Below are 113,629 nucleotides of genomic sequence, written 5' to 3' on the forward strand. Positions count from 1 at the left end.
CGAGGGTGAACCGGCCACCGGAGAGATGGTCGACGGTGGCGATCTGCTTGGCCAGGTCGATCGGGTCGTGCTGGGCGACGAGCGTGATGCCGGTGCCCAGGCCGAGGCGTTCGGTGACGGCGGCGGCCTGGCCGAGCGCGACGAACGGGTCGAGGGTACGGCCGTACTCGCGCGGCAGTTCGCCGCCCGCCGGGTACGGAGTCGTCCGCTCGACGGGGATGTGGGTGTGCTCGGGGAGATACAGCCCGGCGAAGCCGCGCTGCTCCAGCTCACGCGCGAGCCGGGTCGGGGTGATGGTCTCGTCGGTGAGGAAGATGGTCACGGCGATACGCATGACCCATCTCTACCGGGAGAGCGCCCGCCTGTCCATACCGACTGGTCGGCATCGAGAGTCTCGCGGTGGCGCGGTGGCGCGCGGAGTGGGCGGGGCTCAGCTCACCGTGACCCGGTAGGTGACCCGCTCCGGCTCGGTCGGCTCGGAGCCGCCCGCGGTCGGGGCGGGGGCGGGGGCGGGGCCGCCGTCATCCGTGTCGCAGGTGCTGGAGAACGTGCAGTGCAGGAGCACGATCTCGGTGCTGCCCTCGCCGGTCGCCTCGAAGGTGAAGGTGAGGCGGCTGCTCGCGCCCGGAGCCACCTCGCCGCCGGCGTCCCGCGTCGTCTCGCTCTCCCGGCCCCGCAGGCGGACGACCGAGCCGTCCGGCTTCGGGGCGGCCAGGTACCAGTGCGAGCGGGTCGAGGGGTTCTGCTCCACGGTGAGGGCGAACCGCTCGCCCACGGACGCCGTGACCGTGGGGTCGTCCGTGGGGTGGTCGGTGGGCTCGTCACCGCTCCCGCCGCAGGCGGACAGGAGCAGCAGGGCGGCGGCCACGCCCGCCGCCCTGCCGCGGGAGAACGACCCGTCACGCGTCGTCGAGTTCACTGCCGTGAGCCCTGCCCTTGTCGTCGTCGCTGTTGTCGCTGTCACTGTGGATTCGCTGTCACTGTCGCCGTCGCCGAAGCCGTCCGCGCCGGCCCACGCGGCCGCGCCCTGCTGACGATACGCACCGACCTGACGGGCCCTCACTGGGGCGGTGACGCGAAGGACAGGTGAGGGATGAGTGAACCCGCCGCCGCCGGACCGCCGCACGGTCGCCCAACCGCCCTGACAGCGGCCCCGCGCCGCCGTGAACGCGCTGTGATCGGCCTCTCGCCCGGCTGACGCATCCGCCATGAACAAGGCAAACTGACAGGGTTGCTCAGGATGGACAGGGCCTAGGGGGACGGCGGATGGACGGGGTACCGCGAGTGCCGGCGCAAAGGCGCCCGGACCCGGTGGAACCGGCGGCGCTGCGCTTCGGCGTGCTCGGGCCGGTGCGCGCCTGGCGCGGCGACGAACCGCTGAACACCGGCTCACCCCAGCAACGCGCCCTGCTGGCCGCCCTGTTGCTGCGCGAGGGCCGTACCGCGACGGCCGCCGAGCTGATCGACGCGCTGTGGGGCGAGGAACCGCCCTCGCAGGCCCTCGCGGCGGTCCGCACCTACGCCTCCCGGCTGCGCAAGGCGCTCGGCGCCGGCGTGCTCGTCAGCGAGTCCGGCGGGTACGCCGTCCGCGGCCTCGGCGAGGGCGCGCTGGACCTCGCCACGGCCCAGGAACTGGCGGCCGAGGCGGAGAAGGCCAAGGCGTCCGGAGACCTGTGCCACGCCCGCGCGACGCTGAACCGCGCGCTCGCCCTGTGGGACGGCGAGACGCTGGCCGGAGTGCCGGGGCCGTACGCGGAGGCCCAGCGGGTGCGCCTGGAGGAGTGGCGGCTGCGGCTCCTCGAGTCCCGCCTCGACATGGACCTGGAGCAGGGCTGCCACGCGGAGGCGGTGTCGGAGCTCACCGCCCTGACCGCCGCGCACCCGCTGCGGGAACGCCTGCGGGAGCTGCTGATGCTCGCGCTCTACCGGAGCGGACGCCAGGCGGAGGCGCTGGCCGTCTACGCGGACACCAGACGGCTGCTCGCCGACGAACTGGGCGTGGACCCCCGCCCCGGCCTGCGCGAACTCCAGCAGCGCATCCTCCGCGCGGACCCCGGCCTCGCGGAACCGTCCGCCCCGGTCGCCGAGCAGGCGGTCGTCCCCGTCCGCCCGGCGCAACTCCCGGCGACGGTCCCCGACTTCACCGGACGCGCCGCCTTCGTCGCCGAACTGAGCGAGGTGCTGGCCTCCTCGGAGACCGGGGTGATGGCCGTGTCGGCGCTCGCGGGCATCGGCGGCGTCGGCAAGACGACCCTCGCCGTCCACGTCGCCCACCAGGCCCGCTCCGCCTTCCCCGACGGCCAGTTGTACGTCGACCTGCAGGGCGCCGGCCAGCGCGCGGCCGAACCCGAGACGGTCCTCGGCTCCTTCCTGCGCGCCCTCGGCACGGCCGACTCGGCGATCCCGGACTCCCTGGAGGAGCGGGCGGCGCTGTACCGGTCGGTCCTCGACGGCCGCCGGGTCCTCGTGCTCCTGGACAACGCCAAGGACGCGGCACAGGTACGGCCCCTGCTGCCGGGCACCTCCGGGTGCGCGGCGCTGGTCACGTCGCGGGTGCGGATGGTGGACCTCGCGGGCGCCCACCTGGTCGACCTGGACGTCATGTCCCCCGACGAGGCCCTGGCCCTGTTCACGAGGATCGTCGGCGAGGAGCGGGTCGGCTCCGAGCGCGAGGCCGCCCTGGACGTCGTCGCCGCCTGCGGCTTCCTGCCCCTGGCCATCCGCATCGCCGCCTCCCGCCTGGCCGCCCGCCGCACCTGGACGGTGTCCGTGCTCGCGGCGAAGCTCGCCGACGAGCGCCGCCGCCTCGACGAACTCCAGGCCGGCGACCTCGCCGTGAAGGCCACCTTCGAACTCGGCTACGGCCAGCTGGAGCCCGCCCAGGCCCGCGCCTTCCGCCTGCTCGGCCTCGCCGACGGGCCGGACATCTCCCTGCCGGCGGCCGCGGCGGTGCTGGACCTCCCGGTGGAGGAGACGGAGGACCTGCTGGAGTCCCTCGTCGACACCTCCCTGCTGGAGTCCGCCGCCCCCGGCCGCTACCGCTTCCACGACCTCGTCCGCCTCTACGCCCGCGCCTGCGCCGAACGCGACGAGGAGCCCCCGAGCGAGCGGGAGGCGGCCATGTCACGGCTGCTGGACTTCTACCTGGCGACGGCGGCGGGCGTGTACGCGATCGAACGGCCGGGGGACCGGCTGGTGGATCACCTGGAGGCCACCGACTATCCGGGGCTGACCTTCGCGCACCGGCACGAGGCCCAGGACTGGCTGTACGCGGAGGCGGTGTCCCTGCTCGCCTGCGTACGCCAGTCCACCCGCCCCGCGTTCCTGCGGCGCGCGGTCGACGCGCTGTGGGCGTCGGTCGACCTCGCGGAGTCCGGCTCCAACGCCAGGGAGTACGAGGGCGTCGCCTCCGCCCTGCGCGACGCGGCGCAGCGGGCCGGCGACCCGCACGCCCAGGCGCGGGCCCTGATCATGCTGGCCTACGTCCACCACATCACCGGCCGCTTCGACATAGCCGACCAGGCCGCCGAGGCGGCCGCCGGGCTGAGCGCCGGGGACGACCCGCTGACCGGCTGCTGGGCGGCCAACACCCGGGGGGTGATCGCGCTCTACCAGAACCGGTACGAGGACGGCGAGGCCCATCTCACCCGTGCGATCGAGGGCTTCCGCGCCTGCCAGGACCGCCCGGGCGAAGCCAGCGCCCTGTGCAACCTCTCCCGTATCCACCTGGCCACCGGACGCACCGGCAGCGCCGTGTCCCTGGCCGAGCGGGGCACGCGGATGTACGACGCGATGGGCCACGCCCTCAAGGGGGCCAACGGCCGCTACGCCCTCGGTCTCGCCCTCACCCAGAGCGGCCGGCTGCCGGAGGCCACGGCACGGCTGACGGAAGCCCTGTCCGTGTTCCGGGACAGCCGTCAGCGGCTGTGGGAGGGCATGTCGCTGTTCCGTCTCGCCGAGGTCGACCTCGCGGGCGGACGCGCCGCGCAGGCCGCGGCGAACGCCGAGATGGCGCTGACCGTCCTGCGGGGCATCGGAGGCGAATGGCGGCGCGGCAACGTCCTCGTCGTGCTCGGCCGGGCCCTGAACGCGGTCGGGCAGCGGGACCGGGGCCAGGTCTGCTGGCGGGAGGCGCTGCACATCTTCGAGACCCTGGGCGCGCCGGAGGCGGACGAGGTCAGGGACCTGCTGACCCCGGCGGCCGTCGCCTGAGCCGCGGCCGGAACGGCGTACCCGCGGCGGCGTTCATCGTTCGTTTATCGCCGTCCGGCACTCTCGATCGTGTCGAGCCGTCGCCGGGGGGAGGCGAACACAACGGCCGCGGGGCCGGACCTCTAGGGTGTACCGGCCCGACGGGGGCCGGCCCGGCAGTCCGCGGGGGGATTGCCGGGCGGCCCCCGTCCCACGAACGCAGAACACCGCAGGGGAGCCAGTCACATGAGCGAGAACAGCACCGAGAACATCCACGCGACCGGCGAGCCCACCGCCGACACCACCAACGGCAACATCCACGCCACCGGTGAGCCCGTCACCGTGAAGAACATCCACGCCACGAGCGAGCCGCTCAAGGGCCTCGCCGAGGACGGCGCGGGCGACACCACCAACGGCAACATCCACGCCACGGACGAGCCGGTCTGAGGCTGACACACGGGGGGATCGGCCGCGGCGGCGCGGAGGGGGAGCCGTCGCGGCCGACGTGTGTCCGGGGCGCGTGCGCGCCCGCGGGTCACACCGCCGTACGCGTCACGTCGTCCAGCTCGCAGCGGCCGCCGCTGCCGTCGCCGCCGTCCGCCGGGACGTAGGAGGCGGCCACGTCGAGGGTCTCGGTGTCGCCGGGGGCGACGTACGGGATGGTCGTGTCGCTGGTGCGCAGCACCGTGCCCGCGGGGTCCTTGACGGTGACGCTGAACTCGTAGGTGTAGGTGAGCGTCGAGCTGGGGTTGGCGGCGCTGACCCGGGCGACGATGCCGCGGCCGGCGTCGTAGACGCAGCTGTCGATCCGCACGTCCCGGGAGGCGTCCGCGGAGGCGTCGCCGCCACTGCCGCTCGTCTCGCCGCCGGAGGTGGCGCCCGTGTCGTAGCCGGAGTCATGGCCCGAGTCGTAGCCGGACCCGGAGTCGTCATCGTCGTAGTGGCCGCTGCCGCCCGACGAGCCGGACGAGCCGGAGGAACCCGAGGAGCCGGAGCTGTCGCAGCCGCCGCCGCCGGAGTGGCGGGCGCCGGTCAGCGCGACGACCACGCCGACGAGGACGGCGACCGCGCGGACATGGCGAAGCTTCATGTGGAGACCCCCGTGTGAAGAGACAGCGTCGTGAGAAAGCGACCTGGCGTTGGCATGCACGCGTCAGGCTAGCGCAGCTCGCGTGGCGGTCCCCGCTCACCGGGCGTAGCGTCGGGTGCCTGAGCGGTGAAGGAGTCTCCACCCGCTCACCGCGTGCGACGGCCGCCGTCTGGACCCCCTTCCGTGCCCTTGCGACGGCCGTCCCCGGATCTCCCGCGGACCGCGCGGACCTCACGCGGTCCGCGCGGTGCCCGTGCCCTTCTCGGCGTCCAGCGCGTAGACGCAGCGGTCCTTGCTGCACGCGTACACGATCCCGTCCTTGACCACCGGCGAGCCGGTGATCTCCCCGCCGGTCGCCAGCTTCCAGCGCAGCCGGCCGTCGTCGGCCTTCAGCGTGTACAGCAGGTGGTCCGTGGAGCCGAAGTGGATCCGGCCCTCCGCGACCGCCGGGGCGCCGACGATGTCGCCGCCCGCCTGGAAGCGCCACTTGGGGGTGCCGGTGACCGCGTCCAGGGTGTACAGGCCGGTGCCGCTGCCCACGTGGACGTGGCCCGCCGCGACCAGCACCGGCTCGACCGAGGCCCGGGCCTCGGTGGCGATGCGCCAGCGGTCCCGGCCGTCGGTGGCGTCCAGGGCGTAGACCGTGCCGAGGTAGTCCGCGAGGTAGACACCGCCGCCGGTGACCGCGGGGCCGGGCGCGAAGGCGGGCGGGGAGAGGAACACCGCCGGGGCCTCGAAGTGCCAGCGCACGTGGCCGCTCGCGACGTCCACGGCGAGGACGCGGGTGCCCGCGGAGACGTAGACGTAGCCGTCGGGGGCGGGCGCGACCCGGACCGGCACACCGCCGCAGGAGGCCGCGTCGCCGATCGGGTAGGACCAGCGCTCGTCGCCGGTGCGGGCGTCGAGGGCGCGCAGCCGGGCGTCCTGCCAGAGGTAGACGGTGCCGTCGTGCAGGGCCGGGCCCGCCTCCGGGGACTCGAAGTCGGTCTGGCAGCCGGTGATCTCCCACAGCTTGCGGCCGTTGACGGCCTCCCACGCCTGGACGCCGCCGCCGCGGGTGCCGGTGACGACGGTGCCGCGCTCGGCCTTGAGGGAGTACACCCAGGCGTCCGTGGACAGCCGCCACAGGTCGGTGCCCTCGCGGGCGTCCAGCGCGAACAGGGTGGGCCCGTCGGAGGCGTGGATCCTGCCGTCCGCGACCGCCATCGACCAGGCGACGTCGCGGGTCTTGAAGCGGCGGCGGCCGGTGGCCACGTCGAGGGCGTGCACCTCGAAGGAGGTGACGTACACGAGGTCGCCGGCGACGGCCGGGGTGCCCCACACGTCGTTCGACATGCGGAACCGCCACGGGCGCCAGCCCGTCGCGGCCGGCTCCGGCGGCACGGGGGGCGCCGGCGGCGCGGTCACGGCCGGATCGGCGCCGCCCACGCCGGGGCGCGGCTTCGACCAGGAGGCGGCGAGACCGGCCTCCGGCGGGGGCGCCTTGACGGCGGCGGCGCGGGCGTCGGCGACGCGCGGTCCGGGCCCGATGGGCACGGCGGCGCCGGCCAGCCGGATCGGCCCGCTGTCGGGCGCGGCGGAGGGGCCGGGGACCGGGGGCGCGCCGACAGGGACGGGCGGGGCGCCGACCGGGGCCGGGACGACCGGGTCGTGCGGCGGCGGGGGCGGTACGGCGGAGCCGCCGCGTCCGGCGCCGCGCCCGCCCGAGTGTCCGCCGGGGTGCCCGCCGTGATGGCCACCGGAGTGCCCGCCGGACGCGGGCTTGACCGCGGGGCGGCCGCCGCGGCGGGCCTCGATGAGGGCGACGGCCCGCTCGGGCAGCCACGCCGACGCCGTCCCGCTGTCGTCGGAGCCGGAGCCGAACAGATGCGGGGCGAGCTGGGCCTGGAGGTCGGCCGGGGTGGGCCGGGCCGCCGGGTCCATCTGCATACAGGACTCGATCAGCGGGCGCAGCTCGTCGGGCAGGCCTTCGAGGTCCGGGCCCTCGCGCAGCAGCATGAAGACGGTCTCGACCGGGTTGGCGCCGTGGAAGGGCGGGTGGCCGGTGGCGGCGAAGACGAGGGTGGAGCCGAGGGAGAAGACGTCGGAGGCGCCCGTCACGCTGCGGGAGTCCTTGGCCTGCTCGGGGGACATGTAGGCGGGGGTGCCGACCGCGACGTTGGTCATCGTCAAACGGGTGTTCGATACGCCGGACGCGATGCCGAAGTCGATCACCCGCGGGCCGTCCTCCACGACCAGCACGTTCGACGGCTTCAGGTCCCGGTGGACCAGTCCGGCGCCGTGGATCGACTGGAGCGCCTCCGCCACGCCCGCCGCCAGCCAGCGCACCGCCTGCGCGGGCAGCGGACCGCAGTCGTTCACTATCTCCTCGAGGGAGGGCGCGGGCACGTACGCGGTGGCCAGCCACGGCACCGCGGCGCGCGGGTCGGCGTCGACCACGGCCGCCGTGTAGAAGCCGGAGACCGCGCGGGCCGCCTCCACCTCACGGGTGAAGCGGACCCGGAACAGCTGGTCCTCGGCCAGCTCGGTGCGGACCGTCTTGATCGCCACGCGCCGGCCGGACGCCGAGCGCGCGAGATAGACCAGCCCCATGCCGCCGGCCCCCAGCCGTCCCAGCACCTCGAACGGCCCGATGCGCCGCGGATCGTGCTGTGTCAGCTGATCCACCACTTGCCTGCCACCTCCCCGTACGAGCCGCGTCACCCACATATGTACGCGACCCCGTGCAGCGTCTCACCACCGCACCGCCGTGGCGGCACGCACCCCGATTCTTCCTGGCCGGGGCGCAGGTTGCGAACCCGGTGAGAAACGGGGTGTCTCACCTGATATCGCCGCAAAAACCCTGGTAGGACCGGACCCGGCGTGGCCGGTTTCAGCGCTGGAGCACCGCGAACGACGCCCCCTGGTCGTCCGTGACCACGCCCACCGTGCCGTACGACGTCTCGAACGGGCCCGCCTGCACCCGCCCGCCGAGCCGGGTCACCTCGGCGAGCGCGGCCGCGCAGTCCGCCACCCGGAAGTGCACCAGGAAGTGCGGTGGCATCTCGGCGGGGAAGACGTCGGTGAGCGGGGCGCGGCCGAAGTCGGGCTCGGCGTCCGGGCCGAACAGGGCGTCGTGGAAGAGGCCGCCGTAGAAGCCGTTCGCGGCGGCGGTGTCCCGCGCGTACAGCTCCGCCCAGCCGAACGTGCCGGGCTCGTGACGGCGCCCGAAACCCCGGTGGGAGCCCGCCTGCCACAGGCCGAAGACGGCGCCCTCGGGATCGGTGGCGAGCGCGGCGACACCCAGCTCGCCGACCGGCACCGGCGCGGTCACCACCTGCCCGCCGGCCGCCAGGATCCGCCGGGCCAGGCCCTCGGCGTCAGGCGTCGCGAAGTACACCGTCCACACGGTGGGCAGCCGCCCGTCCGCCTTCTGCGCGAGCGCGGCGACCGGCCGCCCGTCCAGGCGCGCCCACACGCTCCCGCCGTACGACTCCTCGAAGGACCACCCGAAGAGCTCACCGTAGAACCGCCTGCCCGCCGCCACGTCGGCGAGCTGGGCGTCGACCCAGCACGGGACGCCCTCGGTGTATCCCTCTTGGTGAGCAGATGCCCTGTTTTCGGCCATGCAGTCAAAGTAGCGGCGCCCCGCGCACCCCGCTCACCAGGCACACAGCCCTCGAAGCCCCCGCGCACCCCATTTGCAGTCGGCCGAATAGCGCTCCCACCCCCCCTCGGTAAGCTGACGGCATGACAGGACAAGTGCGTACCGTCGACGGCCGCGTGGCCGGCCGGCGCGGGCAGGCGACGCGGCAGAAGCTGCTCGACTGCCTCAGCGAGATGCTCAGCTCCTCTCCCTACCGGGACGTCAAGGTCATCGATGTCGCCCGGAAGGCAGGCACTTCGCCCGCGACGTTCTACCAGTACTTCCCGGACGTCGAGGGCGCCGTCCTGGAGATCGCCGAGCAAATGGCGGGCGAGAGCGCCGCGTTGACCGGACTGGTCGAGGGACGCACCTGGGCCGGCAAGGCGGGCTGGCAGACCGCGCAGGAACTCGTGGACGGATTCCTGGAGTTCTGGCGCAAGAACGACGCGATCCTGCGCGTCATCGACCTCGGCGCCGCCGAGGGCGACAAGCGGTTCCACAAGATCCGCACGAAGATCCTCAGCTCGGTCAACACCTCCCTCGCCGAAGCGGTGTCCGAGCTGCAGGCCAAGGGCCGGGTCGACAAGGACGTCAGCGCCGCGGCGATGGCCGGCTCGATCGTCGCGATGCTCGCCGCGGTGGCCGGCCACCAGAAGGGCCTCGCGGGCGTCAAGCAGAACGAACTCAAGCCCGCCCTCGCCCTGTTGGTGCACCTCGGCATCACGGGCAGGAAGCCCGCGAAGTAGCGGGTCGCGCGACGGCGGACCCCCGTCTCCCCACGTCCTGTCATGCGCCCCGGAAGGGGCGCGGGGAGCCACGGATCCGCGCGGCGCTACGCGGGCAGGGGCCGGTCCCGCACCACGTGCTTCATCACCAGCGTGGACGTCAGCCGCTGCACCCCGGGCAGCGTGGCCAGCCGCTCGTCGTACAGCCGCTGGTAGGCGGCCAGATCCGCCGCCACCACCCGCAGCAGATAGTCCGGCTCCCCGAACAGCCGCTGCGCCTCCAGTACCTCCGGCACCTCGGTCAGCGCCCGCTCGAACCCGGCGACCGTCTCCCGGTCCTCCTGCCGCATCGAGACGAAGACCAGCGCCTCGAAGGTCAGCCCCACCGCGGCCGGGTCCACGACGGCCCGGTAGCCGCTGATCGCCCCCGACCGCTCCAGCTCGCGCAGCCGCCGGTGGCACGGCGAGACGCTGAGCCGCACCCGCGCGGCCAGCTCCGTCACGGTCAGCCGCCCGTCCTGCTGCAGCTCGGCAAGGATTTTCCGGTCCACGTCGTCCATGCGGGAAATCTTGCCTCAGAGTGCGAGTGAGCGGAGAAAGAACGGGAACACTTTCGGCGCATCTCCGCCTAATGTCCCCGGTATGGACTCGGCCTCCCTCCTCTCCTTCCTCGCTCTGGACCTCCTGCTGGTCTGCGTACCGGGCGCCGACTGGGCGTACGTGATCTCCGCCGGCCTGCGCGACCGCTCCCCGGTCCCGGCGGTCGCGGGCCTGGTCACCGGCTACGCCCTGCACACGGTCCTCGCGGCGGCGGGCCTCGCGGTGCTGGTCGCCGGATCCCCGACGCTGCTCACCGCGCTGACGGTGGCGGGCGCGGCGTACCTGCTGTGGCTGGGCTGGGGAGTGCTGCGGCGGCCGGCCGTGCCGGGCGCCGCGGACCCGGCCGGCCCGCCCACCGGCCGGCGCCGAACCTTTCTGCGGGGCGCGACGATCAGCGGCCTCAACCCGAAGGGCCTGCTCCTCTACCTGTCGCTGCTGCCGCAGTTCCTCACCCTGGAGGGCCACCACCTGCCCGTGCCCGTGCAGACCACCGCGCTCGGCCTGCTGCACATGGCGTGCTGTGCCGCCGTCTACCTCACGGTCGGCCTGCTGGCCCGCGCCGTCCTCGGCGCCCGCCCGGCCGCCGCCCGCGCGGTCACCCGCACCTCCGGCGCCGCGATGCTGGGCATCGGGGCGTTCCTGCTGCTCCAGCGGCTGGCCACCGTCTGACGCCGGCGGATACGGCGATACTCGGGCCATGGCACCGGACCTTCACGAACTGCTGCGGTCCCTGCGGGTGTGGGACCTCGACCCCCTGCCCTCCTTCGACCCGGCCACGGCACCTGACGACCCGCTCGACCTGTTCACCGCGTGGTTCGCGCAGGCGGTCGCCGCCGGGCAGCCCGAGCCGCACACCATGTCCCTGGCCACGGCCGACGAGCAGGGCCTGCCGGACGTCCGGACGGTGATGCTGCACGGTGCCGACGCGGCGCACGGCTGGAGCTTCGCGAGCCACGCCGGCAGCCGCAAGGGCCGCCACCTCGCCGCCCGCCCGTATGCCGCCCTCGGCTTCTACTGGCCGGCGCAGGCCCGCCAGATCCGGGTGCGCGGCCGGGTCACCACCGCCCCGCCCGAGGAGGCCCAGGCCGATCTGCACGCCCGCTCCACCGGCGCCCTCGCCGCCGCCCTGACCGGCAGGCAGAGCGAACCCCTCGGTTCCCTGGACGAACTGGCGCGGGCCTCCGAGGCGGCCTGGGCCCGCGCCGAGCGCGCCCCGCGCACCCCGGCGCCGACCTGGACCCTCTACCGCCTGCGCCCCGAGGAGGCCGAGTTCTTCCAGGGGGACGCCCGGCGACGGCACGTACGCCTGGTGTACCGCCGCGACGGCGACCGCTGGACACGCACCCTGCTGTGGCCGTGACACGGACGACCGCCCGGGCGGCCGTGTCCCGGGCGGTCGTGACCCCGGGCTCGGTGGCCCGGAGCCGGGTCAGTCCTTGACCGGTACGCCCGGGGTGCCGTCCTGCTGGGCCGGGATCGGCGCCGCCGTGCCGGTGCCGTCGTCGTCCGTGTTGATGCGCTCGATGACGGCCAGGCGCTCCGGGGTGTCCTCCGGCTTGAGGTAGCCGATCAGGATGTAGAGGACGAGGGAGACCGCGAGCGGGATCGAGACCTGGTACTGGAGCGGGACGCCGCCGTCGAGGTTCCAGTGGATGGGGTAGTTGACCAGCCAGAAGGCGAACAGGCCGGTCGCCCAGCTGGTGAGGGCCGCCGTCGGGCCGGAGCGGCGGAAGGGGCGGAGCAGGCCGAGCATCATCGGGATGGCCATGGGGCCCATCAGACCGGCGACCCACTTGATGACGACGGTGATGATGTCGCCGAACGTGGGGGAGTTGACCTGGGTGGCCGCCGCCATCGACAGGCCGAGGAAGACGACCGTGGTGACGCGGGCGACCCGCAGGCCCTGCCCCTCGCTCCAGGCCCGCGCCCGGCGCCAGACGACCGGCGCGCAGTCCCGGGTGAAGACGGCGGCGATGGCGTTGGCGTCCGAGGAGCACATGGCCATCGTGTGGGAGAAGAAGCCGACGATGACCAGGCCCAGCAGGCCGTGCGGGAGGAGCTGTTCGGTCATCAGGCCGTAGGAGTCGGAGCCGTCGGACTTCTGGGACTCCACCAGCAGCGGGGACATCCACATCGGGAAGAACAGGACCAGCGGCCACACCAGCCACAGCACCGCCGACAGCCGCGCCGAGCGCTCGGCCTCGTAGGCGCTGGAGGTGGCCATGTAGCGCTGCGCCTGGTTGAGCATGCCGCCGTTGTACTCGAACAGCTTGATGAAGAGGAAGGCGAGCAGGAACACCGTGCCGTAGGGGCCGACCAACGGCTCGCCGTGGCCTTGGAGTTCGGGCTCGTGCCAGGCGCCGAGGAAGCCGATGCCCTTGTCGTTCAGCTCCATGATCACCGCGACGAACATCGCGATGCCGGCGAGGAACTGGATGACGAACTGGCCGAGTTCCGTGAGCGCGTCGGCCCACAGGCCGCCGATCGTGCAGTAGACGGCGGTGATGGTGCCGGTGATGAGGATGCCCTGGTTCAGGGACACACCCGTGAACACCGACAGCAGGGTGGCGATCGCCGCCCACTTCGCGCCCACGTCCACGATCTTCAGCAGCATCCCCGACCAGGCCAGCGCCTGCTGGGTCTTCAGGTCGTAGCGGTTCTTCAGGTACTCCAGCGGGGAGGCCACGTGGAGGCGGGAGCGGAGCCGGTTGATCCGCGGGGCGAACAGCTTGGAGCCGATGGCGATGCCCAGGGCGATCGGGAAGGACCAGGTGACGAAGGAGGTGACGCCGTAGGTGTAGGCGATGCCCGCGTACCCCGTGAACATCACCGCGCTGTAGCCCGACATGTGGTGCGAGATGCCGGAGAGCCACCAGGGCATCTTGCCGCCGGCGGTGAAGAAGTCGCTGACGTTGTCCACGCGCTTGTGCGACCAGATGCCGATGGCCACCATCACGCCGAAGTAGCCGATGAGCACGGCCCAGTCGAGACTGTTCATGTGCCACCCTTTCAGGGTCCGCTCAGGGTCCGCCTTGTGAACGGCCCGCTCATCGTGAGTGCGGTCACATGGGCACGACAAGCAAGCGGAAGGTCAAGGGCTGGCAAAATTGTTCTGCCAGGTGACTTCCGTTCACGGACCTGAACGAATCCGGGTGGTCTCCGAGTGGGGCGGAAAGGGCCGCGATCAGGGCCTCAGCGCAGCTCCTCCGGGCACGGTGTCCCGCGCGGCCAGTCGTAGGGGGAGGCCAGCCGGTAGGTGCCCGCGCGGGGCGCGAGAAGCAGCGTCCACGTGTCGCCCTCCTCGTCCTCCTCCGTCTCCATCAGACAGCCGTTGACGTTCTCGTACGTCTTCGGCTCACCCTCGGGGCGGCTTCGGGACTCCTCCGTCTCCCGCGGGCCCTCCACCCCCTTGCCCTCGGCGTCGACCAGCTGGAGCCAGGGGGAGTACGGCACCCGTATCAGGATCCGGCCGGGCCGGCCGACCCGCAGCGTCATCTCGCCCTGCTCGGCGCGCTCCACGGTGGCGGGCGGGTCGGCGAGCGGAGTGGGGTTCTTCACCCGGAACAGCTGCCAGTTGGCGTCGCCCCAGATCTGCTCCAGATACGGCAGACCGCGCTGCACCAGCTCCCGTTCGCGCTGGCCGCCGTCCCCGTCCGGCTCGTCCTTCGGCAGGACCACGAAGTGGACCGCCCAGCGCTTGAGCCACAGGTGATAGTTGGCCGAGTTCAGGGTGTCGTCGTAGAAGAGCGGGTTGCGCTCCATGTCGGCCTGGCGGTTCCAGCCGCGGGCCAGGTTCACGTACGGGGCGAGCGCCGAGGCCTCCCGGTGCGAGGCGGCCGGGACCACCTCCACCCGGCCCTTGCCGGCGCCGACCTGCTGCAACTCGTTCACCAGCGGCGCCAGCTCCCGGGCCCACGAGGCGCGCGGGGTGGTGTGCACCACGTCGTCGACCGACTTGAAGCCGATCCAGCCGACGAAACCGGCGAACGACACCACCAGCGCGTACCACTTGCGCGAGCGCGGCACCGTGAACGGCAGCGCCGCCACCAGCGCCACCCCCGCGAACAGCATCGCCAGCCGCGTGATGTTCGAGCCGATCTGCGAGCTGATCAGCCACACGAGCAGGACGGCCAGGAAGTACACCGCCGAGGTGATCCGGACCGTCACCCACTCGCGCGGCACGAGCAGGAAGACCAGCAGCGCGTACAGCATCGGCAGCACGGCCGAGCCGAACGCCATCGGCTGGGTGCCGGAGAACGGGAACGCCCACGCGGACACCGCGACGACCACGCTCGGGCCGAGCCCCAGCGCCCAGGCGCCCGGCCGCCGCTTCTGCAGGAACAGCGCCACCGCCACCAGCCCGACGAACAGGCCCGCGACCGGTGACGACATGGTGGCCAGCGCCGCCAGCGGGGCCGCGCACAGTGCCTTCGCCCAGCGCTTGTGACGCCAGCGGTACGGCCAGCAGAACACCGCCGCCACCGCCGCGAGGGCGAACAGCGTGCCCAGACCGAAGGTCACCCGGCCCGAGGCCGCGTTGCCGAGCAGGCCGAACACGCCCGCCAGCGCGGGCCACAGCGGTGCGCGGACGGCCCGGCTGCGGACCAGGATCATCGTCAGCAGACCCGCCGACAGCGTCCCGGCGATCATCATCGTGGTCCGCACGCCGAGCACCGACATCAGATACGGCGACACCACGCTGTACGACACCGGGTGCATCCCGCCGTACCAGGCAAGGTTGTACGCCGAGTCGGGGTGCCGGCCGACGAACTCCGCCCAGGCGTCCTGCGCCGCGAGGTCGCCGCCGCTGTTCGCGAACGTGAAGAACCACACGATGTGCAGCACGCCGGCCACGGCGGTGACGAGGAGCGCGGGGTGGCGGGCCACGCGGTCGCGCAGGGTCCGCCGCGAGGGGTCCGGCGGGGAGCCGGGCACGCGTATTCGCGGACCGTCCCCCGGGTCCGGACCGGTGTCGTCGGTGCGTGTCGGCTCCGCAGTGGCCACCTGTTGGCGCTCCCCGTGTGCGTCTCGTACGTTCCCCGGCCGCGTGGTCCCTGCTCTCCGACCGTTCCCCGGCCGTTGCCGGCAGGGCCCCGGGAGTTTCCGTCCGCGTCCCGCACGCGGGCGGCCTGTCCCGATTCGTGACGCTAGCACGCACCCCGCCGGCGGGCCTGCGGGCCCTGCTCGACGGGGTGCGTGCGTGCGGTGCGGGGCTCGGGCCCCGGGTGCGGCGGCGTCAGGCGATCCGCGTCACCTTCGCCGTGAAGCCGGGCTCCACCAGGTCCCGCTCCAGCGCGACCGGCACCTTCACGGCCCCGGCGACGGCCCCGTCGCCCACGGTCAGCGTGCCGACCTTCGTCCCGGCCTTCGCCGTGTGCGGCAGCTCGTCGGCGGCGAAGGACACCTTGACCTCCAGGCCCGGCCAGCCGACCGCGGTGACGTCCTCCGTGGCGACCACCGGGGTACGGCCGCCGAGACCGTCGTCCACATACCCGACGACGTCGCCCTTCTTCAGGATCGTCGCCGACTCCAGGGCGCCCTGCGCGGCCCGGATCAGCAGGTCGCTCTGGTGCAGCGCGGCACCGAGGATGGTGTTGTCCGCGCCGCCCGCCGGCTGGCGCACCACGGCGCCGACGATGGTGTGGGTCTCGCCGCCGATCTCCTTCTTCGCGGCGAACACCAGGTTGCCGAGGGCGGAGGTGGTGGTGCCGGTCTTGATGCCGACGACGCCGTTGCTGCCGACCAGCTGGTTCCAGTTCGGGTGGTTCACGCCCTTGTAGTCGTCGTACGACATCATCGCGGCGACCTCGCGGAACGCGGGCTGGGTCATCGCGGCCTTGGCGAGCTTCACCTGGTCCACGGCCGTGGAGACCGTGGTGTCGTTCAGGCCCGACGGGTCGGTGTACGTCGTGTCGGTCATCCCGAGGTCCTTCGCGGCGGCGTTCATCTTCGCCACGAACGCCTTCTCGGACCCCGCGTCCCAACGGGCCAGCAGCCGGGCCACGTTGTTCGCGGACGCGATGAGGATGCCCTCGATCGCCTCGCGTTCGGAGATCCGGTCGCCCGCGTACACGTTGACCGTCGACTCCTGGCCGGCCTGGGACTGCTCCTCGGCCACCTGGTCGATCTTGATCATCGGGCCCTCCTCGCCGCTCTTGAGCGGGTGGTCCCGGAGGATGACGTACGCCGTCATCACCTTGGCGACGCTCGCGATCGGCACCGGCTTCTGCTCGCCGGACGAGCCGAACGTGCCGATGCCCTGCACGTCGAGCGCCGCCTGGCCGTTCTCCGGCCACGGGATGTCGATCTTCGAGCCGTCGAAGGTGTAGCTGTCCTGGGCGGTCAACTGGAGCGTGGGCGCCGGCAGCGGGCGGAACGACTGGACGACCGCGAACACGATCACCAGCAGCAGCACCAGCGGCGTCCAGATCTTCACCCGGCGCACGGCGGTGCGCAGCGGGGTCTGCGGGGGCGGCGGCGTGTTCGTCAGCTCCGCCAGCAGGTCCAGCGGCGGCTTCGGCGGCAACGGCTGCTGCGTGGTCCGCTCCGGGCCGATCTGCGGCACGGCGGCGGTGACGTCGGCGGGCGCGGGCGCCTCGGTCCGCTCGGCGGGCTTGGCGGGCGCGACCGGGCCGGCGGGCTTCGCGGGCGCGGCCGGACGGGGCTTGCGGTCCGCCGGGTCGTCCAGCGGCTTCAGCGCGACGAACTTGCCGGTCCGCGCGGCGTCCTTCGCGGAGTCGTCTCCGGCGTCCTTGGCGGGGGCCTTGTCCTTCGCGGGGTCCTTGGCGGCGTCCTTCTCGGGCTTCTGCGCCTTCCCGGACTCCTCGGCGGTCTCCTTCGCCTTGCCGGACTCCGCGGCCGGCTTCGCCTTGGCGGCGTCGCCGAGCTTCAGCATGGTGGTGGGCTGGTCGACCGCGGGCTTCGGCGGCCGTACGGCCTTGAAGACGGTGGTGGGCTGGTCGACGGGCGACGCGTCGGCGTCGTCCTCGGCCTTCTCGGCGGCCTCGGGGGTCTCCTCGGCGGCGCCCTTCGCGTCCTCCGGGCCGTCCTCGTCGCCCTCGGCGCCCGAGTCGCTCTCGGAGCCGCTCTCGGAGTCGGCCTCGGCGTCCCCGTCGCCCTTGTCGCCCTCGGCGGTCTCCGCCGCCGTCGCGCCCTTCCCGGAGTCCTTCCCGCCCTCGTCGGCCGCGTCCTGCGGCTCGTCGGAGTCCTCCTCGGCCGCCGCCTCGGACTCGTCCCCGGCCACCGCGGCCTCGTCGACGTCGTCGCGCTCCTCGGCCCTGCCGGCCTTGTCGGCCCTCTCGGCCCTCTCGGACTCCTCGGCCTTCTCAGGCTCCTTCGCGGACGCGGCGTCACCCTCCTTCGGGGACGCGGCCTCGTCGGACGGGGCCTCGTCCGCGGAGCGGACCCATGCCGCCACCGCGGCGTCCAGGTCCTCGCCGCCCTTGCCGCCGGCGTCCTCACCGCTGTCCTCGGCGGCGCCGTCCGCGCCGTCCGTGCCGTCCGTGCCCTCCGCGCCGTCCTCGCGCGCCTTCGCGAGGTCCTTCGTGGAGAGGACCCGCGTCGCCGTGTCGACGCTCGTACGGGCCACGGAGAGGCGGGGATCGGCCGCCTCGCTCCGGGCCTCGGGAACCGGACCCGCGCTCCCCGACGTCGGTTCTGCCGACGACTCGCGCTGCTTCGACCTGTCGGGGGACTCGCCCGCCACCGATGCCTCCTCCATGCCGCACGTTCCCGTGCGCTACCGAACCGAACCGCCGCCCGGACACCTCGGTTCCACGACTGTCCGAACCATGTACCAGTGTCCTGTGTGCGGGCTAAACCCAAGCGGTAGACGAGAACGACATACCTACCGGTTCCCTTACGAACCGGTCACGCACCCTCGACAGACCAATGTGAGAGGGGTCACCCTGTCATTCATCCACGCGGGGAGGCATGGATGGGCAGGAGCCGCAGAACACTTCCGGAGGAGCTTCTGCTGCTGGCGTTGGACCCGACGACGGGTACCACCGCACAGCCGCAGTCGCTCGACCTGGGTCTGGCCGGAGCACAGCTAGTGGAGCTGGCGCTGGCCGGACGGATAGCCCCAGACGGGGATCGTATCGCCGTGGTGGTCCCACGGCCGACAGGAGATCCGACACTGGACTGCGCGTTGGAGTTGCTGCGAAGGCGTGGCGCTCCGGTACGGGCCGTCCACTGGATCGGCGGGCCGCGTCTCGGGCTCCGCCAGACGTACCTCTCGCATCTGGAACGGTGCGGCATGGTGCATGCCGTCGAGGGCCAGATGTGCGGGGTGTTGCCGACGACTCGCTACCAGGCGACGGACAACGCCATCAGCCGGGAGATCAAGGCCCGGCTGGATTCCGCGATCCGCACCGGCGTTCCGCCGGACCCGCGGACCGCGGCGCTCGCCGCCCTGGCGCACGCGGTCGGCCTCGGCAAGCACCTGTATCCGGGGAACGAGGGACGCTCGTCCCGCTCCCGGCTGCGGGACCTGATCAGGCACGACCCCATGGGCGGCCTCGTGGCGCACGCCGTTATGGACGTCCAGAACGGCGTGGGGGCGCAGCCGCGCCGCGCCGCTGCGGGCCCGGCGGGCCGGCCGCCCGCCGGCGCCAGGACGGCGGAACCCGCTCGGGGGGTTCCCGCCCAGCCGCGCCGTGCCGGCATGGCGCGCGCCGTGGCCCACTAGCCACGGGCCCACGGCGGTACGGCAGTACGGCGGTACGGCAGTACGGCAGTACGGCGGTACGGCAGTACGGCGAGACACAAGCCCGGTTCGGGAGCCGCGCGAGCCGCGCGGGGTGACGGAACGCGTCGTTCGGACGACGGACGCGTCCGCCGCCCCGCGCGGACGCATGTCCGTGTGTGCGGATATGGCGTGTACCCGCCGCATATCCGCGGTTTCCCAGCGGTAAGCCGCGCCTTGGTGGCAGTCTGCTCAACAGCAGATACGCAAAGTTGCAGCAGCCGGAGGTGCACGTCCCGTGGCGTCCAATGTCAATCCCACCGTCAGGCGGCGCCGGCTGGGCCAGGAGCTGCGCAGGCTCCGTGAGCTCAAGGGTATGACGGCCGAGGAGGTGGCGGAGCGGCTGCTGGTGTCGCAGTCGAAGATCAGCCGCCTGGAGAACGGCCGTCGCAGCATCAGCCAGCGCGATGTGCGCGACCTGTGCGGGGTCTACGAGGTGGAGGACCACCGCATCGTCGATTCGCTGATGCAGATGGCCAAGGACTCGCGCCAGCAGGGCTGGTGGCACTCCTTCGGCGACATCCCGTACAGCGTCTACATCGGCCTGGAGACCGACGCGGCCAGTCTGCGCGTGTACGACCCGCAGGTGGTGCCCGGCCTGTTGCAGACCCGGCAGTACGCGGAGGCCCTGATCACCGGTGCCCTGCCGGAGGCGACGCCGGCCGACATCGACAAACGGGTGCAGGTCAGACTGCGCCGGCAGGAACGTATTGCCGCCGAGGAGAACCCGCTGCGGCTGTGGGCGGTGCTCGACGAGGCGGCGGTGCGCCGCGAGGTGGGCAGTAAACAGGTGATGATCGAGCAGCTGGAGTACCTGCTCGAGATGTCCCAACTGCCGCACGTCACCGTCCAGTTGATTCCGTTCGAGATGGGCGCCCACCCCGGTGTGAGCGGGCAGTACGCGATTCTGGAGTTCCCGGACGCCGCCGATTCGAGCGTGGTCTACATCGAGGGCGTCACCAGCGACCTTTATCTGGAAAAGGCGCAGGATGTCCAGAAATACGCAGTCATGTACGAGCATCTGCGGGCACAGGCCCTGAATGCCGACCAAACCCGGGAATTCATCTCGGAAGTGGTGAAGGACTACGCGGGTCGCAGGTGAGGCGCCGCAAAGTACACCGTCGCCCCGACCGGACGGAAGACCCGAATGGAATATGCCATCCGGTCGAGTGAATAGTCGCTCCGGAGATCCGAGTTGGCGAGTAGCGTCGATCACGCCATCAAGACAGGAACGTTGGCGCAAACGCACAACTCAGCAACTGGCTTACTGGAGCGAAAATGGCGATCAAGCAGGGCGCGACGGACACGTGGGTCAAGTCCTCCTACTCCCAGGGCAACGGCGCGTGTGTCGAGATCAAGTCCCCGGTTCCGTCGGCCATGGCCGTCCGGGACTCCAAGGTGCAGCAGGGCCCCGTGCTGGCCTTCCCCGCCGACGCGTGGAACGTCTTCGTGGCCTCGGTCAAGGCGTAACACCGGCACCACCCGCGCACCTCGCGCACCGTGCGCAGAGCCCTCTCGACGAGCCCGCCGTCCTTGCCGAGGGGGCTCGGCTCTTGTCCGCGGTCAGCGCACCGGGAACGCCACGTCGCACACGGGGTCGCCGGGGCCCGCCGCGTCCCAGTCCGCGAAGTACACCTCGCGGCAGGCACCGGCCGGTTCCAGCCCCCGCTCCCGGATCCACTCCTCCACCGCCTCGAAGGCGGCCAGGATCTGCGGATGGGCCACCTGCGCCTTGCCGATCCGGGTGAAGGCGAGGCGCATGGCCGGTTCCACTCGCACGCGGGTCTGCCAGGCGCGTCCGCGTGCCTCGGCCCAGGCCCGGGCCGCCGCCTCGTCGGCCACCGGCACACAGGCCTCGGCGGGGCCGTCGCTCTCCATGGACACCTCGGAGTGGTAGACGACGTAGGGCGCGCCGGCCGGGCCGCCGCACTGCCGGGCCGCCTCCTCCAGCCGCCCCAGCGACGCGCCGATCCAGGCGGGCAGTTCGTCCGCCAGCACATGCCGCGTCTCGGTGATCACCACCCGCGCCGGCACCTCGACCGTCTCGACCGTGAACATCTCGCGCATCTCGGAACTACCTCCCGACAGCCGTCCACGAAGGTACGCGGCGAGCGTCCGCTGCCCCGCCAGCCGGGCCTCTACGTCCGCCCAGTAGGCGGCGAGCAGCCCGGCCGCCCGCTCCCCGTCCGCGGCGACCACCTCGGCGATCCGCGCCAGCGGCATGTCCAGCTGCCGCAGCAGGGCCACCAGCCGCGCCTGTTCGATCTGCGCGACGCGGTAGTAGCGGTAGCCGCTGGCCGGGTCGACCCGGGCCGGGGTGAGCAGGCCGAGCCGGTCGTACCGCCGCAGGGCCTTGGCCGACAGGCGGGCCCGGGCGGCGAACGTCCCGATGGTGAGCAGTTCCTCGTCCATCCGCGCATCCTCCGTCACCGGGCGGTCCTCGGCGCCCGGCGGGAAGGAGACTCGGGCCTGCCCCGGGGGCAAGGTCAAGGCCGGCCGTTCCGGCTCAGCCGAGCTGCGCCTCGATGGCGGCGACGACCTCCGCCGACTCCGGCTCGGTCTGCGGGGAGAACCGGGCGACGACGGTGCCGTCCCGGCCGATCAGGAACTTCTCGAAGTTCCAGCGGATGTCCCCGCTGTGCCCCTCGGCGTCGGCGAAACCGGTCAGCCGCTCGTACAGCGGGTGCCGGCCCTCGCCGTTCACCTCGACCTTCTCGGTCATCGGGAAGGTCACGCCGTACGTCGCCGAGCAGAACTCGGCGATCTCCGCAGCGCTGCCCGGCTCCTGGCCGAGGAACTGGTTGCAGGGCACGCCGAGCACGGTGAACCCGCGGGCGGCGTACCGCTCCTGGAGCCGCTCCAGACCGGCGTACTGCGGGGTCAGGCCGCACTTGGAGGCCACGTTCACGACGAGCACGACCTGCCCGGCGTACTGCTTCAGATCGGCGGGACCGCCCTGGAGGGCGTCGATGCCGACGTCGAGGGGGGATGCGTTGGTGGTCATAGGCCGGATGCTAGCCGCGCCCGCCGCCGCTCGCCCCGGCAGGCCGGTCCCCTAGGGCCTGGGGCAGCACCTCGCTTGCCGCGGTCTGGGTCGGCACATGGCTTGCCGCGGTCCGGGCCGACACCTCGCCTGTCGTGGCCTGGATCGGCACCTCGCTCGCCGCGGCCCAGGTCGACTGTGCGCTCGCCGCGGCCCAGGTCGACTGTGCGCTCGCCGCGGCCTGGAGCGGCGCATCGCCCGCGGCTGCCCGGACCGGCACATTGCTCGCCGGGGCCTACATCGGCACATCGCCCGCGGCTGCCCGGACCGGCACATTGCTCGCCGCTGCCCGGACCGGCACATCGCCCGCCGCGGCCCGGATCAGCACATCGCCCGCCGCCGTTCGCGCGTACAGCACCGAGCGGCCCGCCCGGCGCCGCTCCACCAGCCCCGCGTCCCGCAGGACCCGCAGATGCCGTCCGACCGAGCCGAGCCCCTGCCCGGTCACGGCCGTCAGCTGGGTGGTGCTGAGCGGGGAGTCCAGCAGGACGAGGACGGCGGCGCGGGCCCGGCCCAGCAGGGCGGCGAGGTTCGCGGGCGCGGGCCGGGCGTGGCCGTCGGCGAGCGGCCCGGAGCACGGGTAGACCAGGGCGTACCGCTGCCGCTCCGGCTCCTCCCACGACACCCAGCCGGTGCGCGGGGTGACGGGCACGAGGACGAGTTCGGCGCCGGAGATGTCGCGGGGCGGGTACTCGTGCAGATTGACCTGGAAGCGGCTGGCGCCCAGCCAGCGGGTGCCCGGCCGCAGGGCGTCCAGCACCGCCGCCCAGCCGCCCTCGCTCATCCGCGCCGTGCGGGCGACGACGTCGGCCTCCAGCACGCGGCGGCGCCGCGCCCAGTACGGCCGTACGGTCTCGGTCCACACATACGTGAGGAGCGCCGCCGCGCGCTCGGGCAGGTCGTCGCGGTCCAGGACGGCGGGGAGCGGGCCGGCGAGGGAGAGCCGCAGATGGGCGCGGGCCGCGTCGGGATGGGTGGCGCGCACCCGGGCGACCGCCCGCGCGAAGTCCTCGCCGTCCCGCGGCGTCGGGGTGAGGAAGTCGGCGATCCAGTCCCGGCCCAGTCCCGCCCGCACCAGCCGCGCGGTCACCGGGTCGGCGGCCAGGCGGGCCCGGTAGGCGGGGAGGTGCGCGCGCAGCCACTCCCGCTCGCCCGGATGGGCCCCGGTCCCGGCGTGCAGCAGCTTCAGACTCGCGAAGGTCTCGGCGTACGGCGAGAGCAGGAACCGGCTGCGGGCGAGGGTGTCCGCGTCGAGCTGCCACCAGCCCATGCCGCCCGCCCCCCGGTTGGTTTCGCGTGTGCGCGAAACAATAACGGGGCCCGTCGCGGCCGCCCGAGACTCCCCGCATGCGCACCTCACCCGGCTACGCGAGCCTCTTCCGCACGCCCGAGTTCACCCCGCTGTTCCTGTCCTCCGCCGCCCAGACCGCCGCGCAGACCCTCGGCGGGCTCGCCCTCGGCACGCTGGTGTTCCGGGCCACCGGATCGCCGCTGCTGGCGGCGGTGAGCATGTTCGGCCCGTCGCTGGCCCAGGTCGTCGGTGCCGCCTTCCTGCTGTCGGGCGCCGACCGGCTGCCGCCCCGGGCGACGCTCACCGGCGTCGCCGTCGCCTTCGCGGCCGGTACGGCGGTGCTCGCGCTGCCGGGACTGCCGCCGGCGGCGGTCTTCGCCGTCGTCCTCGCGCAGGGGCTGGTGGCCTCGCTGGGCGGGGGAGTGCGGTGGGGACTGCTGACCGAGATCCTCTCCAAGGAGCGCTACCTGCTGGGGCGTTCGGTCTTCAACATGATGAGCGGCCTCGCCCAGATCGGCGGCTACGCGGCCGGCGGCGTCCTCGTCGCCCTCCTCACCCCGCGCGCCGCGCTGCTGCTCGCGGCGCTGCTGTACGCCGGGGCGGCGCTCGGACTGCGGCTGGGCCTGACGGAACGCCCGCCGCGCGCCACCGGCCGCCCCTCGGTACGGGCCACCTGGCGGGCCAACGCCCGGCTGTGGTCGTCACGTCCCCGCCGCCGCGTCTATCTCGCCCTGTGGGTGCCGAACGGACTGATCGTCGGCTGCGAGTCGCTGTACGTCTCCTACGCGCCCGGTGCCGCCGGGACACTGTTCGCCTGCGCGGCGCTGGGCATGTTCGCCGGGGACGTCACCGTCGGCCGCCTGGTGCCACCGGCACGGCGCGCGCGACTCGGGGTGCCGCTGCTGCTGTTGCTGGCCGGACCGTACCTGCTGTTCTTCCTGCGCCCGCCGGTGCCGGTCGCGGCCGTCCTGGTCCTGGTGGCGTCCGCCGGCTTCGGGGCGAGCCTCGTACAGCAGGAGCGGCTGGTCACCCTCACCCCCACCGAACTCTCCGGCCACGCCCTCGGCCTCCACTCCGCCGGCATGCTCACCTGCCAGGGCCTCAGCGCGACCCTGGCCGGCACGACAGCCCAACTGACCTCGCCTGGGGTGGCGATGACGGTGATGGCGGTCGGTTCCCTGACTGTGACGGGGGTGCTGGCGCGGGGGTTGGGGGTGGGGGAGGGCGCGGGGGGCGCGGAGGGGGACGGTGTGGCTGGTGCGGGCGAGGCGGACAGTCGGGTTGACGAGAAGACCGGGGAGGCGCGGGCGGCGAAGTGAGCAGGGTTGCGGGACCGGCGCGGCCGGGGTCCACGGACGGCGGTCGCGCGATCAGCGAACCTGGCGATGTGAGGCGTCTGTGGCTGTGGCTGTGGCGGTCGGTCCGGTGATGTCCCTACGGCCGTGGTTCCGGCTCGAGGAACACCTGCGGGACCTCGTTGTCCCGGACCACCCTCGCGAGCAGCGCCGCCAGCTGTTCCCGCTCGGCGGGTGCGAGGCCGGACGGCAGCTCCTCGATGCGGCGGCAGGCGGCGTCGTAGAACTGCCCGGCGAGCACCGCGCCCTCCTCGGTGAGGCGCACCCGTACCGCCCGCTTGTCCCGGGGATCGGCCTCGCGGCGGACCAGGCCGCGCTGCGCGGTGCGGTCCACCAGCCCGGTCAGGCTGGACTTGGCCAGACCCAGCATCGAGCCCAGCTCGGACATGCCGTACGGCTGCGGCATCAGCACACACAGCAGCTGGCCCTGCTGCGGGGTCAGCCCGAACCGACGGCCAGACTCGGCGTACACGGCGTCCACCAGGAACGCCGACCGCACGAGCGCGGCCACGATGCCCATCTGCTCACCTGCGGCTACGGCTTCGCCCATTCGGCCAGGGTACCGAGGAGGGGCACTGCGTCGAGTCGGAGTCGTACCGCTCGCCAACCGGGCCGACGCAACGCCGCGAGCTGCCCCGCCCTCGCCTTGGCCGTCCTCCCTGCCATCGCGGCGACGGCGCACCGCCGCTGAAGCGGAATGCAGGGGCCGCCGGTCACCTCCCTCTCGCCTCCTCTTGCTGCACCTATCGAAAAACGATAGATTCTCATCGAGATTCGATGGTGCGGTCGCGTGCGGACGTGTGCGGGTGTGCCGGCATCAGACGACGAGGAGGAGGGAAGGCGATGGGAAAACTGACGGTGCTCGCGCTGCGCGCGGTGCTGGTGGGGCTGCTCGCCGGGTCGGTGTTCGTGCAGGCGGTGATGGTCCCGCTGCTGGCCGCCGACATGGGTGACTTCGACCGGCGCACCCCGGTGGTGGTGATCGTGCTGCTGGGGCTGGTGACGGCGCAGGTCGTCCTGGTCTGCGTATGGCGGCTGGTGACGATGGTGCGCCGGGGGACCGTCTTCTCCCACGGCGCCTTCCGCTACGTACACATCGTGATCGGCGCGATGACGGCCGCGGCGCTGCTGGTCTTCACCCTCGGTGTGGTCCTGGCGCCGGGCGAGGACGTGGCTCCCGGCATCGTGCTCCTGATCGGCGGCGTGGGCCTGGCCGTCCTCGGTGTCGCGCTCATCGTCCTGGTGCTGCGCATGCTGCTCGCCCAGGCGGTTGCCCGCGACGTCGAGGCGGCGCGGATGCGGGCCGAGCTGGCCGAGGTGATCTGATGCCGATCGTCGTCGACATCGACGTGATGCTCGCCCGGCGCAAGATGTCCGTGGGCGAACTCGCCGAACGCGTCGGCATCACCCCCGCCAACCTGGCCGTCCTCAAGAACGGCCGTGCCAAGGCGGTCCGCTTCACGACGCTCGCGGCACTGTGCGAGGTACTGGACTGCCAGCCGGGCGACTTGCTGCGCTGGGAACCGGAGGACGAAACGGCACCCGCGGGCACGGCAAGTGGGGCACAGCACCACTGAGTTGCCGGTTCCCGTTGCCGATGCGGCCCCCCCCTGCCGAGGCCAGCTCGTCGGCATCATGGCCCCGTGGACCTGGAGCGCATCAAAGCGAAGACCGTGGCGTATTACCGAGCTCTCGATGAGAACGCCACCTCGCGGCACTACTTCCGCCACGCCGACGAGGAGGGCGGGCTGTGGTACTTCGAAGCCGTACCCGACCGCGGCGAGTTGATCGTCATCAAGCAGGCCGAGCTGACTTCGGCCGGCCGGCTCCACCGGTACAGCCGGCAGCACCTGGAGGACGAGCACGGCGGCCTGACCGACCAAGCGGTCGACCCCGGCGAGGATCCGCTGGAGGTCATCTCGGCCGAGGAGTTCCAGCGCGTGTGGGCGCGACCTGCGGAAACGCTCGCTTAGGGCAGAGGGCGCTTTAGGAGACGCCGGCGCGCGTGGGACCAGGAGTAGCGTGGCAGGTGCGAGGCGGTCCCGTTGTCGCACCTGCCCTACAGACGGGTGGTCCCTCATGACCAGCTCGGATACACCTCCTGTTCCCCGGCGTCTGCCCAGCGGTGCCCACGAGGCCCTGCGGCCGGGTTCTGCGCTTCTCCGGCTGGAGACGACCGCATCACGTGAAGGTGTCCTCGATGGTGCGTGGTGGCCGCGCTCGCGCGACATGGGCGCCGAGCTGCCCGCGCTGCTGAGTGCCCTCATCGCCCACCTCGGCCCCGTGACCCGCGTGGGGCTGGACACCGCAGCTTGGGAGGGTCTGCCGACGCGCATCCTCGTGGACGACTGCGTGGTGCACATCGATTCCTTCCCGGTCGGTGACGACACGGTCCTGATCACGCGGGGCGAGCGGGACCTCTTCTCGCTGCTGGTGGTCCCGCCGGACGCGGCACCGGACGCCGCCCGCGCCGCGATGGCCCAAGCGGTCCGGGCGGACAACATCAGCCAGGCGGAACAGATCCTCATCGACACCGGGAGCGGGCGCGGTCCGTCGGACTGACGGATCACCGCCGGGCGTGACCGCCGCGACGGTTTCGGCGGCGAAGGCGAGGCGTCCGCAGCATCCCGCCCGAGACAGGTTCACGTCACCGCCCGAATGCCGGGGCCAGGAGCAGGAAGACGACTGATCTCTCGGTGCCATGGCCCCAGGGCTCCCGCACGGGGGGGGGCGTCGACGCCCGGTCTCCGCATGCAGCTTGCAGCTGGAGACCTACGGTGACCACACCACGCAGACGGCTACGGCAGGTCCCTCAGGTGTGGACCCGCGCGGGGCGGAGCGGTGCTCCGGCCCGGTGGAGACTGGCGAGGGCCAACCGGTAGGAGGCGATCAACCCGGTCTCCACGTACTCCAGACCCAGTTCCCGGCAATGGTCCCGCACGATGGTCCGGGCCTTGCGCAGGTTGGGGCTGGGCATGCTGGGAAACAGATGGTGCTCGATCTGGTGATTCAGCCCGCCCAGTGCGATGTCGGTGAGCCTGCCGCCGCGCACGTTGCGTGAGGTGAGCACCTGGCGACGGAGGAAGTCGGGACGGTCCGCGCCCTTCAGGATCGGCATGCCCTTGTGGTTGGGGGCGAAGGCGGAACCCAGGTAGACACCGAACAGGCCTTGGTGGACGGCGAGGAAGGCGATCGCCATGCCGGGCGGCAGCAGCCACAGCAGCACGCTCAGGTAGAGCGCGAAGTGCGCGAACAGCAGGACGCCGTCGAGCGTGCGGTGCTTGAGCGAACGATTGGCCAGCGCCTTCGCGCTCGACACGTGCAGGTTGAAGCCCTCCAGGGTGAGGAGCGGGAAGAACAGGAACGCCTGCCAGCGGCCGATCAGGCGGGGGAGCCCCTTGGCGGCCCGTGCCTGGTCCTGGGACCAGACCAGCAGGTCGGGGTCGAGGTCGGGGTCGAGTTCCTCGTGGTTGGGGTTGGCGTGGTGGCGGGTGTGCTTGTCCTGCCACCAGCCGTAGCCCATCCCGATACCGGCACCGGCAATCCGTCCGGACACCTCGCTGGCCCGGCGTCGGCGGAACACCTGGCGGTGCGCTGCGTCATGGGCGAGCAGGGCGACCTGGCCGAAGACGACGGCAAGGAAGGCGGCGACCGCCAGAGTCCACCAACTGTCGCCGACGAGCACGACTGCGGCCCACCCACCGACGTAGAGCCCGGCCACCACCGTGGTCCGCAGCGCGTAGTAGCCGGGACGGCGCTCCAACAGCCCGGCGGCAGCGATCTTTCTCGACAGACGGGCGAAGTCGCTGCCGGACGCCTCCGAGGGCGGGGGGCGCACCGTGGTGTTACTGCTCATGATGATGAAACTCTCTCTGAAGAAGGCCGATCGGCTCGGCGCCGCCCCGGGAGCCGCTGGGACCGGGCCACGGGTCAGGTCTGTACGTCCTCCGTGGCGGACACTTCACGCGGAACGCGGAGGCAAAAGGCGTCTGCTTCGTCGGTCAGCGGCTGCGCAGGCCTTCTGTTTCTCGTGGGTACCCGGCCGCGGGTGTCTCACACCGTGCCAGACGGAGACTCCGGAATGGTCCGTGTGCGTCGTCTCGGCGGACCGGCTCAGGCCGGTGCAGCCGATCCCGTTGCTACGGAAGTCATGACGCCTCGGTCGGATGTTGCTCAGACGCCCCGGTCCACGGGTCCCGGCCGCGCCCCACCCGGTCCGGGGCCCGGGGGTACGCCCCGGGCACGCGTCGCCGCGGTCTGAGCCGACGGTTCCGCGGACTGAGCCGATGGTTCCGAGACGCGGCCGGGCAGCCGGCGCGGAACCCGGATGATCACCTGTGGTGCGGGGTACGGCTGTGGCACGCAGCGGCCGCGGCGGCCGGGCCGGGGTGTGCTGTACCTGTACGCGGCGATCCTGTCGGCGTGCTGCAGGCCGAGCCGGTGAATCACGTACGCCCCCGCTGCGATGAGGACCACGAAGGCGGCGGCCGTCAGGAAGATGTTCATGGCGGCCACCTCACATACCGATGATCAGCCGGCTGGCAGGCCCCGGTGGACCGGTCTGTCCGGGAACGGCCGCGGACACCGCCGAGGCGCCGCCCTCGTACTCCCATGCCTCGTCCGGGCTCAGTGACCGGCCGGCCGCCAAGACACCGTGCCCGGCCTCCTCCGCGGCGATGAGCGCGCTCGCGGTCAGGGGCGGGCCGTGGTGCTCGGACGCGACAGCCATCAGCCGGGCCGCCGACTCCGCCCCGGTCTCGGGCGGGATGACCAGCAGGTCCCAGCGGCCGGTGCCGTAGGAGAGCAGCAGCAGCTTGTGCGGGTCGATCTCCGGGCTGAACCAGCCGACCTTGACGATGTGCCCGTCCACGGGAATTCTGCGGGGGATGACCGGCCAGTGCTCCGGATTGACGGCGATGCGGGTGATGCGGCCCCAGCGGGCATCCAACACGTCCGTGAGCGCCGACAGTTCGCTCAGCAGATCGCGGGACCGGGGCCACCAGGCTCCGTCCAGGAGCCCCCGGGGGGTGCCGTCGGTCTTCAGCGCGAGACGCACGGCCGGGGCTGCGACGGGCTCGGGGTGCGGCAGGGTGGGGTAGGTCGCCGACATGATGCGGACCCGTCTCCGGGCCGCCTCTGCGGCGGCCCGGGTTTCATCTTTCGCCGAGAACGACCCGGCGTGGAAGCCGGAGTGCGAAATGCCCTCGGTACTGTCCACACTACTCCGCGTTTCGCTGCGGCGCGGAGCAGCGGCCACATGGAGTTGGAGTACCGGCCGGGTGATCTCCCGGCAAGTGCCTCGGCGCGTGCCGGGTAGTGCCCGTCCTTCGCGCTGAAGGGCCGTCGCCACCGGGCGCGGCCGACGCAACGGTGTCGGAACGGGTCGTCGATCCACTGGTCATCGGTCGGGTCTGCACAGACTGTGTACTGCGTAGTCCTGTGGTCGGCACATGCCACAGCGCAGCGGCAGCCCTCCGTAGGGAACGTGCGGCGAGGGTGCAGCCACCCTGTAGTCAGGCGGGGCGCTTCCGCCAACGGGAAGGCCCCGGACCCTCCCTCGCCTGGGAGTCCCGGGGCCCTCGCCCTGCTCAACACTGTGCCCCCGGCAGGATTCGAACCTGCGACACCCGCTTTAGGAGAGAGGCTGGGTGAGCTGCGGCTTCGCGGCTAGGGAAGGGAACGGCTACTCGACCGCCAGCCACCAGTGTTGACCGTGGCTGACCGCTGCGTCTGGCACGGTTGTGGCACGAACTTCAGCCGACGACAGTCAGCCACGTTGGTGTGTGGTCTCCTGCTCAGGGATGCGCCAGACGATTTTGATCTGTTCGTCGAGGGGGAGTGAGGGGCCGCCGATGTAGATACGGTGGATGAGGTAGTGGACGGCAAGGCGGAATGCCTCTGGCTCGATGTCGTCAATCGTCGCCACCGTTGCCCTGCCGAGCTTGTTTACCTGGCGGACGATACGGGGCTCGCTTTCGAGGGGGCCAAGTTCGGCGACGATCTCCGCTGGGAGTTCGCCGTCCTCGCGCAGGGCCAGGATCGAGCCCTGCAGCAGATCGGGCTCGGCCTCGATTCTGTCGATGATGCGGGCGAGGACGTATGCGTGGAGCACATCTGCTGCGATGTTGCCGTGTTCCTCGGGCTCCTCGCCTGTGCAGCTCGGGCACCCCTCGCACTCGACGGGTGTGACGAGTTCGTCCTCAGGTCCTTCGTCGGCCTGCCGGGTGGAGAGGAAGCACGAAGCCACCCACATGACTTCGGTTCGGCTTAGCTCCAGGTCTTCCGCGGTCGGCAGGTCCAGGTCGCCCCATTCGCGCTCGGGGCCGCCGTTGTTCCGGTCCTCCGGAGGCGGAATCTCGGAGCGCATCAGGGACTCCAGGCTGACCAGATACGGATCCCAGTCGTGGGCACTGAGCAGTAGCGTCGCCAGCGCGTCCCCCGGGCGTTTCCAGAATATGAGGTCTTCGTCGTAGCCGTTGACGAAGTGCAGGACGTAGTCTTCCGGCGCGAAATCGACTCCCGACATCTCGCCGAGGTGGGTGAGGACGGCCTGCCGGCCTCGGTAGCGTCCGACGTAGCGGCGGGCCTGAGCGACGAAGGACGCCATGGTGGTGTCGTTCAGCACTGCGTTCGGGCTGACACCGATGAAGCGGGGCGGATTGAACGGACCGGACCGTCGCAGCTGTTGGGTGGCGTTCGCCCAGTGCAGTTTCGTGGTGCCCGGGTCGTATACCACGCAGTAGACGGGGATGTTCCCGTCCGCCCACGTGCCGCTGTGGTGGTCGACGGGCACCGCATAGCCGTTGCCCCGGCGCCAGCTGTCCCCGCCCTTGACCTGGACCTTGATCGTGTCGCTGGTGATCTCGCCATCTTCGGTGAAGGTGACGTACAAGTCCTCGCCGAAGTCGTTCTGCCCGGATATCTCCTGAACGATGTGGTCGTGCTCTTCGAGTAGAGCGCGCAGCGCGTTCACGGCGGCCTGTCCCACGCGCCGCCCTTTCGGGATCTTCGGCATACCACCCTCTCCTGGAGCTTCGACCGCCCGGGCGGATTTGGGGCGGCGTCATACCCGTCACTCTGCCCCATCCCTCTGACACCGGGCAGGGGAGGAGAATGGGACATTGGAGCCCGCTGACTCGGCCGAGCCCAACAACGAAGCCCCAGGCCGCTGACCTGGGACTTGAAGAAGAGCGGGTGACGAGAATCGAACTCGCGCTCTCAGCTTGGGAAGCTCGGGTCATTCACGGACGGTTGCTGGGCTGACCTGCGGCGGAGAAGCACTGGGCCTTGGTGGGCCGACATCGTGTTGCCCGTGGTTCCCCGCACGATCTGGCACGGTTCTGGCACGTGCTTCTCTTTCCTTCGTGACCTGTGCAGCGCGCGTCAGCCGGGTGGGAGCATGCCAACTGCTAGTCCGAGTTCTGAGGCTTGAGGTTGTGGTACGCCCTGGGATGAGTGCGCAACTGGCCCTTGAGGTAACGCCGATCACGCAGGTTCGCCATCACAGCGTCGTAGTGAGCGTGCTCAGCGTCCCAATCGCGGTCAAGGTGGGGCATTGGTTGGTTAGACATCTCGCGGGCGAGGTCGTACAGATCCCTTCGCCAAGCCGGGTCAATGGCCCGCTCGTCGACAACCGCGTTGCGGAAGGCGAAGCACGCGAAGAGGGCTGTGGACGCGAGAAGGCCGACGGCTTGCTGACAGGCTTCTTGGTCGAACGTGATGGCTGAGTTCAGGAAGAAATGATCGTCCTCTACCGTGATCTGTCCCATGCAGGACTCAGCCGTTGGGTGCGCCCAAGCTGAAGCCTCCACATAGAAGTTCTTGTACTTATCAACCTCGTGTGCGGAGTCCCCTCGTACGTCGCTGAGCCACTGGCGTACACGAACATCAGGAAACCACCTGCCGTCACGAAGCCATTGTTCAGCCATCTTGGGTTCCTTGGCCAACACGCGGGCTAGACCGGCAGACTCATACACCGAACGTAGCAAGTTGCGCATCTCTGCCAGATAGCCATGGCTCGTGACCAACCAAGCTGCCCGTAGCTGGGTGAAGCTTCGAGCCAATGCCGCGGCGGCAGCGAGTTCGTTCTCGAAAGTCTCCTCGAACGGAAAGCGGTCAACGCGGTACGTGCCGAAGTGCAGAAGAGCCATAGCACGCCCGAACCAGGCACTCTCGGGCCAGTTAGGTGCGGACTCGAGGAAGCGTCCCATGTGTACCACGTCGTCGGGGAGTTCGCCCAGATCGTACTCTTCTTCCATGCGCCCATAGTCTCGCCCTGTACTCACTGCCGCCACCACATTTGTCAGACGCTGCAACGGCTCCAGAGGCCGCTTGGTACCTGGGCAACGCAGCAAGTCACGGCACAGATGTGGCGCCCGCTAGCCCACCCTTGTTGACCGCTGCTGACCCGTGCATCTGGCACGGCTGTGGCACGCGGCGATTGGTCAGAATCGCTTGCCAGTACCGCCTAGTCCCCTGAGGGGTTCTATGGCTGCGCCTTCTGGTTCGCGCAATGGAATTTCCTCTGGGTCTACTGCTAGCTCCCTGCATATTTCAGCATGAAGGTCCTCCTCTAGAAGATCGAGTTCATATCTATCGTGTTGGTCGGCGCCAGGGTGAGTGCTGGGCCACAGGCCATCAACAACGTCATCGGCCCATGCTTTCTCCCACCGGAAAACGGCATGAGCCTTACGGGCAGTCTCGGGGTCACACACGTTGCTGAGCTGCACCAAGGCATCTCGTGTCTCTTCTGCGCTACGAAGACACTCCGCGACTTCTGACTGCCTCACCTCGTCCGGATCCTCGTTCACATCGGCCAGCGCGATCGATCCGATTGCCCCCTCCCAAGAGCGGCATTTACCTTGAAACGCACGATAGAGAACAAACAGTCGAGCGCGTTGCAGGGACTTGAGTCCGTCTACTGGCTGAGGGACGAGCAGGCGGAGATTCGTCTTGTATTGGAACATTGCTCGCCGGTCAATATGTCCGTTATCGTAACGCGTGTGGCATGTCGGACATAGGGCAATCATGTTGTCGAACGTGTGCTCTTGCACCTTCGCCCAGGGCACGATGTGGGCTAGTTCAACTGGTGTGGACCGGCAGGCGGGTATCGCGCAACGGTGGCCGGCTTCAACGAGGAGGCGACGTTCGAGTTCGCGCGGGACTGCGGGCCGATTCTCAGGCATGTGCTCAGGTTACTTACGAAGCATGAGAGCGTCCGGTCATCAGTGCTAGGAACTTGATCCCTTGGCGGTTGACCGCGGCAGTCACCATGGGACGCTGTCGGGCAACCCATGGCCCCTTCCCTGAAGTGTTGTGGCACGTCGGCTTGGGAGGCTCAGGTGATCGCGGCGCATTCGCTGGTCTGATCTGCAGGACAGTGGGCGGGCGTTCCCTCGATTGCTGAGTCCGGTGTCCGTTGTTCCCCCCGGTTCCCCGTTCGATCTGGCACGCGTCTGGCACGGCTCCGGCTGGCCGGTGCGTGAGCCCACTGGGCCGCGACCATCGCCTCAGGATTTCGATCCGGACCGGCTCCGGCTGCTGCTGCCGACTCATGCGACGGCCGGACAGAGACGATGGAGTACGCCTCCGTGCGGTGTCGTTGATGTCAACCATGGATGTCAGAAGCTCTCGTCGGGCTCGGCTGCCCTTTCCGTGGCTCCCGCTCCGGCTGAACGCAACACGGGGCCGCGGTGGAGCTGCACTCGTCCTCAGAGAGGCGCTGTGGCGCCCAAGAGCATCGCTGGCCAGCAGTCTTCAGGAAACCGTCTGACCAAACCGAAATCCCAGCAGGGCGTCTTCTGGTCGCGCGTCTCCGAGTCGCAGCCTTACGTGGTCTTGCCATTGAAGGCCGATCTCGCGGAGATCTGCGATTGGCAGGTTATCGCTGTTGATGAGCGCAATGTACTGGAAATCCAGACGTTTGCATGCTTGCTTCCCGTAATCCAATGCAAGGGCGATCTGGCGCTCGTCGACACCTTCGAAAAGCAGACTGTCATGAATTAGGAATCCAGGACTAACTAGCGCCCCCTGCCAGACCTGTGCGAGCGCAATATCGTAGGAGTAGATGCTCATCAGATCCACTCCGTTTGAGCCGCGGCGCTGCATCTTCGTCTCGAAGACGAAACCGTTTCGTTCAGGCCAAAGTTAATTTCCCCAGGTTGACCGTAGAGATATTGCGTAACCTCCACGAATCGAGATGTAACGGACGACCATTTCGGACGACGCTCTGCGCGATCCAACAGTGCTCGACTGAGCAGAGCTTGGCGTCCTGAGGCAACCGTCGCTTCTTCAGCTGCGGAGCTCTCTAGTTCGGCGATCCTCTTTCCGATTTCTTCGAGGCGTTCCTCGGTTCGGCCCAAGCGGAACTGCAACTGCCCGAGATCTTCGACTGCGCCACCCTCGTTGAGCAGTCGAATCAACTCTGCCCGCTGATTGTCTAGCTCGTTCAAGGTGGCTGAAATTTCACTAGCGCGCGCCCGCAGGTGCACGACCTCATTTTGCAAGTATTCTCGACGGTGTGCTGTCACCTCATTATGGAAGCGGATGACATCCGAAAGTTCCCTGCTTACGTTGTCGGGAAATAGAAGCCCTACTTCATTATAAATGTCCTTTACTCGATTAAGATCGCCCGGCGACTCGGCAGACATCTGTTCCTCGTACCGGGCAATCTTCTGTTTCAGGATGGCCGACTCATTCACGAGTTCGCGCATCTCTGTCGTCAGATGCTGTGTCTGTTCCTGAACTGCTGAATATTCCGGCACGACGCGAAACTCCGCTACTTGATTGCGTAGACGCTGCTGGTCGGCAAGTAGTCTTACTTGTTCGTTCTCCAGAGCGGCCAGAGTGGAGCGTTTATAAGTCGTCGATTCCTGGGAAGGTGCACGAACCTTCTTTTCCTGATCCTTAAGTACCTGCCACTCGGATGCATGGCGCCAGTTGAGTCCCACAAGGAACGCGTTGTAGACCTGCTTCTGGTAACTGCGGATCTGGCGCGATGTGGTGAACGGATCAAGGTACGCGTCTCGTCCCGATCGAGCGAAATACGAGATGAGTGCACGGAACGTTGGAGAGTATTTTTCTGCCGCCATCTCCTCGGTGAGACCGAAGCAGATTTCTCCCAAGATTTCTTTCCAGCTCTTGACGGAGATTTCGATGTCACCGTTCAGGGAAACTTTCGCTGCATCCATCGAAGGTAGATCGCGGGCAGGATTGGTTAGAGTAACGACGGCCGGCTTATCCAGCGAGCGCCGTACAGTGAAACTACAAAAACCATATTCTAGATCGAGAGAAAACTCCCATTCGTCCCCTCGTAGTTGATAGATCACGTTCTTCTGGGTTACTGAAGAGCCGAGGCAAAAATGGACAATCTCAACGAGGGTGCTTTTGCCTACGCCGTTACGTGAGTCGCGATCGCTGGAAGCTGCATTGCGCTCGGCGACGATTAGATTCAGGCCATCCTGGAATGACACTTCGCGGAAGGAGCCCTTGTTTGCTCCCACCTTCCTAATCTTTAGCGACGCCATGAGAGAGTTCCCTTGTCCAGTTCGACGATTCCGACCGTGTACAAAAAGTCGAGACAAAGAACGAACCTCTCATAGGAGATATCGAATCCTTTCTCGCGAACTTCATCCCACAAGGAAGAGACGGTTGTGCTGTTCTTGCGCAACGCCAGGATAGAACTCGCCTGACCCAAGATTGAGTTCTTGGTGTTTACGTACTTATTCGGGGCGATCATGAGGCGGTCTCAAAGATGTCGCACACCTGGAAGAGATGGGCTAGTACAGCTAGACCTGCTGCATGGCGCTCGAAGTCAGCCGAACCGCCAGTGGCGAAGCTTTCCATGAGTAGAAATAGCCCGTCGCCTTTTATCCCTGTGCTCCGGTGTCTGTCATACTCATATCTGAACCCCGCGATCAACCTTGGCGGGAAGTCCGGGTCGACATGGGTGACCATGCTTTGCAAGTACTCCGCCACGAGTGGAGCTTGCATTAGCCCCATAGTGATCTTTTTGGAGCTACTAGGGCCGAGGTCGTTGAGATTTATTTTCTCGCGAGGTGGCAGCGAGTGAAGAGCTGTTGAATCGGCGAGTTCGCTCGAAATGAGTCGGCTGCAGACAACCTCAAGTTCCGGGAACTTGATATCGCTCATCTTGTTCTCAAGATTATCATCTACCCAATCGAGGTGCTCCTTCTTCATTGCTCTCAGCACCTCATCGGGGTAGTCGGCCGGCTGGCCGTCCACGAGTCTGTGACAGGCCGCACATAACGTAGTAGGTTCTCGAAACTGTTCCTTTCCTTGTCGGAGACAGTCGAGTCGGCGCGCGGGCCGTCATTGGAAAAGGCCACGATATGCGCAATGTCGCCAACAATCGTGGTGCTGCTCTGTTCCGTGGCGGGATAGATGAGCTTCCTCCGGCACGATGGAAAGGCGCAGCGACCAGCGGCGGAGCCGAACAGCTGCTTGATTGTCTGCTCCGTGTAGGACCTCGATGCCATGCTCCCCCCCAACTTCATTGCTACCAAGCTATGTTCATGTGCGGATCAGTGCCAGATCCACGTAGGCTCATTGCTCTGGCCGGTGTGGCAGAGCCGCGCAGCGGCGTGCTCGTGGACGCGCCAGCGAACTACCAGTCTCAGGTGCAACGCTCTGGGTGCGCTGCCGGTCACTTGTGAACTGAGGTCGGCGGAGCGGGTTTGGCCGGTGGCCTGCCCAGTCTGGGGTCGAGCATGATCAGGGGGCCGTACGCTGGTTGGCAACTCGGGCAGGCTTTGGACCTGCGTGGCCGACGTGACGACGGCCCGGGTGCGCGGCTGGCGCGGCAAGCTCCTCGCGGCCGGCGTCGGTGAGCCGTCGGTGGTCAAGGCGTACCAGCTGCTGCGTGCCCTGATGAACACGGCCGTGGACGACGAACTGATCCGGCGGAACCCGTGCCGCATCAAGGGCGCGGACCGCTACGACGTGCCCGAGCGGCCGGTCCTCACGGTGGCGGAGGTCTTCGCCATCGCCGACTCCATCGCGCCGCGCTACCGGCTGCTCGTGCTCCTGGCGGCCTTCACCACCCTGCGGTTCGGGGAGCTGGCGGCCCTGCGGCGACGGGATGTCGACATGGAAGGGCTGACCGTCACCGTGCGCCGTGCTTAGGCCGAGCTGCAGGACGGCCGGCTCTTCGACAAGGCGCCGAAATCCGCAGCCGGGGTGCGCTCCGTCTCCTTCCCGGCCGAACTGCTCGACGCGGTCACGCACCACCTGGAGCGCTTCGCCGCTCCCGGCCGCGACGGGCACGTCTTCGTCGGGCCGCAGGGCGGGCAGCTGCGGCGGAGCAACTTCCGGGACGACTGGGTCAAGGCCCGGAAGGCTGCGGGTGTCGCGGCCGAGCTGCACTTCCACGATCTTCGGCACACGGGCAACACGCTGGCCTCGACGGCCGGGGCCAGCACGCGGGAGCTGATGACGAGGATGGGGCACAGCAGTTCCCGGGCCGCGCTGATTTACCAGCACATGACCAGTGACCGGGACCGGGCCATCGCCGATCGGCTCGGGGCCATGATCCGCGACGGTGGGGGAGGGGCCTCCGGCTAGGGAATGTGGACTCCGCGTGGACTCTAGTGGCACGCGTGTGGCACGACCCCGGACACGGCGAAGGGCCAGCCTGGGAGGAAACCCTCCTAAGCTGGCCCTTTTCCTGTGCCCCCGGCAGGATTCGAACCTGCGACACCCGCTTTAGGAGAGCGGTGCTCTATCCCCTGAGCTACGAAGGCAGTGGGGTGGGCGGGCCGTGGGGCCTGCGTCACCGCGGCCAGTGTAGCGGGTGGCGGATCAGGGGGTGGGGGAGCGGGAGGTCAGCTTCTGGTGACTCTGATCGTGTGCTGGTCGTCCTCGTCCGCCGACACCACCGAGATACGGATGCCGTGCCTCGGGTCCTTGAAGGTGTCGCCGGGGGAGAAGGGCGCGTCGGAGAGTTCGGCGTGGACGTTGGGGCTGCGGGTGCAGCCGCCGCTGTCGCGGTGGGAGTCGTAGACGCTGACCGGGCCCTGGCCGGTGTCCACCGTCGCGTCGACCTTGTAGATGAGGATGCCGGGGCGGCACACCGCCTCGTCGTTGCCCTCACGGGTGCGCAGTTCGACGGCGTAGCCGGTGCGGCGGTCGAGGGGGACGAAGACGAGTTTCGGGCCGCCGGGGCGGGCGAGCGGGGTGAGGGTGTGCTCGGTGGTGCCGGGGCGGGCGGCGCAGGCGACCTGGATCGCGTCCAGCCAGCCCAGCTTCCACTTGTGCCAGCCGAGCAGATCGTTGTTGGCGCCCCAGTCCTCGCTCATGATGTCCCAGTGGCCGACGGCCCCGCCGCCCTCCTGGGTGTACAGGTCGGGCAGGCCGAAGACGTGCCCGTTCTCGTGCGGCAGGACGCGGTAGCCGGTGCGCGCGTAGGTGCCGGAGCCGTCGTCCTGGCGGGAGTAGACGAAGGACGCGTTCGCGACCGGCACCCCGTCCGCCGTGGGCGCCTCCGCGTTGCCGGCGAACGTCACCGACAGGACCGTGTCCAGCGCGGACGGGCCCGCGTTCGGGGTCACCAGCACGTTCAGGAGGTCGTACGAGCGGAAGTCCACCTCGGGATCGGCCGCGGCCACGATGTCCTGGACCAGCTTGCGGTAACCGGGGTCGAAGGGCGCGCCGCGTTCTATGCCGTACTCCTCGAAGGTCCGCGGCATCCGCAGCCACTCGCGGATGGGGGCGTCCGGGCGGTAGTCCAGTCGGCCGTAGGAGCTGGTGCGGAACCACTCGCGGGTCTGCGGGAAGAACTCGCGGTAGCGGTCCAGTGCCTTGCCGCTGCCCGGCGCGTCCGCGAAGTCGATCATCAGGGTCAGCGCGCGGACCGTGCCGGTGGAGGGGGAGTAGCCGCTGGGGGTGGGGATGCCCTCCGACATCTGGACGTCCCGATCGCTGCGGATCATGCAGGGGGCCAGGGCCGAGGACTCGGCCGCGGTGGCCGGGCGGGGGCCGGCCGTCGCCGGGCCGTCGGTGAGGTGTCCGCCGGCCGCGGAGGTGCAGAGCGCGGCCGTGAGCGCGGTCACCGCCGCGAGGGCCGCGGTGCGTCTGAGGGGACTCATGCACCCGATGCGGGTGATGCGCCCGCCGCGTCGTGGTCGGTCGCCGTCGCCGACGCGGTGTCGTGAACCGTCGCTGCCGTGCCCGGCCGCCCGCTCGCTGCCCTGCGAAGCCGCCCGCTCGCTGCCGTGCCTGGCCGCCCGCTCGCTTCCCTGCGAAGCTGCCCGCTCGCTGCCGTGCCTGGCCGCCCGCTCGCTTCCCTGCGAAGCTGCCCGATCGCTGCCGTGCCCGGCCGCCCGCTCGCTTCCCTGCGAAGCCGCCCGCTCGCTGCCCTGTGAAGGCGCCCGCCTGCTCCCCTGCGGGGCCGCCCGCTCGCCGCCGTCGGGCCGTGCTCGGCCGTCGAGGAAGGCCCCGGGTGCTGCCGGGCGTATCCGACGGCTGGGCGGCTGCGGCTGCATGCATGGACCTTTCGCTCCAGGCAGCCGCCGTTCTCCGGCTGCACCCTCGCGATCACCCTCGGCCGGGCGCGGCGCGGGCGCGCGCTGGCGGAGCCGATCGTGGGTTTCTCGCGCGTAGGTGCGTGATTCAGGTCACATCAAGTTTTTGGGCTCGGTCGGAAATAACCGGGGAACCCCTCCCCGTTTAACCCTGCGTACGGGCGAAACGGGGACTCGCTCCCCGGATCACCTCAGCCACACTCACCGCCACAGCCAGAGTCACTTTCTTGGAGTACGCCGTGCAGACCGCCACCCCCGCGCGCCGCAAGGCGACCCGGCCGCGCGCCGACGCCCTGCGCAACCGGGAGCGGATCGTCACCGCCGCCCGGGAGATGTTCGTCGAGTTCGGCCCGGACGTGCCGCTCGACGAGATCGCCCGCCGCGCCGGTGTCGGCAACGCCACGGTGTACCGCAACTTCCCGGACCGCGACGCGCTGGTCCGCGAGGTCGTCTGCGCGGTCATCGACCGTACGGTGCAGGCGGCCGAGCGGGCGCTCGCGGAGACCGGGGACGCCTTCACGGCCCTGGAGCGCATCGCGCACGCCGCCGCCGACGAGCGGATCAGCGCCCTGTGCCCCATGGTCAGCAGCACGTTCGACCGGCACCACCCGGACCTGGAGGCCGCGCGTCTGCGGTTCGAGAGGCTGGTCGGAGAGGTCATGGACCGCGCCAAGGCGGCGGGGCAGGTCCGTCCCGACGTCGGCGTCGGCGACCTCATGCTCGGCGTCGCCCAGCTCAGCCGGCCCCCGGCCGGTACCGCCTGCATGAGCGCCGACCGCTTCGTCCACCGTCATCTCCAGCTGTACCTGGACGGGCTGCGGGCTCCGGCCCCCTCCACGCTCCCGGGTACGGCCGTGACCCTGGAGGACTTGCGCCGGCCCTGACACGCACAGCGAAACGCGCAGCGACACCCGCAGTGCTACGCACAGCGACACGCACAGCTCCGATGGATCAGACAGAGCAGTTCCCTCGTTCATACGGCCGTCGATGGTGACGCGTCGTTCCCAGGCCCTGGGCGCAGGCGGTTGACCGCTGACCGTTCCCAGGTCATGGCCGTTCCCTTTCCGGCCGGCTCCCGGGTCCGCCCTCTTTCCCTTCCCGACAGCCTTTTTCACCAGTTTTCTCACCAGCTTCTTCACCGTCACGAAGTTCCGAAGTGGGTACCTCCATGTCTCAAACAGCCGCCAAGGCTTCCGCCACACCCGTCCCCGCCCCCGACCCCGGGCGCTGGAGAGCGCTCATCTTCATCGCGCTCGCCCAGCTGATGGTCGTGCTCGACGCGACCATCGTGAACATCGCCCTGCCCTCCGCCCAGCAGGACCTGGGCATATCGGACGGCAACCGGCAGTGGGTGGTCACGGCGTACGCCCTCGCCTTCGGCGGTCTGCTGCTGTTCGGCGGCCGGATCGCGGACCTGTGGGGCCGTAAGCGCGCCTTCGTCGTCGGTCTGGCCGGCTTCGCCGTGGCCTCCGCGCTGGGCGGTGCCGCCACCAACGAGGCGATGATGTTCGGCGCCCGCGCCCTCCAGGGTGTCTTCGGCGCCCTGCTCGCGCCCGCCGCGCTCTCGCTGCTCGCGGTGATGTTCACCGACGCCAAGGAGCGTGCCAAGGCGTTCGGCATCTACGGTGCGATCGCCGGTGGCGGTGGCGCCGTCGGTCTGATCCTCGGCGGGTTCCTCACCGAGTACCTGGACTGGCGCTGGACGTTCTTCGTCAACATCCCGTTCGCGGTGGCCGCCGCGGCCGGTGCCTGGTTCGTCATCCGTGAGCCGGAGGGCGGCCGCAACCGCAACCCGCTCGACATCCCGGGCGTCCTACTGTCCACGCTGGGCCTGGTCGCGCTGGTCTACGGCTTCACCCGCGCCGAGTCCGACGGCTGGAGCGACAGCGTCACGATCGGCATGTTCGTCGGCTCGGCCGTGCTGCTGCTCGCGTTCGTGCTGGTCGAGGCGAAGGTGAAGGCGCCGCTGCTGCCGCTGCGCGTGATCACCGAGCGCAACCGCGGCGGTGTCTACCTCTCCCTCGGTCTCGCGATCATCGCGATGTTCGGCCTGTTCCTCTTCCTGACCTACTACCTGCAGATCGTGAAGGGCTACTCGCCGGTCAAGACCGGTTTCGCCTTCCTGCCGATGATCGCGGGCATGATCACGGGCTCCACCCAGATCGGCACCCGCCTGATGACCCGGGTCGCGCCGCGCCTGCTCATGGGCCCCGGCTTCCTGGTCGCCGCGGTCGGCATGCTGCTGCTGACGCAGATGGAGATCGACTCCTCGTACGCCGCCCTGCTGATGCCGGCGATGCTGCTGCTGGGCCTCGGCATGGGCACGGCGTTCATGCCGGCGATGTCCCTGTCCACGCAGGGCGTCGAGGCGCGCGACGCCGGTGTCGCCTCCGCGATGGTGAACACCTCGCAGCAGGTGGGCGGCGCGATCGGTACGGCGCTGCTGAACACCATCGCGGCCTCCGCCACCACGTCGTACATCGCCGACCACCTCGGCTCGGCGACCTCCCGTTCCCAGCAGCAGCTGGTCCAGCTGGAGGCCATGGTGCAGGGCTACACGAGCGCGATCTGGTTCGCCGTCGGCATCCTGGTGGCCGCCGCGGCGATCGCCTTGACCCTCGTCAACGCGGGGCGGCCGGGCACCACCACGGTCACCGGCTCGGGCGCGGGCGCCACGGCCGAGGACGAGGTGCCGGTGCCGGTGATCGCGCACTGACCACCGTCCCGGGCCCGGCGGCCCACTCCGGCCGCCGGGCTCTGCCCGGTCTGCCCGGTACGAGGTGCTGGCCGCCGGCTCTCGTCCAGCTCACATAACCCCCGGCTGACACAAGCCCCGGCTCACACGAGCCCCCGGCTCGGACAACCCCTCGGCTCACCTGAGCCACGGCAGATCCGCGCCCGCCTCGGCCGGCTGAAGTCCCTCGGCGATGATCCGCATGATCTCGCCGAGGGACTTCTGCTGTTCCGGGGTGAGCCGGTCGAAGACCGCCTGCCGGACGGCGGCGACATGGCCCGGCGCGGACCGGCGCAGCACCTCCATGCCCTCGTCGGTGAGGACGGCGAACTGGCCGCGCTTGTCGGAGGGGCAGTCCTCCCGGCGGACCCAGCCGCTCTTCTCCAGGCGGGCGACGGCGTGCGAGAGCCGGGAGCGGGTGATCTTGGCGTGCTTGGCGAGTTCGGTCATGCGCAGCCGGCGGTGCGGCGACTCGGCGAGCTTGACCAGCAGGCCGTAGTACACATGCGGCATTCCCGCGTCACGCTGGAGCTGACGGTCGAGATGGTCCTCCAGCAGGGTGGCGGCCTCGATGTACGAGCGCCAGACGAGCTGTTCCTCGGCGGTGAGCCAGCGGGGCTCCGCCGGGTCGGGTGCGGCTGCCGTGTTCATGAGTACCACTGTACGAGGCCGGTCCTTGAACGTTGAACAAACGAGGCGTACGGTGGAAGCCGTAAAGCTTGAAACTTAAAGTGACCGCTTCGGAAGGAGCCGCCGGACATGTCCGCCACCACCCAGGAGCGCATGCCCGCGCTCTACCTCAGCCACGGTGCCCCGCCGCTCGCCGACGACCCGGTCTGGCCCGGCGAGCTGGCCGCCTGGTCGGCCGCGCTGCCGCACCCCAGGGCGATCCTCATGGTCTCCGCCCACTGGGAGGAGGCCCCGCTCGCCCTCGCGGCCACCGAGCCCGTCCCCCTCGTGTACGACTTCTGGGGTTTCCCCGAGCACTACTACCGGGTCCGCTACGACGCGCCGGGCGCCCCCGCGCTCGCCGAGTCCGTGCGCAAGCTGCTGCGCGCCCCCGGCATGCCCGTCCAGGACATCCCGGACCGAGGGCTCGACCACGGCGCGTACGTCCCGCTCGTCGAGATGTACCCGGACGCCGACATCCCCGTCCTGCAGGTCTCCCTGCCCACCCTCGACCCGGTGCGCCTGATGGAGATCGGCCGGCGGCTCGCGCCGCTGCGCGACGAGGGAGTGCTGATCGTCGGCTCCGGCTTCTTCACCCACAACCTCGCCGCCCTGCGCCACACCGGGCCCGGCGTGCCGGGCTGGTCGGCCGAGTTCGACGACTGGGGGCGGCGGGCGCTGGAGTCGCGGGACGTCGACGCCCTGCTGGACTTCCCGAACAAGGCCCCGGCGGGCCGCTACGCCCACCCGCGCACCGAGCACTTCGCCCCGCTGTTCGTGACGCTGGGCGCCGCGGACGCGGTCGGTGAGCTGGGGGAACAGAAGTCCGTGATCGACGGGTTCTGGATGGGACTGGCGAAGCGGTCGGTGCAGTTCGGCTGAGCCCGGCAACCTCCGGGCGGCGCGGTTCGTCTACTCGGGTGAAGACCTCGTGAGGGCGATGTGACCGCCGTCTCATCCGTGGAGGGGTGGGGACAGTGGGACGGGACCGCGCGTACGGCCCTCAGGACCCTTCTGACCTGCGCCTCCGTGGGTCGCGACGGTGCCGCCGCGCACGTGCGGCGGCACAGGGTACTGCATGATCAGAAAAATCGAGGGTCGGCTTGGGAATTCTGTCCGGATTCCAGTCGTTGTTTCCATCGGATGCAGGGCACTCGGCAGAGGATCGAGCAACAGCAGCGAGAGTCCACAACCGGTGCCGAGCGTCCGAAGGAACGCCCGCTGACCTCACATCGCAAGGGAGCACGCATGGCAACCCGTGCCGTCGCCCGTCGTACGTCTGCGGCTGGGGGTACCACCCAGGCTGTCGGGTCCGGGGGAGACGCCGTCGACGCGGCAGGCAGTGTCCGCGCCCATGGCGGCGAGATCGCGGACCGCGACCTGGTCGGTATGTACCTGGACGAGATCGCGCGGACGCCGCTGCTCGACGCCGCGAAGGAAGTCGAGCTGTCCCAGATCATCGAAGCGGGCGTGTTCGCGCAGCAGATCCTCGAGGGGTACGAGGAGTCGAAGACCGAGGCCTCCCGTGAGGAGCTGGAAGCCCTGGTCGCCGAGGGGGAGCGGGCCAAGGACGTCTTCATCCGCTCCAACCTGCGCCTCGTCGTCGCCGTCGCCCGCCGCTATCCGCGCAGCGGCCTGCCGCTGCTGGACCTGATCCAGGAGGGCAACGCCGGCCTGGTCCGCGCGGTGGAGAAGTTCGACTACCGCAAGGGCTTCAAGTTCTCCACCTACGCGACCTGGTGGATCCGTCAGGCCATCACCCGGTCCATAGCCGACCAGTCCCGCACCATCCGCCTGCCCGTCCACCTCGTGGAGGAGCTGGGCCGTATCCGCCGCGTGCAGCGCGAGTTCAACCGTGAGCACGGCCGGGAGCCGGAGCCCGCCGAGATCGCCGCGGAGCTGGGCTCGACGCCGGAGCGCGTGACGGACGTGCTGGACTGGGCGCGCGACCCGGTCTCGCTGAACATGTCGGTGGACGACGAGGGCGAGACCCAGTTCGGCGACCTGCTGGAGGACACCTCCGCCGTGTCGCCCGAGCAGTCGGTGCTCACCCTGCTGCGCAGCGAGGAGCTGGACGACCTGATCGGCCGCCTCGACCAGCGCACGGCCTCCATCATCAAGATGCGGTACGGCATCGAGGACGGCCGCGAGCGCACCCTGACCGAGGTCGGCAAGGAGCACGGGCTCACCCGTGAGCGCATCCGGCAGATCGAGAAGCACGCGCTGCTGGAGCTGAAGAAGCTGGCGCGGGACACGGGGTTCGACGCGGCGGCGTGACCTCGGGCGCGGACGACGGCCTGCGCGAACAGCCGCGCGGGCAGTCGCGAGCACGGCCCGGCGGTCACTCGCGTGGACGGCCCGGCGGTCACTCGCGTGGACGGCCGCGCGGGCCGTCGCCTGGCGTGCACGGCGGGGCGAACGGCTCTCCGGACGGCGTACGACCGGCGGGGGGCCGCGTGCGCCGGGTGGCGAAAGCCCGCGCAAATGTGGCGATGTAACGTCGCTTCAACCCGTGAGCGGCCGGGAACAAGACTTCCGGGTACAGGAGTTCGGTCAGCGCGAGGCCTCGGTATCCCACCCACACGCACCACACCACCCATATGAGCCACGTCCCGACGCACTCCCCCCGGCGCCGGGACTCTCCCAGCCGGGCTTCGGCGCCTTCCCCCGGGCGTCGGAGCCCGGCTCTTTTTCTGCCTGTGCGGGCGTGGGCACGTGCGGGCGTGTGCCCGTCCGGCATGTGCACGTGCGGGCATGGCTGAGCGGCGGGGCACCCCGTACCTGAACCCCGGGGTGGCCCACCGCCGGTGGCAGATTGTGCCACAGCGGCATAGCCTGCCGTAGTGACCAGCACCACCCCAGCACAGCCGCCCTCGCTGACCGAGCGGCGCAAGGCGGCCACCCGGATGGAGATCGCCCGCGCGGCGGCCGGCCTGTTCGTCCGGCAGGGCCTGCGCGCCACCCGCGCCGAGGACATCGCCCAGGCCGCGGGCATCGCACCGCGCACCTTCTACCGCTACTTCGCCGGCAAGGAAGAGGCCGTCGCCCCCCTCTACGCCGCCGGCGCCCAGCGCTGGGCCGAGGCGGTGCGGGAGGCCCCGGCCGGCCTGTCCCTGCCCGAAGCCCTGGAACACGCCGTCCGGCACACCCTGTCCCCGGGCGCCGGGGTCTCGGCCGCGTCCTGGGAGTGGGTGCGCACTCTCATCCGCCTGGCCACCACCAGCCCGGCGCTGCGGAAGGTGTGGGCCGAGGTGTGCCAGGAGGCGGAGGGCACGCTGGCGGAGGTCCTGACGGCGCGGACCGCCACCGCGGGCGCCACCGCGACCGCCACCGAGGGCCCCATCCCGAGCCCCGACAACGTTGCCGAGCCCACCCCCGACGGGCCCGCCGGGACCGCTGCGTCGCACGCGGCTGACACGGCCGAAACGGCCGAAACGGCCGAAACGGCCGAAACGGCCGAAACGGCCGAAACGGCCGAAACGGCCGAAACGGCCGACGCAGCCGACGCGGCCGCTGCATCCCCTTCTTCCCCAGGCGCCCCCGCCCCCCGCTTCGCCGCCGCCGTCGCCAGTGCCGCTGTACGCGTGGCCGTGGAGAGCTGGGCGGCGGGTGACGCTCCGCCGACCGGCCCGGCGGGTCCGGCCGCCCTGGCGCTGCGGAACCTGGCGGCGCTGCGGGACTTCCCGTGGGAGGGGCGCTAGGGAGGTGTCCGCCCAGCGGGCCCGGCCGGGTCTCAGTCACCCGCCGCCCGGGTCAGCCGGCCCCCCAGCTCCCGTACGCACTCCACCAGTTCCGCGGGCTCCCGGACGCTGAACTCGTGGCCCAGCATGGCGAGGCGTACCGCCAGCCACTCCACCGGGTCGCCGGTCGTGCCGTGGAGGCGGCAGGTGGAGTCGTCCAGGGGTTCCGGCGTGCCGACCCAGGACGGCAGGCGGTCCGCGACGGCCTGGGCGGGGGCCGCGAAGGTGACCGTGAAGTCGTACGTCTCGCTCTGCCGGGCGATCGACCGCCGGAGGTACTCCGCCGCGCTCCCCGTGGGCAGTTCGCGCGGTGTGAAGCGGGCGCCGGTGGCGAAGGGGTCGCTGATCCGGTCGACGCGGAAGGTGCGCCAGTCCGCGCGGTCGAGGTCGTAGGCGACGAGGTACCAGCGACGGCCGGTCGACACCAGGCGGTACGGCTCGGTGAGGCGGCGGGACTCGGTGCCGTCCTTCGCGCGGTAGGCGAACCGCAGCCGCTCGTGGCCGGCCACCGTCGAGGCCATGACGGTCAGTGTCTCGGGGGCGATGCTCGGCCCGTCGCCGCTGGTCAGGGGCGTGGTGGCGGCCTGGAGCGTGGCGACGCGGTGGCGCAGCCGGGACGGCAGCACCTGCTCCAGCTTGGCCAGGGCCCGTACGGACGCCTCGTCCACGCCCTCGACGGCGTGCCCGGCGCCGGCCCGCAGGCCGACCGCGATGGCCACCGCCTCCTCGTCGTCGAGGACGAGCGGCGGCATGGCCTTGCCCGCGACCAGCCGGTAGCCGCCGTCGGAGCCCTTGGTCGCCTGCACGGGATAGCCCAGCTCGCGCAGCCGGTCGATGTCCCGCCGGACCGTGCGCCGGGAGACCGCGAGCCGGTCGGCCAGCTCGCCGCCGGGCCATTCGCGCGGGGTCTGGAGGAGGGAGAGGAGCTGCAGCAGCCGGGCCGGGGTGTCCGTCGTCATGAGACGAGGATGCCGGAGCATTAGGACACGATCTGGCCTACTGCGGGCCTAGTTTCGCGTCATGACCTCCAGCGACTCCACCAGGACGACCGACTCCACGAGAACCACGGACCCCACCGGAACCACCGACCCCACCGGAACCACCGACCCCACCGGAACCACCGGCGACTCCAAGGACACCGCCGGCTCCATAGGGAGCATCGGCTCCACAGGGAGCACCGGGCCCGACCGGCGCCGCTGGTTCGCGCTGGCCATCGTGATGACGGCGGCCTTCATGGACCTCGTCGACGTCACGATCGTCAACATCGCCATCCCGTCCATCCAGCGGGAGGCGGGCGCGTCCGTCGCCCAGATCCAGTGGATCACCGCCGGTTACGCCCTCGCCTTCGCCGCCGGACTGATCACCGGTGGCCGTCTCGGCGACATCCACGGCCGTAAGCGGGTGTTCCTCATCGGCATCGGCGGCTTCACCGTCGCCTCCGCGCTGTGCGGACTCGCCGCGAACCCGGAGATGCTGGTCGCCGCGCGCGTCCTGCAGGGCGCCATGGCCGCGCTGATGGTGCCTCAGGTGCTGTCGATCGTGCACGCCACCTTCCCGGCGCACGAACGGGGCAAGGTCTTCGGGCTGTTCGGCGCGGTCGTCGGGCTCGGCGCGGTCTCCGGGCCGCTGCTGGGCGCGCTGCTGACGGAGTGGAACCTGTTCGGGCTCGAATGGCGCCCCATCTTCCTCATCAACCTGCCCGTCGGCCTCGCGGGCCTGATCCTGGGCGGCCGTTTCATCACCGAGTCCAAGGCGCCGCGGGCCCTCAAGCTGGACCTGGCCGGTGTCGCGCTGGTGACGCTGGGCCTGCTGATGCTGCTGTACCCGCTCACCCGTGGTCGTGAGCTGGGCTGGCCGCTGTGGGGCCATCTGTCCATGGCCGGCGCGTTCGCCGTCTTCGCGGCGCTGGTGGCGTACGAGCGGCGCAAGGCCGCCCGCGACGGCTCCCCGCTGGTGGAACTGTCCCTGTTCCGGGTGAAGAGCTTCGCGGCGGGCATCGCCGTACAGACCGTGTTCGGTGTGGCGCTCGGCATCTTCTTCCTGGTGTGGACGCTGTATCTGCAGATCGGGCTGGGCTGGGGCGAGTTGAAGGCGGGTCTGACCGGTGTCCCGTTCTCCGTCGCCGTCTCCGTGGCGGCCGGGCTGTCCGTGCAGAAGCTGGTCCCGCGCTTCGGCCGCAAGGTCCTCCGGGCGGGCGCGCTGATCATGGCGGCGGGCGTGCTGCTCTACCTCTGGGAGTCCGACCGCTACGGCCTGTCCATCGCCCCCTGGCAGATGGCGCTGCCGCTGGTCGTGATGGGCGTCGGCATGGGGCTGATCGTCGCCCCGCTGACCGACGCGGTGCTGTCGGAGGTACCGCGCGAGCACGCGGGTTCGGCGTCCGGGCTCATCAACACCGTGCAGCAGATGGGCAACGCACTCGGGCTCGGGCTGGTGTCCGTGGTCTTCTACGGCGTGATCGACGAGCACCTGACCCCGGCCGAGACGGGTCCGGCCTTCGTGAACGCCTTCCAGCACGCCCTCGGCTGGGTGGCCGGCGTGCTGGCCGTGATCTTCCTGCTGATGAGCGCGCTGCCGAAGCGCCCGGCGCAGCATGTGGAGGGTGCGGTACCGGCGGCGACCGAGAGCGCCTCGCCCGGGAAGGCGGCCGAACGGGAACTGGTCTCCTGACGCTCCAGGTCTCCTGATGTCTCCTGACGCTCCGGACGAAGGGCCCGGCCTCCTGACAGTGGAGGCCGGGCCCTCGCCATGCAGGAGGCCGGGCCTGGCCATGCAGGAAGCCGGGCCTCGCCATGCAGGAGGCCGGGCCCTCGCCATGCGTCGCGGGCATCGGGCCGCACCCGGCCGTGCCCGTTTACGCCCGGACTCGTATCCGAACCTGTTTACATTCCGGAAAACCCGTCGTAGCCTCCCCTTGAAACCACACGTTCGGGCACACTCGGAGGCGAACGGACATGTACGCACCGGAGCGGCAGCAGGAGATCCTCCGGCTCGCCCGCGACGGCGGCCGGGTGGACGTCGTGTCGCTGGCCGAGGAGTTCCAGGTGACGGCGGAGACCATCCGCCGCGATCTGAAGGCCCTCGACCGCGCCGGCCTGGTGCGCCGCGTGCACGGTGGTGCGATCCCCGTCGGGCGCCTCGACTTCGAGCCCGACCTCGCCGAACGCGAGTCCACGGCGGCGGACGAGAAGGACCGGATCGCCAAGGCCGCCCTCGCGGAACTGCCCGCCGAGGGCACCATGATCCTCGACGCCGGCACGACGGTGGCCCGGCTGGCCGCGGCGATCCCGCTGGAGACCTCCCTCACCGTCGTCACGCACAGCCTGCCCATCGCCGCCCGCCTCGCCGACCACCCCGGCATCCAGCTCCACCTCGTCGGAGGGCGCGTACGGCACCGCACGCGCGCCGCCGTCGACGCCTGGGCGCTGCGGGCGTACGGCGAGATCCGCGCCGACGTCCTCCTCGTCGCCGCCAACGGCTTCTCCGCCGACCACGGTCTGACCACCCCCGACCTCGCCGAGGCCGCGGTGAAGCGGGCGGCGATGGCCGCGGCCCGCCGGGTCGTGCTGCTCGCCGACTCCTCCAAGCACGGCAAGGAGCACTTCGCCCGCTTCGGCGACCTGAGCGACGTGGACCTGCTGATCACCGACAGCGGGCTGAGCAACGAAGACGCCGCCGCCATCGAGCGCGGCGGCACGGAAGTAGTGCGCGCATGATCCTCACCGTCACCCCCAACCCGTCCCTCGACCGCACCTACGAGGTCCAGGCCCTCAAGCGCGGCGAGGTCATCCGCGCCGAGACCGAGCGCACGGACCCCGGCGGCAAGGGCGTCAACGTCTCGCGCGCCGTCGCGGCCGCCGGACGGCGCACGGTGGCGGTACTGCCCCTCGGTGGTGCGCCGGGCGCACTCGTCGCGGATCTGCTCGACGCGCAGGGCATCGAGGTCGCGCCGGTACCGATCAAGGGCGCCACCCGCTCCAACATCGCGCTCGCGGAGTCCGACGGCGTCCTGACGAAGATCAACGCGCCGGGCCCCGAGCTGCGGGCGGCCGAGCAGGAACTGCTCCTGGAGACCGTGCGCGAGCACTCGCGCGACGCGGACTGGATCGCCTGCTGCGGCAGCCTGCCGCGCGGCCTCGCGGCCTCCTGGTACGCCGACGTGGTCACCAGGGCGCACGCCGGGGGCGCGCGGATCGCGCTGGACACCTCCGGGCGTGCGCTGCTGGAGGCGCTGCCCGCCCGGCCCGACGTGGTCAAGCCCAACGCCGAGGAACTGGCGGAGGCCGTCGGACGTCCGCTGGCCACGGTGGGCGACGCGGTCAAGGCCGCCGAGGAGCTGCGCGAGCGCGGCGCCCGCGCGGTCCTCGCGAGCCTGGGCGCCGACGGCCAGCTGCTCGTGGACGACGCGGGCACCTGGTTCGGCAGCGCCCGCGTGGACGCCGTACGCAGCAACGTCGGCGCCGGTGACGCCTCCCTCGCCGGCTTCCTCATCGCCGGCGGCAGCGGCCCCGACGCCCTCGCCTCCGCCGTCGCCCACGGCGCCGCCGCCGTCCGGCTCCCCGGCAGCGTCATGCCGGCCCCGGCCGACTTGGAACCGGCGGCGGTCTCGGTCACGGCGGACGTGCCGATGGACCGCGTGCTGAGGGAGGCGGTGTCATGACGCCCGCGCCACCGCACCGCCCGGCCGCCCTGGAACGGCGAGGCTCCCCGTTACTCGTCGCGCCCCACGGGCGGGCCCTCCACCCCGTGACCCCCGTTTCCGCCCCGGTGGCCCCAGTTGGCCCCGGTGAGCTCGGTAAGTCCGCACCCGCCCGGAGGCGAGGTTTCCCCGGCCCCGCCTCCGCCCGCCGACGGATCCCCTCGACCCGTACGGCCCCCGCCCCCGCGTCCCCCCACCGCACCCCCGTCCCCTCTCCCGCCCACCTCACTCCCCGGGCGATACGCGAGCTAAGGAGCCCGCGATGAGCGACATGATCACCGCGGACCTGGTCGACCTCGACCTGTCCGCCGACACCAAGGAAGCCGCCTCGCGCGCCCTCGCCCAGCGCATGGCCGCCCTGGGCCGGGTGACCGACCTGGACGGCTTCCTCGCCGACGTGGCCGCGCGCGAGGCGCAGATGCCGACCGGGCTCGACGGCGGCATCGGCATCCCGCACTGCCGCAGCGCCCATGTCACCGAACCGACGCTAGCCTTCGGGCGCAGCGCCGCCGGCATCGACTTCGGCGCCGCGGACGGCCCGGCCGACCTGATCTTCCTGATCGCCGCCCCCGCCGGCGCCGACGACGCCCATCTGACGATCCTGTCGTCGCTCGCCCGGCAGCTGATGAACAGCGAGTTCACCGACGCCCTGCGCGCGGTCGGCGACCCGGCGCAGGCCGCGGCGCTCATCCGCGGAGACGAGCCCCCGGCCACGGCCACCACCCCGGCCCCGGCCGCGACCAAGGCCACGACCGCAGCCCCGGCCACGGCCACGGCCCCGGCCGAGGACGGCGCCGAAGACTCCGTGGCGGCGTCGGTGGCGGCCTCCACCGACGCCGCCACGGACACCACCGCCACGGACACCACCGCCCCGACCTCCACCCCGGCCACGGAGACCGCCGCCGCCGGCCCCGCTGGAGACGCCGCCGGAGACGTCGCCGGGGACGCCGCCGACGCGAACGCGGGCGCCGGCGTGGGCTCCGAGCGCCCCTTCCGTATCGTCGCCGTCACCTCCTGCCCCACCGGCATCGCGCACACCTACATGGCCGCCGAGGCCCTGGAGAACGCGGGCCGTGAGGCGGGCGTCGACGTCGTCGTCGAGACCCAGGGATCGGCGGGCTTCACCCGGCTCGACCCGGCCGTCATCGCCGCCGCGGACGGCGTCATCCTCGCCCACGACGTCGCCGTACGGGAGAAGGAACGGTTCGCCGGGAAGCCGACCGTCGACACCGGCGTGAAGGCGGCCATCAACCGCCCCGCCGCCCTGATCGCCGAGGTGCGCGAGAAGGCCGCCCGCGGCGAGGTCACGCCCACCGCGGGACGGCCCGGCGGCACCCCCGTGGAGCGCGCGGGCGAGCCCGGCGAGGGCTACGGCACCAAGCTGCGCAAGTGGCTGATGTCGGGCGTCAGTTACATGGTCCCGTTCGTCGCGGCCGGCGGTCTGCTCATCGCCCTCGGCTTCGCGATCGGCGGCTACCGGATCAACGAGGCCAAGCCGGTCACGGAGGTCTTCGACTGGGGCCAGGCCGACAGCTGGGGCGCCCTGCTGTTCCAGATCGGTGCCGTGGCGTTCGAGTTCCTGATCCCCGTGCTCGCCGGTTACATCGCCTACGGAATGGCGGACCGGCCGGGCCTGGTGCCCGGATTCGTCGGCGGCATGATCGCCTTCGACATCAACGCCGGCTTCCTCGGCGGCCTCGCGGCCGGTCTGATCGCCGGTGGCGTGGTGATGGCGATCCAGAAGGTCACCATCCCGCCGGTGCTGCGCGGCATCATGCCGGTGGTCGTGATCCCGCTGCTCTCCTCGATGATCGTCGGCTTCCTGATGCTCGTCGTGATCGGCAAGCCGATCGCCGAGGCCCAGAAGGCGATGACCGACTGGCTGGAGGGCCTCTCCGGCGCCAACGCCGTCCTCCTCGGCGTCCTGCTCGGCCTGATGATGTGCTTCGACCTCGGCGGCCCCATCAACAAGGTGGCCTACACCTTCGCCACGGCCGGCATCTCCGTCGCCGCGCCCAGCGACTCCGCGATGAAGATCATGGCCGCGGTGATGGCCGCCGGCATGGTCCCGCCGCTGGGCATGGCCCTGGCCACCACCCTGCGCCGGAAGCTGTTCACCCCGGCCGAGCGCGAGAACGGCAAGGCGGCCTGGGTCCTCGGCGCCTCCTTCATCTCCGAGGGCGCCATCCCGTTCGCCGCCGCCGACCCGCTGCGGGTCATCCCCGCCTCCATGGCGGGCGGCGCGGTCACCGGCGCCCTGACCATGGCGTTCGGCTCGACCCTGCGCGCCCCGCACGGCGGCGTCTGGGTCACCTTCCTGATCGGCAAGCCGTTCCTCTACCTGCTCGCCATCGCCGTCGGTACGGCCGTCACCGCCGGCCTGGTCATCCTCCTGAAGGGCCTGCGCAAGCCGGCCCCCGGCACCGAGACCGCCCCGGCCGCCGACGGCCCGGCCGCCCCGGCGGCCGAGCCCAGGCAGCCGGTGGCCGCGTAACCGCCCGACGGAGCGCCCCCTTGGGGTGGGTTCGCGAGATAGATCACGGTCCGGGGCGGAAGTCCCGGACCGTGGTGTCTACTGGGGCACATGGGACACACGCCTGAGCACGTCTCGATCCTCCAGTGGGCGGGCGTCGCCGTCCTCGCCGCGGCGGCCGTGATCTGGGTCATGGTCCTCGCCCGCCTGCTGCGCCGCGGCCGCCCCGGGACCGCCGTGGGCACCGGCGCACGCCCCCTCGGCGCGCTGCCCCGCCAGCGCGAGAACGGCCCGCACCGGGAGTCCGTACGCCTGACCCCCGCGGAGGAAGCCGCCTTCGCGGTCCTCGTCCGCCGCCTTGGCGACGAGCACTGACCACGTTCCCTGCCACGAGACCGATCGGGCCCCCGCCACGAGACCGACCGGGCCCCCGCCACGAGATCGACCGGGCCCCGCCACGAGATCGACCGGGCCCCGTCATGAGATCGAACGGGCCGCGCTACGACCCCGACCCGGCCCCTTACGACGCCGACCCGATCCCGCTACGACACCGACCCGGCGCCCTTCACGACGCCGACCCGGCCCCGTTACGACGCCGACCCGGCCCCCGCTACGACCGCTGCGCGGCCCGTCGTTCCATCGCCTCCCGTGCCGCCTCCTCCGAGGCGTACACCTCGCACATGTGACGCCCGTCGGGCGTGGCCGTGTGCTCGACCTCCCACAGGGAGATCTCCGTGCCGTCACGCAGCAGGAACGCGTGCTCGTAGAGGGAGAATCCCAGTCCGGCGCGGCCCGCGCGGCAGGGACGCCCGAAGGCCTGGGTGATCTGGTGCGCGCACGCGCTCCTCAGCAGCGCGGCCGTCTCCGCGTCCGGCCGGTCCGGGTTCTCCGCGCGGCGCAGCAGCCGGCGCGCGTGGTCCGCGGAGTCGTCCGGCACATACGCGTGCCGCGGCCCGGGCACCGGCGACGGCTGCACCAGCACCGGCAGCTCGAAGTCCGGCGCCTCCGACGGCAGCGGCAGCCGCATCGTCGCGGCCCGCAGCTCCTCCTCGTCGACATACACCTCGTGCTGCGCCGCGCGCCCGCGCGCGGTGTTGTGCACGAGCTCCCACAACGTGAGCGCCGATCCGTCGGCGAGCAGCCAGGTGTGCCGGTACGTCTCGCGGTGCAGCCCCGCGCTGTGATGCGCCGAGTGCAGCGAACTGTCGTGCGCCAGCGCACCGTCGAGGCGCCTTATCGTCTCGTCGGGCAGCTCGAACGAGTTGAGGGCGCGGCCGAGCAGTCGCGCGAGATGCTCCTCCGGAGACTCGGGCGACTCGTGTGGTTCGTACGCTGCGGTCTCGTACGGAACGCTCAAGGTTTCTCCCGGCGTTGCTGCATGTCACCTTGTGGGTGCATACCGTAGCCCCTCGGTCGGACATCGTGTCCGGGAACCGAGAAAACGTACGCGGGGAAAACGGCCGAGTCGCCGCAAAGATTCCCGCCGCACCCGGCGAACGGTCAAAATCCGCTGCTCACAGGCACCATGGGCCCCAGTGGAGCCAACGGGGCGGACCCGTCCGCGACGCCTCGGCGCTCCCTCCTGTTCCCCCTCTCAACGGTTTCCGTACAGCTCCTCGTAGGACGGCCACACCCCGCCCGGACCCTCCACCGGCGCCGCGGCGCGCACCGCCCGCACGATCGCGCGCGTCACCGTGTCCGCGCCCGCGGCCAGGATGTCGTTGAGCGCGAGCGGACGTTCGGCGTCGAGCGCCCGCGCTCCCGTCGCCAGCGCGAAGACCGTGTCCCCGTCGTTGAGCTGATGCACCGGCCGTACGGCACGTGCGATACCGTCGTGCGCCGTGCCGGCCAGCTTCTGCGCCTGCGCCTTGGTCAGGGCGGCGTCGGTGGCGACCACCGCCAGCGTGGTGTTGAGCGGCGGCGGGACGTTCCTCGCCTCCGCCTCGGCGATGCGCCGCCGCGCGGCCTCGTGCACCCGCGCCTCGGGGCAGTCCACGCGCCCCTGGAACAACTCCCCGTACAGCACGCCGGTTTCCGGATCCGTCACCGAGCCCGCCGCGTTCGCCACCACCAGCGCGGCCACCGTGATCCCCGAGCCGAGGACGACGCTCGCGGTGCCGATCCCGCCCTTGAGCACCCCGACCACGGCACCCGTGCCGGCGCCCACGGACCCCTCCCGCACCGGCGCGCCCAGCCCTTCGGCCGCGGCCGCCTCGACGGCCTCCCGGCCGGCCGCCGCGTCCGGCCGGGCCCGGAAGTCGCCGCCGCGGCCCAGGTCGAAGACGCACGCGGCGGGCACGACCGGCACCACGTGCGCCGGGTCCGGTCCCACCCGCACCCCGCGGCCACGCTCCTCCAGCCAGGCCATCACCCCGGACGCCGCGTCCAGCCCGTAGGCGCTGCCGCCGGTCAGCACGATCGCCTCCACCCGCTGCACCACGTTGCGCGGGTCGAGCGCGTCGGTCTCCTTGGTGCCGGGGCCGCCGCCGCGTACGTCCACGGCGGCGACGGCGCCGCCCTCCGGCGCGAGGACGACGGTGGTGCCGGTGAGCCATCCGTCGCCGGTGCGCGTCGCGTGTCCCACCCGCAGGCCCGCCACGTCCGTCAGAGCGTCAACAGTCATGGGGCCAGTCTGGCCCGCCGTGGCGAGCGGACAGCGTCCCGCTTCCCGGACGTGTTCAGCCCGTCGGCGCGGGCTGCCGCGGCGCGCTCCCCCGAGCGGCCCGGCGCGCCGCCAGCGTCTCCCCGGTCGCCACCGCCGAAGCCGTCACGGCACCGGCCGCGAGGACCGACGAGTGCCCCAGGAAGCTGCAGCAGATGACGAGCAGCGCGGTCACCGGCAGCACCGCCTGCTGGGCGATGCCCGCCTTGAAGTACCGGGAGTGCAGCGCCCACACGGCCAGCAGATAGAGCGCCGTCGGCAGGGTCACCGCGGCGGAGGCGGACAGCGTGGAGACGCGCGCCGTGCCGGCCGCCTGCTCGACCGCCACCTCCAGGCCCGCGCCGATCGCGGCCGCCGAGGCGAAGATCGCGTAGTGGCCGTACCCCCACAGGAACGCCTGTCGCGTGCACCAGTTGCAGGCCCGCCTGGGCGACCGCCACCACGAAGCACAGATCGAAGAACAGCTCCAGCGGGGTGGCGACGCGGTGCGCCTCGTCGCGGCGTCGCGCGGTGAGTCTGCGCAGCGGCCGGACAGGGGGCCGCCCGCCTGCCGGGGCGGGCGGCGGAGTCGAAGGGGACGTCATGCGTCCCAGAACAGCAGAAACCGGGCGAGATTTCTTGTGAAGGCGTTCACGAGCCTTCCGGCCGGCCCGACACGGCCCCGCTCCCGGGCCGTACGCTGGGGGCATGAGCACCGCCTCCACCCCCGAGCCGCGCGACCCCAAGCCCGCGCTGATCTTCGACGACCCGCTGGACGAGCAGTCCTCCGACGACACGGACCGGGGCTGGGGCGAACGGCAGGGCGGCGACTCGGCGGACGACCTGAAGCGCTTCCTCGACGAGAAGCCGCCGCACCACCTGTGAGCCGCTGAGGAGGGTGACTCCCTCAGGACCCAATGCGGTCCGGACCCCGCTGGGCGACCAGCGCGTCGCGGATCTCCTTCAGCACCTCCAGCTCGGTCACCTCGACGATCTCCTTCGTGCCCTCGCGGGCCTGCCTGCGGGCCTCCTGCCGCGCCAGGTACTTCGCCATCGGCAGGACCATCAGGAAGTAGACGACCGCCGCGGTGATCAGGAAGCTCAGCGTCGCGCCGAGGACCGAGCCCCACAGGATCATGACGCCGCTCGTGACGGTCCCGTCCCGCCCCATCTCGCAGGGGCCCTTGAGGCAGGAGCTGTAGCTGTCGAGGTTCTTCGTGCCGATCGCCCCGACCAGCGGGTTGATCACGCCCTTCACCACCGAGTTGACGATGTTGGTGAAGGCGGCGCCGATGACCACCGCGACTGCCAGATCGACGACGTTCCCGCGCATCAGGAAGGCCTTGAAGCCCTGCCAGACGCCGGATTCCTTCTTCTCGCTCACCTCGGGGCCTCTCCTCGCACACACATGCTGTGGAATCAAACGCTCCGCAACCTACGTCACGGCGACGCCGGACTGTCCAATGCCGCGGCTCGAACGTGGTACTGGACAGCGGCCCGCGCATCAAGCCCGCCGTCAACCCCCGCTTCAGCACAGCGTCACCGCCAGCCGGGCCGTCGCACTCGCGCCCACCAGACGCGCGGCCGTGGCCCGGTCCACCGACAGCACGACCAGCGCGCCCCCGCCGCCGGCGGACGTGACGTCACCGGGCGCGTCCAGCGGCTCGGGCACCCGGGTCACCCGCGCACCGCGCGCCACCACCCGTGCCTCGCCGCCGCCCGCCGACTCCTCCGCGGCGATCACGTCGACCCGGTCGCCGGGCCGCAGCAGCCGTACCGTCGCGGCGTCCGCGATCCGCACCGGGGCGGCCACCCGTGCCGCGGCGGGCCGTCCCGCCGCCCGGTCCACCACCGGATGACCACGGGCCCGGTCCCCGCCCGGCGGCCCCGCCGGACCGGCCGCCAGCAGGGCGGCCGCGGTGACGGCCAGCCCGGCGGCCAGCGCCCGCTGCCGGTGCCGTACCAACCGGCGCAGGCGGTGGCGGCCGCCGCGCACCCGCACCGGAGGAAAGAGCGGCACCTCGCACGTGGCGGGCACATCGGTGCCGGGCGGGCGGGGCGACAGGGAAGCAGGCGCCGCGGCGGAGGCCGGAGACGGCGGACACGGATACGGATACGGGGCGGGCGAGTGAGCGAAGGGCACGGGGCCACCACCTTCGACGAGCGATCGGTTGCAGCCCACGATGAGGCTTCGCGCCGCCGCCCGCCGAGGCCGGTGGACTACTGACGGGTTGTGGAAAACCCTGTCCCCCGAAGGGGACGTTCCGCCCGCCGACGGCAACCCGCGCACCTGCCGCAGCCCACCCGCGGCTGCCCGCCCACGGCAACCCGTCGGCCGCAGCCCGCCGACGATCGCAGCCCGCCCACCACAGCCCGCCGATGATCGCAGCCCGCCCACCGCAGCCCGCCGATGATCGCAGCCCGCCCACCGCAGCCCGCCGACGATCGCAGCCCGCCCGCCGCAGCCCCTACGGCAGCGCGAACCCCGGATCCATCCCGCCCAGCGCCCTCGTGCACAGGCAGTCCCGCTCCTCGTTCGCCGGCAGGGCGGCCACCGCGTCGAACAGCACCCCCCGCAGCCGGTCCACGTTCGCCGCGAACACCCGCAGCACCTCGTCGTGCGAGACGCCCTCTCCGGTCTCGGCGCCCGCGTCCAGGTCGGTGACCAGGGTGAGGGAGGTGTAGCAGAGCTCCAGCTCACGGGCGAGCGCCGCCTCCGGGTGGCCGGTCATGCCCACCACCGACCAGCCCTGCGCCCGGTGCCACAACGATTCCGCGCGGGTGGAGAAGCGCGGCCCCTCCACGACGACCAGAGTGCCGCCGTCCACCGCCTCCCAGTCCCTCCCGCGCGCCGCCTTCAGGGCCACCGCCCGGCCGGTGGGGCAGTAGGGGTCGGCCAGGGACACGTGCACCACGTTCGGCACGGTGCCGTCCGGCAGCGGCAGCCCGTCGAAGTACGTCGTGACCCGCGCCTTCGTACGGTCGACCAGCTGGTCGGGGACGACCAGCGTGCCCGGCCCGTACTCGGGCCGCAGCCCGCCCACGGCGCACGGGCCGAGGATCTGGCGCGCCCCGACCGACCGCAGCGCCCAGAGGTTGGCGCGGTAGTTGATCCGGTGCGGCGGCAGATGGTGGCCCCGCCCGTGCCGGGGCAGGAAGGCCACCCGCCGCCCGGCGATCTCGCCGAGGAAGAGGGAGTCGCTGGGCGGCCCGTACGGGGTTTCCACCTGGACCTCGGTCACGTCCTCCAGGAAGGAGTAGAAGCCGGACCCGCCGATGACACCGATCTCTGCGTTCGCCATGACCAGCACAGTAGCCGCCGAGGGCGGGGCGCAGACACCGGCCGGGCAACGCGGAAGACCCCGCCGTCCCTGGGACGGCGGGGTCTACCCGAAGCGAGTCGCGCGCGGGCGCCGGTACCCGCGGCGCCACCAGACCCGCGCGGTATGCCGCTCCCGCGGGGAATTCCGGTGCTGCGCGGGATGCCGGACTTACGCGGCGGTGCCCGTGGTGGAGGTGCTGGAGCTCGACGACTTCGAGTCGGAAGACGAAGACGACGAGGACGACGAAGAAGAGGACGACGACTTCGACGACGCCGGCGAGCTGCTCGACGAGGAGCCGCGGCTGTCGTTGCGGTAGAAGCCGGAGCCCTTGAAGACGATGCCGACGGCCGAGAACACCTTCTTGAGGCGGCCCTGGCAGCTGGGGCACTCGGTCAGGGCGTCGTCGGTGAACTTCTGCACCGCCTCGAGGCCCTCGCCGCACTCGGTGCACTGGTACTGGTAGGTCGGCACTGTCTTCCTCCTGGCACTCTCACTCAATGAGTGCTAACGACGATCCATAGTGACGTATTCCGGCCCGTCAGTCCACCGCCACCGGCGAGCGGTGACCCACGCCACGCGCCACGGTCCGGTCGGCGGGCCGCGCCGCGAGCCGCGAGCGCAGCGCCAGCACGGTCGCCAGGGCGAGCAGTGTGCCGCCCATCGGGACCAGGAAACCGGCGCCGTCCCAGAAGCGGTCCTCCAGCTGTCCGGCGACCGTGACGGCGGCCGCCTGGCCGAGCGCGACCGCGCCGGTCAGCCAGGTGAAGGCCTCGGTGCGGGCCCCGGCCGGGACCAGTCCCTCGACCAGCGTGTAGCCGGTGATGAGCGCGGGCGCGATGCACATGCCGACCAGCAGGCCGAGGCCCGCCAGGACGAGCACCGAGTGCGCGGCCCACAGCCCGGACGCGGCCAGCGCGAGCGCCGCGTAGCCGACGACCAGGCGGTGCTGCGGGGCGGCCTTCCAGGCGATGGCGCCGCAGGCGATGCCGGAGAGCATGTTGCCCGCGGCGAAGATCCCGTACAGGACGCCGTTCAGGCCGGGCTCGCCGATCGACTCGGTGAACGCGGCCAGTGAGACCTGCATCCCGCCGAAGACGGAACCGATGCCGAGGAAGGCGACGATCAGCACGCGCACACCGGGGACGCTCAGCGCGGAGGCGTGCTCCACGCGCGCGTGCCCGCCGCCGGTGACGGTCGGCTGCGTGCTCTTCTGCGCGGCGAACAGCAGACCGCCGACGAGCGTCAGGGCGGCCTCGGTGACCAGGCCCGCCGCCGGGTCGACGGCGGTGCACAGGGCGGTGGCCAGCAGCGGGCCGACGACGAAGGTCAGCTCGTCGGTGACCGACTCGAAGGCGGCCGCGGTCGTCATCAGCGGCGAGCCCTGGAGCTTGACGCCCCAGCGGGCGCGCACCATGGGGCCGACCTGCGGCACCGAGGCGCCGGTGGGGACTGCGGCCACGAACAGCGCCCACAGGGGGGCGTGCGCCAGCGCGAGCGCCGTCAGGGTGAGACCGGAGACGGTGTGCACCAGCACGCCGGGGATCAGGACGGCCCGCTGGCCGAAGCGGTCCGCGAGGCGCCCGCTGTAGGGCGCGAAGAGGGCCATGGAGACGCCGGTGACCGCGGCGGCGGCGCCGGCCGCGCCGTACGAGCCGGTGGTGTGCTGCACGAGCAGCACGATGGACAGGGTGAGCATGGCGAACGGCTGGCGGGCCGCGAAGCCGGGCAGCAGGAACGTCCAGGCGCCGCGGGTGCGCAGCAGCTGCCCGTATCCCGGGCGGGAGGAGGTCGCCGTCGTGTCCTTCGACGGCTCGGTGGTGACCGTGGACGCCACGGCCCGTGCCTTTCTGCCGCCTGGTAGCACCGCCCCCGGGGTGGCGGGGCAGCGCCGAGAGCTGTCCTCTTGCGCGGAACTGCGGTAGATACCGGCGCTCACTGAGGGGAGCGGGCCGGCCGCCATACGGTCGCGCCAGCTCTGCGTCAGGCAGAGTTGGTTCGATCAGGTCTGGATGGCCTTCATGATACAGAGGTCTACGCGCGTCGCACCTGTGAAAACGAGCACTGTCCACGCCCCCGCCTGTGAACGGCCGCCTGCGAACGGCGGGCAGCTGCGCTCGCGCCTAGCTCTCATCCCCGCTCGTCCCCAGCCAGCCCGCCAGCTTGCCGCCGCGGCCCACCGCGCGCAGGCGCCGCTCGGCGGCGTCGCGGACCGGGTCCGTGGCGACGACCAGCAGCTCGTCCCCGCGCCGCAGCACCGTCGAGGGGAGCGGCACGAACGACTTCCCCTCCCGGACGACGAGGGTGACCGCGGAGCCGGCCGGCAGCCGCAGCTCGTGCACCTCGACGCCGTGCATCCGCGACCCCTCGGGGATGGCGACGGACAGCAGGTGGCCGCGCAGCCGCTCCAGGGGTGCCGACTCGATGCCGAGGTCGGCGGCCTCGGAGCGGTCGCCGAGGTGCAGCTTGCGGGCGAGCCAGGGCAGCGTCGGCCCCTGCACGAGGGTGTAGACCACGACCAGGATGAAGACGATGTTGAAGATGCGGCGGCTGCCCTCGACGCCGTTCACCATGGGGATCGTCGCCAGGATGATGGGCACGGCGCCGCGCAGCCCGGCCCACGACATCAGGCTCTGCTCCTGCCACGGCACCCGGAACGGCGTCAGGCAGGCCACCACGCTCAGCGGGCGCGCCACCATGGTCAGCACCAGGCCGATGAGCAGCGCGGGCACGATGTCGTCGCCCAGCTCCGACGGGGTGACCAGCAGGCCGAGCAGGACGAACATGCCGATCTGGGCGATCCAGCCCAGGCCGTCGGCGAACCCGCGCGTGGCCGGCCAGTGCGGCAGCCGGGCGTTGCCCATCACCATGGCGGCGAGGTAGACGGCGAGGAAGCCGCTGCCGTGCGCCAGCGCGCCCGCCGCGTACGCCGCGACCGCGATGGCCATCACGGCGATGGGGTAGAGGCCGGAGGCGGGCAGCGCCACGTGCCGGAGGCCCCAGGAGCCGAGCCAGCCCACCGCCAGGCCGACGGCGGCGCCGATGGCCAGCTCCAGCGCTATCTTCCCCACCAGGACGTACCAGTGTTCGATCGGTCCGGCGGTGGAGAAGGCGACCACGAGGATGACGACCGGGGCGTCGTTGAAGCCGGACTCGGCTTCCAGGGTGCCCGTCACGCGCGCGGGGAGGGGTATTTTCCGCAGCACCGAGAAGACGGCGGCCGCGTCGGTCGAGGAGACGACGGCCCCGATGATGAGGGCCTGGCGCCATTCGAGGCCGATGAGATGGTGTGCCGCCGTCGCGGTGACCCCGACGCTCACCGCGACCCCGACCAGCGCCAGCGCGGAGGCGGCCGGCAGGGCCGGCCCGATCTCCTTCCACTTTGTGCCCAGACCGCCCTCGGCGAGGATCACGACCAGGGCCGCGTATCCGATGACCTGGGTCAGTTCGGCGTTGTCGAAGTGGATGTCGCCGATGCCGTCCTGGCCCATGAGGACGCCGATGCCCAGGTACACGAGCAGGCTGGGGAGCCCGCTGCGCGAGGAGATCCGGACCGCGGCGACGGCGACGAGCAGGACGACCGAGCAGACGAGCAGGAGCTGGTTGAGGTGGTGGACAGTCAGCGGCCGTTCCCTTCCCTGGTCCTCGCGTGCCTCCCGCGCGCGTGAACGCTCGTACAAATCCGACACGAAGTGCGCACACTTCGCGCCAACTACTTCGTTACCTTACCTAACTCTTGACGATTTCTTGACGTTCGCCGAGGCAAGATCGAACGTCCGTCCGCGCTGGTTCCCGACTCCGCGTCAAGCCGGAGCAGGCCCTGCGCCTATGGTTGCTCCAGCGCTCTTTCATAGTCACAGCCCGACCTGCCGCTCGCGTTAGGACAGCAAGGACAGCGATGCCCCCCAACACCACCGCCTCAACGGGTCAGAAGCCCGGCAAGTCCGGCAGGAAGAAGGGGCGCAAAGCCCGTCTGATCGTGCTCGTGCTGGTGCTGGCCATCATCGGTGGCGTGGCCTACGGGGCGTACTGGACCGTCAGCACCGTCCGGGCCTCCTTCCCGCAGACCAAGGGTTCACTCACACTCGATGGACTTTCCGGACCCGTCGATGTGAAGCGGGATGATTACGGCATCCCGCAGATCTACGCCTCCTCCGACGAGGACCTGTTCATGGCGCAGGGCTACGTCCAGGCGCAGGACCGGTTCTACGAGATGGACGTGCGCCGGCACATGACCGCCGGGCGCCTGTCGGAGATGTTCGGCAAGAGCCAGGTCGACAACGACGAGTTCCTGCGCACCCTCGGCTGGGACCGGATCGCGAAGGAGGAGTACGACACCAAGCTGTCGGCCTCCACCAAGAAGTACCTCCAGGCGTACGCCAAGGGAGTCAACGCCTACCTGAAGGGCAAGGCGGCCGAGGAGATCTCCCTGGAGTACGCCGCCCTCGGCCTCAGCAACGACTACAAGCCCGAGGAGTGGACCCCGGTCGACTCGATCGCGTGGCTGAAGGCGATGGCCTGGGACCTGCGCGGCAACATGAAGGCCGAGATCGACCGCGCCCTCATGACCAGCCGCCTGGGCCCGAAGCAGATCGCCGACCTGTACCCGGAGTACCCCTACGACCGCAACCGGGCCGTCGTGCAGGAGGGCCAGTACAACGAGCTCACTCAGACGTTCGAACAGGGCGACGGCTCGGGCACGCCGGCCGGCACCGGCACCGCGGGTGCCGCCGGCACGGCGGGCGCGTCGGCGGGCGGCACCGCGGGATCGTCCGCCGGGACCTCCGCGGGCACCGGCACAGGGACCGGCACCGGCACCGGCACCGGCACGGGGACCGGCACCGGCGCCGGCACGGACGCGCTGCAGACCCAGCTCGCGGGCCTCCAGGAGGTCATGGAGGACCTGCCGGCGGCCGTCGGCGTGAACGGCAACGGCATCGGCTCCAACTCCTGGGTCGTGGGCGGCGCCCACACCATCACCGGCAAGCCGCTGCTCGCCAACGACCCGCACCTGTCGCCGTCGCTGCCGTCCGTCTGGTACCAGATGGGCCTGCACTGCCGCGCGGTGTCCGCCAAGTGCCAGTTCGACGTCTCCGGCTACACCTTCGCCGGTATGCCCGGTGTGATCATCGGCCACAACAAGGACATCGCCTGGGGCCTGACCAACTCCGGTATCGACGCCACCGACCTCTACCTGCAGAAGCTGACCGGCGACGGCTACCTCTACGACGGCAAGGTCGTCCCCTTCAAGACCCGTGAGGAGACCATCGAGGTCGCCGGCGGCGAACCGAAGAAGATCGTCGTCCGGGAGACCAACAACGGCCCCCTGCTGTCCGACCGCGCCGAGGAACTGGTGAAGGTCGGCAAGAAGGCCACCGTCGACACCGCCGCCCCCGACCGCGGCGACGGCTACGCCATCGCGCTGCGCTGGACCGCGCTCGACCCGGGCCGGACCATGGACGCCGTCTTCGCGATGGACAAGGCGACCGGCTGGGACGACTTCCGCGCGGCGGCGGCCCTGTTCGAGGTGCCCTCGCAGAACCTCGTCTACGCCGACACCCGCAACCACATCGGCTACACCCTGCCCGGCCGGATCCCCGTGCGCGCCAAGGGCCACGACGGCTCCGTCCCGGCGCCCGGCTGGGACGCGAAGTACCGCTGGACCGGCTATGTCGAGCAGGACGAACTGCCCTACGAGTACGACCCGGAGCGCGGCTACATCGTCGCCGCCAACCAGGCCGTGGTCGGGAAGAACTACCCGTACACCCTCACCACGGACTGGGGTTACGGCACCCGCAGCCAGCGGATCACCGACCTGATCGAGTCGAAGATCAAGGGCGGCGGCAAGGTGTCCACCGAGGACATGCGCCAGATGCAGACGGACAACAGCAGCGAGATGGCGAAGCTGCTCGTGCCGCAGCTGCTGAAGATCGACGTCGGCGACAAGGACGTCCGCGAGGCGCAGAAGCTGCTGGAGGGCTGGGACTACACCCAGGACGCCGACTCGGCCGCGGCCGCCTACTTCAACGCCGTCTGGCGCAACGTCCTCAAGCTCGCCTTCGGCAACAAGCTGCCCAAGGAGCTGCGGGTCAAGGGCCAGTGCCTGTGGGTCGAGCCGGTCGACACCACCGGACCCGTGGACGACGACCGCCGGGTGCGCGAGTGCGGCCAGCGCGACGCCGACGAGGCCCAGCCCGACGGCGGCGACCGCTGGTTCGAGGTGGTCCGCACGCTGATGAACGACCCGGACAGCGACTGGTGGAAGGCGCCCGAGAACTTCACCCGCCCCGGTGCCGACAACCGCGACGAGCTGTTCAAGCGCGCGATGATCGACGCGCGCTGGGAGCTGACCGCCAAGCTCGGCAAGGACATCGACAGCTGGAGCTGGGGCCGGCTGCACCGCCTGTTCCTGAAGAACCAGACCCTCGGCACCGAGGGCCCCGGCTTCCTGCGGTACGCGCTCAACCGCGGCCCCTGGAAGCTCAGCGGCGGCGAGGCGGCGGTCAACGCCACCGGCTGGAACGCCGCCGGCGGCTACGGCGTCGTCTGGGTGCCGTCGATGCGGATGGTGGTCAACCTCGGCGACCTCGACAAGTCCCGGTGGATCAACCTCACCGGCGCCTCCGGGCACGCCTACAGCGCCCACTACACGGACCAGACGGGCAAGTGGGCCAAGGGCGAACTGCTGCCGTGGTCCTTCTCCGAGAAGGCGGTCGACAAGAACACGACCGACACGCTGGTCCTGAAGCCGTGAGCGGCTGACCTCGATGCGAAGGGCCCTCCACGCGCGCGTGGAGGGCCCTTCGCCGTGTCAGAACCGGCGCACCCCGGACGGGGTCACCACCGCGTGCACGGGCCGGTCGTGCTCCTCCTGCGGGACCCGCTCGACGACCTCCGCGTCGTACAGCAGCACCACCAGCGCCGGCCGCGCGCCCGCGCGTTCCAGCCGGGCCAGGACCCGGTCGTAGGAGCCGCCGCCGCGTCCCAGCCGCATCCCGCGCGCGTCGACCGCGAGCCCCGGCAGCAGCACGGCGTCGGCGGCGGTCACCGCGTCCGCGCCGAGGCGGTCGCCGGCGGGCTCCAGGAGCGCCATCTTCCCGCCGTGCCGGACGCGGGCCAGGGAGTCCTCACCGGCGTACAAGCCCCAGTCCAGGTCGTTGTCGGGCAACAGGACCGGAAGCAGGACGCGCACGCCCCGCGCGCGCAGCGCGTCGAGCAGCGCGCGCGTCCCCGGTTCACTCCCGACGGACACATAGGCCGCCACCGTGCGCGCGTGTGCCAGCTCGGGCAGCTCCAGCGCCCGCCGGGCCAGAGCCGCCTCCGATTCCCGCACGTCACCGGCCGTCAACCTGTTCCTCACCGCGATGAGCCGGCGCCGCAACGCGCGCTTGTCAGGCTCGCTGGAAGGTCCGCTGTGGCCCACCTGTCACTCCCGTACGCTTTCAATGTGCTCATATGAGCGTCTAGTAACCGGAGCCTCCGATTCCGCACAAAGGCACCGGATATGGTGTCGGGCATGACTCAGTCGCACCCCAGGATCAGCAAGGCTGTCATTCCCGCAGCAGGCCTCGGCACCCGGTTCCTGCCGGCCACCAAGGCCACTCCCAAGGAGATGCTGCCGGTCGTGGACAAGCCGGCGATCCAGTACGTGGTCGAGGAGGCCGTCGCGGCGGGCCTCGACGACGTCCTCATGGTCACAGGGCGCAACAAGCGCCCGCTTGAGGACCACTTCGACCGCAACTACGAGCTGGAGTCCGCGCTCGAGAAGAAGGGCGACGCCGAACGGCTCGCCAAGGTGCAGGAGTCAAGCGACCTCGCCACGATGCACTACGTCCGCCAGGGCGACCCCAGGGGCCTCGGCCACGCCGTCCTGTGCGCCGCCCCGCACGTCGGCGACGAACCCTTCGCCGTTCTCCTCGGCGACGACCTGATCGACCCGCGCGACCCCCTGCTCCAGCGGATGATCGACGTCCAGGAGCGGCACGGCGGCAGCGTCGTCGCGCTCATGGAGGTCGCGCCCGAGCAGATCCACCTCTACGGCTGCGCCGCCGTCGAGGCCACCACGGACGGCGACGTCGTCAAGGTGACCGGCCTGGTCGAGAAGCCGGACGCGGCCGACGCCCCGTCCAACTACGCCATCATCGGCCGCTACGTCCTCGACCCGGGCATCTTCGGCATACTCCGCACGACCGAGCCCGGCCGCGGCGGCGAGATCCAGCTGACCGACGCCCTCCAGCAGCTCGCCCAGGACGAGAAGGTCGCCGGCCCCGTGCACGGCGTCGTCTTCCAGGGCCGCCGCTACGACACCGGCGACCGCGGCGACTACCTGCGTGCCATTGTCAGACTCGCGTGCGAACGTGAGGACCTGGGGCCGGACTTCCGGTCCTGGCTTCGCAGTTACGTCACCGAGGAGATGTAGCCACCGTGAGCACCGCCGCGCCCCGCGCCACCGGCCAGGACCACCTGTGGTCGGTGGACGAACACCTGGAGGACATCCTCGCCACCGTCCGCCCCCTCGAACCCATCGAGCTGAACCTGCTCGACGCCCAGGGCTGCGTCCTGGTCGACGACATCACGGTGCCGGTCTCCCTGCCGCCGTTCGACAACAGCTCCATGGACGGGTACGCGGTGCGGGTCGCGGATGTCGCGGGCGCGAGCGAGGAGTTCCCGGCCGTCCTGGACGTCATCGGGGACGTCGCGGCCGGCCAGGCCGGACTGCTCCACGTGGGCCCCGGCCAGGCCGCCCGCATCATGACGGGCGCCCCGCTGCCGCCCGGCGCCGAGGCCGTGGTCCCCGTGGAGTGGACCGACGGCGGCCTCGGCGAGGGCCCCGTCGCGGGGATGCGCGCCCGCAGCCTCGCCCCGGAGGCGGCCGGCGGCCAGGTGCGCGTCCACCGGCCGTGCGAGGCACGCGCGCACGTGCGCGCCCAGGGCAGCGACGTGAAGGCCGGCGACCGCGCCCTCGACGCCGGCACCATCCTCGGCCCGCCGCAGATCGCGCTGCTCGCCGCCATCGGCCGCGGCACGGTCCGGGTCCGCCCCCGCCCGCGCGTGGTCGTGATGTCCACCGGCAGCGAACTCGTCCAGCCCGACGAGGAGCTGGCCCCCGGCCGGATCTACGACTCCAACAGCTTCGCCCTCACCGCCGCCGCCCGCGACGCCGGCGCCATCGCCTACCGCGTGGGCGCCGTCGCCGACGACGCCGAGACCCTGCGCACCGCGATCGACGACCAGCTGGTGCGCGCCGACCTCATGGTCACCACCGGCGGCGTCAGCGTCGGCGCGTACGACGTCGTCAAGGAGGCGCTGTCGCACGTCGGCGACGAGGACGAGCCGGGCAGCGGCGTCGAGTTCCGCAAGCTCGCCATGCAGCCCGGCAAACCGCAGGGCTTCGGCTCCATCGGCCCCGACCACACCCCGCTGCTGGCCCTGCCCGGCAACCCGGTGTCGGCGTACGTCTCCTTCGAGCTGTTCGTCCGCCCCGCGATCCGCACCCTCATGGGCCTCACGGACGTGCACCGGCCCGCCGCCCGCGCCACCCTGACCGCGGACCGGCCGCTGACCTCGCCCAAGGCCCGCCGCCAGTTCCTGCGCGGCGCGTACGCCGACGGCACCGTCACCCCGGTCGGCGGAGCCGGCTCCCACCTGATCGCCGCCCTCGCCCGCGCGAACGCGCTGATCGTCGTCCCCGAGGACGTGACCTCCGTCGCGCCCGGCGACGACGTCGAGGTGATCCTGCTCGGCTGACGCCCCGGTGTTGGCGGTACCGTGTCGCGCACAGCAGGCCCGCGCGCCGCACCGCGAGGGCCCGGACCGGGAGCGGCACAGAACATGAGTACGCAGGACCGACTGACGCACATCGACGACGCGGGCGCCGCCCGGATGGTCGACGTATCGGAGAAGGACGTGACCGCGCGCACCGCCCGCGCCAGCGGACGCGTCCTCGTCTCGCCCCGCGTGGTCGAGCTGCTGCGCGGTGAGGGACTGCCCAAGGGCGACGCCCTCGCCACCGCGCGGATCGCCGGGATCATGGGCGCCAAGCGCACCCCGGACCTGATTCCGCTGTGCCACCCGTTGTCGGTGTCGGGTGTGACACTGGATCTGTCGGTCGCGGACGACGCCGTGGAGATCACCGCCACGGTGCGGACGACGGACCGCACGGGCGTCGAGATGGAGGCCCTGACAGCGGTCTCCGTCGCCGCGCTCACCGTGGTCGACATGGTCAAGGCGGTGGACAAGGGAGCGGTCATCACGGACGTGAGGGTGGAGGAGAAGACGGGCGGGAAGTCCGGCGACTGGAGCCGGTCGTGAGCGGGCCGGCCGCGCCGTACCGCGCGCTGGTCGTCACGGCCTCCCAGCGCGCCGCCGCGGGGGTCTACGAGGACCGGGGCGGCCCGCTGGTCGCCGACGGCCTCACCGGCTTCGGCTTCGCCGTGGACGGGCCCCGGGTCGTCCCCGACGGCGACCCCGTGGAGGCCGCGCTGCGGGCGGGCGTGGACGCCGGGTACGACGTGATCGTCACCACCGGCGGCACGGGCGTCTCGCCCACCGACCGCACCCCGGAGGCCACCCGCGCGGTGCTCGACTTCGAGGTGCCGGGCATCGCGGAGGCGATCCGGGCGTACGGCCGGGACAAGGTGCCGACCGCGGTCCTCTCCCGGGGCCTGGCCGGAGTGGCGGGCCGCACGCTGATCGTGAACCTGCCCGGGTCGACCGGCGGGGTGCGCGACGGACTGGCCGTGCTGGAGCCGCTGCTGGTCCACGCCGTCGACCAGATCCGCGGCGGTGACCACCCCGGACCCGGACCGGGGGGTGCGAGCTGAACAGCGCATTCTGGCCCGTCGAGCTGGTCGAGGGAGACGTCGTCCTGCGGCCGATAAAGCTGCGCGACCAGCGGGCCTGGCGCGAGGTCAACCGGCGCAACCGGGACTGGCTGCGCCCCTGGGAGGCGACGATCCCGCCGCCCGGCCCCGGCGGACCGGTGATCCACCGGCCGACCTACCGCCAGATGGTGCGCCATCTGCGCGCGGAGGCGAACGCGGGCCGGATGCTGCCGTTCGTGATCGAGTACCAGGGGCGGCTGGTCGGGCAGTTGACGGTCGCCGGGATCACCTGGGGCTCGATGTGCTCCGGTCATGTCGGCTACTGGGTGGACGAGGCGGTGGCCGGCCGCGGGGTGATGCCGACCGCCGTGGCCCTCGTCGTGGACCACTGTTTCCGCACCGTCGGACTGCACCGCGTGGAGGTCTGCATTCGCCCGGAGAACGGGCCGAGCCGCCGCGTGGTGGAGAAACTGGGATTTCGCGAGGAGGGGCTGCGGCCGCGTTATCTCCACATCGACGGGGCCTGGCGCGACCACCTCGTCTTCGCGCTGACCGCGGAGGAAGTGCCCGACGGGCTGGTGAACCGGTGGCGACGCAGCCGCACCCGCAGTAGTAATTGAATAAATGTTCGAAATTCTGGGCTCGATGACCGGTTCGATGCCCGGAATTCACAGTCGGATCGGGCTGCTGATCGCATCCGTCACAAAAAAAGCTAGAAATATCAGCCAGATCGTGCGACACACCGGCTCAATTGGCGGATGGCCTCACGCAAACCCCTCTACCGTGTGAGGCGTGAGCAGCAGCGGCCTCATCTACGCAGTCATCGTCGGGGCCTGGGCCGCCTACTTGGTGCCGATGTGGCTCCGTAGGCAGGACGAGCTGAACGAGGCCCGTCCGACGGAACGCTTCAGCACAGCCATCCGGTTGCTGTCCGGACGGGCCGGGATGGAGCGCCGGTACGCCAAGGACCTGCAGGCGCGCTCCGCCGACGAGGCGGAGCCCGCCCTGAGCGACCCGGAAGCGGTCACCGACTCGGTGGACGTCCGGGCCTTCGCCATGCCCCCGACCCGCCCGCACACGCAGGTGCCCCTGCCGGCCCGCGGACCGGGCGCCACGGCAGGGCAGGCCTCCGGCGGCACCCCGGCATCCGGGTCCGGCCAGGCGTCCGCGCCCGGCCAGGCATCCGGCCAGGCACCGGGCTCCGGCCAGGCGTCCGGGCAGGCGGTGCCCGGCGGCAGCCCGGCATCCGCCTCCTCGTCCGCGCACACCTCCGGCGGCGCCTCCGCGCGCGGCACCGGTGCCGGGGGCGTACGGGGGCAGGTACCGGGGGCCCGGCGGGCACCGGGCGCGGAGGCCGCCGCCGCGCGCGCCCGGCGCTCGAAGGTGCTCGCGCGCCGTCGGCGCACCACCGTGGTGCTCTTCCTCGCCTTCACCATGGGCTCGGTCGTGGCCGCCGTCGGCGGACTCGCCTTCCTGTGGGCGCCCGGCGTGCCCGCCGTGCTGCTCAGCGCGTACATCGCCTATCTGCGCAGCCAGGAACGCCGCCGCTTCGCCTACCAGATGGACCGCCGCCGCGCGGAGGCCGCCGCCCAGCGGCTGCGGGAGCGGGCGCGCCAGCCGCGCCGGCAGCCGTCCGCCCCCGCCGACAGCGACGAACCCGACGAAGGCCCGGAACCGGACGCCGATCCCGGCCTGTCGGCGCTCGCCGCGGACCGGCGCGCGCTCGTCGAGCAGACCGACCACGCCGAGTGGGTCGACCAGCAGCGCGAGCGGCAGCGGCGGCCGGGGCACGGGGACAGCTGGGAGCCGGTCCCGGTACCGCTGCCGACCTACGTCACCGCGCCGGTCGCGCCGCGCGCCACGGCCGACGTCGACCTCGGGGCGCCGGACGCCTGGAGCTCGGCGCGGTCGAGCGCCGTCGCGCGGGAGGAGGAGACCCGGGCGGCCGCCGAGCCGGCCGGGGACGAGCCGGGCGACGCGGAAGCGGACCTGGCGGGAGACCGGCCGGAGGGCGACGGCCGCAGCGACGCCCGGCGGGCGGCCTCGGCCCGGCGGGCCCGGGAGCGGGGGCGTACGCCGCTGTTCGATCAGTACGAGGACGGGGACCGGCCGCGCGCGGCCAACGAGTAGGTCCCCGGGCCCCGGCCGGGACCGGATTTCCGAGCAGGCCGATCGGGGTGCTAAAGTTTCACTCGTTGCAAGGGCCTGTGGCGCAGTCCGGTAGCGCACCTCGTTCGCATCGAGGGGGCCAGGGGTTCAAATCCCCTCAGGTCCACGCAGCATAGAGCCCCGCTGGGAAACCAGCGGGGCTCTATCGTATTTCCCGCGCTTGTCGTGTGCGCCGCCCCGACGAGGGCCCGTGACGGGCCCTCAGGTGGCGCACGTCACAGGGCCTTCGCGTAGCAGCGGCTCGACTCGTGGAAGCGGTAGTAGCCGAACTTGGCGCAGGGCTCGTAGCCGCTGGACGTGTACAGGGCGATGGCCTCCGGCTGCTCGGTGCCGGTCTCCAGGACCATGCGGACACGGCCGGCCGCGCGGGCGTCCGCCTCCAGGGCCGCGAGCATGCGCCGGGCGAGGCCGCGGCCGCGCATCTGTCTGATCACATACATGCGCTTCAGCTCGGCGTCGCCGTCCTCGTTGCCCTCGTCGTTCCTGTCCTGGCGCCGCCAGCCGCCGGTGGCCACCGGGCGGTCCAGCTCGTCGTATCCGATGAAGTACACGCCGTTCGGGGGCTCGAAGTCCTCCGGGGCGAGCACGGTGGCGTCGCCGCCGTCGCCGTAGCGCTCGTGGTACTCGGCCTGGACCTCGTCGTTGAGCTTCACGGCGTCGGGGTGGTCGAAGGGCACACGGCGTATATTCATGTGAGGCATCGTACTTCTATGCAGGGGCGGGGCCGTCGGAATCCGGACTCGGTCCAGTGTGCCGGTATCGTGCCGGGGTGCTGACTGTGACCTCCGTGAATGTGAACGGGCTGCGCGCTGCCGCGAAGAAGGGCTTCGTGGAGTGGCTGGCCGGTACCGACGCCGATGTGCTGTGCCTTCAGGAGGTCCGCGCGGAGCCGCAGCAGCTGCCCGAGCGGGTACGGCAGCCGGAGGGCTGGCATGTCGTGCACGCCCCGGCCGCCGCGAAGGGGCGCGCGGGCGTCTCGCTCTACACCCGGCGCGAACCGGACCGCGTGCGCGTCGGGTTCGGCTCGGCCGAGTTCGACGGCAGCGGGCGCTACGTCGAGGCCGACCTGCCCGGTGTGACCGTCGCCTCCCTCTACCTCCCCTCCGGCGAGGTCGGCACCGAGCGGCAGGACGAGAAGGTCCGCTTCATGGGCGAGTTCTCGGCCTACCTCAAGGAACTGCGCGAGCGCGCCGCCGCCGACGGGCGCGAGGTGCTGGTCTGCGGCGACTGGAACATCGCCCACCAGCGGGCCGACCTGAAGAACTGGCGCGGCAACACCAAGAACTCCGGCTTCCTGCCCGAGGAACGCGAGTGGCTCACCCAGGTCCTCACCCCGGAGGCCGGCGGCTACGTCGACGTCGTCCGGTCCCTGTACCCGGACGTCGAGGGGCCGTACACCTGGTGGTCCTACCGGGGGCGGGCTTTCGACAACGATTCAGGATGGAGGATCGACTACCACGTGGCCACGCCGGGTCTGGCGGCCAGGGCGGTCAAGGGGTACGTCGAGCGGGCGGCCACGCACGCGGAGCGCTGGTCGGACCACGCGCCGGTGACCGTCGTCTACGACCTCTGACCCTGCGTGCGCATCCGCCGGTCCAGGGCGAGCGAGAGTTCTGCCTCCACCACGCTGCGGGCCAGGGGGCGCAGGTGGGGGAGGCGGTCTTCCGGGGCGTGGCGGAGGATCAGGTCGGCGAAGAGGTCGGCCAGGGCGTCGGCGTGTTCGCGGACGCGTTTGGCGGCGGTCAGGACGTCGGCGAGCGGGATGCCCTCGCGGACCAGGGTGGCGGAGACGTCCAGCAGGCGGCGGCTGATGTGGACGATCTCCTCGCCGTCGGTGCCGAGGTAGCCGAGTTCCATCGCGGCGGCGAGGTTCTCGGGGGTGGCCTGGCCGGCGAAGTGGTCGGCGAGTTCCTCGGGGGTGAGGCGGACCGGGGTCTCCTCGGTGGGGGCGCCGAGGCCGAGCAGGTCGCCGACGTCGCGGCCGTGGTCGAAGGCCTCGGCGAGTTCGGCTATGCCGTTCAGGGTGTGACCCCGTTCCAGCAGGGCGGAGATGGTGCGCAGGCGGGCCAGGTGATGGTCGTCGTACCAGGCGATACGGCCCTCGCGGCGGGGTGGCGGGATGAGTTTGCGTTCGCGGTAGAAGCGCAGGGTGCGCACCGTGATGCCGGCCAGGCGGGCCAGTTCCTCCATGCGGTACTCGCGCTTCGCCGGCTCGTCGGGATGCCTCGCTGCCTTGTCTGCCACGTCCGCACCCTAAGTCGTACCGGCGGTAACTTTCCTGGCGCCGACCCCTACCGGTGGGTACGGCTCTCCTCTACTCTCCCCATTGCGCCAGTGTTCACTGGCATGGTCGAGAGCGATGCGTGGAGGCTTCGGGATGGCCGAGCACGAGCACGAGCATGTACGGGTGGCGGTGGTCGGGTCCGGATTCGGCGGACTGGGGGCCGCCGTGCGATTGCGCCGCGAGGGGATCACCGACTTCGTCGTCCTGGAACGCGCCGGCAGCGTCGGCGGGACCTGGCGGGACAACAGCTATCCGGGATGCGCCTGCGACGTGCCGTCCCACCTCTACTCGTTCTCCTTCGCGCCCAACCCCGACTGGCCGCGCGCCTTCTCCGGGCAGGAGCACATCCGCGCCTATCTGGAGCGGGTCGCCGACGTCTTCGGACTGCGGCCGCACCTGCGGTTCGACTCCGAGGTCAAGCTGATGACCTGGGACGCGGAGCGGCTGCGCTGGGACATCGAGACCGCCTCCGGGCGGCTCACCGCCGACCTCGTGGTCTCCGCCACCGGCCCGCTGTCCGATCCGAAGATCCCCGAGATCCCCGGCCTGGACTCGTTCCCCGGCAAGGTGTTCCACTCCGCGCGCTGGGACCACGACTACGACCTGCGCGGCAAGCGGGTCGCCATGGTGGGGACGGGGGCCTCCGCCATCCAGATCGTGCCCGCCATCCAGCCGCAGGTCGGCAGGCTCACCCTCTTCCAGCGCACGCCCCCGTGGGTGATGCCCCGCATGGACCGCGCGATCAGCGGCGTCGAGCGCTGGCTGCACCGGAAACTGCCGTTCACCGCCCAGGCCCGGCGCGGACTGCTGTGGGGCATCCGGGAGTTGCAGGTCCAGGCGTTCACCAAGCGCCCCGACGAGCTGGGCCTCGTCGAGCAGCTGGCCAAGCGCAACATGGCCCGCGCCATCAAGGACCCGGCGCTGCGGGCCAAGCTCACGCCCGACTACCGCATCGGCTGCAAGCGGATCCTGCTGTCCAGCGACTACTATCCGGCGCTCGCCCGGCCGAATGTCGACGTCGTCGCGTCCGGGCTGGCCGAGGTGCGCGGCTCCACGCTGGTCGCCGCCGACGGCAGCGAGGCCGAGGTCGACGCGATCGTCTTCGGCACCGGCTTCCACGTCACCGACATGCCGATCGCCGAGCGGGTCGTCGGGGCGGAGGGCAGGACGCTCGCCGAGGTCTGGAAGGGCGGCATGGAGGCCCTGCGCGGCGCCTCCGCGGCCGGCTTCCCCAACTGGATGACGATCATCGGGCCCAACACCGGCCTCGGGAACTCCTCGATGATCCTGATGATCGAGTCCCAGCTGAACTACCTGGCCGACTACATCCGGCAGCTCGACGTGCTCGGCGGGCGCGTCGCGCTCGACGCCCGCCCCAGCGCGGTGCACGCCTGGAACCGGCGGGTGCAGGAGCGGATGAAGCGCACGGTGTGGAACACCGGCGGCTGCACCAGCTGGTACCTGGACGCGAGCGGCCGCAACACCACCATCTGGCCGGGCACGACGGCGGAGTTCCGGCGGGCGACGCGGCGGGTGGACCTGCTGGAGTACGAGGTGCTGCGGCCGCCGGCGAGGAAGGCCGGTGAGGGGGCCGCGGGGGCCGGGGAGCGGTCCGGTGAGAGTGCCGCGGGGGCCGGGGAGCGGTCTGGTGAGAGTGCCGCGGGGGCCGGGGAGCGGTCCGGTGGGCGTGCGGCCGAGGCTTCCGCCGAGGCCGCCCGGTGAGCCGCCTCCTGCACGTCCGGTCCGGCCCCTACGCCCCGCCCGCCCCCGCCCGCGAGCTGACCGCCGTCTCCGCCGACGGCGCGCGGCTGCACGTCGAGGTGCACGGGCCCGATGGCGCGCCGCCCGTCGTCCTCATCCACGGCTGGACCTGCTCGACCGCCTTCTGGGCGGCGCAGATCCGCGCCCTGGCCGCCGGCCACCGGGTCATCGCCTACGACCAGCGCGGCCACGGCCGCAGCCCGGTGAGCCGCTCGTGCACCACCGACACGCTCGCCGACGACCTGGAAGCCGTCCTCGCCGCCACCCTCGCGCCCGGCGAGAAGGCGGTGCTCGCCGGCCACTCCATGGGCGGCATGACGATCCTGGCGGCGGCCACCCGCCCCCGGCTGCGGGCGCACGCCGCGGCCGTCCTGCTGTGCAGCACGGGCAGTTCGCAGCTGGTCGCCGCCGCCACCGTCGTCCCCCTGCGGCCCGGGCGGCTGCGGACCTGGCTGACGCGGCGCATCCTCGGCTCGCGCGCCCCGCTCGGGCCGGTCACACCCCTCGCGAGGCGGATCCTCAAGTACGGGACCATGGGCGCCGGTTCGGGTCCGCACATGGTGGAGGCGTGCGCCCGGATCGTGCACGCCTGCCCGCGCGCCGTACGCCACACCTGGTCGCGGGTCCTGGAGGTGCTCGACCTCGACCACGCCGTACGGGAGTTGAGCGTGCCCGCCGAGGTCGTCGTCGGCACGCACGACCGGCTCACGCCGCCCGTGCACGCGCGGGCGCTCGCCGCCGCGCTGCCGCACGCGGCCGGCCTCACCGAGCTGCCCGGAGTGGGGCACATGACACCGGTGGAGGCCCCCGAGCCGGTCACGGAGAAGATACGGCAACTCGTCACGACGTACGCGAAGGTGAGGGAGGGCGCATGAGCAGGGTGAGCCTGGAGGGTCAGGTCGCGGTCGTCACGGGGGCCGCGCGCGGTGTCGGTGAGCTGCTCGCGCGCAAGCTGTCGGCGCGCGGGGTGAAGGTCGCGCTGGTCGGGCTGGAGCCGGACGCGCTCAAGGACGTCGCGTCCCGGCTGCACAGCGAGAGCGACCACTGGTACGCCGACGTCACGGACCACGAGGCGATGGCCCGGGTCGCGCGGGAGGTCAAGGAGCGGTTCGGCAGGGTCGACATCGTGGTCGCCAACGCGGGTGTGGCGACCGGCGGTCCGTTCGCCGACTCCGATCCGGAGGCCTGGCGGCGCGTCATCGAGGTCAACCTCATCGGCTCGGCGGTGACCGCGCGGGCGTTCCTGCCGGTGCTGACGGAGAGCCGCGGCTATCTGCTGCAGATCGCCTCGCTCGCCGCCATCACCCCGGCGCCGATGATGACGGCGTACTGCGCGTCCAAGTCGGGTGTGGAGGCGTACGCGCACAGCCTGCGCGCGGAGGTCGGTCACAAGGGCGTGCGGGTCGGCGTCGGTTACCTGTCCTGGACGGACACCGACATGGTGCGCGGGGCCGATCAGGACGACGTCATGCGGGAGTTGCGGCAGCGGCTGCCGTGGCCGTCGAACAAGACGTATCCGCTGGGCCCGGCGGTGGACCGGCTCGTGGCCGGGATCGAGCGGCGCTCGGCGCACGTGTACGGGCAGTGGTGGCTGCGCGGGATGCAGGGCGTGCGCGGGTATCTGCCGGCGCTGATCGGGACGGTCGGGCAGCGGGAGATGCGGCGGTTCGCGGACCGGCTGGAGGGGATGCGCACCGGGCTGGTCGGCGCGGGCGGCGCGGCGGACGAACAGGCCCGCGCGGTGCGGGCTACGCAGCGTGACTGATCGACATGCAGAGCGTCGCGGCCCGTGTGAATCTGAGTGAGCCCCCACTCGGGGGCCCCAACTCCCCCCAGTCACAAGGAGTGACACCACATGGGTATGAAGGACAAGTTCCAGGAGCAGTCCGAGCAGTTCCAGCAGCAGGCCCGCGAGAAGGTGGACCAGGCCAAGGAGCAGGTCCACAACCGCCGTGGCCAGCGTCGTGACGACGCTCTGACGCCGCAGGAGCAGGAGGACGAGGAGCGCTTCGGTACGGACTACGACCGCGACCGGTAAGCGCTCGGCTCCGGCCGGCGCGGGGTGCCCTCCCGCACGGAGGGCACCCCGCGTTGCCATGGGCGGCGGCGGTCAGGTCCGCGGCGGCAGCTTCGGCCGCGACCGGTCCGGTACGTCGCGGTGGTCCGGCGGTGTGGCGGCGGGCTGCGTCCGCAGCAGGTCGAGGGCGAGGTGGACGGCGTCGTCGAGCTGGGCGTAGCGGCCCTCGGCCCAGTCCAGGGGGGTGCGCAGGGCCTCCACGTCGGGGCTGACGCCCTGGTTCTCGACGGACCAGCCGTAGGCGTCGAACCAGGCCGCGTTCATCGGCACGGTGATCACGGTGCCGTCGCCGAGGCGGTGGCGGCCGGTCATGCCGACCACGCCGCCCCAGGTGCGCTGGCCGACCACCGGGCCCAGCTTCAGCAGTTTGAACGCGGCCGTGATCATGTCGCCGTCGGAGGAGGTCGCCTCGTCGGCGAGCGCCACCACGGGCCCGCGCGGGGCGTTGGAGGTGTACGACACCGGCTGCGCGTCGCGGGTGAGGTCCCAGCCGAGGATGGTGCGGGTCAGCTTCTCGATGACGAGTTCGCTGATGTGGCCGCCGGCATTGCCGCGCACGTCGACGATGAGGGCGGGCCGGGAGACCTCCATGCGCAGATCGCGGTTGAACTGGGCCCAGCCGGAGCCGCCCATGTCGGGGATGTGCAGATAGCCGCAGCGCCCGTCGCTCAGTTCGCGGACCACCTCGCGGCGTTTGGCCACCCAGTCCTGGTAGCGCAGCGGCCGCTCGTCGACGAGGGGGACGACGGCGACGCGGCGGGAGCGGCCCGCGCCCGCGCCGTCGGGGGCGGCGGCGGAATCCCCGGTGGGCCCCGCGGGCTCGGCGGGCTCGGCGGGCTCGGCGGGCTCGGCGGGCTCCGTGGGCTGGGCGGACTCGGCGGGCTCCGTGGGTTCCGGGGACGTGAACGTCAGCTCCACGGTCGTACCGCCCGCGCCCGCGAGCAGCGGGAACGGGCCCGCCACCGGGTCCACGGGCCGGCCGTCGACGTGGGTGAGGACCGCGCCCTCGCGGATGCCCGAACCGGCCAGCGGGGAACGGGCCTTGGAGTCGGACGAGTCGCCGGGGAGGATGCGCTTGACCGTCCACCGGCCGTCCCGGCAGACGAGGTTGGCGCCGAGCAGGCCCTGCCAGCGCTGGTAGTGGGGCGGACCCTCGTTGCGGCGGGCGGCGCTGACGTAGGCGTGGGAGGTGCCCAGTTCGCCGAGGACCTCGCGCAGCAGGTCGGCGAACTCGTCGGGGGTGGCGACCCGGTCGACCAGCGGACGGTACTGGTCGAGGACGGCGTCCCAGTCGATCCCGCACATGCCGGGGTCCCAGAAGTAGGCGCGGATCAGCCGGCCCGCCTCCTCGTAGGCCTGGCGCCACTCGGCGCCCGGGTCGACCTGGTGCAGGATGCGGCGCAGGTCGATCCAGGTGGTGGTGTCGCTGTCGCCGCTCTCCGTGGCCGGGACCGCGCGCAGGTCGCCCTCGTCGACCACGACCAGGCGGCTGCCGTCGCCGCTGACCGCGAACCAGTCGAGGTGCGCGACGAGTTCGGACCGCTTGGCCTTGGTGATGGTGAAGTACTCCAGGGTGGGGCGGCCGGTGGTGTCGTCCGGGTTGACGAAGGTCTCGCCGAGCGCGCCGGAGATCGGCCAGCGCAGCCAGACCAGTCCGCCGCCCGCGACGGGGGCGAGCGCCGAGTACTTGGAGGCGGCGACCGGGAACGGCGTGACCCTGCTCTCCAGGCCCTCGACCTCAACGGTGACGGTGCCCTCGCCGCCGCCCGCCTCGCCGAGGTCACCGACGTCGCCGAGCTGTCCGAGGCCGCCGGCGGCGGGGCGGCCGTCCGGGTCGAGGGCGAACGGGGACGGGGTCGCCGAGGACAGCGGCACCAGGTAGGGGCGGCAGCCGAGCGGGAAGGACAGGTCGCCGGTGTGCACGTCGTAGACCGGGTCGAAGCCGCGCCAGGAGAGGAAGGCGAGGTAGCGGCCGTCGCGGGTGAAGACCGGGTTCTCGTCCTCGAAGCGGCCGTTGGTGACGTCGACGACGGCCGGGGCGCCCTCGCCGCCGGCCGCGGCGCCGGCGATCCGGGCCAGCTTGATCTGCCGCAGCGAGCGGCCGATGCCGGGGTGGGACCAGGTCAGCCAGCAGCCGTCCGGCGAGAAGGCGAGGTCGCGGACCGGGCCGTTGTCCGACCGGATCAGCTCGGTGACCTCGCCGTCCGACTCCTCGCTCGCGTCGAGCAGCAGCAGCCGGCCGTCGTGCGCGGCGACGGCGAGGCGTTCGCCCCGCGGGTCGGCCACCAGTTCCAGGACGCGGCCGAGCCGGCCCGAGGCGAGCCGCCGGGGCTCGCGGTCGCCGGTGGCCCGCGGCAGCGACGCGATCTCGACCGCGTCCTCGCCCTCCGCGTCGGTCACGTACGCCACCTGCCCGCGCGAGCCCAGCATCTCGGGCAGCCGGACGCGGACGCCGGGGGTGTCGGTGAGGGTGCGGGCGGGGCCGTCGCGGTGGGTGAGCCAGTACAGGCTGCCGCGCACGACGACGGCGCTGGCGCGGCCCGTCTCGTCGACGGAGAGCGCGTCGACGTGCTGGGCGGCCGGCACCTGGTACGGGCGGCGGCCGGTGCGCGGCCCGTCGAGCCGGACGTCGAGCCTGCGCGGTACGGCGTCGGGGGCGAGGTCGTCGACGATCCACAGGTCGCCGGCGCACTGGTAGACCACCCGGGTGCCGTCGCTGGCGGCGTGCCGGGCGTAGAAGGCGTCGTGGTCGGTGTGGCGGCGCAGGTCGCTGCCGTCGTGGGCGCAGGAGTAGAGGTTGCCGACGCCCTCGTGGTCGGAGAGGAAGGCGATCCGGTCGCCGACGAACATCGGTGAGTGCAGATGGCCCTCCAGGCCGGCGAGGAGGCGCTGCCCGTGCAGCCAGAGGCGGCCCATGGCGCCGCCCCGGTAGCGCTTCCACGCGGCGGGCTCGTGCGGCGGGGTGCCGGTGAGCAGCAGGGTGCGGTGCCCGTCGGGGAGGTCGGCGACCTGGAGGTCGGTGACCGGGCCCCAGGGCAGCTTGCGGCCCGGGTCGCCGTCCGTCGAGACCTTGTACGCCCAGGTGAAGTAGGAGAAGGGCTCGCCGTGGGAGGCGACGGCGAGGATGTCGCCGGGACCGTCCCCCTCGGGGGGCGTCCAGCCGCAGACCCGGGTGTCGGGGCTGCCCCAGTAGGTGAGCTGCCGGGACGGTCCGCCGGCCACGGGCACCAGGTGGATCTCCGGGACGAGACTGCGCCAGCTCGTGTACGCGATGTGCCGGCCGTCGGGGGAGAAGCGGGGGTGGCCGGTCTTGGTGCGGTCGGCGGTGAGCCGCCAGGCGCGGCCCGGTCCGTCGAGCGGGGCCAGCCAGAGGTCGTCCTCGGCCACGAAGCACAGCAGGTCACGGTGGAGGTGGGGGAGGCGCAGATAGGTCACCTCTTCATGCTTTGCCCGGTATGGGGGCCGAGCAACTTATGCGGCGTTGACAGACGTGACCCAGCGCACGTACGAAACGGTTTCGTTTCGCTAAGGCGGGGCGTTACAGTGGGTCGTGTACGAAACCGTTTCGTTCGAAGCGGATCCTGAGCAGGACATGCCCCGAAGCCGGAATGCCGAGGCGGGAAAAGCCGAGGCCGGAAAGTCGCAGCAGGAAGAAGGTGAGAGTCATGGCCGACACCGCCACCCCGCGGCGCAGCCGGCTCACGCCCGAGCGGGAGGCCGAGCTGTACACGGCCGTGCTCGACCTGCTCCGCGAAGTCGGCTACGACGCCCTGACCATGGACGCCGTCGCCGCCCGCACCCACTCCAGCAAGGCCACGCTCTACCGCCAGTGGGGCGGCAAGGCCGAGCTGGTGGCGAAGGCGATGCGGCACATGAAGCCGGGCCGGGTCGCCGACGTCGACACCGGGTCGCTGCGGGGCGACTTCCTCGCCCTCGTGTCCCGCGAGGACGACTGCACGATGGAACAGAACACCGCGCTGATGCGGGGTCTGGCCATGGCGGTCCACACCAACCCCGACCTGCTGCGGGCGTTCAAGGAACTGCTCATCGAACCGGAGCTGGACGAGTTCCGGCGCCTGCTGCGGCGCGCCGTCGACCGGGGTGAGGTCCGCGAGGACAACCCGGCGATGGAGTTCGTGCTGCACATGCTGCTGGGCGCGTTCGTCACCCGGGCGCTGATCGACGAGCTGCCGCCGACGCAGTCCTTCCTCATCTCGTACATCGACGCCGTGGTCCTCCCCGCCCTCGGCGTCCCCACCACCTGAGCACCCCGCTCAGCACCCCTGAGCTCCCCGCTCAGCACCACCTGACGCGACCGCTCACGTCGTCGGGCCGATGACCCACGCCCTGACCACCCCACGACTGACCGGGAGTACGCCCTCGTGGCCACGTTTCTCTACCGACTCGGCCGGTTCTCGTTCCGGCGAAGGCACCTCGTCGCCCTCATATGGGTGGCGCTGCTGACGCTCGCGGGCGTCGGCGCGGCAAGCGCCCCCACCCCCGGCACCACGTCCTTCTCGATCCCCGGCACCGAGGCCCAGAAGGCCTTCGACCTGCTGGAGGAGCGCTTCCCCGGCATGAGCGCCGACGGCGCCACCGCGCGGGTCGTCTTCAAGGCCCCCGCGGGCGAGAAGATGACCGACGCCGAGAACAAGGCGACCGTCGAGAAGACCGTGCGGGAGCTGGCCGACGGCTCCGAGGTCGCCTCCGTCGCCGACCCGTACCAGGCCAAGGCCGTCAGCCGGGACGGCACGATCGCCTACGCGCAGGTCTCCTACAAGGTCTCCGGCATGGAGCTGAAGGACAGCACCAAGGAGGCCCTGGAAGGCGCCGCCGAGGACGCGCGGGACGCCGGGCTGACCGTCGAGATCGGCGGTGACGCCCTCCAGGCCGTACCGCACACCGGCAGCTCCGAGATCATCGGCATCGCCGTCGCCGCGGTCGTCCTCGTCATCACCTTCGGCTCGCTGCTCGCCGCCGGACTCCCGCTGCTCACCGCCATCATCGGCGTCGGCATCGGAGTCGCGACGATCACCGCGCTGGCGAGCCCCCTCGACCTGGGTTCCACCACCTCCACCCTCGCCACGATGATCGGCCTGGCGGTCGGCATCGACTACGCCCTGTTCATCGTCTCCCGCTACCGCGCGGAACTCGCCGAGGGGCGCGACCGCGAGGAGGCGGCCGGCCGGGCCGTCGGCACAGCCGGTTCCGCGGTGGTCTTCGCCGGCCTCACCGTCGTCATCGCCCTGGTCGGCCTGTCGGTCGTCAACATCCCGATGCTGACCAAGATGGGCATCGCCGCGGCGGGCACGGTCGCCATCGCCGTCCTGATCGCGCTCACCATGATCCCCGCGCTGCTCGGCTACGCCGGCCGCAGGGTCCGCCCGACCGGCGAGAAGAGCAAGCTCCTCGGCGGCGGCCGCACGCCGAAGAAGCCGGCCCGCCCGAACATGGGCACCCGCTGGGCCGGCTTCGTGGTGCGCCGCCCGGTGGCCGTGCTGCTGCTCGGCGTGATCGGCCTGGGCGCCGCGGCCGTGCCCGCGACCTCGCTGGAACTGGGCCTGCCCGACGACGGCTCCCAGCCGACGTCGACCACCCAGCGCCGCGCCTACGACCTGCTGTCCGAGGGCTTCGGCCCCGGCTTCAACGGCCCGCTGATGGTCGTCGTCGACGGCAAGGGCAGCGCGGACCCGCAGGCCCTGTTCACGGACGTCGCGGGCGAGGTCAAGGGCCTCGACAACGTGGTGACGGTGACCCCGCCGGCGCCCAACAAGGCCGGCGACACCGCGACCATCACCGTGATCCCGGACGCCAAGCCGTCCTCGGCCGCCACCGAGGAGCTGGTCCACGCCATCCGCGACAACGGCGCCGAGGTGGCCGCCGGCCAGGACGGCCAGGTGCTGGTCACCGGCGCCACGGCGATGAACATCGACGTCTCGCAGAAGCTGAACGACGCGCTGCTGCCGTATCTGGCCCTGGTGGTCGGCCTCGCCTTCCTGCTGCTGATCGTGGTCTTCCGGTCGATCCTCGTCCCGCTGAAGGCGGCCCTCGGCTTCCTGCTCAGCGTGCTCGCGGCGCTCGGCGCGGTCGTCGCGGTCTTCCAGTGGGGCTGGCTGTCCGGCCTGATGGGCGTCGAGGAGACCGGCCCGGTCATGTCGATGATGCCGATCTTCATGGTCGGCGTGGTCTTCGGCCTGGCCATGGACTACGAGGTGTTCCTCGTGACCCGGATGCGCGAGGCATACGTCCACGGCGAGAAGCCGGGCCAGGCGGTCGTGACCGGCTTCAAGCACGGCGCGCGGGTCGTCACCGCCGCCGCGGTGATCATGATGGCGGTCTTCGCGGGCTTCATCGGCTCCAGCGAGTCCATGGTCAAGATGATCGGCTTCGGCCTGGCCATCGCCGTCTTCTTCGACGCGTTCGTCGTCCGCATGGCGATCGTCCCGGCGGTGCTCGCCCTGCTCGGCAAGGCCGCCTGGTGGCTGCCGAAGTGGCTGGACCGCGCGTTGCCCAACGTCGACGTCGAGGGCGAGGGCCTGCGCACCGGGTCCGACGGTGGCAAGGACCCCGACGAGGACCGCGAACTGGTCCGCGTCTGACCGCCCGGCCCGCGGCCCGTCCGCCGGCCGTCCGGGACCAGCCGGTGAGGGCTCCGTGGGACGGGGCGCCCTCACCGGCTTCGTCGTTCCACCCCGCCGGCGCGGTCGTCGTTCCCTGCCGCCGGCGCGGCCCGTCCGGGCCCGCGCGGCCCGCGCCGCCCGCGCGATAAGCACTCGCGTGCCCCGTACACCCGCCACTAGGTTGCCCTCCATGACGAGCGCAACCACCGCCACCGAAAACCACGGAGCCCACCCCCGATTCGCCGAGGCCCTGCGCGGGATGGGCCTCGCGGAGGTGCTGGGGAGGGTCCGCCGGTTCCCGGACCGGACCCGGACCGCCGCCGAGGCCGCCGCCGCGATCGGCTGCGAGCTGAGCCAGATCTGCAAGTCGCTGGTCTTCGCCGCCGACGGGGAGCCGGTGCTGGTGCTGGTCGACGGCGCCTCCCGGGTCGACGTGGAGCTGGTGCGGCGGGCGCTCGGCGCCCAGCGGGTCACCCGGGCCGACGCCGGAGTCGTACGGGAGACCACGGGGTACGCCATCGGGGGCGTGCCGCCCTTCGGGCACCGGACGGCGACCCGGGTGCTCGCCGACCGCGGGCTGCTCGGTCACGACGTGGTGTGGGCGGCGGCCGGCGACCCGCACACCGTCTTCCCCATGGCACCCGCGACGCTGATCGCGCACGCCGGCGGCACCCTGGCCGACGTCCGCGAGGGCGGCGGCGGGACCGGAGGCGGGACCGGCGGCGCCTGATCCCCGCGGTCACCGACGCCGTCGACGCGGCTCACGGCTTTCCCGGCGCCCGCCGGATCGGGGCCACCACCGGCACCGGCTCGCGGGTGAGGAAGTCCAGCACGAGCGCGTTGACCAGGTGCGGCTTCTCCTGGGTGAGGAAGTGCGAGGTGCCGGGGACGACGGCCAGCTCGGCGTGGGGCAGCGCGTCGTACATGTCCACCATGTGCCGCATGGTGACCAGGTCGTCGTCGGCGAACATCACCAGCGACCGCGCGGTGACCGCCGCGAGGTCGCAGGCCTTCAGACACGGCTCCTTCGCGGCCATGTCGCCGATCTTGCGCGCGACGACCCGGAAGTGGCCGATGCCGTCCGGGGACACCTCGCCGTAGGCCGGGCCGAGGAACGCGGAGATCGCGTCGACGTCCCACTCGGCGTCCGGCACGGCGTCGCCCTCCTTGCTGAACCCGCCGCTGATCATCACCAGCCGCTTCACCAGCTCGGGCCGCCGCATGGCCACCAGCATCGCCACGAACGCCCCGTCGCTGTGCCCGACGAGATCGGCCGGTTCGCCGACCACCGCCTCCAGGAAGGCGATGGTGTCGTCGGCCATCAGCCCGTAGGTGATCGGGCCCGGCACGTCCGGGGTGTGGCCGTGGCCCCGGCGCTCCGGGGTGTAGACGCGGAAGTGCTCGGCTAGCGGGCCGAGGTTGGGCTCGAAGAACCGGGCGTCCACCAGGCCGCCGTGCAGCAGCACCAGCGGCTCTCCGGCGCCGTGCTCGTCGTACCAGGTGTCGACCTCACCGAGGCGCACGTACGTTCCCATGATCGCTCCCTGTCTCCCTCTCCCTCCGGTCGGCTGCCCGCCGCGCGCCGGTTCCGTCCGGAACATCCCCTAATGGATGCATCCGTACGCCATCAGGAGCACTCTGGAAGCAGGTTCTTCCGGAGGTGATCGTCATGACCATGCACACCGCGGTGGGATGGCACGTCGAGCTGGAGTTCAAGGAGGACGAACGGCACACCGAGGCCGCCGCGCTGGTACGGCTGCCCGACGGCAGCGAGGTGCGCTCCCACGGGCACGCCAGCAGGCACCACACGGACGCGAATCAGCCCAGGGTGGGCGAGGAGATCGCCGGGGCCCGCGCGCTGAACGAACTCGCCATGCGGCTGCTCACCAAGGCGCACGACGAGATCGACTCGGCGTCGGGGCGGACCTCCCACCCCATCCACGTGTGAGCCCGCGGCGGATCAGGCGCTGGTGAGGGCGGCGCGGACCGCCCTCACCAGCGCCTGCGCGCGCGGGTCCGCCGTGACGCTCTTGCGGAATCCGTTCGTCACATAGCCGAAGGCGATCCCCGACTCCGGGTCGGCGAAGCCGAGCGAGCCGCCGCGGCCCGGATGTCCGAAGGAACCGGGGGACAGCAGCGGGGACGCGCTGCCGTGCAGCATGTAGCCGAGGCCGAAGCGGGTGTTCACGACCAGCACCCGGTCCGGGCCCGCGGACTGCTCGCCGCGCGCGAGCTCGACCGTCTGTGGGGTGAAGAGCCTGACGCCGCCGTCGACCTCCCCGATCAGGGAGGCGTAGATCCGGGCCAGCCCGTCGGCGGTGGCGACGCCGCCCGAGCCGGGCAGGGCGGCGGCGCGGTAGACCGGGTCGTTCTCGTCGGGCTTCGGCGAGATCGCGCCGAACGCGCGGCGGGTCAGGGAGCCGGGGTCGGCATAGGCGTCGGTGACCGCGCGCTTCGGGCGGGTCCGCAGGGCACCGGCCGACTCCTCGCCCGTCACCGGGCCGACCCGGCCCACCCGCGCCGCCCCGTCCGCGGGCACCCCGAGCCGGAAGTCCGCCGCGACCGGGCCCGCGATCTCGTCGGCGATCCACTCGCCGACCGGCCGGCCGGTGACCCGGCGCACCAGCTCGGCCACGAGCCAGCTGAACGTGTGCGGGTGGTAGCCGTGGTCCGTGCCCGGCTCCCACACCGGCGCCTGCGCCGCGACCGCCGCCGCGCCGAGCACCGGATCGGCGGCCTCGGTGGGCGTCAGCGGCCGGTCCAGCAGGGGCACGCCCGCGCGGTGCGCGAGCAGATGCCGGACCAGGGTGCGCTCCTTGCCCGCCGCCTTGTACTCCGGCCACCACTCGCCGACCGGCGCGTCCAGGTCCAGTTCGCCGCGCTGGTGCAGCAGCAGCAGGACGGCGGCGGCGACGCCCTTGGTCGCCGAGCGGACGATCTGGGCGGTGCCGGGCTGCCACGGCTCGCTGCCGTCGACATCGCGGGTGCCGCCCCACAGGTCGGCCACCTTGTGCCCGTCCCGGTAGACGGCCACCGCGGCGCCCCGCTCGCCGAGCGTCTCGAAGTTCCGTACGAACGCGTCCCTGACCGGCTCGAACCCCTCGGCCACGGTGCCGTTGACATCCACGTCCGTACTCCTCCTCCTGCGGTGCGGGTGCCCTGCTCAGCCAAGCAGAATCGTCACGTCGATGTTCCCGCGGGTGGCGTTGGAGTACGGGCAGACCTCGTGCGCCGCCTCGACCAGCCGGGCGGCGACGTCCGCGTCGAGGACGGGCAGCGAGACGCTGAGGGCGACCGCGAGGCCGTAGCCGCGGCTGCGGTTCGGGCCGATGCCCACCTTGGCGGCGACCGTGGAGCCGGTGAGGTCGTAGCCCTCGCGGTTGCCGACCAGGATCAGCGCGTTGTGGAAGCAGGAGCTGTAGCCGGCCGCGAACAGCTGCTCGGGGTTGGTGCCGTTGCCGTCGCCGCCCAGCTCCGGAGGCATCGCCACCTTCAGCTGGAGCTGGCCGTCCTGGCTGGTCACATAGCCGTCCCGGCCGCCGTGCGCGGTGGCTTCGGCGACGTACACGATCTTCGTCGGGCGGGTGTCGACGGCGACGCCTTCGGACACGGCGGGACCTCCCCCAGGGCGGATCAGCGGATGCATCGTGCACAAGGTACCGGCGAGTAGGTACGGCGGACGCGGCGAGGGGGAGCGACCGCGGGTAACAGCCCGCCGGCCGGCGGGGGCGGCCGTACGGGAGGCGTTCCGCGCGGAGATGCCTCGTGCGGGAGGTGTTCGCGTGCGGAGGCGTTCCGTGCGGGAGGTGGCCGGCTCAGAGGGCGCGGGCCGCCGCCTCCTCAGCGCGGTGGGCGAGCTGCCACAGCTCCTCGCGCATCCGCACCACGTCCGCCGGATCGAGGCCCGTGGCCGTGAGCAGGGCGGCGGGCAGCCGTGCCGCGCGCTCCCGCAGTTCCTCCGCGCGCCCCGTGCACACCACGAGCACCGAGCGCTCGTCGTGCGCCGCGCGCTCCCGGCGTACGAGACCGGCGCTCTCCAGCCGCTTGAGCAGCGGCGAGACGGTGCCGTAGTCCAGGCGCAGCGCGCCCGCCAGCTCCTTCACCGTGGTCTCGCCGCGCTCCCACAGCACGAGCAGCACGAGGTACTGCGGGTAGGTGAGGCCCAGCTCGTCCAGGAGCGGGCGGTACGCGGCGGTCACCGCGCGCTGGGCGGCGTACAGCGCGAAGCACAGCTGCTGGTCGAGGAGCGGCGGCCGTTCGGCCCGCTCGACTGCCTCGTCGTCTCGGCGCGTCACGCGCCCATTGTCACGGACCGCGGATCGAAGCCGAACGGCAGCTCCAGGCGGTGGGCGCGCATCAGGGCCGCGTCGGACAGCAGCGTCCCGGTCGGCCCGTCGGCCGAGATGACGCCCTCGCTGAGGATCAGCGAGCGCGGGCACAGCTCCAGGGCGTACGGCAGGTCGTGGGTGACCATCAGCACGGTCACGTCCAGCGAGCGCAGGATGTCGGCCAGTTCGCGGCGGGAGGCGGGGTCCAGGTTGGACGACGGCTCGTCCAGGACCAGGATCTCCGGCTCCATGGCGAGCACCGTCGCGACGGCCACCCGGCGCCGCTGCCCGAAGGAGAGGTGGTGCGGCGGGCGGTCCCTGAACGCCGCCATGCCGACCCGCTCCAGCGCGCGGTCGACCCGCGCCTCCAGCTCGGCGCCCTTCAGCCCGGCCGCCGCCGGCCCGAACGCCACGTCCTCCCGCACGGTCGGCATGAACAGCTGGTCGTCGGGGTCCTGGAAGACGATGCCGACCTTGCGCCGGATCCGAGCCATGTTCCGCTTGTCCACCGGCAGCCCGGCGACCCGCACCGTGCCGGTGCCGCCGGTCAGGATGCCGTTGAGGTGCAGCACGAGGGTCGTCTTGCCCGCGCCGTTCGGCCCGAGCAGCGCCACCCGCTCGCCGCGCGCGATCGAGAAGTCCACACCGAACAGGGCCTGGTGCCCGTCGGGGTAGGCGAAGGCGAGGCCGGAGACCTCCAGGGACGGCGGAGCAGGCGAAGAGGCCACAGAAGCTGTCACAGCATCCATCCCAGCAGACAGACCACGAGCGCGGCGGCGGGCAGGGCGAGGGCGTACGACCACTGCGCGCGGGACGCGGTCACCTCGTCAATGACGGGCATGGCTCCGGCGTAGCCCCGGCTGACCATGGCCAGGTGCACGCGCTCCCCGCGCTCGTAGGAGCGGATGAACAGGGCGCCCGCCGACTTCGCGAGCACGCCCCAGTGCCGCACGCCGCGCGCCTCGAAGCCGCGCGACTCGCGGGCGATCCGCATGCGACGCATCTCGTCGGTGATCAGGTCGCCGTAACGGATCATGAAGGAGGCGATCTGCACCAGCAGCGGCGGCAGCCTCAGCCGCTGGAGCCCCAGCAGCAGTTCCCGCAGCTCGGTGGTGGCGGCCAGCAGGACGGAGGCGGCGACGCCGAGGGTGCCCTTGGCGAGCACGTTCCAGGCGCCCCACAGCCCGCTCACGCTGAGGGACACGCCCAGCACCTCGACCCGCTCGCCCTCCGCCACGAACGGCATGAGCACCGCGAACGCGACGAACGGCACCTCGATCAGCAGCCGCCTCAGCAGGAACCCGGCGGGCACGCGCGCGATGCGGGCGACGGCGGCGAGCAGCAGCGCGTACAGCCCGAACGCCCACATCGCCTCCCGCGGGGTCGAGACCACGACCAGGACGAAGGCGAAGACGGCGGCGAGCTTGGTGTGCGGCGGCAGCGCGTGTACCGGCGAGTCGCCTCGCCGGTACAGCCGGTGCGCGTGCCCCGCACCCATGGCGTCAGACGCTCTCGGGGGTGGTGGTGGACGACGGCGAGGTGTCCGCGGCGCGACGGCGGCGCACCGCCCAGAACACCGCGGTGCCCGCGACGACGGTCACGCCGACGCCGATCACGCCGGCGAGGCCGCCGGAGATCCGGGCGTCGTCGACGTCCTTGACCCCGTAGTCGGCGAGCGGGGAGCCGGCGACGGCGTGCTCCTCCGCCTTCTCGTCGATGCCGTGGTCGGCGGCGACCTTCTCCAGGCCGTCGGGGTCGGCGGAGGCGTAGAAGCTGACGAACCCGGCGAGGACCAGGGAGGCGACGAGCCCGCCGATCCACACCGCGCGGTGCGAGGCGCGGGCCGCGGCCGGGGCGGCCTCGGGGGCGGGCGCGTCGACGAGTTCGCCGCCCACCCGCAGCTTCAGCGGGGCCCGCAGACCGCGCGCGCCGTACACCAGGTCGGGGCGTACGGCGATCACGGCACCGACGGTCAGCGCGGTGATCGCGGCCTCGCCGATGCCGATCAGCACGTGCACGCCGACCATGGCGCCGGCGACCTTGCCGATGGCGACGTCGGTGGTGCCGCCGATCCAGTAGAAGAACGTGAAGGCCAGCGCGGCGGCCGGCACCGAGATCAGCGCGGCGGCGAAGGAGGCGGCGGTGACGGAGCGGCGGGTGCGCGGCAGCACCGTGACCAGGCCGCGGAAGAGCGCGTAGGCGACGATCACCGTGACCACGGCCATGTCGGTGATGTTGACGCCGAGCGCGGTGAGACCGCCGTCCGCGAAGAGGATGCCCTGCATGAGCAGGACGACGGCTATGCACAGGACGCCGGTGTAGGGGCCGACGAGTATCGCGGCGAGTGCCCCGCCGAGGAGGTGCCCGCTGGTGCCCGCGGCGACCGGGAAGTTGAGCATCTGGACGGCGAAGACGAACGCCGCCACCAGGCCGGCCAGCGGCGCGGTGCGCTCGTCGAGTTCACGGCGCGCGCCGCGCAGGCTCACGGCGACGGCACCCGCCGCGACGACTCCGGTGGCCACGGAGGTGGGGGCGTTGATGAATCCGTCAGGTACATGCACCGTTCGATGATAGTGGCCTGATGCGAACGCTTTGCAAGAGCGAGGCGGTCTCTGGTCGCCGTGAGGGCGTGAATCGCGGAATATGGGACAAAGAAGAAGTAGCGGACACATGGTTTCCGCATTGGTCACGCTGGGTAAGGGGTCCTTCTATGTCTGTAGTCGAGCAGCACGCCCGGGCCCACATCGTCACCGACACCGCCGACCGGGTGGAGGACGAACAGCGAGCGGTTCCGGTCATCCTCCGGTACGACCCCGACAGGGACCCCGGCGCGGTACGGGTGGACCTCCCCGGCGGCGACCACGAGTGGACGTTCGACCGCGCGGTCCTCGAACAGGGGTTGCGCGCCCCGGCCGAGGCCCCGGCCGGCTCCGGCAGTGTGCGGGTGTGGCCGTGCGGACGCGTGCAGGCCGTGGTCGAGTTCCACGACCGGCACGGCGTCTCGGTGGTCCAGTTCGACACCAAGGCGCTCATGCGCTTCCTGCGCCGCACCTACACGACCGTCCCCGTCTCCACCGCCGGCTGACCGGCCCGCGGCGGCCGCCGAGCCGCGGCAGCCGCCGCGGGGTGGTCAGCCGTCGAACCGCGGCAGCGCCACGGGGCCGCCGATCCGCGGCGGCGCCGCGGGGTGGTCAGCCGCCGAGCTTCAGCAGCGCCGCCACGACCGGTCCCGCCGTCTCGCCGCCGTGCCCGGCCGCCTGGACGACACCCGCGGCCGCGAGGTCGCCCCGGTACGCCGTGAACCAGCCGTTGGGCTTCTTCTGGCCGTCGACCTCCGCGGAGCCGGTCTTCGCGCCGACGTCACCGCTCACCCCGGCCATCGCCTCCGCCGCCGTCCCGTAGGCCGCCGTGTAGGACATCAGGTCCCGCAGCTGGGCCAGCGTCGAGGCGGACAGCGTGCGCCGGGCCGTGGCCAGGGTGCGGCCGTCCACCGACGGGGCGACCAGATACGGCTGGCGGAACACGCCCGACTTCACGGTGGCCGACACCGACGCCATGTTCAGCGGGTTCATCCGCACCCCGCCCTGCCCGATCAGGGACGCCCCCATCTGGGCCTGCGACTGCACCGGCACCGAACCGTCGAAGGTGGGCACGCCCACGGCCCAGTTGTTCAGCGACAGACCGAACACCTGCTGGGCCTGCCGGGTCAGGTCGTCGTCCTTCAGCTTGGGCGCCTGGCTGATGAAAGCCGTGTTGCAGGAGCGCGCGAAGCTCGCCTTGAAGGTGCCGCCCTTGATCTGGAACTTGTCGTCGTTCTGGAACTTCCAGCCGCCGTACGTGAAGTACTTCGGGCACGGATGCGCCTTGTCGGCCGAGGCCAGGCCCTTCTCGATGAGCAGGGACGCGGTGACGACCTTCATCGTGGAGCCGGGCGCCAGCGAGCCCTGGAAGGCGGTGTTGAAGCCGCGCGAGGAGTTCGCCACCGCCAGGATCTCGCCGGTCGACGGCTTGAGCACGACGACCGAGGCGCGCGCCCGGGCGGCGACCTGCCGCTCGGCTGCGGCCTGCAGCCGCGGGCTGAGCGTCGTGCGCACCGTGCCCGGCGTGCCCTCGCTCAGCTCCAGCAGCGTCTTGTCGGACAGCTTCCGCGCCTTGGACTCCTTGCCGCGGACCACCCGCAGCTCGACGCCCGCCGTGCCGCCCGCCTTCTTGCCGTACTTCTCCCGCAGCCCGTCGAGGACCGGCTCGAGCGAGGGGTACTTCTTCGTGGTCAGCTCGCCGCCGTCCCGGTCCAGCGCCCTGACCGGCGGGGTGCCGGCCTCGCCGGTGACCAGGGTGTCGCCCTCGCGCAGATCGGGGTGGACCACGGCCGGCGACCAGGCGACCCGCGGCTCCCCGTCCCCGGCGCGGCGCACCACGGTCAGCGCGCTCTCGTACGACAGCGGCTTGGCGACGCCCTTGTGGGTGACCGTGCCCCGCACGGTGAACGGCACCTTGTCGCCGGTCCGGGGGCCGGGGGTGAGGGTGACGCCCTCGACGCGGGCGGTCTTGGTGTAGCCGGTGAGCAGGGCGGTGGCCGCCGCGCTGTCGTCGGTCGCGGCGGCGGCCTGCCGGACCTGGCCCTGCTGCCAGGCGGTGAGGAAGCGCCGCGCCGTGGTGGTGACCTCGGCGGCCGACAGCGGCCCGGTCTTGACGCTTTTCGTCCGCGGCTGTTCGGCGACCGAGCTCGCCGTACCGTTCTCGGCCGCGGCCCCGCCGCCCAGCAGTGCGTACGCGGCCAGTCCGGCGCCGCCGACGACCGCGGCGATCACCCCGCCGACCACCGCGGGTCTCGTGTTCCGTCGCTCGGCGACGCGCCTTCTGTTGCCCACTTCTTCCCGATCCTCCGCGACATCCCCGGGCACTCCGGAGTGCCGGTGCGTTTCCCGGCCTCTACGGCCCCACAGCCTTCACCGTCTGCAACGACGGCACCACCCTAGAGTCCCCGCGCGGGAGCGTGAGATCAGCCACCCGCGCGGAGCACGGACGCCACGATCGGGCCCGCCGCGTCGCCGCCCCGGCCACCCTGCTGGACCATGGCCGCCGCCGCGACGTCGTCCCGGTACCCGGTGAACCAGCTGTTGGCCTTCGCCCCGTCGACCTCGGCGGAGCCGGTCTTCGCGCCGATCCCGCCGGGCACCCCGGCCATCACCTCGGCCGCGGTGCCGCTCGTGGCGGTGCGGTTCATCATCGCCCGGAGCTGCTCGGCCGTACCCGGCGGCAGGCCGCGCGCGGTGGCCAGTTCCCGGCCGTCCAGGCTCTGCGGCACGATGACCGGCTGCCGGAAGGTGCCCGTCTTGGCGGTGGCGATCACCGACGCCATGTTCAGCGGGCTCATCTGGACCTGGCCCTGGCCTATGAGGCCGGCCGCGCGGTCCGGGCCGCCGGAGGCGGGCACCGAGCCGTCGAAGGAGGGCACGCCCACCTGCCAGTCGTCCCGGCCCAGACCGAAACGCTCGTCGGCCTCCCGGGTGAGGGAGTCGGTCTCCAGCTCGTCGGCGAACTTGATGAAGGCGGTGTTGCAGGAGCGGGCGAAGCTCTCCGCGAGGGTGGCGTCCGGGTCGGGTCGCAGGCCGGGCAGGTTGCCGAAGGTCTGGCTCTCCCACATGGCCGTGTCCGGACAGGGCGCCGGCCCGTTCATGGTCGTCAGCCCGTTGTCGATCAGGGTCGCCGCACTCACGATCTTCATCGTGGAGCCGGGCGCCACCCGCCCGAGGAACGCGGCGTTCCAGCCGTCCGCGCGGTTGTTGGCGACCGCCAGCACCTCGCCGGTGCTCGGCTTGACCGCGACCACCGACGACTCGGCGTACCGCCGCACCGCCTTCTCGGCCGCCGCCTGCGCGGTCGCGCTGAGCGTCGTGCGCAGCCTGCCCGGCCTGCCCTCGGCGAGGGTCAGCAGCGAGGTGTCGGCCGCGCCGGTCTCCTCCGGGTGCCGCACGACCAGCTCGACGCCCGGAGTGCCGCCGGCCTTGTCGCCGTACCGCTTGCGCAGCTCGTCGAGTATCGGGCCCAGCGAGGGGTACTTCCCCGCGTCCAGCACCGCGCCGTCGCGGTCGACCGCCTCGACGGGCGGGCTCGCCGCCTCCTCGGTGACGAGGGTGTCGCCGTCCTTCAGCGCCGGGTGGACGACCGACGGCTCCCAGTCGACCAGCGCCCGCCCGGTGGTGACCCCGCGGACCACGGTGAGCCGGCTCTCGTACGCGAGCGGCTTGCTCCTGCCGCCGTAGGACACCGTCGCCCGCACCGTGAACGGCACCGTGGTCCCCTTGGCGGCACCCGGCGTGATCTTCACGTCCGTCAGGTGCGCGTCCTCGCCGAAGGCCGTCAGCAGCGGCCCGGCCGCCTCCGCGTTGTTGGTGTACGACGCCGCGGCCGGCCCCTGTCCCTTCTCCCACGCGGCGAAGAACTCCCGCGTGGTCCGCGCGACCTCGTCCTCGCCGGGCGGCCCGGTCTTCACGGTCTCGGTGCCGCCCCCTCCGCCCCCGTCCCCGTTCAGCGCGGACACGATGTTGAACGCCCCGTACCCGGCGCCGCCCACCATCACGGCGAACACCGAGCCGATCACGGCGCCCTTGACCCCCTTGCGCATGGCGCAGCCCCTCCCCGTCGTGGTCCCTCGCACTGTAGGCGCGGGGCGTGACAACAGGGGCGGTTGTTTTCCTTATTGTGAGATGCACCTGCCGGGCAGTGTGGCGGGGAACCACCCGGACCGGTCAGACCCAGGTGTCCAGCCACATACGTGAACGCCAGTCGTCGATCGGGATCGCCTGGCCGGTGTAGATCGGCCAGAAGTAGATGAAGTTCCAGGCGATCAGCAGCACCAGCACGCCCGCGCCCGTCGCGCCCGCGACCCGGCGGGTGTCGCCGGAGCCCGGCGGGCCGACCAGCGCGCCGATCAGCATCGCCACCGCCAGGCACAGGAACGGCACGAACACCACGGCGTAGAAGAAGAAGATCGTGCGCTCCTGGTACAGGAACCACGGCAGGTAGCCGGCCGCGACGGCGCACACGATCGCGCCCGCGCGCCAGTCACGGCGGAAGAACCAGCGCCACAGCACGTACAGCAGCGCGAAGCAGGCCACCCACCACAGCATCGGCGTGCCCAGCGCCAGCACCTCGCGCGCGCACTTCTCGCCCGCGTCGGCGGGGCAGCCGTCCGTGCCGGGCGCGGGCGACTCGTAGAAGTACGACACCGGGCGCCCGCCGACGATCCAGCTCCACGGGTTGGACTCGTAGGTGTGCGGCGAGGACAGGCCCACGTGGAAGTCGTAGACCTGGTTCTCGTAGTGCCACAGGCCGCGCCACCAGTCCGGGAACAGCCAGGACCAGGCGCTGTCCTTGCCGTCGGTCGCCGCCCAGTCGCGGTAGTAGCCGCCGGTGCCGTCGCTCGGGGAGAGGATCCAGCCGGTCCAGCTCGCGACGTAGGTGACGATCGCGACCGGCACCGTCGACAGGAACGCCCACCCCAGATCGCGGCGGAGCACCGTCACGTACGGGCGCCGCGCGCCCGCCACCCGCCGCGAGGCCACGTCCCACAGGACCGTCATCAGGCCGAACGCGGCCAGGATGTACAGGCCGTTCCACTTCGTGCCGATCGCCAGCCCCAGCATCAGGCCCGCCAGCAGCCGCCAGGGCCGCCATCCGAGGCGGGTCGTCTCCGCCGTGTACGCGTCGGGCCGGACCCGGCCGTCGGCGTCCGCCGGGAGCGCGGCGGCCAGCCTCTGCCGCGCCTTGTCCCGGTCCACGACCAGGCAGCCGAACGCGGCCAGTACGAAGAACATCAGCACGCCGTCGAGCAGCGCGGTGCGGCTCATCACGAAGTGCAGCCCGTCCACCGCCAGCAGCGCGCCCGCGAGACAGCCGAGGAACGTCGAGCGGAACAGCCGGCGGCCGATCCGGCACAGCATCAGCACCGACAGCGTGCCGAGCAGCGCCGTCATGAACCGCCAGCCGAACGGGTCGAAACCGAAGATCAGTTCACCGAGTCCGATGACGTACTTGCCGACCGGCGGGTGCACGACGTACGCCGCGTCCGACGGGATCGGGACCTGGCCGCCCGACTCCAGGATCAGCTTGTTGACGTCCTTGTCCCAGTTGACCTCGAAGCCGCGGTGGACGAGCGCCCAGGCGTCCTTGGCGTAGTACGTCTCGTCGAATATCACCGCCTTCGGGCTGCCCAGGTTCCAGAACCGCAGCACCCCGGCGAACAGCGTCACCAGCAGCGGGCCGATCCACCCCGACCAGCGCACGCACCGGGCCGCGAACCCGTGCGGGACCCCGAGCGCCGCCCACAGCCGCGGGCTCGGCTCGGCGTACGGCGGCACCAGCCGGTCCCGGACGTCCCCGCGCGGCGGTGCGAGGTAGCCGAAACGGCGCAGCCGCCGCTGCCACGACGGCCCCGGGTCGGGGGCGGCCTGGTCCTGCCGGAGGTCCGTGGAGGACGCGGTACTGGTCACCGCGCCATCGTAGGGAACCGCGCTGTGTGAGTCCCGTGCACGGCCCCTGCGAGGATGGAACCGTGACAGACACTCCCGGAACCCTGGTCCTCGCCGGCACTCCCATCGGCGACATCTCCGACGCCCCGCCCCGGCTCGCCGAGGAGCTGGCCGGGGCCGACGTGGTCGCCGCCGAGGACACCCGGCGGCTGCGGCGCCTCACCCAGGCGCTGGGGGTCACCCCCAAGGGCCGCGTCGTGTCGTACTTCGAGGGCAACGAGTCCGCCCGCACCCCCGAACTCGTCGAGGCGCTGCTCGGCGGCGCGCGCGTGCTGCTCGTCACCGACGCGGGCATGCCGTCCGTGTCCGACCCCGGGTACCGGCTGGTCGCGGCGGCCGTCGAGCGGGACATCACGGTGACCGCCGTGCCGGGGCCGTCCGCCGTGCTGACCGCGCTCGCGCTGTCCGGGCTGCCGGTGGACCGCTTCTGCTTCGAGGGGTTCCTGCCGCGCAAGGCGGGCGAGCGGCTGGGCCGGCTGCGGGAGGTCGCCGAGGAGCGGCGCACCCTCGTCTACTTCGAGGCCCCGCACCGGCTCGACGACACCCTCGCCGCGATGGCCGAGGTGTTCGGCGGCGAGCGGCGGGCCGCCGTCTGCCGCGAACTGACCAAGACGTACGAGGAGGTCCGGCGCGGCCCGCTGGCGGAGCTGGCGGAGTGGGCGGCGCAGGGCGTGCGCGGGGAGATCACCGTGGTGGTCGAGGGCGCGCCGGAGCGGGCACCCGAGGCGCTGGACGCGGCGGAGCTGGTGCGGCGGGTCCGGGTGCGCGAGGAGGCGGGGGAGCGGCGCAAGGAGGCGATCGCGGCGGTGGCCGTGGAGGCGGGCGTGCCGAAGCGGGTGGTGTTCGACGCGGTGGTCGCCGACAAGCGGTCGCCGGCGGGGTGAGACCGGGCCGCTCCGGTGCCGCTGAGCCGGGGGTACCCGGCGCGGGCTCGCGGCCCTGAGCCGTGGCGCCCGTGTCCCTGGGCCGGGTGCCCCGCGTCCCCGAGTACGGGCATCCGCGTCCCTGAGCAGGGGCACCCGCGGCCTTGGGCCGGCTATTCGCGTCCTGGGCCGGGGTACCCGCGTCCCCGAGCGGAGATATCCGAGTCCCCTGAGCATGGGCCTTCCCGTCCCTGAGCCGGGTACCCGGCGCGGGCTCGCGGCCCTGAGCCGTGGCGCCCGCGTCCCCGGGCCGGGGGCCCCACGTCCCCGAGTACGGGCATCCGCGTCCCTGAGCAGGGGCACCCGCGTCGCTGAGCCGGGGCATCCAAGTCCCTGAGCCGGGGCGCCCGCGTCCCCGAGCGGGCCCCGCCTTCCCGAGCACGGGCATCCGCGTCTCCGAGCGGGCCCCGCCTCCCTGAGCACGGGCATCCGCGTCCCCGAGCAGGGGCACCCGCGTCGCTGAGCCGGGGCATCCAAGTCCCTGAGCCGGGGCGCCCGCGTCCCCGAGCAGGGGCACCCGCGCCCCCGCGCCCCGCGCCGGGTCTCGGGCATCCCAGGGGGCACATCCGGGGGTGAAGCCGGGCGGGCGTCTCGGCGCGAGGCCGCCAGAACCCGGTCAGGTGGCTGCGGCGCTGAGCGCGCTGCCGTGAGGCCGGGCCAGGTGATCGACGCGGTGCCGCGGGGCGTACCCCTTTCGTAGGATCGTGGCATGTCCTCCCACGACGAAGCCCCGCCGCTGCCCGAACCCCTCCGGGTGCCGGTCGCCGACTCCCACACCCACCTCGACATGCAGTCCGGCACGGTCGCCGAGGCCCTGCTGAAGGCCGCGTCGGTGGGCGTGACGACACTGGTGCAGGTCGGCTGTGACGTGCGCGGCTCACGGTGGGCGGCCGAGACGGCGGCGGCCCACGCCGACATCCACGCGGCCGTCGCCCTGCACCCCAACGAGGCCCCGCGCATCGTGCACGGCGACCCCGACGGCTGGTCCCGGCAGGGCGCCCGCGAGCCCGGCGGGCGGGCCGCGCTGGACGAGGCGCTGGCCGAGATCGACCGGCTGGCCGCGCTGCCCCAGGTGAAGGGCGTCGGGGAGACCGGCCTGGACTACTTCCGCACCGGCCCCGAGGGCAAGGAGGCGCAGGAGACCTCCTTCCGCGCCCACATCGAGATCGCCAAGCGGCACGGCAAGGCACTCGTCATCCACGACCGCGAGGCCCACGCGGACGTCCTGCGCATCCTGAAGGAGGAGGGCGCACCGGAGCGGACGGTGTTCCACTGCTACTCCGGGGACGCCGAGATGGCGGAGGTCTGCGCCCGGGCGGGCTACTACATGTCCTTCGCCGGCAACGTCACCTTCAAGAACGCGCGCAACCTGCGGGACGCGGTCGCGGTGGCCCCGATGGAGCTGCTGCTGGTCGAGACCGACGCGCCGTTCCTCACGCCGGCGCCGTACCGCGGACGGCCCAACGCGCCGTACCTCATTCCGCTCACGGTGCGCGCGATGGCCGCCGTGCGCGGCGTCGACGAGGACACGCTGGCGACGGCGATCGCGGCGAACACGGCACGCGCCTTCGGCTACTGATCACTACCGGACGTAGTCGCGTCGCTTTGGAGAGTGACCGCCGCTCCGCTAGGTTCTGGGGCCCGATCGGACCCTTGGGCCTCCTGGAGTGTGTCGGCGTGAGCAGTTCGCAGTACGCGCGGGACGCGCGGCATGGGTACGGCACCGAGTACGCGCCCTACGGCGCCGAGTACGCGCCCTACGGCACCGAGTACGCGCCCTACGGCACGGAGAACCCGCCCTACGGCACGGGGAACACCCCAGCAGCGCACGGCGGCTTCGACGCGCCCCCCGCCTTCGATCCCCGCACCGCCGTCACGCTGGGATACGGACACGGTTTCGGCTCGGCGGCGTACGGGGTGACGGACGCGGCCGCGGGCGGGGCGGTGGGCGGACTGATCCACGAGCCGTACGAGGACACATACGCCCCGGCCTACGAGACAGCCCCCGCACCCGCCCAGAGACCCGCCCCCGTGCCCGCCCCGCGCGCCGGAGCGGGGCGGCGGGCCGCGCGCCGGCGCAAGGCGCGGTACGTCGAGCGCCCGGACGGCGGCTCCATGCGCCGTCTGCTCCCGAAGGCGCTGGTCGTCGCCTTCCTCGCCGGCGGCACCACCGCGTTCGTCGCCGAGGACAAGGCGATCGAGCTGAACGTCGACGGCAGGGCGCGCACGCTGCACACCTTCGCCGACGACGTCACCGAACTCCTCGCCGACGAGGGCGTCGAGGTCCGGGCGCACGACGTGGTCGCGCCCGGCCCCGGTGCCGCGCTCGGCAGCGGCGACGAGGTGGTGGTCCGCTACGGACGCCCCGTACGGCTCACCCTCGACGGCCACCGGCGCGAGGTGTGGACGACGGCGCGCACGGTGGACGGGGCGCTCAGACAGCTGGGAGTGCGCGCGGAGGGCGCGTACCTGTCCACCTCGCGCTCCCGCCGTATCGGGCGCGAAGGCCTCGCCCTGGACGTCCGCACCGAACGCTCCGTCACGGTCATGGCCGACGGCCGCGCCCGCGTCGTCCGCACCAACGCGGCGACCGTCCGCGAGGCCGTCGAGCAGGCCGGCATCACCCTGCGCGGCCAGGACACCACCTCCGTGCCGCCCGGCAGCTTCCCGCGCGACGGACAGACCGTCACCGTGCTGCGGATCACCGGCTCCCGGGAGGTGCGCGAGGAACTGATCCCGTTCCAGGTGCGCCGGATCGAGGACCCGGACGTCTTCCGGGGCACGGACATCGTCGAGCAGGCCGGACAGCCGGGCCTGCGCCGGGTCACCTACTCCCTGCGCACCGTCAACGGCGTCCGGCAGAAGCCGCGCCGGATCCGCAGCGAGCTGGTGCGCGCGCCCGTTACCCAGGTGGTCAAGGTGGGCACCAAGCCGCTGCCGACCTCCGTGCGCGGCGCGGACCACCTCAACTGGCAGGCCCTCGCCGCCTGCGAGTCCGGCGGGCGGCCCGACGCGGTCGACGCCTCGGGGACGTACGGCGGCCTCTACCAGTTCGACACCCGGACCTGGCACAGCCTCGGCGGCACCGGCCGCCCCCAGGACGCGCCCGCCGCCGAACAGACCTACCGCGCGAAGAAGCTCTACCTGCGGCGTGGCACCAGCCCCTGGCCGCACTGCGGGTCCCGGCTCCAGGGCTGAACCCACCGGCACCGGCCGCCCGCGAGCGCCCCCGCGCACCCGCCGTGGACCGACCCCGCCCCTCGCCCCCGTACCCTGGTGCCGTGAGCAGCCCCACCCCCGACGCCCTGCTGGGCCCCGCCGACGTCCGTGAACTGGCGGCCGCCCTCGGCGTACGCCCCACCAAGCAGCGCGGCCAGAACTTCGTGATCGACGCGAACACGGTCCGCCGTATCGTCCGCACCGCCGAGGTGCGCCCCGACGACGTGGTCGTCGAGGTCGGCCCGGGGCTCGGCTCGCTCACCCTGGCGCTGCTGGAGGTCGCCGACCGGGTGACGGCCGTCGAGATCGACGACGTCCTCGCCGCCGCGCTGCCCGCCACGATCGCCGCGCGGATGCCGGAGCGCGCCGACCGGTTCGCGCTGGTCCACTCCGACGCGATGCACGTCGCCGAACTGCCCGGCCCGGCCCCCACCGCGCTGGTCGCGAACCTGCCGTACAACGTGGCCGTGCCCGTGCTGCTGCACATGCTCGACACCTTCCCGAGCATCGAGCGCACCCTCGTGATGGTGCAGGCCGAGGTCGCCGACCGGCTGGCCGCGCCGCCCGGCTCCAAGGTGTACGGCGTGCCGTCCGTGAAGGCGAACTGGTACGCCGAGGTCAAGCGGGCCGGCGCCATCGGCCGCACCGTCTTCTGGCCCGCGCCGAACGTCGACAGCGGGCTCGTCTCGCTGGTCCGGCGCACCGAGCCGGTCAAGACCAGCGCCTCCAAGGCGGAGGTCTTCGCGGTGATCGACGCCGCGTTCGCCCAGCGGCGCAAGACGCTGCGGGCCGCGCTCGCCGGATGGGCCGGATCGGCGGCGGCCGCCGAGGCCGCCCTCGTCGCCGCGGGCGTCTCCCCGCAGGCGCGCGGCGAGTCCCTGACCGTCGAGGAGTTCGCCCGCATCGCCGAGCACAAGGCGGCGGCCCGCACCGAGGAGCCCGTGCAGCAGTGAGCGTCACCGTCCGCGTCCCGGCCAAGGTCAACGTCCAGCTCGCGGTCGGCGCCGCCCGCCCCGACGGCTTCCACGACCTGGCGAACGTCTTCCTGGCGGTCGGCCTGTACGACGAGGTCACCGTCACCCCCTCGCCGGACGGCCTGCGCGTCACCTGCGAGGGCCCCGACGCCGACCAGGTCCCGCTGGACTCCTCCAACCTCGCCGCGCGCGCGGCGATCGCACTGGCCCGCCGCCACGGCCGTACCCCCGACGTGCACCTCCACATCGCCAAGGACATCCCCGTCGCCGGCGGCATGGCGGGCGGCAGCGCGGACGGCGCGGGCGCGCTGCTCGCCTGCGAGGCGCTGTGGGGCACCGGCGCCACCCGCGAGGAACTGCTCGACATCTGCGCCGAACTCGGCAGCGACGTGCCGTTCAGCCTGGTCGGCGGGGCGGCGCTGGGAGTCGGGCGGGGCGAGAAACTGACACCCCTCGACGTCGGCGGGACATTCCACTGGGTGTTCGCGATGGCCGAGCGGGGCCTGTCCACCCCGGCCGTGTTCCGCGAGTTCGACCGGCTCGCCGAGGGCACCGCGGTTCCCGAGCCGGTCGCCTCCCGCGACCTCCTCGACGCCCTCGCCAAGGGCGACCCCGACGCGCTCGCCGCGGCCGTCTCCAACGACCTCCAGCCCGCCGCGCTCTCCCTCTTCCCGGAACTGGCGGACACCCTGGCGGCGGGCCGCGCCGCGGGCGCGCTGACCGGACTGGTCTCGGGATCGGGGCCGACGACGGCGTTCCTGGTCCGGGACGCGGCCTGTGCCGAGCAGGTCGCCGAGGCGCTGCGGGCGTCGGGCACGTGCCGGAGCGTGCGGGTGGCGGCGGGGCCGGTGGTGGGGGCGACGGTGGTCTGAGAGGGCTCAGTACCGGTCGATGGTGGTCAGGTCGATGTCGATGTCGTAGGGAACGCTGACCTTGACGTGCTTGTGGTGGATGCCGGTCAGTGTGTACGTGCCGGTGGCCTCGCCGAGCTGGTACACCTGGACCACGGGGTGGTCGTCCTGGCCGGCCATCTCGACCAGCCAGAAGTGGGGGATACCGGCTGCGGCGTACTTGTGCGGCTTGGTGTCACGGTCGCGGGACTCGGAGTCCGGTGAGACCACCTCGACGGCGAGCAGGACATCGGGCGCCGCGAAACGGGTCTGACGTTGGCCGGTGAAGGCTTCTTTGTGGACCACGCAGATGTCCGGTTCCGGCCCGTTGCGCGGGTCGAGTACCACCGTCATCTCACAGGCGACCTTCAAGCTGGACGGCAGGGTGCTGCGCAGTCCGTTCGCCAGCAGATGGATCGCGGCGTAATGGAAGTGGCGCTGCGGACTCACGAAAACCAGGCTCCCGTCGATCAGCTCGGTGTGCGGCGGGAGATCCGGCAGGGTGAACAGGTCGTCCACGGTGTAGCCGTCCTGCGGCGGCACCGGCCACTGGACGCGGTGCTTCGCGGACTCGGCGGTCATGGTTCCTCCCATGGACGGGATCCTGCTGCCTGCCCTCCACGGTAGCCGCCGGTTCCCGATCGCGTCATCACAGCGAGTGACGATCCCCTCGCGCGCCGCCCGCCACCCCCGAGGCCCTACGCTTGAAGGCTGACCGTCCCCCGTGAGCAGGAGAGAAATGGCCGTCAACCTGGTCAATGTCGAGAACGTCCGCAAGGTCTACGGCACCCGTACCCTCCTCGACGGCATCTCCCTGGGCGTCTCGGAGGGTGACCGCATCGGTGTCGTGGGCCGCAACGGCGACGGCAAGACGACGCTGATCCGGATGCTGGCCAAGCTGGAGGAGGCCGACTCCGGCCGGGTCACGCACTCCGGCGGGCTGCGCATGGGCGTGCTCACCCAGCACGACTCCCTCGACCCGGAGGCGACCGTCCGGCACGAGGTCATCCGGGACATGGCCGACCACGAGTGGGCGGGCAACGCCAAGATCCGCGACGTGCTCACCGGACTGTTCGGCGGGCTGGACCTGCCGGGCTTCCCGCAGGGCCTGGACACGGTCATCGGGCCGCTGTCCGGCGGCGAGCGCCGCCGTATCGCGCTGGCGAAGCTGCTCATCGACGAGCAGGACCTGATCATCCTCGACGAGCCCACCAACCACCTCGACGTCGAGGGCATCGCCTGGCTGGCCCGGCACCTGCGCGAGCGCCGCTCGGCGCTGGTGTGCGTCACCCACGACCGCTGGTTCCTCGACCAGGTCTGCACGCGCATGTGGGACGTCCAGCGCGGCGACGTCCACGAGTACGAGGGCGGCTACTCCGACTACGTCTTCGCCCGCGCCGAGCGCGAGCGGATCGCGGCCACGGAGGAGGCCAAGCGGCAGAACCTGGTCCGCAAGGAGCTGGCCTGGCTGCGCCGCGGCGCCCCCGCCCGCACCTCCAAGCCGCGCTTCCGCGTGGAGGCCGCCAACGAGCTGATCAAGGACGTGCCGCCGCCCCGGGACAGCAGCGAGCTGATGAAGTTCGCCTCGTCGAGGCTCGGCAGGACCGTGTTCGACCTGGAGGACATCACCGTCACCGCCGGACCCAAGGTGCTGCTCAAGCACGTGACCTGGCACCTCGGCCCCGGCGACCGGATCGGTCTGGTCGGCGTCAACGGCGCCGGCAAGACCTCCCTGCTGCGCGCGCTGGCCGAGGCCGCGCGCACCCAGGGCGAGGCGCAGCCCGCCGCCGGCCGGATCACCGTGGGCAAGACGGTCAAGCTGGCGTATCTCTCGCAGGAGGTCGCCGAACTCGACCCCACCTGGCGGGTCCTGGAGGCCGTGCAGCGGGTGCGCGAGCGCGTCGACCTGGGCAAGGGCCGGGAGATGACCGCCGGTCAGCTGTGCGAGACGTTCGGGTTCTCCAAGGAGAAGCAGTGGACGCCCGTCGGCGACCTCTCCGGCGGTGAGCGCCGCAGGCTCCAGCTGCTGCGGCTGCTCATGGACGAGCCCAACGTCCTCTTCCTCGACGAGCCCACCAACGACCTCGACATCGAGACCCTGACCCAGCTCGAGGACCTGCTCGACGGCTGGCCCGGCTCGATGATCGTCATCTCCCACGACCGGTTCTTCATCGAGCGCACCACCGACCGCGTCTTCGCCCTGCTCGGCGACGGCACGCTGCGGATGCTGCCGCGCGGGATCGACGAGTACCTGGAGCGGCGGCGGAAGATGGAGGAGGCCGCGGCGGCCGCCGCCCCCGCCGCACCGAAGCCCGCGGCCACGGCCGAGAAGGCCGAGAAGAGCGCCGCCGACCAGCGCGCCGCCAAGAAGGAACTCCAGAAGATCGAGCGGCAGTTGGACAAGATCTCCGAGAAGGAGACCAAGCTGCACGCGCAGATCGCCGAGAACGCCACGGACTTCGCGAAGGTGGCCGAACTGGACGCCGAACTGCGGGAGCTGACCGGGCAGCGCGAGGAACTGGAACTGCGCTGGCTCGAACTCGCCGAGGACGCGTAGGGCGCCCCGGCCCCGGTGAAGGGGGCGTGAAGGCGCGTAACGACGGCATCACGGGCCGGTCCTCCCTTGGGAACAGGGGAGGATCCGGCCCGCTGCGTTGTCGGTCCCGGGTGATAGAAAGGGCCGTCTGAGTACCGTCTGAATACGTCTGAGAATCACGGGTGTGGCGGAAACGCAGCGCCACAGGGCGCGGCGCCACATCGGTCACGAGGGGGAACCGCAGATGACCCAGCCGCCCAACCAGCCGCCCCAGCCGGGCGGTTTCGGCGCTCCGCAGGACCCGCCGCCGGGCGGCTTCGGCGCCCCGCAGAACCCGGGGCCCGGCACCCCTCCGCCCCCCGCCCAGCCCCCGGGCGCCCCGCAGCCGGGCTACGGCTACCCGCAGCAGCCCGGCCCGTACGGCGCCCCCCAGCAGCCGGGCCCCTACGGCCAGCCCGGCCCGTACGGCCAGCCCCCGCAGGGCCCGTACGGCACGCCGCAGCAGCCGGGCCCGTACGGCCAGCCCGGCCAGCCGCCCGGTTACGGCTACCCGCAGCAGCCCTTCCCCGGCGCGCCCGGCACCCCGCCGCCCGGCGGCGGCTCCCGCAACCCCTTCAAGGGCAAGCCCGCGATCGCCATCGGGGCGGCCGTGGCGGCGCTGCTGGTCATCGGCGGCACCGTGTACGCGGTCACGAGCGGCGACGGCGACGGCGGCAAGAAGAAGCCGGTCGCCGGGAAGAGCGACGACGCCAAGCCCACCGCCCCCGAGTCCCCGGTCAACCCCGGTGACGGCAGCGGCGACGGCGGCGCCGACCCGGACAACCTCAACGAGGGCCGCCAGGCCGGCGAGGCGAGGGTGCTCTGGTACAAGGAGGCGCCCGACGCGCCCGGTTCCGGCGCCGACGCCAACGGCATGTGGATCACCGACAAGACGGCCGTGAAGGCGGCGTACAAGGACCTGGTCGGGTACGACGTCGGCGACGGCAACCCCACCTGGGACACCATCACCTTCCCGCAGAAGATCTGCGCGACCACCCCGCAGAAGACCGCCGACGACAAGATCGTCGTGGCGTACATGAGCGGCGCCAGCGACCGCGCCAAGTGCAACCAGCTCCAGCAGATCGACCTGAACACCGGCAAGAAGGGCTGGAGCGGCGAGATCGCCGACGGCGCGCTCTTCGACAGCACGATCACCGTCGAGCTGTCCATCGCCGGCAACACTTTGATGGTGGGCCGCTCGCAGTCCGGCACGGCGTACGACGTCACGACCGGCAAGAAGCTCTTCGACAAGAAGAAGTACGGCGACGCCTGCTTCCCGGCCGCGTTCGCGGGCGGCTCCCGGCTGATCCAGGTCGCCTCCTGCGGGGCCGCCACGGACAACGAGCACGACGAGATCCAGGAGCTCGACCCGAAGACCGGCAAGGTCAAGTGGACGTTCGCCTACGAGAAGGGCTGGCGGATCGGCCGCACCTTCTCCGTCGACCCGCTGGTCGTGTACAGCACCAACGAGGACGACGACAAGTGGAACATCGCCACCTTCACGGGCAAGGGCAAGATCCGCTCCCAGGTCGACATCGACGACGCGATCGCCCCCGAGTGCGGCTGGGCCGTCCTCCAGCGTGACCTGACCGGCTGCAACGGCGTCGCCGTCGACGCGAACACCCTCTACCTGCCCACCGAGGCCACCACCGGCGCCAACGAGGTCATCGCGATCGACCTGGCCAAGGGCAAGGAGAAGTGGCGGGTGAAGTCCCCGGCCGACGAGACGATGTTCCCGCTGAAGGCCGAGGGCGGAAAGCTCGTCGCCTACGTCGAGCCGTCGTACGACGCGGGCGGCCAGGTCGTGTCCATCGCCACCACCGGCGGCAGCCACAAGCCGGTGAAGCTGCTGCAGAACCCGGCCGGCGCCGCGGAGGTCGAGAACGGCTTCTTCTCCCGCGACATCGACTGGGCGGACGGCCGGCTGTACCTGTCCACCACGCGGCTGTCCGGAGACGACGAAGCGAGGGAGAAGCTGATGCTCGCCTACGGCAAGTGACGAGCCCGTCGCCCCCGTCTCCCGCTTCCGTCCGCCCGGCCGATCCGTCCCCCGAGGTACCCCACGATGACCCAGCCACCGCCCCCGCCGCCCCAGCAGCCCCCGCAGGGGGGAGGGTTCGGCGCCCCCCAGGACCCGCCCCAGCCCCCGCAGCAGCCGGGTGGCTTCGGCGCCCCGCAGACACCGCCCGCCCAGCCCCAGCCCCCGCAGCCGGGCTACGGCTACCCGCAGGCACCCCAGCCCCCGCAGGGCCCGCCGCCGTCCGGCTACGGCTACCCCGGCCCGCAGCCGGGCCCGTACGGCGCCCCGGCCACCCCGCCGCCCGGCCCGCCCACCGCTCAGCAGCCGAACCCGTACGGCCCGCAGACGCCGCCGTACGGCCAGCCGCCGAACCCGTACGGCCCGCAGCCCGGTCCCGGCTACGGCTATCAGCAGCCGACCATGCCGATGCACCCGCAGCCGGCCCCGCCGTCCGGCGGCGGGTGGAAGATCAACGCCCAGCTGGCGATCATCGTCGCCGCGGTCGTCGCGATCGCGCTGATCGTCGTCGGCGGCGTCTGGTACGCCAACTCCGGCAAGGACGACGACAAGACCACCACCGCGAGCACCGGCGGCACCACCGGCGGCGGTGACGACAAGGGCGGCTCCGGCGGCTCCTCCAAGGGCACGGAGAAGGTCCCCGCCGACCCCGCGTCCAAGGTGCTGTTCCAGGTGCCGATGCCGAAGGTGGCCAAGGACGACACCGTGGTCGTGGAGGGCTCCTGGCTCACCGACAAGGTGTACGCCAAGAGCGGCGTCGCCGAGATCTCCGGCTACGACCTCGCCAAGGGCACCAAGGCCTGGACGGTCAAGCTGCCCGGCCCGGTCTGCCACGCCAGCCGCCAGATGACCGAGGACTTCAAGACGGCGGTGGTCTTCCAGCCGAGGATGCCGGCGAAGGACTCCTTCGAGGGCTGCACCCAGGTCGCGGTCATCGACCTCGCCGCCGGCACCAAGGTGTGGCAGAAGACCGCCAAGTCCGGTGACCGGGACATCAACTTCGACAACATCACGATCAGCGCGTCCACCGTCGCCGTCGGCAGCACCAGCGGCGGCGCCGCCTTCGACCTGACCACGGGCAAGGCCCTGTGGGCCCCCAAGCCCACCGACACCTGCTACGACGCGGGCTACGGCGGCGGCGCCAAGCTGGTCGCGGTGCGCAAGTGCGGCCAGTACGGCGCGCGGCAGCTGCACATCCAGACCATCGACCCGAAGTCCGGCAAGGTCATCTCCGAGTACAAGATGGCCCAGGGCATCGAGTACGCCAGCGTGGTGTCGACCGAGCCGCTGGTGGTGGCCGCCGACGTCGGTGACGCCGCGGGCGACGGCTCCGGCATCTCCGACTTCTTCTCGATCGACAACAAGACCGGCAAGCTGCGCACCCGCATCTCCGCGCCCGGCGACGAGTACGCCGCCTCCTGCGAGGGCATCTCCCGCATCGAGGACTGCACGGGGATCGCCGTCGGCAACGACCGGCTGTACCTCCCGACCGAGGAGCACGACACCACGGGCGACTACGGGTCGACCAACGAGATCGTCGTCTTCGACCTGGCCACCGGCAAGCTCACCGGCCAGCGCGGCGACGCGGGCGACGGCTACAACGTCATGCCGCTGCGCATGGACGGCGGCAACGTGATCGCGTACAAGGCGCCGCCGTGGGACAAGGGCGGCCAGGTCGTCTCCTTCGACGGCGGCAGCTTCAAGGAGACCAAGCTGCTGGAGAACCCGTCCGACGAGACGGTCCGCGACGTGGAGACCGGCATGTCGCCCAAGTACGCGGAGCTGCTGTACTCGCAGGGGCGCCTGTACCTGTCCGAGGTGTTCGCCAGCGCGTCGTCCACCAGCCGCGACAAGTACCTCGCGGTCGCGTTCGGCGCGACCGGCTGACCGGGCACCCGCTCCTCCCCCCGGCGCACGCGCCGGAGCGCACGGCCCCGTCCCAGCTCAGGGACGGGGCCGTGCGCGTAACTCTCAACCCCGTCAACACCCTCGAATGAGCGGAATATCGGAGTTACGGGGCAGTTCTCACCAGTAGGGGCAGCGCAACGTCGAACAAGCGTGTAGCTTCCGGGGGCATGAAGGGCGCGGGTGCCGGGGGGCCCTGTGCCCGGGGGTCTGTCCGGGTGATCCGTGGGCAGTCATGGAGGCGTCCACTGGGGGGACTGGGGGGTTGCTCGATGGGAGTGCGGCTCATGGTGGTCGACGACCACCGCCTGCTCGCGGAGGCGCTGGCCTCGGCGCTGAAGCTGCGCGGGCACCGGGTGCTCGCCGCGGCGGCGCCCGCCGCGGGGGCGGCGGAGCTGGTGATCACGCGAGCGCCGGAAGTGTGCCTGCTGGGCACGGCGGCCCCGGCGGAGCCCGGCGCCTTCGACCCGGTCGTCCGCATCAAACGGGAACGCCCCCAGGTGGCGGTCGTCGTCCTCGGCCCGGTCCCGTCCCCGCGCGGCATCGCCGCGGCCTTCGCCGCCGGCGCGTCCGGGTACGTCCGCCACGACGAGCGCATCGAGGGCGTCGAGCGGGCCATCATGAAGGCCCGCGCGGGCGAGGCGGCCGTCGCCCCCGCCCTCCTCCAGGGCGCCTTCGCCGAACTCCTCAACCCGGCCGCCCAGCCCGACGACGAGGGCCAGCGCCTCCTCCAGATGCTCACCCCCCGCGAGATCGAGGTCCTGGTCCGCGTCGCCGAGGGCGAGGACACCCGCCTGATCGCCGCCGGCATGGGCATCGCCCCCTCCACGGCCCGCACCCACGTCCAGCGCGTCCTGATGAAACTCGGCGTCGGCTCCCGCCTGGAGGCAGCGGCCCTGGCGGCCCGCACGGGGTTGCTGGACCGGGCGGGTCCGCTGCGCCCCCGCGGCTCCGCCCCCGACCCGAGCCCGGAACCGTGACGGTCCCGCCGGGACACCGGCGCCTGCTCTCCGCGCTCCTGGTCGCCGCCTGCGCCTGGGCGACGACCGCCTCGCAGGCGGAGGGCGTCCCCGAGGGGTCCGCGCTCGACGGCGGCATGCAGTCGGCCGGAGACGTCGGCTACGAGCACGCCCGGGTCGGCGAGGAGTACTGGGCGGGCCTGCCGCTGCCCTGGAACACGTCGAGCGAGGACATAGAGCTGACCGACGCGCACTTCGGCCACGTCCCGGAAGGCATCGAGGTCATCGAGTACCGGGCCGTCGACGTCAACGAGACCGACGGCAACGTCCTGTTCGCCCGCACCGACGGCACGGGAGCCATGCCCGACCCGTCCCAGGCCAGGAACTACGCCGGCCACCCGGTCAGGGTGAAAGCCCACTCCGGCAGCGACATCTACTACGTCGCCCGCATCAAGGTCACCGGCCCCGTCCACGGCGCACTGAGGGACTGCCGCTTCCACTACCGCCAAGGCCCGCGGCAGTACCGGCAGCAGGTGGGGTGCTCGACCATCGTGAGCCTGGGTCCGCCCATCAAGTACGAGGACTAGGGCTCGGAACGGCTGGGCCGTACCGGCGCGATCATCGACACCGAGTCGGCCGAGCCGGCCTGCTGCGCGCGGCCTCCGCCAGACAACGACCCGTCGTCCAGTCCATGGTCCTATCCGGCGCCGTGCGAGGCGTCTGCCTCGTCCTCGGGCACCGCGATCACGAACGTCCCCTTCGCGGGGACGGTGTCGACCACGCCCCGTTCCCTGAGTTCCCGGATGGCGCGGCGCAGGGTGTTGATGCCGACGCCGTACTGGGTTGCGAGATCGGGCTCCGACGCCAGGCGGGCGCCCACGGGGAGCCGCCCTGAGCGGATCTGGCTCGAGATGCGGTCCGCGATCTGCACATACACGTAGATCCGGGAGGCCGGATCGGGGCGCCACTCCTGGTCCTCAGACATGGGAGCAGATTAGGCAGACAGAAGCGCCCGGTGGACAAGCTCGGCCATGTCCACCTGCTTCCGTCAGGCACCCGGAATCCATCG

General features: G+C 72.0%; 100 protein-coding genes, 2 tRNA genes and 2 pseudogenes (1 of these 104 cut by a window edge). 53 read left to right on the top strand and 51 right to left on the bottom strand.

The features are described 5' to 3' along the window. Both AB0K92_RS05300 and AB0K92_RS05305 read right to left on the bottom strand, forming a co-directional pair. A protein-coding gene (locus AB0K92_RS05300; protein ID WP_365919589.1) for an LLM class F420-dependent oxidoreductase crosses the window boundary here: on the bottom strand, positions 1 to 334 show its 5' portion. It extends 512 nt beyond the left edge of the window; 334 of the gene's 846 nt are visible here — the first part of the coding sequence; its start codon is at positions 332 to 334; the stop codon falls past the left edge of the window. A 96-nt stretch (positions 335 to 430) separates the two neighbouring features. Then, positions 431 to 919: a protease inhibitor I42 family protein gene (locus tag AB0K92_RS05305; RefSeq protein ID WP_365919591.1), complete on the bottom strand. Its 489-nt coding sequence runs from the start codon at positions 917 to 919 to the stop codon at positions 431 to 433. 347 nt (positions 920 to 1,266) lie between these two features. Here AB0K92_RS05305 and AB0K92_RS05310 point away from each other — a divergent pair, with 347 nt between their 5' ends. Together AB0K92_RS05310 and AB0K92_RS05315 are read left to right on the top strand one after the other, a co-directional pair. After that, positions 1,267 to 4,212: a BTAD domain-containing putative transcriptional regulator gene (locus tag AB0K92_RS05310; protein ID WP_365919593.1), complete on the top strand. Its 2,946-nt coding sequence runs from the start codon at positions 1,267 to 1,269 to the stop codon at positions 4,210 to 4,212. Positions 4,213 to 4,437: 225 nt separating this feature from the next. Then, on the top strand, positions 4,438 to 4,638 hold the full coding sequence (locus AB0K92_RS05315) for a hypothetical protein (protein ID WP_165994888.1): 201 nt from the start codon (positions 4,438 to 4,440) through the stop codon (positions 4,636 to 4,638). An 88-nt stretch (positions 4,639 to 4,726) separates the two neighbouring features. Here the strand turns inward: AB0K92_RS05315 and AB0K92_RS05320 are convergent, their stop codons facing one another. The 3 genes from AB0K92_RS05320 to AB0K92_RS05330 all read right to left on the bottom strand — a co-directional run bounded on the left by AB0K92_RS05320 (position 4,727) and on the right by AB0K92_RS05330 (position 8,888). Beyond that, entirely contained in the window at positions 4,727 to 5,281 is a 555-nt protein-coding gene (locus AB0K92_RS05320; protein ID WP_365919595.1) for a hypothetical protein, read from the bottom strand. Positions 5,282 to 5,512: 231 nt separating this feature from the next. Next, positions 5,513 to 7,951, bottom strand: a complete 2,439-nt coding sequence (locus tag AB0K92_RS05325) for a PQQ-binding-like beta-propeller repeat protein (protein ID WP_365919597.1) — start codon at positions 7,949 to 7,951, stop codon at positions 5,513 to 5,515. Between the two features lie 202 nt (positions 7,952 to 8,153). After that, positions 8,154 to 8,888, bottom strand: a complete 735-nt coding sequence (locus AB0K92_RS05330; protein ID WP_365919599.1) for a VOC family protein — start codon at positions 8,886 to 8,888, stop codon at positions 8,154 to 8,156. A 122-nt stretch (positions 8,889 to 9,010) separates the two neighbouring features. Here AB0K92_RS05330 and AB0K92_RS05335 point away from each other — a divergent pair, with 122 nt between their 5' ends. After that, positions 9,011 to 9,652 (top strand): TetR family transcriptional regulator, encoded by a 642-nt coding sequence (locus AB0K92_RS05335; protein ID WP_165999749.1) that lies wholly within the window; start codon positions 9,011 to 9,013, stop codon positions 9,650 to 9,652. Positions 9,653 to 9,738: 86 nt separating this feature from the next. On the opposite strand, the gene AB0K92_RS05340 is transcribed toward AB0K92_RS05335, so the two are convergent. Further along, entirely contained in the window at positions 9,739 to 10,191 is a 453-nt protein-coding gene (locus tag AB0K92_RS05340; RefSeq protein WP_165999746.1) for an Lrp/AsnC family transcriptional regulator, read from the bottom strand. Between the two features lie 82 nt (positions 10,192 to 10,273). Between AB0K92_RS05340 and AB0K92_RS05345 the strand changes: the two genes are divergently transcribed. Continuing rightward, on the top strand, positions 10,274 to 10,900 hold the full coding sequence (locus AB0K92_RS05345; RefSeq protein ID WP_365919602.1) for a LysE family translocator: 627 nt from the start codon (positions 10,274 to 10,276) through the stop codon (positions 10,898 to 10,900). Between the two features lie 28 nt (positions 10,901 to 10,928). Further along, on the top strand, positions 10,929 to 11,591 hold the full coding sequence (locus tag AB0K92_RS05350; protein ID WP_365919604.1) for a pyridoxal 5'-phosphate synthase: 663 nt from the start codon (positions 10,929 to 10,931) through the stop codon (positions 11,589 to 11,591). A 69-nt stretch (positions 11,592 to 11,660) separates the two neighbouring features. On the opposite strand, the gene AB0K92_RS05355 is transcribed toward AB0K92_RS05350, so the two are convergent. The 3 genes from AB0K92_RS05355 to AB0K92_RS05365 form a co-directional block, all read right to left on the bottom strand. Next, complete coding sequence (locus AB0K92_RS05355; protein ID WP_365919606.1) at positions 11,661 to 13,229, bottom strand: sodium:solute symporter family protein; 1,569 nt, start codon at positions 13,227 to 13,229, stop codon at positions 11,661 to 11,663. 194 nt (positions 13,230 to 13,423) lie between these two features. Then, a complete protein-coding gene (locus AB0K92_RS05360) occupies positions 13,424 to 15,235 on the bottom strand; it encodes an MFS transporter (protein ID WP_365919608.1) in 1,812 nt (603 codons plus the stop codon). Positions 15,236 to 15,467: 232 nt separating this feature from the next. Continuing rightward, positions 15,468 to 17,951, bottom strand: a complete 2,484-nt coding sequence (locus AB0K92_RS05365) for a D-alanyl-D-alanine carboxypeptidase (protein ID WP_365919610.1) — start codon at positions 17,949 to 17,951, stop codon at positions 15,468 to 15,470. A gap of 216 nt (positions 17,952 to 18,167) precedes the next feature. Here AB0K92_RS05365 and AB0K92_RS05370 point away from each other — a divergent pair, with 216 nt between their 5' ends. The 3 genes from AB0K92_RS05370 to AB0K92_RS05380 all read left to right on the top strand — a co-directional run bounded on the left by AB0K92_RS05370 (position 18,168) and on the right by AB0K92_RS05380 (position 20,447). Continuing rightward, on the top strand, positions 18,168 to 18,920 hold the full coding sequence (locus AB0K92_RS05370; protein WP_365919612.1) for a GPP34 family phosphoprotein: 753 nt from the start codon (positions 18,168 to 18,170) through the stop codon (positions 18,918 to 18,920). 295 nt (positions 18,921 to 19,215) lie between these two features. Then, positions 19,216 to 20,079, top strand: a complete 864-nt coding sequence (locus AB0K92_RS05375) for a helix-turn-helix transcriptional regulator (RefSeq protein WP_165999730.1) — start codon at positions 19,216 to 19,218, stop codon at positions 20,077 to 20,079. Between the two features lie 176 nt (positions 20,080 to 20,255). Next, positions 20,256 to 20,447, top strand: a complete 192-nt coding sequence (locus AB0K92_RS05380; protein WP_365759646.1) for a DUF397 domain-containing protein — start codon at positions 20,256 to 20,258, stop codon at positions 20,445 to 20,447. Positions 20,448 to 20,540: 93 nt separating this feature from the next. Here AB0K92_RS05380 and AB0K92_RS05385 read toward each other — a convergent pair whose 3' ends face one another. The 3 genes from AB0K92_RS05385 to AB0K92_RS05395 form a co-directional block, all read right to left on the bottom strand. After that, a complete protein-coding gene (locus AB0K92_RS05385; protein WP_365919891.1) occupies positions 20,541 to 21,389 on the bottom strand; it encodes a MerR family transcriptional regulator in 849 nt (282 codons plus the stop codon). Between the two features lie 94 nt (positions 21,390 to 21,483). Beyond that, positions 21,484 to 21,981: a glutathione peroxidase gene (locus AB0K92_RS05390; protein ID WP_365919614.1), complete on the bottom strand. Its 498-nt coding sequence runs from the start codon at positions 21,979 to 21,981 to the stop codon at positions 21,484 to 21,486. Positions 21,982 to 22,255: 274 nt separating this feature from the next. Continuing rightward, positions 22,256 to 23,290 (bottom strand): helix-turn-helix domain-containing protein, encoded by a 1,035-nt coding sequence (locus tag AB0K92_RS05395; protein ID WP_365919616.1) that lies wholly within the window; start codon positions 23,288 to 23,290, stop codon positions 22,256 to 22,258. A 77-nt stretch (positions 23,291 to 23,367) separates the two neighbouring features. Here AB0K92_RS05395 and AB0K92_RS05400 point away from each other — a divergent pair, with 77 nt between their 5' ends. Next, positions 23,368 to 24,630: an MFS transporter gene (locus AB0K92_RS05400; RefSeq protein WP_365919618.1), complete on the top strand. Its 1,263-nt coding sequence runs from the start codon at positions 23,368 to 23,370 to the stop codon at positions 24,628 to 24,630. Positions 24,631 to 24,745: 115 nt separating this feature from the next. Here the strand turns inward: AB0K92_RS05400 and AB0K92_RS05405 are convergent, their stop codons facing one another. Continuing rightward, entirely contained in the window at positions 24,746 to 25,186 is a 441-nt protein-coding gene (locus AB0K92_RS05405) for a MarR family transcriptional regulator (RefSeq protein WP_365919893.1), read from the bottom strand. Positions 25,187 to 25,509: 323 nt separating this feature from the next. Between AB0K92_RS05405 and AB0K92_RS05410 the strand changes: the two genes are divergently transcribed. The 4 genes from AB0K92_RS05410 to AB0K92_RS05425 all read left to right on the top strand — a co-directional run bounded on the left by AB0K92_RS05410 (position 25,510) and on the right by AB0K92_RS05425 (position 27,228). Next, on the top strand, positions 25,510 to 25,992 hold the full coding sequence (locus AB0K92_RS05410) for a DUF2975 domain-containing protein (RefSeq protein WP_365919620.1): 483 nt from the start codon (positions 25,510 to 25,512) through the stop codon (positions 25,990 to 25,992). Next, positions 25,992 to 26,243 (top strand): helix-turn-helix transcriptional regulator, encoded by a 252-nt coding sequence (locus AB0K92_RS05415; RefSeq protein ID WP_365919622.1) that lies wholly within the window; start codon positions 25,992 to 25,994, stop codon positions 26,241 to 26,243. The genes AB0K92_RS05410 and AB0K92_RS05415 overlap by 1 nt, the downstream gene beginning before the upstream one ends. Before the next feature lie 66 nt (positions 26,244 to 26,309). Next, on the top strand, positions 26,310 to 26,639 hold the full coding sequence (locus AB0K92_RS05420; RefSeq protein WP_365919624.1) for a hypothetical protein: 330 nt from the start codon (positions 26,310 to 26,312) through the stop codon (positions 26,637 to 26,639). Between the two features lie 106 nt (positions 26,640 to 26,745). Continuing rightward, complete coding sequence (locus AB0K92_RS05425; protein WP_365919626.1) at positions 26,746 to 27,228, top strand: DUF5994 family protein; 483 nt, start codon at positions 26,746 to 26,748, stop codon at positions 27,226 to 27,228. 250 nt (positions 27,229 to 27,478) lie between these two features. Here the strand turns inward: AB0K92_RS05425 and AB0K92_RS05430 are convergent, their stop codons facing one another. The 9 genes from AB0K92_RS05430 to AB0K92_RS05470 form a co-directional block, all read right to left on the bottom strand. Beyond that, a complete protein-coding gene (locus AB0K92_RS05430; RefSeq protein WP_365919628.1) occupies positions 27,479 to 28,522 on the bottom strand; it encodes an acyl-CoA desaturase in 1,044 nt (347 codons plus the stop codon). Positions 28,523 to 29,182: 660 nt separating this feature from the next. Further along, positions 29,183 to 29,884 carry a DUF5994 family protein gene (locus tag AB0K92_RS05435; protein WP_365919630.1) on the bottom strand — a complete coding sequence of 234 codons (702 nt, stop codon included), beginning with the start codon at positions 29,882 to 29,884 and terminating at the stop codon, positions 29,183 to 29,185. Between the two features lie 549 nt (positions 29,885 to 30,433). Further along, positions 30,434 to 31,681: a DUF4365 domain-containing protein gene (locus AB0K92_RS05440; protein WP_365919632.1), complete on the bottom strand. Its 1,248-nt coding sequence runs from the start codon at positions 31,679 to 31,681 to the stop codon at positions 30,434 to 30,436. A 394-nt stretch (positions 31,682 to 32,075) separates the two neighbouring features. Continuing rightward, entirely contained in the window at positions 32,076 to 32,924 is an 849-nt protein-coding gene (locus tag AB0K92_RS05445) for a hypothetical protein (RefSeq protein ID WP_365919634.1), read from the bottom strand. A 186-nt stretch (positions 32,925 to 33,110) separates the two neighbouring features. After that, positions 33,111 to 33,851, bottom strand: a complete 741-nt coding sequence (locus tag AB0K92_RS05450; RefSeq protein ID WP_365919636.1) for an HNH endonuclease signature motif containing protein — start codon at positions 33,849 to 33,851, stop codon at positions 33,111 to 33,113. 571 nt (positions 33,852 to 34,422) lie between these two features. Continuing rightward, the gene (locus AB0K92_RS05455; RefSeq protein WP_365919638.1) at positions 34,423 to 34,740 is read right to left on the bottom strand and encodes a DUF2326 domain-containing protein; all 318 of its coding nucleotides are present in this window, start codon (positions 34,738 to 34,740) and stop codon (positions 34,423 to 34,425) included. Next, the gene (locus AB0K92_RS05460) at positions 34,740 to 36,167 is read right to left on the bottom strand and encodes a hypothetical protein (protein WP_365919640.1); all 1,428 of its coding nucleotides are present in this window, start codon (positions 36,165 to 36,167) and stop codon (positions 34,740 to 34,742) included. Before AB0K92_RS05460 ends, AB0K92_RS05455 begins: the two co-directional genes overlap by 1 nt. 11 nt (positions 36,168 to 36,178) lie before the next feature. Further along, positions 36,179 to 36,403, bottom strand: a complete 225-nt coding sequence (locus AB0K92_RS05465) for an ABC-three component system middle component 6 (protein ID WP_365919642.1) — start codon at positions 36,401 to 36,403, stop codon at positions 36,179 to 36,181. Further along, positions 36,400 to 36,909: a hypothetical protein gene (locus AB0K92_RS05470; protein ID WP_365919644.1), complete on the bottom strand. Its 510-nt coding sequence runs from the start codon at positions 36,907 to 36,909 to the stop codon at positions 36,400 to 36,402. The genes AB0K92_RS05465 and AB0K92_RS05470 overlap by 4 nt, the downstream gene beginning before the upstream one ends. A gap of 537 nt (positions 36,910 to 37,446) precedes the next feature. On the opposite strand from AB0K92_RS05470, the pseudogene AB0K92_RS05475 reads away from it, so the two are divergent. Continuing rightward, a pseudogene (locus AB0K92_RS05475) lies at positions 37,447 to 38,247 on the top strand (site-specific integrase); the annotation flags it as partial. Between the two features lie 106 nt (positions 38,248 to 38,353). Here AB0K92_RS05475 and AB0K92_RS05480 read toward each other — a convergent pair. Further along, positions 38,354 to 38,426, bottom strand: a tRNA-Arg gene (locus AB0K92_RS05480). Positions 38,427 to 38,507: 81 nt separating this feature from the next. Continuing rightward, positions 38,508 to 39,770, bottom strand: a complete 1,263-nt coding sequence (locus AB0K92_RS05485; protein ID WP_365919646.1) for a M6 family metalloprotease domain-containing protein — start codon at positions 39,768 to 39,770, stop codon at positions 38,508 to 38,510. A 674-nt stretch (positions 39,771 to 40,444) separates the two neighbouring features. Here AB0K92_RS05485 and AB0K92_RS05490 point away from each other — a divergent pair. Together AB0K92_RS05490 and AB0K92_RS05495 are read left to right on the top strand one after the other, a co-directional pair. Continuing rightward, a complete protein-coding gene (locus tag AB0K92_RS05490) occupies positions 40,445 to 41,089 on the top strand; it encodes a helix-turn-helix domain-containing protein (RefSeq protein ID WP_365919895.1) in 645 nt (214 codons plus the stop codon). Positions 41,090 to 41,373: 284 nt separating this feature from the next. Next, positions 41,374 to 42,921: an MFS transporter gene (locus AB0K92_RS05495; RefSeq protein ID WP_365919648.1), complete on the top strand. Its 1,548-nt coding sequence runs from the start codon at positions 41,374 to 41,376 to the stop codon at positions 42,919 to 42,921. A gap of 156 nt (positions 42,922 to 43,077) precedes the next feature. Here the strand turns inward: AB0K92_RS05495 and AB0K92_RS05500 are convergent, their stop codons facing one another. Then, positions 43,078 to 43,590, bottom strand: coding sequence for a MarR family transcriptional regulator (locus tag AB0K92_RS05500; RefSeq protein ID WP_365919650.1), 513 nt, complete (start codon positions 43,588 to 43,590; stop codon positions 43,078 to 43,080). 108 nt (positions 43,591 to 43,698) lie between these two features. Between AB0K92_RS05500 and AB0K92_RS05505 the strand changes: the two genes are divergently transcribed. The 3 genes from AB0K92_RS05505 (at position 43,699) to AB0K92_RS05515 (ending at position 47,309) form a co-directional block, all read left to right on the top strand. Further along, the gene (locus AB0K92_RS05505; RefSeq protein WP_365919652.1) at positions 43,699 to 44,490 is read left to right on the top strand and encodes a class III extradiol ring-cleavage dioxygenase; all 792 of its coding nucleotides are present in this window, start codon (positions 43,699 to 43,701) and stop codon (positions 44,488 to 44,490) included. 366 nt (positions 44,491 to 44,856) lie between these two features. After that, positions 44,857 to 45,885, top strand: coding sequence for a sigma-70 family RNA polymerase sigma factor (locus AB0K92_RS05510; protein WP_365919654.1), 1,029 nt, complete (start codon positions 44,857 to 44,859; stop codon positions 45,883 to 45,885). 629 nt (positions 45,886 to 46,514) lie between these two features. Further along, positions 46,515 to 47,309, top strand: coding sequence for a TetR family transcriptional regulator (locus AB0K92_RS05515; protein ID WP_365919897.1), 795 nt, complete (start codon positions 46,515 to 46,517; stop codon positions 47,307 to 47,309). A 32-nt stretch (positions 47,310 to 47,341) separates the two neighbouring features. Here the strand turns inward: AB0K92_RS05515 and AB0K92_RS05520 are convergent, their stop codons facing one another. After that, positions 47,342 to 48,307 carry a YafY family protein gene (locus tag AB0K92_RS05520; protein ID WP_365919656.1) on the bottom strand — a complete coding sequence of 322 codons (966 nt, stop codon included), beginning with the start codon at positions 48,305 to 48,307 and terminating at the stop codon, positions 47,342 to 47,344. Positions 48,308 to 48,566: 259 nt separating this feature from the next. Between AB0K92_RS05520 and AB0K92_RS05525 the strand changes: the two genes are divergently transcribed. The 5 genes from AB0K92_RS05525 (at position 48,567) to AB0K92_RS05545 (ending at position 54,895) form a co-directional block, all read left to right on the top strand. Continuing rightward, positions 48,567 to 50,018, top strand: coding sequence for an MFS transporter (locus AB0K92_RS05525; RefSeq protein ID WP_365919899.1), 1,452 nt, complete (start codon positions 48,567 to 48,569; stop codon positions 50,016 to 50,018). Positions 50,019 to 50,302: 284 nt separating this feature from the next. Beyond that, entirely contained in the window at positions 50,303 to 51,064 is a 762-nt protein-coding gene (locus tag AB0K92_RS05530) for a DeoR/GlpR family DNA-binding transcription regulator (RefSeq protein ID WP_365919658.1), read from the top strand. Continuing rightward, positions 51,061 to 52,008 carry a 1-phosphofructokinase gene (gene pfkB, locus AB0K92_RS05535; RefSeq protein WP_365919660.1) on the top strand — a complete coding sequence of 316 codons (948 nt, stop codon included), beginning with the start codon at positions 51,061 to 51,063 and terminating at the stop codon, positions 52,006 to 52,008. The genes AB0K92_RS05530 and pfkB overlap by 4 nt, the downstream gene beginning before the upstream one ends. Positions 52,009 to 52,309: 301 nt before the next feature. Further along, complete coding sequence (locus tag AB0K92_RS05540) at positions 52,310 to 54,541, top strand: fructose-specific PTS transporter subunit EIIC (RefSeq protein WP_365919662.1); 2,232 nt, start codon at positions 52,310 to 52,312, stop codon at positions 54,539 to 54,541. Between the two features lie 90 nt (positions 54,542 to 54,631). Beyond that, on the top strand, positions 54,632 to 54,895 hold the full coding sequence (locus AB0K92_RS05545; RefSeq protein WP_365919664.1) for a hypothetical protein: 264 nt from the start codon (positions 54,632 to 54,634) through the stop codon (positions 54,893 to 54,895). Between the two features lie 235 nt (positions 54,896 to 55,130). Here AB0K92_RS05545 and AB0K92_RS05550 read toward each other — a convergent pair whose 3' ends face one another. From AB0K92_RS05550 to AB0K92_RS05560, 3 genes and pseudogenes are all read right to left on the bottom strand, one after another. Continuing rightward, the gene (locus AB0K92_RS05550) at positions 55,131 to 55,877 is read right to left on the bottom strand and encodes a DUF6227 family protein (RefSeq protein WP_365919666.1); all 747 of its coding nucleotides are present in this window, start codon (positions 55,875 to 55,877) and stop codon (positions 55,131 to 55,133) included. A 237-nt stretch (positions 55,878 to 56,114) separates the two neighbouring features. After that, positions 56,115 to 57,143, bottom strand: a complete 1,029-nt coding sequence (locus tag AB0K92_RS05555) for a P1 family peptidase (RefSeq protein WP_365919668.1) — start codon at positions 57,141 to 57,143, stop codon at positions 56,115 to 56,117. Between the two features lie 55 nt (positions 57,144 to 57,198). Next, positions 57,199 to 57,585 (bottom strand): annotated as a pseudogene (locus tag AB0K92_RS05560) (low temperature requirement protein A); the annotation flags it as partial. A 284-nt stretch (positions 57,586 to 57,869) separates the two neighbouring features. Here AB0K92_RS05560 and AB0K92_RS05565 point away from each other — a divergent pair. Then, positions 57,870 to 58,046 carry a hypothetical protein gene (locus AB0K92_RS05565; protein WP_365919670.1) on the top strand — a complete coding sequence of 59 codons (177 nt, stop codon included), beginning with the start codon at positions 57,870 to 57,872 and terminating at the stop codon, positions 58,044 to 58,046. A gap of 22 nt (positions 58,047 to 58,068) precedes the next feature. Here the strand turns inward: AB0K92_RS05565 and mscL are convergent, their stop codons facing one another. From mscL to AB0K92_RS05595, 6 genes are all read right to left on the bottom strand, one after another. Further along, positions 58,069 to 58,545, bottom strand: coding sequence for a large conductance mechanosensitive channel protein MscL (mscL, locus tag AB0K92_RS05570; RefSeq protein ID WP_365919672.1), 477 nt, complete (start codon positions 58,543 to 58,545; stop codon positions 58,069 to 58,071). Positions 58,546 to 58,689: 144 nt separating this feature from the next. Then, the gene (locus AB0K92_RS05575; protein ID WP_365919902.1) at positions 58,690 to 59,226 is read right to left on the bottom strand and encodes an RcpC/CpaB family pilus assembly protein; all 537 of its coding nucleotides are present in this window, start codon (positions 59,224 to 59,226) and stop codon (positions 58,690 to 58,692) included. A gap of 403 nt (positions 59,227 to 59,629) precedes the next feature. Beyond that, positions 59,630 to 60,463 (bottom strand): S-methyl-5'-thioadenosine phosphorylase, encoded by an 834-nt coding sequence (locus AB0K92_RS05580; protein WP_365919674.1) that lies wholly within the window; start codon positions 60,461 to 60,463, stop codon positions 59,630 to 59,632. Between the two features lie 189 nt (positions 60,464 to 60,652). Further along, positions 60,653 to 60,955 carry an FmdB family zinc ribbon protein gene (locus AB0K92_RS05585; protein WP_365919676.1) on the bottom strand — a complete coding sequence of 101 codons (303 nt, stop codon included), beginning with the start codon at positions 60,953 to 60,955 and terminating at the stop codon, positions 60,653 to 60,655. A gap of 67 nt (positions 60,956 to 61,022) precedes the next feature. Then, positions 61,023 to 62,318: an MFS transporter gene (locus AB0K92_RS05590; RefSeq protein ID WP_365919678.1), complete on the bottom strand. Its 1,296-nt coding sequence runs from the start codon at positions 62,316 to 62,318 to the stop codon at positions 61,023 to 61,025. Positions 62,319 to 62,604: 286 nt separating this feature from the next. Then, positions 62,605 to 64,161 carry a potassium/proton antiporter gene (locus AB0K92_RS05595; protein WP_365919680.1) on the bottom strand — a complete coding sequence of 519 codons (1,557 nt, stop codon included), beginning with the start codon at positions 64,159 to 64,161 and terminating at the stop codon, positions 62,605 to 62,607. A gap of 218 nt (positions 64,162 to 64,379) precedes the next feature. Between AB0K92_RS05595 and AB0K92_RS05600 the strand changes: the two genes are divergently transcribed. Further along, positions 64,380 to 67,235 carry a penicillin acylase family protein gene (locus tag AB0K92_RS05600; protein WP_365919682.1) on the top strand — a complete coding sequence of 952 codons (2,856 nt, stop codon included), beginning with the start codon at positions 64,380 to 64,382 and terminating at the stop codon, positions 67,233 to 67,235. Between the two features lie 57 nt (positions 67,236 to 67,292). On the opposite strand, the gene AB0K92_RS05605 is transcribed toward AB0K92_RS05600, so the two are convergent. Beyond that, positions 67,293 to 67,904, bottom strand: a complete 612-nt coding sequence (locus AB0K92_RS05605) for a 5-formyltetrahydrofolate cyclo-ligase (protein ID WP_365919684.1) — start codon at positions 67,902 to 67,904, stop codon at positions 67,293 to 67,295. A 93-nt stretch (positions 67,905 to 67,997) separates the two neighbouring features. On the opposite strand from AB0K92_RS05605, the gene galU reads away from it, so the two are divergent. From galU to AB0K92_RS05640, 7 genes are all read left to right on the top strand, one after another. Next, positions 67,998 to 68,900 (top strand): UTP--glucose-1-phosphate uridylyltransferase GalU, encoded by a 903-nt coding sequence (gene galU, locus AB0K92_RS05610; RefSeq protein ID WP_365919686.1) that lies wholly within the window; start codon positions 67,998 to 68,000, stop codon positions 68,898 to 68,900. Between the two features lie 5 nt (positions 68,901 to 68,905). After that, entirely contained in the window at positions 68,906 to 70,228 is a 1,323-nt protein-coding gene (glp, locus tag AB0K92_RS05615; protein ID WP_365919688.1) for a gephyrin-like molybdotransferase Glp, read from the top strand. Positions 70,229 to 70,312: 84 nt separating this feature from the next. Then, complete coding sequence (gene moaC / locus AB0K92_RS05620) at positions 70,313 to 70,792, top strand: cyclic pyranopterin monophosphate synthase MoaC (protein WP_365919690.1); 480 nt, start codon at positions 70,313 to 70,315, stop codon at positions 70,790 to 70,792. Next, the gene (locus AB0K92_RS05625; protein ID WP_365919692.1) at positions 70,789 to 71,304 is read left to right on the top strand and encodes a MogA/MoaB family molybdenum cofactor biosynthesis protein; all 516 of its coding nucleotides are present in this window, start codon (positions 70,789 to 70,791) and stop codon (positions 71,302 to 71,304) included. Before moaC ends, AB0K92_RS05625 begins: the two co-directional genes overlap by 4 nt. Continuing rightward, on the top strand, positions 71,301 to 71,924 hold the full coding sequence (locus tag AB0K92_RS05630) for a GNAT family protein (protein WP_365919904.1): 624 nt from the start codon (positions 71,301 to 71,303) through the stop codon (positions 71,922 to 71,924). The genes AB0K92_RS05625 and AB0K92_RS05630 overlap by 4 nt, the downstream gene beginning before the upstream one ends. A gap of 172 nt (positions 71,925 to 72,096) precedes the next feature. Further along, the gene (gene glpR / locus AB0K92_RS05635) at positions 72,097 to 73,434 is read left to right on the top strand and encodes a gephyrin-like molybdotransferase receptor GlpR (RefSeq protein WP_365919694.1); all 1,338 of its coding nucleotides are present in this window, start codon (positions 72,097 to 72,099) and stop codon (positions 73,432 to 73,434) included. A gap of 71 nt (positions 73,435 to 73,505) precedes the next feature. After that, a tRNA-Ala gene (locus AB0K92_RS05640) sits at positions 73,506 to 73,579 on the top strand. Between the two features lie 109 nt (positions 73,580 to 73,688). On the opposite strand, the gene AB0K92_RS05645 is transcribed toward AB0K92_RS05640, so the two are convergent. Continuing rightward, positions 73,689 to 74,165 carry a GNAT family N-acetyltransferase gene (locus AB0K92_RS05645; protein WP_365919696.1) on the bottom strand — a complete coding sequence of 159 codons (477 nt, stop codon included), beginning with the start codon at positions 74,163 to 74,165 and terminating at the stop codon, positions 73,689 to 73,691. A 77-nt stretch (positions 74,166 to 74,242) separates the two neighbouring features. Here AB0K92_RS05645 and AB0K92_RS05650 point away from each other — a divergent pair, with 77 nt between their 5' ends. Beyond that, complete coding sequence (locus tag AB0K92_RS05650) at positions 74,243 to 75,046, top strand: exodeoxyribonuclease III (protein WP_365919698.1); 804 nt, start codon at positions 74,243 to 74,245, stop codon at positions 75,044 to 75,046. Here AB0K92_RS05650 and AB0K92_RS05655 read toward each other — a convergent pair. After that, positions 75,034 to 75,663, bottom strand: a complete 630-nt coding sequence (locus tag AB0K92_RS05655; RefSeq protein WP_365919906.1) for a MerR family transcriptional regulator — start codon at positions 75,661 to 75,663, stop codon at positions 75,034 to 75,036. The two genes, AB0K92_RS05650 and AB0K92_RS05655, sit on opposite strands and share 13 nt — an antisense overlap. 187 nt (positions 75,664 to 75,850) lie before the next feature. On the opposite strand from AB0K92_RS05655, the gene AB0K92_RS05660 reads away from it, so the two are divergent. The 4 genes from AB0K92_RS05660 (at position 75,851) to AB0K92_RS05675 (ending at position 79,556) form a co-directional block, all read left to right on the top strand. Further along, positions 75,851 to 77,479 (top strand): NAD(P)/FAD-dependent oxidoreductase, encoded by a 1,629-nt coding sequence (locus AB0K92_RS05660; RefSeq protein ID WP_365919700.1) that lies wholly within the window; start codon positions 75,851 to 75,853, stop codon positions 77,477 to 77,479. Continuing rightward, positions 77,476 to 78,393 (top strand): alpha/beta hydrolase, encoded by a 918-nt coding sequence (locus tag AB0K92_RS05665; RefSeq protein ID WP_365919702.1) that lies wholly within the window; start codon positions 77,476 to 77,478, stop codon positions 78,391 to 78,393. The genes AB0K92_RS05660 and AB0K92_RS05665 overlap by 4 nt, the downstream gene beginning before the upstream one ends. Further along, a complete protein-coding gene (locus AB0K92_RS05670) occupies positions 78,390 to 79,283 on the top strand; it encodes an SDR family oxidoreductase (RefSeq protein WP_365919704.1) in 894 nt (297 codons plus the stop codon). The genes AB0K92_RS05665 and AB0K92_RS05670 overlap by 4 nt, the downstream gene beginning before the upstream one ends. Before the next feature lie 90 nt (positions 79,284 to 79,373). Further along, the gene (locus AB0K92_RS05675; RefSeq protein WP_365919706.1) at positions 79,374 to 79,556 is read left to right on the top strand and encodes a hypothetical protein; all 183 of its coding nucleotides are present in this window, start codon (positions 79,374 to 79,376) and stop codon (positions 79,554 to 79,556) included. A 72-nt stretch (positions 79,557 to 79,628) separates the two neighbouring features. Here AB0K92_RS05675 and AB0K92_RS05680 read toward each other — a convergent pair whose 3' ends face one another. Next, on the bottom strand, positions 79,629 to 83,030 hold the full coding sequence (locus AB0K92_RS05680) for a S41 family peptidase (protein ID WP_365919708.1): 3,402 nt from the start codon (positions 83,028 to 83,030) through the stop codon (positions 79,629 to 79,631). A gap of 230 nt (positions 83,031 to 83,260) precedes the next feature. On the opposite strand from AB0K92_RS05680, the gene AB0K92_RS05685 reads away from it, so the two are divergent. From AB0K92_RS05685 to AB0K92_RS05695, 3 genes are all read left to right on the top strand, one after another. Beyond that, entirely contained in the window at positions 83,261 to 83,860 is a 600-nt protein-coding gene (locus AB0K92_RS05685) for a TetR/AcrR family transcriptional regulator (RefSeq protein ID WP_165999634.1), read from the top strand. A 117-nt stretch (positions 83,861 to 83,977) separates the two neighbouring features. Further along, positions 83,978 to 86,194, top strand: coding sequence for an MMPL family transporter (locus AB0K92_RS05690; RefSeq protein WP_365919710.1), 2,217 nt, complete (start codon positions 83,978 to 83,980; stop codon positions 86,192 to 86,194). 211 nt (positions 86,195 to 86,405) lie between these two features. Beyond that, positions 86,406 to 86,945 carry a YbaK/EbsC family protein gene (locus AB0K92_RS05695; RefSeq protein ID WP_365919712.1) on the top strand — a complete coding sequence of 180 codons (540 nt, stop codon included), beginning with the start codon at positions 86,406 to 86,408 and terminating at the stop codon, positions 86,943 to 86,945. Between the two features lie 31 nt (positions 86,946 to 86,976). Here AB0K92_RS05695 and AB0K92_RS05700 read toward each other — a convergent pair whose 3' ends face one another. Further along, a complete protein-coding gene (locus AB0K92_RS05700) occupies positions 86,977 to 87,750 on the bottom strand; it encodes an alpha/beta hydrolase (RefSeq protein WP_365919714.1) in 774 nt (257 codons plus the stop codon). Positions 87,751 to 87,884: 134 nt separating this feature from the next. Here AB0K92_RS05700 and AB0K92_RS05705 point away from each other — a divergent pair, with 134 nt between their 5' ends. Next, positions 87,885 to 88,163 (top strand): DUF1876 domain-containing protein, encoded by a 279-nt coding sequence (locus AB0K92_RS05705; protein ID WP_365919716.1) that lies wholly within the window; start codon positions 87,885 to 87,887, stop codon positions 88,161 to 88,163. Between the two features lie 12 nt (positions 88,164 to 88,175). Here AB0K92_RS05705 and AB0K92_RS05710 read toward each other — a convergent pair whose 3' ends face one another. From AB0K92_RS05710 to AB0K92_RS05735, 6 genes are all read right to left on the bottom strand, one after another. Next, positions 88,176 to 89,342: a serine hydrolase domain-containing protein gene (locus AB0K92_RS05710; protein ID WP_365919718.1), complete on the bottom strand. Its 1,167-nt coding sequence runs from the start codon at positions 89,340 to 89,342 to the stop codon at positions 88,176 to 88,178. A gap of 36 nt (positions 89,343 to 89,378) precedes the next feature. Then, positions 89,379 to 89,825, bottom strand: coding sequence for an organic hydroperoxide resistance protein (locus AB0K92_RS05715; protein ID WP_165999623.1), 447 nt, complete (start codon positions 89,823 to 89,825; stop codon positions 89,379 to 89,381). A gap of 205 nt (positions 89,826 to 90,030) precedes the next feature. After that, positions 90,031 to 90,510: a MarR family transcriptional regulator gene (locus AB0K92_RS05720; RefSeq protein WP_365919721.1), complete on the bottom strand. Its 480-nt coding sequence runs from the start codon at positions 90,508 to 90,510 to the stop codon at positions 90,031 to 90,033. Next, the gene (locus AB0K92_RS05725) at positions 90,507 to 91,292 is read right to left on the bottom strand and encodes an ABC transporter ATP-binding protein (protein ID WP_365919723.1); all 786 of its coding nucleotides are present in this window, start codon (positions 91,290 to 91,292) and stop codon (positions 90,507 to 90,509) included. The genes AB0K92_RS05720 and AB0K92_RS05725 overlap by 4 nt, the downstream gene beginning before the upstream one ends. Then, a complete protein-coding gene (cbiQ, locus tag AB0K92_RS05730; RefSeq protein ID WP_365919725.1) occupies positions 91,280 to 92,041 on the bottom strand; it encodes a cobalt ECF transporter T component CbiQ in 762 nt (253 codons plus the stop codon). The genes AB0K92_RS05725 and cbiQ overlap by 13 nt, the downstream gene beginning before the upstream one ends. A gap of 4 nt (positions 92,042 to 92,045) precedes the next feature. Next, positions 92,046 to 93,104, bottom strand: a complete 1,059-nt coding sequence (locus AB0K92_RS05735; protein WP_365919727.1) for an energy-coupling factor ABC transporter permease — start codon at positions 93,102 to 93,104, stop codon at positions 92,046 to 92,048. A 149-nt stretch (positions 93,105 to 93,253) separates the two neighbouring features. Here AB0K92_RS05735 and AB0K92_RS05740 point away from each other — a divergent pair, with 149 nt between their 5' ends. After that, complete coding sequence (locus AB0K92_RS05740) at positions 93,254 to 93,628, top strand: SsgA family sporulation/cell division regulator (RefSeq protein WP_365919729.1); 375 nt, start codon at positions 93,254 to 93,256, stop codon at positions 93,626 to 93,628. Between the two features lie 106 nt (positions 93,629 to 93,734). Here AB0K92_RS05740 and AB0K92_RS05745 read toward each other — a convergent pair whose 3' ends face one another. From AB0K92_RS05745 to AB0K92_RS05755, 3 genes are all read right to left on the bottom strand, one after another. Then, positions 93,735 to 95,414 (bottom strand): penicillin-binding transpeptidase domain-containing protein, encoded by a 1,680-nt coding sequence (locus tag AB0K92_RS05745; protein WP_365919731.1) that lies wholly within the window; start codon positions 95,412 to 95,414, stop codon positions 93,735 to 93,737. A 131-nt stretch (positions 95,415 to 95,545) separates the two neighbouring features. Then, the gene (locus AB0K92_RS05750; RefSeq protein ID WP_365919733.1) at positions 95,546 to 97,171 is read right to left on the bottom strand and encodes a penicillin-binding transpeptidase domain-containing protein; all 1,626 of its coding nucleotides are present in this window, start codon (positions 97,169 to 97,171) and stop codon (positions 95,546 to 95,548) included. Between the two features lie 124 nt (positions 97,172 to 97,295). Next, positions 97,296 to 99,038: a phospholipid carrier-dependent glycosyltransferase gene (locus AB0K92_RS05755; protein WP_365919735.1), complete on the bottom strand. Its 1,743-nt coding sequence runs from the start codon at positions 99,036 to 99,038 to the stop codon at positions 97,296 to 97,298. 62 nt (positions 99,039 to 99,100) lie between these two features. On the opposite strand from AB0K92_RS05755, the gene rsmI reads away from it, so the two are divergent. The 5 genes from rsmI (at position 99,101) to AB0K92_RS05780 (ending at position 105,065) form a co-directional block, all read left to right on the top strand. Then, a complete protein-coding gene (gene rsmI, locus AB0K92_RS05760) occupies positions 99,101 to 99,961 on the top strand; it encodes a 16S rRNA (cytidine(1402)-2'-O)-methyltransferase (protein WP_365919737.1) in 861 nt (286 codons plus the stop codon). Between the two features lie 748 nt (positions 99,962 to 100,709). Beyond that, a complete protein-coding gene (locus AB0K92_RS05765; protein ID WP_365919739.1) occupies positions 100,710 to 101,579 on the top strand; it encodes a TatD family hydrolase in 870 nt (289 codons plus the stop codon). Positions 101,580 to 101,677: 98 nt separating this feature from the next. After that, complete coding sequence (locus AB0K92_RS05770; protein WP_365919741.1) at positions 101,678 to 103,198, top strand: ubiquitin-like domain-containing protein; 1,521 nt, start codon at positions 101,678 to 101,680, stop codon at positions 103,196 to 103,198. 83 nt (positions 103,199 to 103,281) lie between these two features. Next, positions 103,282 to 104,172 carry a 16S rRNA (adenine(1518)-N(6)/adenine(1519)-N(6))-dimethyltransferase RsmA gene (rsmA, locus tag AB0K92_RS05775; RefSeq protein WP_365919743.1) on the top strand — a complete coding sequence of 297 codons (891 nt, stop codon included), beginning with the start codon at positions 103,282 to 103,284 and terminating at the stop codon, positions 104,170 to 104,172. Continuing rightward, on the top strand, positions 104,169 to 105,065 hold the full coding sequence (locus tag AB0K92_RS05780) for a 4-(cytidine 5'-diphospho)-2-C-methyl-D-erythritol kinase (protein ID WP_365919745.1): 897 nt from the start codon (positions 104,169 to 104,171) through the stop codon (positions 105,063 to 105,065). The genes rsmA and AB0K92_RS05780 overlap by 4 nt, the downstream gene beginning before the upstream one ends. A 6-nt stretch (positions 105,066 to 105,071) precedes the next feature. Here AB0K92_RS05780 and AB0K92_RS05785 read toward each other — a convergent pair whose 3' ends face one another. Beyond that, positions 105,072 to 105,665, bottom strand: coding sequence for a Uma2 family endonuclease (locus AB0K92_RS05785; RefSeq protein ID WP_365919908.1), 594 nt, complete (start codon positions 105,663 to 105,665; stop codon positions 105,072 to 105,074). Positions 105,666 to 105,822: 157 nt separating this feature from the next. Between AB0K92_RS05785 and AB0K92_RS05790 the strand changes: the two genes are divergently transcribed. The 5 genes from AB0K92_RS05790 to AB0K92_RS05810 all read left to right on the top strand — a co-directional run bounded on the left by AB0K92_RS05790 (position 105,823) and on the right by AB0K92_RS05810 (position 113,147). Continuing rightward, complete coding sequence (locus AB0K92_RS05790) at positions 105,823 to 107,640, top strand: ABC-F family ATP-binding cassette domain-containing protein (RefSeq protein WP_365919910.1); 1,818 nt, start codon at positions 105,823 to 105,825, stop codon at positions 107,638 to 107,640. A gap of 223 nt (positions 107,641 to 107,863) precedes the next feature. Then, positions 107,864 to 109,657 carry a PQQ-binding-like beta-propeller repeat protein gene (locus tag AB0K92_RS05795; protein WP_365919747.1) on the top strand — a complete coding sequence of 598 codons (1,794 nt, stop codon included), beginning with the start codon at positions 107,864 to 107,866 and terminating at the stop codon, positions 109,655 to 109,657. Between the two features lie 66 nt (positions 109,658 to 109,723). After that, complete coding sequence (locus AB0K92_RS05800; RefSeq protein WP_365919749.1) at positions 109,724 to 111,583, top strand: PQQ-binding-like beta-propeller repeat protein; 1,860 nt, start codon at positions 109,724 to 109,726, stop codon at positions 111,581 to 111,583. Between the two features lie 290 nt (positions 111,584 to 111,873). Further along, positions 111,874 to 112,581 (top strand): response regulator transcription factor, encoded by a 708-nt coding sequence (locus tag AB0K92_RS05805; RefSeq protein WP_365919751.1) that lies wholly within the window; start codon positions 111,874 to 111,876, stop codon positions 112,579 to 112,581. Next, the gene (locus AB0K92_RS05810; protein WP_365919753.1) at positions 112,578 to 113,147 is read left to right on the top strand and encodes a hypothetical protein; all 570 of its coding nucleotides are present in this window, start codon (positions 112,578 to 112,580) and stop codon (positions 113,145 to 113,147) included. Before AB0K92_RS05805 ends, AB0K92_RS05810 begins: the two co-directional genes overlap by 4 nt. 110 nt (positions 113,148 to 113,257) lie before the next feature. Here AB0K92_RS05810 and AB0K92_RS05815 read toward each other — a convergent pair whose 3' ends face one another. Continuing rightward, entirely contained in the window at positions 113,258 to 113,545 is a 288-nt protein-coding gene (locus AB0K92_RS05815) for a winged helix-turn-helix domain-containing protein (protein WP_365919755.1), read from the bottom strand. Between the last annotated feature and the right edge of the window lie 84 nt (positions 113,546 to 113,629).

This window comes from Streptomyces sp. NPDC052687, from assembly GCF_040678395.1.
GTDB lineage: Bacteria > Actinomycetota > Actinomycetes > Streptomycetales > Streptomycetaceae > Streptomyces.

Coding starts and splice junctions, on each gene's coding strand:
- AB0K92_RS05785 (WP_365919908.1), bottom strand. CDS start 105,665: ATGACCGCCGAGTCCGCGAAGCACCGCGTCCAGTGGCCGGTGCCGCCG.
- AB0K92_RS05405 (WP_365919893.1), bottom strand. CDS start 25,186: ATGGGCATCGTGGCCGCGCTCGTGCGGTCGGCGTTCCTGGTGGACGCC.
- galU (WP_365919686.1), top strand. CDS start 67,998: ATGACTCAGTCGCACCCCAGGATCAGCAAGGCTGTCATTCCCGCAGCA.
- AB0K92_RS05795 (WP_365919747.1), top strand. CDS start 107,864: ATGACCCAGCCGCCCAACCAGCCGCCCCAGCCGGGCGGTTTCGGCGCT.
- AB0K92_RS05350 (WP_365919604.1), top strand. CDS start 10,929: ATGGCACCGGACCTTCACGAACTGCTGCGGTCCCTGCGGGTGTGGGAC.
- AB0K92_RS05505 (WP_365919652.1), top strand. CDS start 43,699: ATGTCCGCCACCACCCAGGAGCGCATGCCCGCGCTCTACCTCAGCCAC.
- AB0K92_RS05500 (WP_365919650.1), bottom strand. CDS start 43,590: ATGAACACGGCAGCCGCACCCGACCCGGCGGAGCCCCGCTGGCTCACC.
- AB0K92_RS05545 (WP_365919664.1), top strand. CDS start 54,632: ATGGGACACACGCCTGAGCACGTCTCGATCCTCCAGTGGGCGGGCGTC.
- AB0K92_RS05310 (WP_365919593.1), top strand. CDS start 1,267: ATGGACGGGGTACCGCGAGTGCCGGCGCAAAGGCGCCCGGACCCGGTG.
- AB0K92_RS05455 (WP_365919638.1), bottom strand. CDS start 34,740: ATGAGCATCTACTCCTACGATATTGCGCTCGCACAGGTCTGGCAGGGG.
- AB0K92_RS05685 (WP_165999634.1), top strand. CDS start 83,261: ATGGCCGACACCGCCACCCCGCGGCGCAGCCGGCTCACGCCCGAGCGG.
- AB0K92_RS05705 (WP_365919716.1), top strand. CDS start 87,885: ATGACCATGCACACCGCGGTGGGATGGCACGTCGAGCTGGAGTTCAAG.
- AB0K92_RS05495 (WP_365919648.1), top strand. CDS start 41,374: ATGTCTCAAACAGCCGCCAAGGCTTCCGCCACACCCGTCCCCGCCCCC.
- AB0K92_RS05450 (WP_365919636.1), bottom strand. CDS start 33,851: ATGCCTGAGAATCGGCCCGCAGTCCCGCGCGAACTCGAACGTCGCCTC.
- AB0K92_RS05315 (WP_165994888.1), top strand. CDS start 4,438: ATGAGCGAGAACAGCACCGAGAACATCCACGCGACCGGCGAGCCCACC.
- AB0K92_RS05520 (WP_365919656.1), bottom strand. CDS start 48,307: ATGACGACGGACACCCCGGCCCGGCTGCTGCAGCTCCTCTCCCTCCTC.
- AB0K92_RS05565 (WP_365919670.1), top strand. CDS start 57,870: ATGAGCACCGCCTCCACCCCCGAGCCGCGCGACCCCAAGCCCGCGCTG.
- AB0K92_RS05330 (WP_365919599.1), bottom strand. CDS start 8,888: ATGGCCGAAAACAGGGCATCTGCTCACCAAGAGGGATACACCGAGGGC.
- AB0K92_RS05805 (WP_365919751.1), top strand. CDS start 111,874: ATGGGAGTGCGGCTCATGGTGGTCGACGACCACCGCCTGCTCGCGGAG.
- AB0K92_RS05510 (WP_365919654.1), top strand. CDS start 44,857: ATGGCAACCCGTGCCGTCGCCCGTCGTACGTCTGCGGCTGGGGGTACC.
- AB0K92_RS05320 (WP_365919595.1), bottom strand. CDS start 5,281: ATGAAGCTTCGCCATGTCCGCGCGGTCGCCGTCCTCGTCGGCGTGGTC.
- AB0K92_RS05555 (WP_365919668.1), bottom strand. CDS start 57,143: ATGACTGTTGACGCTCTGACGGACGTGGCGGGCCTGCGGGTGGGACAC.
- AB0K92_RS05385 (WP_365919891.1), bottom strand. CDS start 21,389: ATGGACGAGGAACTGCTCACCATCGGGACGTTCGCCGCCCGGGCCCGC.
- AB0K92_RS05440 (WP_365919632.1), bottom strand. CDS start 31,681: ATGCCGAAGATCCCGAAAGGGCGGCGCGTGGGACAGGCCGCCGTGAAC.
- AB0K92_RS05815 (WP_365919755.1), bottom strand. CDS start 113,545: ATGTCTGAGGACCAGGAGTGGCGCCCCGATCCGGCCTCCCGGATCTAC.
- AB0K92_RS05765 (WP_365919739.1), top strand. CDS start 100,710: ATGTCCTCCCACGACGAAGCCCCGCCGCTGCCCGAACCCCTCCGGGTG.
- AB0K92_RS05465 (WP_365919642.1), bottom strand. CDS start 36,403: ATGATCGCCCCGAATAAGTACGTAAACACCAAGAACTCAATCTTGGGT.
- pfkB (WP_365919660.1), top strand. CDS start 51,061: ATGATCCTCACCGTCACCCCCAACCCGTCCCTCGACCGCACCTACGAG.
- AB0K92_RS05525 (WP_365919899.1), top strand. CDS start 48,567: ATGACGGCGGCCTTCATGGACCTCGTCGACGTCACGATCGTCAACATC.
- AB0K92_RS05580 (WP_365919674.1), bottom strand. CDS start 60,463: ATGGCGAACGCAGAGATCGGTGTCATCGGCGGGTCCGGCTTCTACTCC.
- AB0K92_RS05790 (WP_365919910.1), top strand. CDS start 105,823: ATGGCCGTCAACCTGGTCAATGTCGAGAACGTCCGCAAGGTCTACGGC.
- AB0K92_RS05335 (WP_165999749.1), top strand. CDS start 9,011: ATGACAGGACAAGTGCGTACCGTCGACGGCCGCGTGGCCGGCCGGCGC.
- AB0K92_RS05725 (WP_365919723.1), bottom strand. CDS start 91,292: ATGGATGCTGTGACAGCTTCTGTGGCCTCTTCGCCTGCTCCGCCGTCC.
- AB0K92_RS05660 (WP_365919700.1), top strand. CDS start 75,851: ATGGCCGAGCACGAGCACGAGCATGTACGGGTGGCGGTGGTCGGGTCC.
- AB0K92_RS05750 (WP_365919733.1), bottom strand. CDS start 97,171: ATGCGCAAGGGGGTCAAGGGCGCCGTGATCGGCTCGGTGTTCGCCGTG.
- AB0K92_RS05740 (WP_365919729.1), top strand. CDS start 93,254: ATGTCTGTAGTCGAGCAGCACGCCCGGGCCCACATCGTCACCGACACC.
- AB0K92_RS05390 (WP_365919614.1), bottom strand. CDS start 21,981: ATGACCACCAACGCATCCCCCCTCGACGTCGGCATCGACGCCCTCCAG.
- AB0K92_RS05670 (WP_365919704.1), top strand. CDS start 78,390: ATGAGCAGGGTGAGCCTGGAGGGTCAGGTCGCGGTCGTCACGGGGGCC.
- AB0K92_RS05695 (WP_365919712.1), top strand. CDS start 86,406: ATGACGAGCGCAACCACCGCCACCGAAAACCACGGAGCCCACCCCCGA.
- AB0K92_RS05800 (WP_365919749.1), top strand. CDS start 109,724: ATGACCCAGCCACCGCCCCCGCCGCCCCAGCAGCCCCCGCAGGGGGGA.
- AB0K92_RS05430 (WP_365919628.1), bottom strand. CDS start 28,522: ATGAGCAGTAACACCACGGTGCGCCCCCCGCCCTCGGAGGCGTCCGGC.
- AB0K92_RS05445 (WP_365919634.1), bottom strand. CDS start 32,924: ATGGAAGAAGAGTACGATCTGGGCGAACTCCCCGACGACGTGGTACAC.
- AB0K92_RS05675 (WP_365919706.1), top strand. CDS start 79,374: ATGGGTATGAAGGACAAGTTCCAGGAGCAGTCCGAGCAGTTCCAGCAG.
- AB0K92_RS05600 (WP_365919682.1), top strand. CDS start 64,380: ATGCCCCCCAACACCACCGCCTCAACGGGTCAGAAGCCCGGCAAGTCC.
- AB0K92_RS05395 (WP_365919616.1), bottom strand. CDS start 23,290: ATGGGCTGGTGGCAGCTCGACGCGGACACCCTCGCCCGCAGCCGGTTC.
- AB0K92_RS05410 (WP_365919620.1), top strand. CDS start 25,510: ATGGGAAAACTGACGGTGCTCGCGCTGCGCGCGGTGCTGGTGGGGCTG.
- AB0K92_RS05365 (WP_365919610.1), bottom strand. CDS start 17,951: ATGGAGGAGGCATCGGTGGCGGGCGAGTCCCCCGACAGGTCGAAGCAG.
- AB0K92_RS05425 (WP_365919626.1), top strand. CDS start 26,746: ATGACCAGCTCGGATACACCTCCTGTTCCCCGGCGTCTGCCCAGCGGT.
- AB0K92_RS05355 (WP_365919606.1), bottom strand. CDS start 13,229: ATGAACAGTCTCGACTGGGCCGTGCTCATCGGCTACTTCGGCGTGATG.
- AB0K92_RS05515 (WP_365919897.1), top strand. CDS start 46,515: ATGGAGATCGCCCGCGCGGCGGCCGGCCTGTTCGTCCGGCAGGGCCTG.
- AB0K92_RS05380 (WP_365759646.1), top strand. CDS start 20,256: ATGGCGATCAAGCAGGGCGCGACGGACACGTGGGTCAAGTCCTCCTAC.
- cbiQ (WP_365919725.1), bottom strand. CDS start 92,041: ATGGGTGCGGGGCACGCGCACCGGCTGTACCGGCGAGGCGACTCGCCG.
- AB0K92_RS05415 (WP_365919622.1), top strand. CDS start 25,992: ATGCCGATCGTCGTCGACATCGACGTGATGCTCGCCCGGCGCAAGATG.
- AB0K92_RS05485 (WP_365919646.1), bottom strand. CDS start 39,770: ATGAGTCCCCTCAGACGCACCGCGGCCCTCGCGGCGGTGACCGCGCTC.
- AB0K92_RS05400 (WP_365919618.1), top strand. CDS start 23,368: ATGCGCACCTCACCCGGCTACGCGAGCCTCTTCCGCACGCCCGAGTTC.
- AB0K92_RS05530 (WP_365919658.1), top strand. CDS start 50,303: ATGTACGCACCGGAGCGGCAGCAGGAGATCCTCCGGCTCGCCCGCGAC.
- AB0K92_RS05345 (WP_365919602.1), top strand. CDS start 10,274: ATGGACTCGGCCTCCCTCCTCTCCTTCCTCGCTCTGGACCTCCTGCTG.
- AB0K92_RS05540 (WP_365919662.1), top strand. CDS start 52,310: ATGAGCGACATGATCACCGCGGACCTGGTCGACCTCGACCTGTCCGCC.
- moaC (WP_365919690.1), top strand. CDS start 70,313: ATGAGTACGCAGGACCGACTGACGCACATCGACGACGCGGGCGCCGCC.
- AB0K92_RS05370 (WP_365919612.1), top strand. CDS start 18,168: ATGGGCAGGAGCCGCAGAACACTTCCGGAGGAGCTTCTGCTGCTGGCG.
- AB0K92_RS05340 (WP_165999746.1), bottom strand. CDS start 10,191: ATGGACGACGTGGACCGGAAAATCCTTGCCGAGCTGCAGCAGGACGGG.
- AB0K92_RS05700 (WP_365919714.1), bottom strand. CDS start 87,750: ATGGGAACGTACGTGCGCCTCGGTGAGGTCGACACCTGGTACGACGAG.
- AB0K92_RS05645 (WP_365919696.1), bottom strand. CDS start 74,165: ATGAATATACGCCGTGTGCCCTTCGACCACCCCGACGCCGTGAAGCTC.
- AB0K92_RS05655 (WP_365919906.1), bottom strand. CDS start 75,663: ATGGAGGAACTGGCCCGCCTGGCCGGCATCACGGTGCGCACCCTGCGC.